Annotated in this window: 85 protein-coding genes and 2 tRNA genes; 50 read left to right on the top strand and 37 right to left on the bottom strand. The window is 68.5% G+C overall.

All coding sequences use genetic code 11. The features are described 5' to 3' along the window. Positions 1 to 5,536: apolipoprotein A-IV repeat region-like domain-containing protein (locus NVS83_RS18695; RefSeq protein WP_258740662.1), on the bottom strand; the 5,536-nt coding region annotated here is incomplete at its 3' end. A 356-nt stretch (positions 5,537 to 5,892) separates the two neighbouring features. Here NVS83_RS18695 and NVS83_RS18700 point away from each other — a divergent pair. Beyond that, the gene (locus tag NVS83_RS18700; RefSeq protein ID WP_258733297.1) at positions 5,893 to 6,213 is read left to right on the top strand and encodes a 2Fe-2S iron-sulfur cluster-binding protein; all 321 of its coding nucleotides are present in this window, start codon (positions 5,893 to 5,895) and stop codon (positions 6,211 to 6,213) included. A 15-nt stretch (positions 6,214 to 6,228) separates the two neighbouring features. On the opposite strand, the gene NVS83_RS18705 is transcribed toward NVS83_RS18700, so the two are convergent. From NVS83_RS18705 to NVS83_RS18715, 3 genes are read right to left on the bottom strand one after another with little or no spacing between them, the layout of a single operon-like run. Next, positions 6,229 to 7,323, bottom strand: a complete 1,095-nt coding sequence (locus NVS83_RS18705) for a YcjF family protein (RefSeq protein ID WP_258740665.1) — start codon at positions 7,321 to 7,323, stop codon at positions 6,229 to 6,231. 4 nt (positions 7,324 to 7,327) lie between these two features. After that, a complete protein-coding gene (locus NVS83_RS18710) occupies positions 7,328 to 8,791 on the bottom strand; it encodes a YcjX family GTP-binding protein (protein WP_258740666.1) in 1,464 nt (487 codons plus the stop codon). Positions 8,792 to 8,793: 2 nt separating this feature from the next. After that, positions 8,794 to 9,315 (bottom strand): SixA phosphatase family protein, encoded by a 522-nt coding sequence (locus tag NVS83_RS18715; protein WP_258733294.1) that lies wholly within the window; start codon positions 9,313 to 9,315, stop codon positions 8,794 to 8,796. 86 nt (positions 9,316 to 9,401) lie between these two features. On the opposite strand from NVS83_RS18715, the gene NVS83_RS18720 reads away from it, so the two are divergent. The 3 genes from NVS83_RS18720 (at position 9,402) to dksA (ending at position 12,403) form a co-directional block, all read left to right on the top strand. Then, positions 9,402 to 10,679 (top strand): NAD(P)/FAD-dependent oxidoreductase, encoded by a 1,278-nt coding sequence (locus NVS83_RS18720; RefSeq protein ID WP_258740668.1) that lies wholly within the window; start codon positions 9,402 to 9,404, stop codon positions 10,677 to 10,679. A 77-nt stretch (positions 10,680 to 10,756) separates the two neighbouring features. After that, positions 10,757 to 11,626, top strand: coding sequence for a MipA/OmpV family protein (locus tag NVS83_RS18725; protein ID WP_258740669.1), 870 nt, complete (start codon positions 10,757 to 10,759; stop codon positions 11,624 to 11,626). A gap of 360 nt (positions 11,627 to 11,986) precedes the next feature. Then, on the top strand, positions 11,987 to 12,403 hold the full coding sequence (gene dksA / locus NVS83_RS18730) for an RNA polymerase-binding protein DksA (RefSeq protein WP_258733292.1): 417 nt from the start codon (positions 11,987 to 11,989) through the stop codon (positions 12,401 to 12,403). A 137-nt stretch (positions 12,404 to 12,540) separates the two neighbouring features. Here dksA and NVS83_RS18735 read toward each other — a convergent pair whose 3' ends face one another. After that, the gene (locus NVS83_RS18735) at positions 12,541 to 13,596 is read right to left on the bottom strand and encodes a flagellar biosynthetic protein FliO (RefSeq protein ID WP_258740670.1); all 1,056 of its coding nucleotides are present in this window, start codon (positions 13,594 to 13,596) and stop codon (positions 12,541 to 12,543) included. Between the two features lie 372 nt (positions 13,597 to 13,968). Between NVS83_RS18735 and cckA the strand changes: the two genes are divergently transcribed. From cckA to NVS83_RS18750, 3 genes are all read left to right on the top strand, one after another. Further along, positions 13,969 to 16,494 (top strand): cell cycle histidine kinase CckA, encoded by a 2,526-nt coding sequence (gene cckA / locus NVS83_RS18740; RefSeq protein WP_258740671.1) that lies wholly within the window; start codon positions 13,969 to 13,971, stop codon positions 16,492 to 16,494. Positions 16,495 to 16,528: 34 nt separating this feature from the next. Then, complete coding sequence (pgi, locus tag NVS83_RS18745) at positions 16,529 to 18,172, top strand: glucose-6-phosphate isomerase (protein WP_309486218.1); 1,644 nt, start codon at positions 16,529 to 16,531, stop codon at positions 18,170 to 18,172. A gap of 125 nt (positions 18,173 to 18,297) precedes the next feature. Continuing rightward, positions 18,298 to 19,926: an alpha-D-glucose phosphate-specific phosphoglucomutase gene (locus NVS83_RS18750; protein ID WP_258740672.1), complete on the top strand. Its 1,629-nt coding sequence runs from the start codon at positions 18,298 to 18,300 to the stop codon at positions 19,924 to 19,926. Positions 19,927 to 19,952: 26 nt separating this feature from the next. On the opposite strand, the gene NVS83_RS18755 is transcribed toward NVS83_RS18750, so the two are convergent. The 6 genes from NVS83_RS18755 to NVS83_RS18780 form a co-directional block, all read right to left on the bottom strand. Then, positions 19,953 to 20,408 carry a MarR family winged helix-turn-helix transcriptional regulator gene (locus NVS83_RS18755; RefSeq protein ID WP_258740673.1) on the bottom strand — a complete coding sequence of 152 codons (456 nt, stop codon included), beginning with the start codon at positions 20,406 to 20,408 and terminating at the stop codon, positions 19,953 to 19,955. A gap of 389 nt (positions 20,409 to 20,797) precedes the next feature. After that, entirely contained in the window at positions 20,798 to 21,754 is a 957-nt protein-coding gene (speB, locus tag NVS83_RS18760; protein WP_258740674.1) for an agmatinase, read from the bottom strand. Beyond that, the gene (gene speB, locus NVS83_RS18765; protein ID WP_258740675.1) at positions 21,754 to 22,710 is read right to left on the bottom strand and encodes an agmatinase; all 957 of its coding nucleotides are present in this window, start codon (positions 22,708 to 22,710) and stop codon (positions 21,754 to 21,756) included. Before speB (NVS83_RS18765) ends, speB (NVS83_RS18760) begins: the two co-directional genes overlap by 1 nt. Before the next feature lie 103 nt (positions 22,711 to 22,813). Next, positions 22,814 to 23,596: a creatininase gene (locus NVS83_RS18770; RefSeq protein WP_258740676.1), complete on the bottom strand. Its 783-nt coding sequence runs from the start codon at positions 23,594 to 23,596 to the stop codon at positions 22,814 to 22,816. Positions 23,597 to 23,619: 23 nt separating this feature from the next. Beyond that, positions 23,620 to 24,333: an SDR family NAD(P)-dependent oxidoreductase gene (locus NVS83_RS18775; RefSeq protein WP_258740677.1), complete on the bottom strand. Its 714-nt coding sequence runs from the start codon at positions 24,331 to 24,333 to the stop codon at positions 23,620 to 23,622. Continuing rightward, positions 24,327 to 25,082 carry an SDR family NAD(P)-dependent oxidoreductase gene (locus NVS83_RS18780; protein ID WP_258740678.1) on the bottom strand — a complete coding sequence of 252 codons (756 nt, stop codon included), beginning with the start codon at positions 25,080 to 25,082 and terminating at the stop codon, positions 24,327 to 24,329. Before NVS83_RS18780 ends, NVS83_RS18775 begins: the two co-directional genes overlap by 7 nt. A gap of 196 nt (positions 25,083 to 25,278) precedes the next feature. Here NVS83_RS18780 and NVS83_RS18785 point away from each other — a divergent pair, with 196 nt between their 5' ends. Next, positions 25,279 to 26,208, top strand: a complete 930-nt coding sequence (locus NVS83_RS18785; RefSeq protein WP_258740679.1) for a LysR family transcriptional regulator — start codon at positions 25,279 to 25,281, stop codon at positions 26,206 to 26,208. Here the strand turns inward: NVS83_RS18785 and NVS83_RS18790 are convergent. Both NVS83_RS18790 and NVS83_RS18795 read right to left on the bottom strand, forming a co-directional pair. Continuing rightward, on the bottom strand, positions 26,193 to 28,316 hold the full coding sequence (locus NVS83_RS18790; protein ID WP_258740680.1) for an exopolysaccharide transport family protein: 2,124 nt from the start codon (positions 28,314 to 28,316) through the stop codon (positions 26,193 to 26,195). The two genes, NVS83_RS18785 and NVS83_RS18790, sit on opposite strands and share 16 nt — an antisense overlap. Before the next feature lie 124 nt (positions 28,317 to 28,440). After that, positions 28,441 to 29,733: a lipopolysaccharide biosynthesis protein gene (locus tag NVS83_RS18795; protein WP_258740681.1), complete on the bottom strand. Its 1,293-nt coding sequence runs from the start codon at positions 29,731 to 29,733 to the stop codon at positions 28,441 to 28,443. A gap of 117 nt (positions 29,734 to 29,850) precedes the next feature. Between NVS83_RS18795 and NVS83_RS18800 the strand changes: the two genes are divergently transcribed. The 4 genes from NVS83_RS18800 (at position 29,851) to NVS83_RS18815 (ending at position 33,618) form a co-directional block, all read left to right on the top strand. Beyond that, entirely contained in the window at positions 29,851 to 30,264 is a 414-nt protein-coding gene (locus tag NVS83_RS18800; RefSeq protein WP_258740682.1) for a hypothetical protein, read from the top strand. A gap of 304 nt (positions 30,265 to 30,568) precedes the next feature. Next, positions 30,569 to 31,357 carry a polysaccharide biosynthesis/export family protein gene (locus tag NVS83_RS18805; RefSeq protein ID WP_258740684.1) on the top strand — a complete coding sequence of 263 codons (789 nt, stop codon included), beginning with the start codon at positions 30,569 to 30,571 and terminating at the stop codon, positions 31,355 to 31,357. Positions 31,358 to 31,381: 24 nt separating this feature from the next. Then, a complete protein-coding gene (locus tag NVS83_RS18810; RefSeq protein ID WP_258740685.1) occupies positions 31,382 to 32,233 on the top strand; it encodes a WecB/TagA/CpsF family glycosyltransferase in 852 nt (283 codons plus the stop codon). Between the two features lie 2 nt (positions 32,234 to 32,235). Beyond that, positions 32,236 to 33,618 (top strand): O-antigen ligase family protein, encoded by a 1,383-nt coding sequence (locus tag NVS83_RS18815; protein WP_258740736.1) that lies wholly within the window; start codon positions 32,236 to 32,238, stop codon positions 33,616 to 33,618. Here the strand turns inward: NVS83_RS18815 and NVS83_RS18820 are convergent. The 10 genes from NVS83_RS18820 to NVS83_RS18865 all read right to left on the bottom strand — a co-directional run bounded on the left by NVS83_RS18820 (position 33,545) and on the right by NVS83_RS18865 (position 45,048). Continuing rightward, positions 33,545 to 35,308, bottom strand: coding sequence for a carbamoyltransferase C-terminal domain-containing protein (locus NVS83_RS18820; RefSeq protein ID WP_258740686.1), 1,764 nt, complete (start codon positions 35,306 to 35,308; stop codon positions 33,545 to 33,547). The two genes, NVS83_RS18815 and NVS83_RS18820, sit on opposite strands and share 74 nt — an antisense overlap. Positions 35,309 to 35,436: 128 nt before the next feature. Next, positions 35,437 to 36,465 carry a glycosyl hydrolase family 18 protein gene (locus NVS83_RS18825; protein WP_258740688.1) on the bottom strand — a complete coding sequence of 343 codons (1,029 nt, stop codon included), beginning with the start codon at positions 36,463 to 36,465 and terminating at the stop codon, positions 35,437 to 35,439. Then, positions 36,399 to 37,808, bottom strand: a complete 1,410-nt coding sequence (locus NVS83_RS18830; protein WP_258740689.1) for an exopolysaccharide biosynthesis polyprenyl glycosylphosphotransferase — start codon at positions 37,806 to 37,808, stop codon at positions 36,399 to 36,401. Before NVS83_RS18830 ends, NVS83_RS18825 begins: the two co-directional genes overlap by 67 nt. A gap of 217 nt (positions 37,809 to 38,025) precedes the next feature. Next, positions 38,026 to 39,039, bottom strand: coding sequence for an NAD-dependent epimerase/dehydratase family protein (locus NVS83_RS18835; RefSeq protein WP_258740690.1), 1,014 nt, complete (start codon positions 39,037 to 39,039; stop codon positions 38,026 to 38,028). A 67-nt stretch (positions 39,040 to 39,106) separates the two neighbouring features. Further along, positions 39,107 to 40,171 carry a serine/threonine protein kinase gene (locus NVS83_RS18840; RefSeq protein WP_258740691.1) on the bottom strand — a complete coding sequence of 355 codons (1,065 nt, stop codon included), beginning with the start codon at positions 40,169 to 40,171 and terminating at the stop codon, positions 39,107 to 39,109. A 5-nt stretch (positions 40,172 to 40,176) separates the two neighbouring features. Beyond that, positions 40,177 to 41,610: a methylenetetrahydrofolate--tRNA-(uracil(54)-C(5))-methyltransferase (FADH(2)-oxidizing) TrmFO gene (gene trmFO / locus NVS83_RS18845; RefSeq protein WP_258740692.1), complete on the bottom strand. Its 1,434-nt coding sequence runs from the start codon at positions 41,608 to 41,610 to the stop codon at positions 40,177 to 40,179. Between the two features lie 127 nt (positions 41,611 to 41,737). Continuing rightward, complete coding sequence (locus tag NVS83_RS18850) at positions 41,738 to 41,899, bottom strand: DUF1127 domain-containing protein (protein ID WP_258733268.1); 162 nt, start codon at positions 41,897 to 41,899, stop codon at positions 41,738 to 41,740. A 216-nt stretch (positions 41,900 to 42,115) separates the two neighbouring features. Then, entirely contained in the window at positions 42,116 to 43,402 is a 1,287-nt protein-coding gene (locus tag NVS83_RS18855; RefSeq protein WP_258740693.1) for an O-acetylhomoserine aminocarboxypropyltransferase, read from the bottom strand. A gap of 127 nt (positions 43,403 to 43,529) precedes the next feature. Next, the gene (locus tag NVS83_RS18860) at positions 43,530 to 44,369 is read right to left on the bottom strand and encodes a GGDEF domain-containing protein (protein ID WP_258740694.1); all 840 of its coding nucleotides are present in this window, start codon (positions 44,367 to 44,369) and stop codon (positions 43,530 to 43,532) included. A gap of 238 nt (positions 44,370 to 44,607) precedes the next feature. After that, entirely contained in the window at positions 44,608 to 45,048 is a 441-nt protein-coding gene (locus NVS83_RS18865) for a CoA-binding protein (RefSeq protein WP_258740695.1), read from the bottom strand. 150 nt (positions 45,049 to 45,198) lie between these two features. Between NVS83_RS18865 and NVS83_RS18870 the strand changes: the two genes are divergently transcribed. The 4 genes from NVS83_RS18870 to NVS83_RS18885 all read left to right on the top strand — a co-directional run bounded on the left by NVS83_RS18870 (position 45,199) and on the right by NVS83_RS18885 (position 48,170). Continuing rightward, the gene (locus NVS83_RS18870) at positions 45,199 to 45,639 is read left to right on the top strand and encodes a PaaI family thioesterase (protein ID WP_309486219.1); all 441 of its coding nucleotides are present in this window, start codon (positions 45,199 to 45,201) and stop codon (positions 45,637 to 45,639) included. Between the two features lie 172 nt (positions 45,640 to 45,811). Beyond that, positions 45,812 to 46,273, top strand: coding sequence for a 50S ribosomal protein L13 (gene rplM / locus NVS83_RS18875; protein WP_258733263.1), 462 nt, complete (start codon positions 45,812 to 45,814; stop codon positions 46,271 to 46,273). 2 nt (positions 46,274 to 46,275) lie between these two features. After that, positions 46,276 to 46,755 (top strand): 30S ribosomal protein S9, encoded by a 480-nt coding sequence (gene rpsI / locus NVS83_RS18880; RefSeq protein WP_258733262.1) that lies wholly within the window; start codon positions 46,276 to 46,278, stop codon positions 46,753 to 46,755. A gap of 236 nt (positions 46,756 to 46,991) precedes the next feature. Further along, positions 46,992 to 48,170, top strand: coding sequence for a GGDEF domain-containing protein (locus tag NVS83_RS18885; protein ID WP_258740697.1), 1,179 nt, complete (start codon positions 46,992 to 46,994; stop codon positions 48,168 to 48,170). Positions 48,171 to 48,226: 56 nt separating this feature from the next. Here the strand turns inward: NVS83_RS18885 and glnA are convergent, their stop codons facing one another. After that, entirely contained in the window at positions 48,227 to 49,636 is a 1,410-nt protein-coding gene (gene glnA / locus NVS83_RS18890) for a type I glutamate--ammonia ligase (protein WP_258740698.1), read from the bottom strand. Positions 49,637 to 49,768: 132 nt separating this feature from the next. Beyond that, the gene (locus NVS83_RS18895) at positions 49,769 to 50,107 is read right to left on the bottom strand and encodes a P-II family nitrogen regulator (RefSeq protein WP_163076591.1); all 339 of its coding nucleotides are present in this window, start codon (positions 50,105 to 50,107) and stop codon (positions 49,769 to 49,771) included. A gap of 343 nt (positions 50,108 to 50,450) precedes the next feature. On the opposite strand from NVS83_RS18895, the gene NVS83_RS18900 reads away from it, so the two are divergent. The 14 genes from NVS83_RS18900 to NVS83_RS18965 all read left to right on the top strand — a co-directional run bounded on the left by NVS83_RS18900 (position 50,451) and on the right by NVS83_RS18965 (position 66,209). Then, entirely contained in the window at positions 50,451 to 51,929 is a 1,479-nt protein-coding gene (locus tag NVS83_RS18900; protein WP_258740699.1) for an NAD(P)H-hydrate dehydratase, read from the top strand. 192 nt (positions 51,930 to 52,121) lie between these two features. Next, positions 52,122 to 52,206, top strand: a tRNA-Leu gene (locus tag NVS83_RS18905). Positions 52,207 to 52,335: 129 nt separating this feature from the next. Then, positions 52,336 to 53,715 carry a trigger factor gene (gene tig, locus NVS83_RS18910; RefSeq protein WP_258740700.1) on the top strand — a complete coding sequence of 460 codons (1,380 nt, stop codon included), beginning with the start codon at positions 52,336 to 52,338 and terminating at the stop codon, positions 53,713 to 53,715. Positions 53,716 to 53,995: 280 nt separating this feature from the next. Continuing rightward, positions 53,996 to 54,628, top strand: a complete 633-nt coding sequence (gene clpP / locus NVS83_RS18915; RefSeq protein WP_258733257.1) for an ATP-dependent Clp endopeptidase proteolytic subunit ClpP — start codon at positions 53,996 to 53,998, stop codon at positions 54,626 to 54,628. Between the two features lie 374 nt (positions 54,629 to 55,002). Beyond that, positions 55,003 to 56,277 carry an ATP-dependent Clp protease ATP-binding subunit ClpX gene (gene clpX, locus NVS83_RS18920; protein WP_258733256.1) on the top strand — a complete coding sequence of 425 codons (1,275 nt, stop codon included), beginning with the start codon at positions 55,003 to 55,005 and terminating at the stop codon, positions 56,275 to 56,277. A gap of 267 nt (positions 56,278 to 56,544) precedes the next feature. Next, the gene (gene lon / locus NVS83_RS18925) at positions 56,545 to 58,974 is read left to right on the top strand and encodes an endopeptidase La (RefSeq protein WP_258740702.1); all 2,430 of its coding nucleotides are present in this window, start codon (positions 56,545 to 56,547) and stop codon (positions 58,972 to 58,974) included. A gap of 298 nt (positions 58,975 to 59,272) precedes the next feature. Then, positions 59,273 to 59,551, top strand: a complete 279-nt coding sequence (locus tag NVS83_RS18930) for an HU family DNA-binding protein (protein ID WP_258733312.1) — start codon at positions 59,273 to 59,275, stop codon at positions 59,549 to 59,551. 403 nt (positions 59,552 to 59,954) lie between these two features. Next, a tRNA-Val gene (locus NVS83_RS18935) sits at positions 59,955 to 60,030 on the top strand. A 55-nt stretch (positions 60,031 to 60,085) separates the two neighbouring features. Then, on the top strand, positions 60,086 to 60,826 hold the full coding sequence (locus NVS83_RS18940) for an HAD-IA family hydrolase (protein ID WP_258740703.1): 741 nt from the start codon (positions 60,086 to 60,088) through the stop codon (positions 60,824 to 60,826). Next, entirely contained in the window at positions 60,816 to 61,562 is a 747-nt protein-coding gene (locus NVS83_RS18945; protein WP_258740704.1) for an ATP12 family chaperone protein, read from the top strand. Before NVS83_RS18940 ends, NVS83_RS18945 begins: the two co-directional genes overlap by 11 nt. 341 nt (positions 61,563 to 61,903) lie before the next feature. Next, complete coding sequence (locus NVS83_RS18950) at positions 61,904 to 62,527, top strand: hypothetical protein (protein ID WP_258740706.1); 624 nt, start codon at positions 61,904 to 61,906, stop codon at positions 62,525 to 62,527. Between the two features lie 44 nt (positions 62,528 to 62,571). Further along, positions 62,572 to 63,828 carry an outer membrane beta-barrel protein gene (locus NVS83_RS18955; protein ID WP_258740707.1) on the top strand — a complete coding sequence of 419 codons (1,257 nt, stop codon included), beginning with the start codon at positions 62,572 to 62,574 and terminating at the stop codon, positions 63,826 to 63,828. 141 nt (positions 63,829 to 63,969) lie between these two features. Beyond that, positions 63,970 to 64,728, top strand: coding sequence for a metallophosphoesterase family protein (locus tag NVS83_RS18960; protein ID WP_258740708.1), 759 nt, complete (start codon positions 63,970 to 63,972; stop codon positions 64,726 to 64,728). Between the two features lie 41 nt (positions 64,729 to 64,769). Further along, the gene (locus tag NVS83_RS18965; RefSeq protein WP_258740709.1) at positions 64,770 to 66,209 is read left to right on the top strand and encodes an O-antigen ligase family protein; all 1,440 of its coding nucleotides are present in this window, start codon (positions 64,770 to 64,772) and stop codon (positions 66,207 to 66,209) included. A 98-nt stretch (positions 66,210 to 66,307) separates the two neighbouring features. Here the strand turns inward: NVS83_RS18965 and NVS83_RS18970 are convergent, their stop codons facing one another. Further along, a complete protein-coding gene (locus NVS83_RS18970) occupies positions 66,308 to 66,922 on the bottom strand; it encodes a polysaccharide biosynthesis/export family protein (protein ID WP_258740710.1) in 615 nt (204 codons plus the stop codon). Positions 66,923 to 67,205: 283 nt separating this feature from the next. Between NVS83_RS18970 and NVS83_RS18975 the strand changes: the two genes are divergently transcribed. Together NVS83_RS18975 and NVS83_RS18980 are read left to right on the top strand one after the other, a co-directional pair. After that, positions 67,206 to 69,425: a polysaccharide biosynthesis tyrosine autokinase gene (locus tag NVS83_RS18975; RefSeq protein WP_258740711.1), complete on the top strand. Its 2,220-nt coding sequence runs from the start codon at positions 67,206 to 67,208 to the stop codon at positions 69,423 to 69,425. Beyond that, positions 69,422 to 70,105, top strand: a complete 684-nt coding sequence (locus NVS83_RS18980) for a hypothetical protein (RefSeq protein WP_258740712.1) — start codon at positions 69,422 to 69,424, stop codon at positions 70,103 to 70,105. Before NVS83_RS18975 ends, NVS83_RS18980 begins: the two co-directional genes overlap by 4 nt. A 40-nt stretch (positions 70,106 to 70,145) precedes the next feature. Here NVS83_RS18980 and NVS83_RS18985 read toward each other — a convergent pair whose 3' ends face one another. From NVS83_RS18985 to NVS83_RS18995, 3 genes are all read right to left on the bottom strand, one after another. Further along, positions 70,146 to 71,330, bottom strand: coding sequence for an acetate/propionate family kinase (locus NVS83_RS18985; RefSeq protein WP_258740713.1), 1,185 nt, complete (start codon positions 71,328 to 71,330; stop codon positions 70,146 to 70,148). A gap of 2 nt (positions 71,331 to 71,332) precedes the next feature. After that, a complete protein-coding gene (locus tag NVS83_RS18990; protein WP_258740714.1) occupies positions 71,333 to 72,292 on the bottom strand; it encodes a phosphate acetyltransferase in 960 nt (319 codons plus the stop codon). Positions 72,293 to 72,469: 177 nt separating this feature from the next. Next, on the bottom strand, positions 72,470 to 73,177 hold the full coding sequence (locus NVS83_RS18995; protein ID WP_258733243.1) for a FadR/GntR family transcriptional regulator: 708 nt from the start codon (positions 73,175 to 73,177) through the stop codon (positions 72,470 to 72,472). A gap of 251 nt (positions 73,178 to 73,428) precedes the next feature. Here NVS83_RS18995 and NVS83_RS19000 point away from each other — a divergent pair, with 251 nt between their 5' ends. From NVS83_RS19000 to mdoH, 7 genes are all read left to right on the top strand, one after another. Then, the gene (locus NVS83_RS19000) at positions 73,429 to 74,364 is read left to right on the top strand and encodes an ABC transporter substrate-binding protein (protein ID WP_374114572.1); all 936 of its coding nucleotides are present in this window, start codon (positions 73,429 to 73,431) and stop codon (positions 74,362 to 74,364) included. A gap of 10 nt (positions 74,365 to 74,374) precedes the next feature. Continuing rightward, complete coding sequence (locus NVS83_RS19005) at positions 74,375 to 75,205, top strand: ABC transporter permease (RefSeq protein ID WP_258740715.1); 831 nt, start codon at positions 74,375 to 74,377, stop codon at positions 75,203 to 75,205. A 2-nt stretch (positions 75,206 to 75,207) separates the two neighbouring features. Continuing rightward, positions 75,208 to 76,014, top strand: a complete 807-nt coding sequence (locus NVS83_RS19010) for an ABC transporter ATP-binding protein (protein WP_258733240.1) — start codon at positions 75,208 to 75,210, stop codon at positions 76,012 to 76,014. Between the two features lie 10 nt (positions 76,015 to 76,024). Next, positions 76,025 to 76,777: an ABC transporter permease gene (locus NVS83_RS19015; RefSeq protein WP_258740717.1), complete on the top strand. Its 753-nt coding sequence runs from the start codon at positions 76,025 to 76,027 to the stop codon at positions 76,775 to 76,777. Beyond that, positions 76,777 to 77,481 carry a fumarylacetoacetate hydrolase family protein gene (locus NVS83_RS19020; protein WP_258733238.1) on the top strand — a complete coding sequence of 235 codons (705 nt, stop codon included), beginning with the start codon at positions 76,777 to 76,779 and terminating at the stop codon, positions 77,479 to 77,481. Before NVS83_RS19015 ends, NVS83_RS19020 begins: the two co-directional genes overlap by 1 nt. Positions 77,482 to 77,665: 184 nt before the next feature. Continuing rightward, positions 77,666 to 79,210, top strand: coding sequence for an OpgD/OpgG family glucan biosynthesis protein (locus NVS83_RS19025; RefSeq protein WP_258740718.1), 1,545 nt, complete (start codon positions 77,666 to 77,668; stop codon positions 79,208 to 79,210). Positions 79,211 to 79,215: 5 nt separating this feature from the next. Next, positions 79,216 to 81,357 carry a glucans biosynthesis glucosyltransferase MdoH gene (gene mdoH / locus NVS83_RS19030; RefSeq protein ID WP_258740719.1) on the top strand — a complete coding sequence of 714 codons (2,142 nt, stop codon included), beginning with the start codon at positions 79,216 to 79,218 and terminating at the stop codon, positions 81,355 to 81,357. Between the two features lie 3 nt (positions 81,358 to 81,360). Here the strand turns inward: mdoH and NVS83_RS19035 are convergent, their stop codons facing one another. Further along, complete coding sequence (locus NVS83_RS19035) at positions 81,361 to 81,753, bottom strand: RidA family protein (protein ID WP_258733235.1); 393 nt, start codon at positions 81,751 to 81,753, stop codon at positions 81,361 to 81,363. Positions 81,754 to 81,764: 11 nt separating this feature from the next. Beyond that, positions 81,765 to 83,150 carry a formimidoylglutamate deiminase gene (locus tag NVS83_RS19040; protein ID WP_258740721.1) on the bottom strand — a complete coding sequence of 462 codons (1,386 nt, stop codon included), beginning with the start codon at positions 83,148 to 83,150 and terminating at the stop codon, positions 81,765 to 81,767. A 110-nt stretch (positions 83,151 to 83,260) separates the two neighbouring features. On the opposite strand from NVS83_RS19040, the gene hutI reads away from it, so the two are divergent. The 10 genes from hutI (at position 83,261) to NVS83_RS19090 (ending at position 93,804) form a co-directional block, all read left to right on the top strand. Further along, positions 83,261 to 84,463 carry an imidazolonepropionase gene (hutI, locus tag NVS83_RS19045; RefSeq protein ID WP_258740722.1) on the top strand — a complete coding sequence of 401 codons (1,203 nt, stop codon included), beginning with the start codon at positions 83,261 to 83,263 and terminating at the stop codon, positions 84,461 to 84,463. Next, on the top strand, positions 84,460 to 85,995 hold the full coding sequence (gene hutH, locus NVS83_RS19050) for a histidine ammonia-lyase (protein ID WP_258740723.1): 1,536 nt from the start codon (positions 84,460 to 84,462) through the stop codon (positions 85,993 to 85,995). Before hutI ends, hutH begins: the two co-directional genes overlap by 4 nt. A 1-nt stretch (position 85,996) precedes the next feature. Continuing rightward, on the top strand, positions 85,997 to 86,815 hold the full coding sequence (gene hutG / locus NVS83_RS19055; protein WP_258740724.1) for an N-formylglutamate deformylase: 819 nt from the start codon (positions 85,997 to 85,999) through the stop codon (positions 86,813 to 86,815). A gap of 11 nt (positions 86,816 to 86,826) precedes the next feature. Beyond that, the gene (gene hutU / locus NVS83_RS19060) at positions 86,827 to 88,494 is read left to right on the top strand and encodes a urocanate hydratase (protein WP_258740725.1); all 1,668 of its coding nucleotides are present in this window, start codon (positions 86,827 to 86,829) and stop codon (positions 88,492 to 88,494) included. Further along, positions 88,494 to 89,069 (top strand): HutD/Ves family protein, encoded by a 576-nt coding sequence (locus NVS83_RS19065; RefSeq protein WP_258740726.1) that lies wholly within the window; start codon positions 88,494 to 88,496, stop codon positions 89,067 to 89,069. The genes hutU and NVS83_RS19065 overlap by 1 nt, the downstream gene beginning before the upstream one ends. A 47-nt stretch (positions 89,070 to 89,116) precedes the next feature. Next, on the top strand, positions 89,117 to 90,490 hold the full coding sequence (locus NVS83_RS19070) for an LLM class flavin-dependent oxidoreductase (protein ID WP_258740727.1): 1,374 nt from the start codon (positions 89,117 to 89,119) through the stop codon (positions 90,488 to 90,490). A gap of 182 nt (positions 90,491 to 90,672) precedes the next feature. Further along, on the top strand, positions 90,673 to 91,317 hold the full coding sequence (locus tag NVS83_RS19075) for an amino acid ABC transporter permease (RefSeq protein WP_374115088.1): 645 nt from the start codon (positions 90,673 to 90,675) through the stop codon (positions 91,315 to 91,317). Next, entirely contained in the window at positions 91,314 to 91,985 is a 672-nt protein-coding gene (locus NVS83_RS19080; RefSeq protein WP_258740729.1) for an amino acid ABC transporter permease, read from the top strand. Before NVS83_RS19075 ends, NVS83_RS19080 begins: the two co-directional genes overlap by 4 nt. 15 nt (positions 91,986 to 92,000) lie before the next feature. Beyond that, the gene (locus tag NVS83_RS19085; protein ID WP_309486221.1) at positions 92,001 to 92,810 is read left to right on the top strand and encodes an amino acid ABC transporter ATP-binding protein; all 810 of its coding nucleotides are present in this window, start codon (positions 92,001 to 92,003) and stop codon (positions 92,808 to 92,810) included. Between the two features lie 214 nt (positions 92,811 to 93,024). Next, entirely contained in the window at positions 93,025 to 93,804 is a 780-nt protein-coding gene (locus NVS83_RS19090; RefSeq protein ID WP_258733310.1) for a transporter substrate-binding domain-containing protein, read from the top strand. Positions 93,805 to 93,886: 82 nt separating this feature from the next. On the opposite strand, the gene hutC is transcribed toward NVS83_RS19090, so the two are convergent. The 6 genes from hutC to NVS83_RS19120 form a co-directional block, all read right to left on the bottom strand. Beyond that, positions 93,887 to 94,630, bottom strand: a complete 744-nt coding sequence (gene hutC, locus NVS83_RS19095; protein ID WP_258740730.1) for a histidine utilization transcriptional repressor HutC — start codon at positions 94,628 to 94,630, stop codon at positions 93,887 to 93,889. A 103-nt stretch (positions 94,631 to 94,733) separates the two neighbouring features. Then, positions 94,734 to 96,059 carry a TRAP transporter large permease gene (locus NVS83_RS19100; protein ID WP_258740731.1) on the bottom strand — a complete coding sequence of 442 codons (1,326 nt, stop codon included), beginning with the start codon at positions 96,057 to 96,059 and terminating at the stop codon, positions 94,734 to 94,736. After that, complete coding sequence (locus NVS83_RS19105) at positions 96,056 to 96,562, bottom strand: TRAP transporter small permease subunit (protein ID WP_258733223.1); 507 nt, start codon at positions 96,560 to 96,562, stop codon at positions 96,056 to 96,058. Before NVS83_RS19105 ends, NVS83_RS19100 begins: the two co-directional genes overlap by 4 nt. 141 nt (positions 96,563 to 96,703) lie before the next feature. Next, the gene (locus NVS83_RS19110) at positions 96,704 to 97,708 is read right to left on the bottom strand and encodes a TRAP transporter substrate-binding protein (RefSeq protein WP_258733222.1); all 1,005 of its coding nucleotides are present in this window, start codon (positions 97,706 to 97,708) and stop codon (positions 96,704 to 96,706) included. Positions 97,709 to 97,825: 117 nt separating this feature from the next. Continuing rightward, a complete protein-coding gene (locus tag NVS83_RS19115; RefSeq protein ID WP_258740732.1) occupies positions 97,826 to 99,361 on the bottom strand; it encodes a malonate--CoA ligase in 1,536 nt (511 codons plus the stop codon). A gap of 8 nt (positions 99,362 to 99,369) precedes the next feature. Further along, the gene (locus NVS83_RS19120) at positions 99,370 to 100,740 is read right to left on the bottom strand and encodes a malonyl-CoA decarboxylase (protein ID WP_258740733.1); all 1,371 of its coding nucleotides are present in this window, start codon (positions 100,738 to 100,740) and stop codon (positions 99,370 to 99,372) included. 192 nt (positions 100,741 to 100,932) lie between these two features. On the opposite strand from NVS83_RS19120, the gene NVS83_RS19125 reads away from it, so the two are divergent. Continuing rightward, positions 100,933 to 101,598 carry a GntR family transcriptional regulator gene (locus tag NVS83_RS19125; RefSeq protein ID WP_258740734.1) on the top strand — a complete coding sequence of 222 codons (666 nt, stop codon included), beginning with the start codon at positions 100,933 to 100,935 and terminating at the stop codon, positions 101,596 to 101,598. The last annotated feature ends 118 nt before the right edge of the window (positions 101,599 to 101,716 follow it).

A 101,716-nucleotide genomic window follows, 5' to 3' on the forward strand; every position in this document is an offset into this window, starting at 1 on the left:
CGGCGGGACGCTGCGGCTCGTAGCGCGGCGGGGCCGGCGGCGGCGCCGGCTCGGCGCGCGCCGGACGGGCCGGGGCGGCCACCGGGGCGGCAGCCGCCGCTACCGGAACCGGCTGGGCGGCCGGCCGGCTTTGCGAGCCGGTGTCGGCGTCGAGCGTACGGCCGTGGCGCGCCACGATCTCGTTGAGCTCGGCCAGGGCCTTGATCTGCTCGGCGACCGTGCGGCGCATCGCGGCGGCGCTGGCCTCGGTCTCCTCCGGCAGTTCGAGGATGTTGCGCTTGAGCTCCTCGCGGGTGGTCTCCAGCGCACGCTGCACCTCGCTCGCCGAATTGCGCAGCTCGCCGGCCGCCGAGGTGAAGCCCTCATTGGCGCGGGAGAGCAGCGTGTTGACCTCGCCGACCGCCTGCTCGTAGGTCGCGCGCAGCGCGGCCAGGGTGCGCTCCTGCTCGGATTCAGCGAGGCTGCGGATCTTCTCGTGCTCGCTGATGACCGCCTCGCTGGAGACGCCGGCCTTGTCGAGGATCGACTTGGAGATCTCCGCCGCGCGGGAGAAGGTCTCCTCCATCGTCTGGGTGTAGCTCGACAGGCGCTCGTCGAGCTCCGAGGTGCGGTTGCCGACCTGCTCGGCGAGCGAGAGCAGCGCCTCGTGGCGGGTGCCGAGCGTCTCGTCGAGGTTCTCGTGCGCCGAGCCCAGCGCGTTGGCGACGCTGGTGATGATGCCGGCCTGCTCGGTGAAGTTCCGGCTGAGCGAGGCGACGTCCTGCAGCACGTCGGTGGAGACCGCCCGCAGGTCGCGGATCTGCTCGTCCATGCGGGTCGAGGCGAGGCGGCTCGCCTCGTCGACATTGCTGACGGTGCTGTGGAAGGTGTTGAGGCGCTCGGTGATGGCGCTCTCGATCGCCGCGAGATTGGTGACCGAGCTCGCGAGCACGTCCTGAAGCTGGACGTTGACCGAGCCGAGCCGGTCCAGCAGCGCGGTGACGTCGCCCTGCAGTGCCTGGTTGGTGCTGGCGATCTCCTCCACCGCGTTGCGGCCACTCTCGCTGATCGCCTGCACCAGCCCGGTGCCGCGGCCTTCCAGCGCGTTGACCAGTTCCTCGGCCAGCCGCCCCAGCTCGTGGGTGGCGTATTCCGTGGTCTGGGTGGCAGCGTCGAGCATGGCGCTGCCGCGCTCGTCCAGCGAGCGCACGAACTGCTCGGTGAGCCGGGTGAACTCGGCCGAGGTGACGTCGCCGGAGCGGCGCGCGTGGTCGACGAGCTGGGCGCCGCGGCTGTCGAACTCGGTCAGCATCTCGCTGCTGGCGCGGGAGATTTCGCCCGTGACCTGCGAGGAGAGCTGCTGGAGGCCGCTGACCACGTCGCCGCCCTGGCTGTTCAGGGTGGTGAGAAGGTCGTCGCCGACCCGGGCGAGCTCGGTCGCCGCGGTGCTGCCCGAGCGGTGGAACGCGTCGAGAAGGCCGGCGGTGCGGCTCTCGACCGTGCCGATCATGTGCTCGCTCATCTGCGCGAACTGGTCGGCGCGCCCACCGGTCGCCTGCTCGAAGGCGGTGACGATCGCCTCGGCGCGGTTTTCCAGCGTGCTCAGCAGCTCCTCGCTGGCGCGCACGATCTGGTCGGTGCGCCCGTCCGTCGCCTGCTCGAAGGCCGAGGTGATGGCACCGGCCCGCGTTTCCAGCGTGCCGAGGATCTCCTCGCTCATCTGGATGATCTGGTCGGCGCGGCCGGAGGTCGCCTGCTCGAAGGCGGTGGCGATGGCCCCGGCGCGGGTGTCCATCGTGTTGAGGATCTCCTCGCTCGCCTGCACGAGCTGCTCGGTGCGCCCGGAGGTCGCCTGCTCGAACGCGTCGGCGATGGCGCCGGCGCGGTTGTCGAGCGTGCTGAGCAGTTCGTCGCTGGCGCGCATGATCTGTTCGGTACGGCCGGAGGTTGCTTGCTCGAAGGCTTCGGCGATGGCCCCGGCGCGGGTGTCGAGCGCGTTGAGCAGGTCTTCGCTGGCGCGCATGATCTGCTCGGTGCGCCCGGAAGTGGCCTGCTCGAAGGCTTCGGCGATGACGCCGGCACGCGCGTCCAGCGTGCCGAGCAGGTCCTCGCCGGCGCGCATGATCTGCTCGGTGCGGCCCGAGGTCGCCTGCTCGAAGGCGGCGGCGATGGCACCCGCGCGGGTGTCCATCGTGTTGAGCAGGTCCTCGCTCATCCGCACGATCTGGTCGCTGCGGCCGGAGGTGGCCTGCTCGAAGGCGGAGACGATGGCGTCGGAGCGCGTCTCCAGCGTGTTCAGCAGGTCCTCGCTCGCGCGGGCGATGTCGTCGACGGCACCAGCGCGGGTGCTCTCGAGGGCCCGCACAAGGCCGTCGCGATGGTCGTCGATCGCCGCCAGCAGGTCGCCGCTGGCGCGGGCGATCTCGCTGGTGATGCCGAGGCTGCGGTCCTCGAGCGCCGAGAGCAGGCCGTTGCCGCGCTCGTCGACCATGCGGGCGATCGCCTCGGTGCGGCTGTCGAACATCTCGGTGACCTCGCCGGCGCGCTCCACCATGGTGCGGCTGACATTGTCGACCAGAGAGTTGAGGCTGGCCTCGACCTCCGAGGCCTCGCTGCGCAGCTGGCCGGCGACGGCGCCGATGCGCTGGCCGAGCAGGTCGGCCATGGCCGCGCCGCGCACCTCGACCGAGGTCGCGACATTGTCCATGCGGCCGAAGACGGTCTCCTCGAAGCGGCCGACACGGGAATCGAGCGTGTCGGCGATTTCCAGCGCGCGCGCCGACAGGGTGCGGTCGGCCTGCTCGATGCGATCGGTGAGCTGATCGGAGATGGAGGCGGCGCGGTCGTCGAAGAAGTTGCTGAGCACGTCCAGCGAGCGGTTCATCGCGTCGTTGGCCCGGTGCGCGCCGTCGGTGAGGGTGCGCGCGGCCTGGTCGATGCGGTCGCTGATATTGGCGGTGACGTCCTGCGCGTGCTGGGTGAAGAAGCCGTCCAGCATGTTGAGGGACTTGTCCATCGCCTCGGTGGCGAGGCGCGCGCCCTCCGTCATGGTCTGGGCGAACTCCTGGGTCCGGCCGGCCAGCGTCTCGTTGACGCCCTCGACGCCGCGGTCGAGCACACCCTCGATATTGGCGATGCGCAGGTCCAGCGAGGAGGCGATCTGCTCGGTCTTGGCGGTCACCTGGTCGTCGAAGCCGGTGAGGTTCTCGTCCATGGCCCGGGTGACGGCCTCGACGCGCTCGGTGACGAGGCGGACCATCTCGGAGCCGCGGGTCTGCATGACGGTGTCAAAGTCGTGCAGGCCGTCGGTGATCTGGCGGCCGAGCAGGGTGGCGTCGCTGGCGATGCGGTCGGCCAGCTCGTTGCCGCGCACCGAGATCGTCTGCTCGAGCGTCTTGAGGCGCGCGTCGAGCATCTCGCGCACCGCGTCGCCCTTGTTGCTGATCGAGACGGTGAGCTCCTCGGCGGTGTCGCGGAACTGGTCGGTGACCCGGCCGCCGCGCGCGGAGATGGACTGCACCATCTCGGCGCCGGTCTGGGCGAGCTGCTCGTTCAGCTCGCGGCTGCGGTGGGTGACCTCCTGGGCGAACAGGTCGGCGGATTCGGCGAGCGAATCGTGCACGCCGGCGCCGGCCTCGGAGATCTGGTGCACCACGCGCTGGCCGGTCTCGCCGAGCAGGCGCTCGAGCTCGCCGCCACGCACGGCGATGGTGTCGTAGATGCGGTTGCCGGTGTCGGCGATGCGGTCGGCGAGGTCGTCGCCGCGCACGGTGATGGTGTCGGCGACCCGGTTGCCGGTCTCCTCGAGCTTGCGCACGACCTCGCCGCCACGCTGCGACAGGTCGAGCACCAGCGCGTCGCCGCTGGTCTTCAGCGTCTGGTTGACCTCGTTGGCGCGGACCGCGATCTCGTCGGCGAGGCGGGTGCCGGTCGCGACCAGAGCGTCGGTGATCTCGTTGGAGCGCGCGGAGAAGGTCTCGGTCAGGTCGTGGGTGGTGGTGGTCAGCCTCTCGCCCATCTCGTCGGTGCGCGTCGTCACCACGGTGGACAGCTCGGTGGCGGTGCGCAGGAGTTGCGCGCCGATCTCGTCGGTGCGCGCGGCGAGCTGCTCGGTGAGGTTGGAGGTGACGCCGGACAGGCGCTGCGAGATTTCCTCGGTCTGGCCGGTCAGGGTCGAGATCAGGTGCTCGCTGGCGTCGGACAGGTTGGTGTTGACGTCCGAGCCGGTCGACTGCAGGCGGTCGATCAGGTCGCCGCCCTTGTCGGTCAGCGCGTCGATGATGGTGTCGCCGACGCGGCCGAGCGCGAGGGTGATGTGCTCGCCCTTCTCGGAGAGCGTGCCGGTCACGCGGTCCGCGGCCTCCATCACGCTCATGCTGATGCGCTCGCTGACGCCGTCGACCTCGTGGGTGAAGGAGAAGTGCGCGCTCGCGATGGCTTCGCGGATGTGCTCGGAATGGGTGAGAATGACCTCACGCTCGGCCTGCAGCCGCTCGATGAGGTTGTGCATGCGCGCCTCGTTCTCCTCGAAGGCGTGCTCGAGCGAGGAAATCTCGGTGCGCACCAGCGCCTCGAGCTCGCCGGCGCGGGCGAGCGTGCGCTCGACGCCGTCGCCGATCGCGGCGACCTCGCGGCGCACGGTCTGGCCGACATTCACCACGGCGTCGGTGGAGACCGGGTCCGGCTCGGCGAGGCGGATCGCCACCTGCGCCATGGAATGGGCGACGATGCGCATCTCCTGCATGCGGCTGACCATGGCCGCGAGCACGAAGAAGAACACCGGCGGCACGAGCAGGCCAGCGGCGGTGGCGAGAAGCGTGGGCGAGGACAGCACGGAGCCGTCCGCTCCCGCCTGGAAATGCGAGACGGCGAGGAAGCCCCCGCCCGCAAGCCACGCCAGCGAGGCGATGGTCGCTATGTAATAGGGTGTCGCGGTCGGCCGGCGCTGGAGCGCGGCGAGAAGCTGGCCGATGGTCTGGCGGTCGTCATTGGCGGCGCGGCGCCCCGGCAGCGAGGCGGGACGGGCCGCGGCGGCACGCTCGGCCAGGGTGTCGGCACCGGTGTTCGCGCCAGAACCCGCGCCAACGCCAACGCCGGCGCCCAGCCCGGCGGCAGCGCCCGCACCAAGCCCGGCGGCGAGGCCGAGATCGGGGCCGGCGTCGTGCGCCTCGCGGTCCTCGGCGGTGATTTCCGGCGCGTCGAAGCTGTGCTCCGGGCCGAAGTCGAAATGCGGTTCCTCGTTCCCCGAGGAGGGTTCGTCGAGCGCCGGGTCGGACTCCTCGGAGCCGAACTCCGGGGTGGCGTTGGCGAAGTCGGCGTCGAGGTCGCTGGCCGAGAGGAAGGAAGGTTCCTCGTCGTCCTCGAAGGGCGAGCTGGTCCGGGCCTCGATGCGCGGCCCGCCGGGCTCGCGCGCGGGCGGCAGGTCGTGTTCGTCGTCCGAAGAGGGCGGCGGTGAGGACTCGTCTCCGGTGTCCAGGTCGAGGTTAAGGGCTTCCTCGATCGCGGATAGCGCGGCCTCGGCCGGATCCTGCTGAACCTTCTTAGTGCTCGTCGACATAGGCGCCTGCCTCCGGTCCGTACGCTACTCCGACCGGCTTGCGCCGTCGGCCCGGGGTTTCGCGGTGATCCGAAAAATCCTCTCTTCCCGACAAGTACCGGCAAGAGCGAGGAAACGTCAGTTCACCGCACCTTTATCCTACGCTCTTGGCGAGTAAAAATGGAACTGGGGTTAACAGGCCGATTGAGGTTATCGTTAACGGCCTGTTCACCACGTTCGCTAACCGTTGATTCTGTTCCTTCCGTGGCCATCGGAGGGGAGTGCGGAACTTTGCTTGCGCGCGCTGGCATTCGCCCGCATCGGGGGTTATCTAGGGCACCCTACCTTGTAGTCCTTCAAGATCGTCAAAGCTGCCCATGCCCAAGATCACCTATATCGACGCCGCCGGGACCGAGCGGACGGTGGAGGCCCAGAACGGCTCTACCGTCATGGAAACGGCGATCCGCAACGGCGTTCCGGGCATTGATGCGGAATGCGGCGGGGCCTGCGCCTGCGCGACCTGCCACGTCTATGTCGACGAGGCATGGGCGGAGAAGGTCGGCGAGCCCGGCCCGATGGAAGAGGACATGCTCGACTTCGCCTCCGACGTGAAGCCGACCTCGCGCCTCTCCTGCCAGATCAAGGTGACCGACGCGCTCGACGGGCTCGTCGTGCGCACGCCCGAGCACCAGGGCTGATTTTCCCCGTCATGGTTAACCGGCGGACGGCCTTTTGCCCGGCCGCGCCTTGCCCGCGGCGTCCTCGCCGGGCGCCTCCCGGACGATCATTTCGCCGGTCGCCGTCTCGCGGGTGATCAGCCCCGAGGCGACGTCGGACAGCGCCGGGGCGGGGAGGGCCGCGAAGGGCAGCGGCCGCGTGACCTCGATCGCGGCGAGGCCGAGGCGGGCGGTCAGCAGCCCGTTGACCACGCCCTCGCCGAGCCGCGCGGACAGCTTGGCCGCGATGCCGTGGCCGACCACCTGCTGGATCAGTGAATCCCCCGCTGCCATGCCGCCGGTGACGGCGAGATGGGAGACGACCTGCCGGAACAGCCGCACCATGCCGAGCGCGCCCGGACGCCCGCCATAGAGCAGCGCCAGCCGGCGGATCAGGCCGACCGCGGTCAGCGCCACAAAGACGAGGTCCACCGCCGCGCGCGGCGAGACCGCCGTCACCACCGAGACCCGCTTGGCGGCATTGGAGACCAGCCGGGTCGCCTCTGCGTCGAGCGGGGCCATCAAATGGCGCTCGGTCAGGCGGATGAGGTCGGCGCCGTCGATGATGGCGTCGAGATGGCTCGCGAGTTCGGTGCGCGCCCGCAGCAGGCCCGGCGAGCCGCGCGAGAGCGTGATCAACTCCTTGGTGACGCCCTCGGCGACGCGCCGGTCGTCCTTCTCCAGCGCCAGCGCCGCGCGCTCGCGCAGCTTGTTGAGCGTCTTCAGCCGCATCAGCCCGAAGGTCTCGCGCGCCAGCAGGCCGAGGCAGGCCACCACGAAGGCGGCCGCGAAGCCGGCCCCGACATAGCCGAGCCAATCGGCACGGGCGAACAGGTCCTCGACCAGCTTCGACACGGCGAGGCCGAGCCCGAGGCTGACGAGGCCGCCGAGGCCGGTCCAGAACAATACGCCCCAGCGCGAGCTGCGCGGCGGCGGCGGGGGCAGCGCGATCTCCTCCGCCATGTCCGGGATCGGCGGCGTCGGGGTGACGACCACCGCCCCGCGCGGCGCGGGCTGGCCCTCGTCGGCGAACACCACGCCCGGGTCGTCGAGCCGGAACGCCTGCGGGCGGCGATTGTGTCGGTCGGTCATGTCGTCACCTCAGCCGGTCGCCGATGAGGAATTCGAGCGCGCGGTCGAGCCGGATATGGGGCAGCGGCAGAGCCTGCCCCTCGCCATTGCGCTCGACCACCGGCGGGCGGAAGCGCAGGAAGCGGAAATCGCCGCCCTGCGCGTCCGACAGTCCCTTGAAGCCGAGCGAGGGGTCGAACAGCGCCGACGGGTTCTCCGGCAGGTCGCCCGGAAACACGGCCGCCTCGGCGAGGCCGTCGAACTCGTCCGCCCCGTACTGTCCCGCCTCGGGCACGCCGACGATGGCGGGCAGGTGCACCCGCCCGCGCCTGACCTGCGCCTCGCGGGTGGCGCGCACGGCGGCGAGCGCCACCACGTCGATCTGCGCGCCCGCGCCCTCCGCCCGCGACAGCGCGCGCTCGACCAGCCGGCGCAGGATCGCCTCCAGCGGGTCATGGCTGGTGTGGTGGAGATGGTCGGCCTTGGTGGCGGCGAACAGCACCCGGCCGATGCGGTGGCGGAACAGCGCGCCGAGCCAGGAATTCCGCCCCACCCGGAAGGCGGCGAGGATGCCGTCGAGCGCGGCTTCGAGGTCGGAGAGCGCGGCCGGGCCGGCATTCAGCGCCGCGAGCACGTCGATCAGCACGATCTGCCGGTCGAGCCGGGCGAAGTGATCGCGGAAGAACGGGCGCACGATGCGGTCCTTATAGGACTCGTAGCGCCGCTGCATCATCGCCGCGAGCGAGCCGGCCGGCGGCTCTGCGTCGCCCGACAGGTCGATCGGCGCGAAGGTGAGAGCCGGCGAGCCTTCGAGGTCGCCCGGCATCAGGAAGCGGCCGGGCGGCAGCAGGCTCATCGCCACCGCCTCGGCGCGGCAGGCGGCGAGATAGTCGGTGAAGAGCTCGGCCAGCCTGCGCGCCAGCGCCTCGTCCGCCGGCGCCTCTGGGTCGGTGTCGGCGAGCGCGGCGAGGAACGGGGCGGCGAGGTCGCGCCGCGCCGGATCTCGGGCGAGACGCAGGCTGTCGGCGGCGAAGTCGGCATAGGAACGGTCGAGCAGCGGCAGGTCGAGCAGCCACTCACCGGGATAGTCGACGATGTCGAGGGTGAGGGCGCGGCGCCCCCCGCGCGCGGGCGCGTAATCTATGGCGAGGCGCAGCTCGCTGATGCGGCGGGTGGATTCCGGCCAGCGCCGCTCGTCGACGAGGGCCGAGAGATGGCCCTCATAGTCGAAGCGGGGCACGTTGTCGTCGGGCTGCGGCTCAAGCGTGGCGCTGGCGATGCGCCCTTCATGCATGGCCCGGAACACCGGCAGCCGCCCGCCGCGCGTCAGCGCATGGATCAGCGCGGTGGTGAAGACGGTCTTGCCCGAGCGCGACAGGCCGGTGATGCCGAGCCGCAGCGTCGGGCTGGTCAGGTCCTCCGCCCGGTCGAGCAGGGTCAGCGCGGTGAGCCGCGCCTCGTCGATCAGCTCTTCATACCAGCTCGGCACGTTCAGTCCTTCCCGTCCTTCACCACGCCGATCGCCCGCGGGGTGACGAAGCGCTCCAGCATGCCGCTGCCGGTGCGCGCCTGCGACCAGTCGTCGACCGGCAGGTCGATGACGGCGAGCGCCCCGGTGGGGAACTTGGTCAGCGCGCGGGCGCGCTGCTCGCGCGACAGCAGGCGGGCGGCGAACTCCTCCATGCCCGGATTGTGGCCCACCAGCATCAGCGGCGACACCGTGCCCTGCGCTTGGACCAGGGCGAGCAGCGCATCGGCCGAACTCTCATAGATCGCCTCCTCGTAGATCGCGGGCGGCGCCCCTGCCCAGCCGGCCGAGACCTGCTCCCAGGTCTCAATCGTGCGCCGCGCCGGCGACACCAGCACGCGGGTCGGCACCAGCTTTTCCTTCTCCATATAGGCACCCATGGCGGGCGCGGCGCGCAGCCCGCGCGGGCCGAGCGGGCGGTCTCGGTCGGGCACGTTGTCGGGCCAGGCGGATTTGGCGTGGCGGAGCAGGAAGAGACGCAGCATGGATGACTCGAACTCGCACTGAATCGACGGCCGGTGTGCCGCCAACATATAGTGAGCGTCGCAATGTTTGCGCGAAGCGGAGCGCGATGCAGCAGGCAACGGCGCAGGAAGCGCACTTCGATACCTTTTACGGCGCGCTGGCCTTCGGCAGCGAGCCGCCGCCGCCGCGCCGCCAGCTCACCCAGGACGTCGATTGCGACGTGTGCGTGATCGGCGGCGGGCTCGCCGGGCTGTGGACCGCGCGGGCGCTGGCCGCGCGCGGGCACGAGGTGGTGGTGATCGAGCGCGAGCGGGTCGGCGCCGGCGCCTCGGGACGCAATGCCGGCTTCGTCGGCCCCGGCTACGCGCTGGCGCCGGAGAAGCTGGCGCGCCGCGTCGGGCCGCAGGCGACCCGGGAGCTGTGGGATCTTTCGCGCGAGGGCGTCGAGATCGTGCGCGCCGTCGCCCACGCCGCCGGGCTCGCCCCGGTGGCCGGCCGGCTCGAGGTCAGCCTCGCCGATGACGAGGCGGCCACAAGGAGGCGCGCGGACTGGCTGGCGCGCTGCCTCCATGTGCCGTGCGAGGCCTGGTCGACGCGCGAGCTGCGCGACGTGCTGCGCACCGAGCTCTACTGTCAGGCGCTGCACTTCCCCGAATCCTTCCAGCTCGATCCGCTCGTCCTCGCGCGCCATCTCGCAGCGGCGCTGGAGGAGGAGGGCGTGCGCATCTTCGAGGCGAGCGAGGCGCGCACCGCCGATCTCGCCGGGGTGCGCAAGCATGTGGCGACCGCCGGCGGGCGGGTGCGCGCGCATCACGTCGTGCTCTGCGCGGGCGTGCCGAGCGGGCGGGTATGGCCCGAGGTCGCGCGGGCGGCGATGCCGGTCTCGACCTATGTCGGCGTGAGCGAGGACCTCGGCGACCGGCTCGGCGCGGCGGTGCAGTTCGCCGGCGGCGTGTCCGACATGCGCCGCACCGGCAATTATTTCCGCCGCGTCGGCGACCGGCTGCTGTGGGGCACCGACGCCACGACGCGCACCGGCACGCCGCGCGGGCTGGCGGACAGGCTCGCCCGCGAGATCGGGCGCACCTTCCCGGCGCTGAAGGGGGTGAGGATCGAGCACGCCTGGGCGGGGACGATGGCCTATGCGGTCCACGCCATGCCGCTGATCGGCCGGCTGGAGCCGGGCGTGTGGATCGCCTCCTGCTTCGGCGGGCACGGGCTCAACACCACGGCGATGGCGGGCGAGCTGGTGGCCTCGGGCATCGTCGAGGGGGACGAGCGCTGGAAGCAGTTCGCCCCGTTCGGTATCGTCGGCGCGGGCGGACTGGTCGGGCGCTTCGCCGCCGAGCTAGCCCTGCGGGCGGCTTCCTTGCGAAGACAATAGGTTAACGTGACTTTTCGGCAACCACTGCCGCGCCATCGTGCTGTAATAGAGCTGACACAGGCAATGGGAAGCGAGTGATGCGGGCGATCGGCGTTGCAGGTTTTTGTGTGGTCGCGGGCGTGATGGGTCAGGCCCTGCCGGCGAATGCCGCCGATCTCGGTATCGAGACGCCGCCGATGGCGGTGGAGAAGGCTCCCGGCTACGTCGACCGCGAATGGACGCTGACGCTCGGCGGCTACGCCATGGTGCAGCCCGAATATGCCGGCTCGGACGACTACGAGTTCGGCTTCAAGCCGATCATCTACATCAGCCGCGCCGACAAGCTGAGCCGCTGGCGCAGCTTCAACGACAGCGCCAGCATCGCGCTGTGGGATACGGGGTTTTTCGAGGCCGGTGTGGTCGGCCAGATCAACTGGAAGCGCGATTCGAGCGATTCCGACGATCTGCGCGGGCTGAACGACGTCGACTACGCCTACCAGGTCGGCGGCTACGCGCAGTGGTACCCGGCCGACTGGCTGCGCCTGCGCGGCGAGCTTCGCTACGGATTCGGCGGCTTCGACGGCGTGGTGGCCGACCTCGCGGTCGACGCCATCCACTTCACCGAGTTCTGGGGCGGCATGGCGCTTTCGGCCGGTCCTCGCATGACGCTGGCGAGCTCGGGCTACACCGATGCCTATTTCGGCATCACCCCCGAGGAGTCCGCGGCGGCGATGGCGCAGGGCAACAACCTGACCCCTTATGAGGCCGGCGGCGGCATCTATTCGGTCGGCTTCGGTGGCCAGATCCTGAAGCGCTTCACGCCGAACATCCTCGGCTCGGTGTTCGCCGAGTACAAATATCTGATGGACGACGCCGCCGACAGCCCGCTGGTTGTGCAGAACGGCGACCGCAATCAGTTCCAGGCGGGCGTCTCGCTCTCCTACACCTTCTTCCTCGGCTTCGAATGACGGCATCCCGCTCCGGCCCGACGGCCGGACGGGGACGCCCGCGACGAGCGCGTGCGCGGCCGGTGCAGGTATTCGCGCGCGCTACCTGCACGTGTAGAGCCTGCGGCCGCTACGTCACCTTGGCGCGTGGTCGCTCCGGTACCGCCCGGCGAGGAGCGGGCGCCGCGCGCGATTCGGCTGCCGGTTCTCACGTAGTGTTCCGGCCGGCTTACGCCTTTGCCCGCTTTTGGCGCGCAAGCTGCTGAAAAATCCAGCATTTCATGTCGTTGTGATGACGACGAGAAATGTTGTACGGGCCGGTTCGGGAGGCTATAAGCACCGCCCAAGAGGGGTGGCCCCCGAAAACGAGGACGAAGGCCGATGTCGGTTGAGATCGACCAGGAATATCGCCCCCGCGAGGACGAGCCTTTCATGAACGAGCGGCAGCGCGAATATTTTCGCCACAAGCTGTTGCAGTGGAAGGATGACATCCTGCGGGAAGCGCGCGAGACGTTGCAGCATCTTCAGGACGAAAATCAGAACCACCCGGATATCGCCGATCGCGCATCGTCGGAGACCGACCGCGCCATCGAGCTTCGAGCCCGCGACCGGCAGCGCAAGCTGATCGCCAAGATCGACGCGGCGCTCGAGCGGATCGACGACGGCAGCTACGGCTATTGCGAGGAAACGGGCGAGCCGATCTCCCTCAAGCGTCTCGAAGCCCGGCCGATCGCCACGCTGTCGATCGAGGCGCAGGAGCGCCACGAGCGGCGCGAGCGGGTCTATCGCGACGACTGACACCGGACCGGCCCTGCGGGGCCCGGTTCCCGGCGGGCGGGCGACCTGCGGGGAGAAACCTGCGGCCGAGATTGAAATGTGAAACGGCGGCCCGGTGCGCGGGCCGCCGTTTGCATTTGCGGGGACTGCGGCCGCACTCACGGGCGGCGGGTGCGGCCGAGCAGATTCGCCATCTCGATGTCGAAGGCTTCGCCGGACTCGCGATCCGGCACGCGCTCCGAGGCGGAAGGGGGGATCACCTCCGGCGACCGGCCGGAACCAGGCGAGGCCGGCTCGGGCGAGATGACCTCCGGTGCGGATGCCTCGCTTGTCGGCGCGGGGCCCGTCGATCCATGCCCCGCGGAGGAGGGCCCGAGCGGGGCCGGCCTCGCGGGCGCCGGGTTCACCGGCGCGGGTGTCACGGGCACCGAGCTCGACGGTGGGGCATCGCTCGCCGCGGTGCTGCCGGTCGACGTCAACGGAGAAAGGATCTCCGGAGCCCTGGCGGCCGGCCGGCTCGGCTCCCGGCCGATATCGGCGGGAATCGGCGAAATGACCGGTTCGGTGCGATGCTCGGCGGGGATGCGCTGCGGCGCCGGCGCAGGCCGCGGCACGCGCTGCGCAGCTTCGGCACGCGGGGCAGCTTCGGCGCGCGGGGCGACCGGTTCGGCGCTCACGGCGGGACGGCGCAGCGTCTCCTCGAGCTGCTCCACCATGCCGGCGAAGGCCGGGTCGACCTTCACCGTGACGCGCGGGCCGCTCTCCGCGCGCTCGGTGGGCCGGGTCTGGGGAAAGGCCGGCGATGCGGCCGGGCGTGTCGAGGCGAGCGGGCGCTCCGGCGGCGGGGCCGGGGGCCGGGCGGCCGGCGGGACCGAGGGCGGCGTCGCCGGCTCGCGCGCGGGGGGATGCGGTTCCGCCTGCGTCACGACCGGCGTCGCGCCGATGCCGCTCTCCACCAGGAAGTCGCTTCCCCCGCCTAGCACCACGAGGTGCTGGACGTCGTCGCGCTGGATCAGCACCAGCCGCCGCGTCTCGTCGATCTGCAACTGGTCGACCACCGCCAGCCGATGGCCGCCCACCATGGCGTGCCGGTTGCGGCGGCGGGCCCGGCGGCCGAACAGGATGACGATGAGAGCGAGCACGACCGCGCCGGCAAGCGCCAGCAGCAGGCCGGCATTGCCTGCGCCGGTCAGGGCGGACAGCATTTCCGTCATGGGGGTGCCTCTCCTCAGCCGAACCTCGCGCCGCGTTTTCGCGCGGCCCAAGGCTCCTTCGCCGCACTTTGTGTCGCGGAAGGGGCGGGGCGGCAAGTGGTAGAGCGGGCTTAGGCCGGTAATCGGGCCGGCGGACGGCACACGGAGGCGGCAGTCGCGGCCCATGGGGCCGGCTCCCGCCGCCGCTCCGGAAGCCTGAAAACGCGGGCCGCGACGGGTCATCCCGTGCCTCGGGCGGGAAAAAGAGGGGTCCGGATAAGCGGGTATCCGGCCGAATCGGCCCTTGCCCGACGCGGCAGGGTCGGGCACCAAGGACGAAAGGTTGAATCGCCCGCTTCGAGCCTGGCGGCGAGGGGGGCCCTAAGCAGCGACATGGCGGACAGCGCACCCGACGATCCCACCAACGATCGACCGGAAATCGGCGGCAGCATCCGGCTCGTGCTGGTGGTGGCGCTTGCGCTCGTCGGTGCTGTGGCCTCGCTGCTGCTGCTGGGCCGCGACAAGGCCGACCCCTGGATCATCGGGCTGCTCACCGTGCTCGCGGTGGTCGGCGTGTTCGCGCTGTTCGCCTATGCCGCCGGCCTGCTGCGCTTCGGCGTGCCCGACCCGCGCGACGAGCTCGCCCGGCGCATCGTCGACAGCGCGGCCGAGGGGATGAGCATCGTCGACCCGCTCGGGCGCGTACTCTACGCCAATCCGCGCTATGGCGAGATCACCGGCGCCACGCGCCCGGAGGAGCTGCGTCCGATCGAGCGGCTCTTCACCAGCGACCCCGACGCCTCGGAGGCGGTCTACCGCCTCGCCCAGGGCGTGCGCGAGGGCAAGGCGCTGACGGAGGAGGTCCGCGTCGCCGTGCCCGGCCTGCCGGTGCGCTGGCTCCGGCTCGGCGCGCGCCCGGGCGGCTCCGTCCCGCGGGGCGGGCAGGCGGTGGTGTGGACGGTGAGCGACCTCACGCGCGAGCGCGAGCGCCAGGAGAACGCCTTCCTCGAGCTTCAGCACGCCATCGACTATCTCGACCATGCGCCGGCCGGCTTCTTCTCGGCGGCGGCGGGCGGCGCCATCCACTACATCAACGCCACGCTGGTCGACTGGCTCGGCTACGACCTCGCCGAGTTCGGGCCCGGCGGGCTCTCGGTCGCCGACATCGTGCCCGGGCCGGCGGCGGCGCTGCTCACCGGCATGGCGCGGGTGCCGGGCGGGGTGCGTACCGAGGTGCTCGACCTCGACCTGCGGCGCAAGGATGGGCGGGCGCTGCCGGTGCGGATCTGGCACCGCGTCGCCTTCTCCTCGGACGGCACACCGGGTGCCTCGCGCACGCTGGTGGTCAACCGCTCGCGCGAGGATGCGGCGGGAGATCCGGCCCGCGCGGCGGAGGTGCGCTTCGCGCGCTTCTTCCACAATTCGCCGGTCGCCATCGCCACCGTGGACGGCGAGGGCCGCATCGCCCGCGCCAACGCCATGTTCGCGCGCCTGTTCGGCGGCGCCGACGCAGCCGAGGGGCGGCGCGTGGCCAATCTGGTGGGGGAGACCGTCCGCACCCCGCTGGAGGCGGCGGTGGCCGAGGCGGTGCAGGGGCAGGCGCCGCCGAGCCCGATCGACCTCGTGCTCGACCGCGAGGGCGGGCGCTCGGCCCGCTTCTATCTCGCGCCGGTGAAGGACGGCGAGGCGAGCGAGGCGGCGATCCTCTATGTGGTGGAGACCACCGAGCAGCGCGCGCTGGAGGCGCAGTTCGCCCAGTCGCAGAAGATGCAGGCGGTCGGCCAGCTCGCGGGCGGCGTCGCCCACGACTTCAACAACGTGCTGACCGCCATCATCGGCTATTCGGACCTGTTGCTCGCCAACAGCCGGCCGACCGACCCGTCCTTCCAGGACGTGATGCAGATCAAGCAGAACGCCAACCGCGCCGCCGGGCTGGTGCGCCAGCTCCTCGCCTTCTCCCGCCGCCAGACTCTGCGCCCGCAGGTGCTGAACCTCGGCGACGTGATGAGCGATTTGTCCATGCTGCTGCGCCGGCTGCTGGGCGAGACCATCAAGCTGGAGGTGAAGGAGGGGCGCGACCTCTGGCCGGTGAAGGCGGACCTGAACCAGTTCGAGCAGGTGGTGGTGAACCTCGCGGTCAATGCGCGCGACGCCATGCCGGACGGCGGCTCGCTGACCATCCGCACCCGCAACGTCAGCGCCGACGAGGTGGAGCAGTATGGCGAGGCGGGGGAGGCCGGCGTGCCGCGCGCGGACCATGTGCTGGTCGAGGTGGTCGACACCGGCACCGGCATTCCGCCGGCCATTCTGGACAAGATCTTCGAGCCGTTCTTCTCCACCAAGGAGGTGGGCAAGGGGACGGGCCTCGGGCTTTCCACCGTCTACGGCATCGTCAAGCAGACCGGCGGCACGCTGCAGGTGGAAAGCGAGCTCGGCCACGGCACCACCTTCCGCGTGTTCCTGCCGCGCCACGTGCCCGACGTGGTGGAGATCGCCCCCAAGGCGGTGGAGGCCGAGCCCGCGACCAAGGCGGCGGACCTCACCGGCCGCGGGACCGTTCTGCTGGTGGAGGACGAGGAGGCGGTGCGCGCCTTCGCCGCCCGGGCGCTGGTCTCGCGCGGCTACCAGGTGCTGGAGGCCGGCTCCGGCCTCGAGGCGCTGGAGGTGATGGAGGATCACGGCGGCGAGGTGGACCTCGTCCTGTCCGACGTGGTGATGCCGGAAATGGACGGGCCCTCGCTCTTGAAGGAGTTGCGCGCGGCCAATCCCGACATAAAGGTGATATTCATGTCGGGCTATGCCGAGGAAGCCTTCGCCAAGAACCTGCCGGAGGGCGCAGATTTCGGCTTCCTGCCGAAGCCGTTCACGCTCAAGCAGCTCATCGAGGCGGTGAAGAAAAGCATGGGGCGGAGCGACTGACGCGCCGTCCCGACCAACGGGTCTGGAGGAACGCATGAGTGCGAAGATCGACGACGTTTTCATGGCCCTCGCGGCGGACCATGCGGCGCGCAAGGACCAGCGCGTCGCCGACCTGTTCGCGAAGGACCCGGACCGCTTCACCGCGTTCTCGGCCCGGCTCGACGATCTGCTGCTCGACTTCTCCAAATGCTCGCTGACCTCCGACACGCTGGCGCTGCTGCTCGACCTGGCGCGTGCCGCCGGGGTGGAAGAGCGGCGCGAGGCCATGTTCGCGGGCGTCCACATCAACGTCACCGAGGACCGCGCGGTGCTGCACACGGCGCTGCGCGATCCCGGCACCTCGCCGCTGAATGTCGACGGGCAGGACGTGCGCGCCGACGTCGCCCAGGTGCTGGCCGAGATGGCGCGCTTTGCCGAGGGCATCCGCTCGGGCACACTCAAGGGCTGGACCGGCAAGCCGATCGCCGACGTGGTGAATATCGGCATCGGCGGCTCGGACCTCGGCCCGGCCATGGCGACGCTGGCGCTGGCGCCCTATCACGACGGCCCGCGCGCGCATTACGTCTCCAATGTCGACGGCGCCCATCTCTACGACACAATCCGGGATCTCGACCCCGCCTCGACACTGTTCATCGTCGCCTCCAAGACCTTCACCACGCAGGAGACCATGTCCAACGCCGCCTCGGCGCGGGCTTGGCTGGTCGAGGCGCTGGGCGAGCAGGCGGTGGGCAACCACTTCGCCGCGGTGTCGACCGCGCTCGACAAGGTGGCGGCGTTCGGCATCGCGCCGGACCGGGTGTTCGGCTTCTGGGACTGGGTCGGCGGGCGCTATTCGGTGTGGTCGGCGATCGGCCTGCCGGTGATGCTGGCGGTCGGGCCGGCCAATTTCCGCCGCTTCCTCGATGGCGGCCACGCGGTGGACGTGCATTTCCGCCATGCGCCGCTGGAGCAGAACCTGCCGGTGCTGCTCGGCCTGGTCGGCATCTGGCACCGCGACGTGTGCGGCTACGCCACCCGCGCGGTCATCCCCTACGACCAGCATCTCTCGCGCCTGCCGGCCTATTTCCAGCAGCTCGACATGGAGAGCAACGGCAAGCGGGTGACGCTGGAGGGCAAGCCGGTCGCCTACGACACCGGGCCGGTGATGTGGGGCGAGCCGGGCACCAACGGCCAGCACGCCTTCTTCCAGCTCATCCACCAGGGTACCAGCCCGATCCCGGTGGAGTTCCTCATCGCCGCCCACGGCCATGCGGAGGAGAAGGACCCGCTGCTGAAGCGCCAGCACGCCATGCTGATCGCCAACTGCCTCGCCCAGTCCGAGGCGCTGATGCGCGGGCGCACCGAGGAGGAGGCGAAGGCGCAGCTTCTCGCCGCCGGCCGCGACGAGGAGGCGGCGGACCGCATCGCCCCGCACCGCGTGTTTCCCGGCAGCCGCCCGTCGGTGACGATCGCCTATGACAAGCTGGACCCCTATGCGCTCGGGCGCATCATCGCGCTTTACGAGCACCGCGTGTTCGTCGAGGGAACCATCTGGGGCATCAACAGCTTCGACCAGTGGGGCGTCGAGCTCGGCAAGGAACTCGCCAACACGCTGCTGCCGGCGGTGGAAAGCGGGAAGCCCTCCGACGGCCTGTCGGCCTCGTCCGCCGGCCTTCTTCAGCACCTGACGGCCGGCTAGCCGGCGCCCGCGCGGGCGGGCAGGCGGTGGGCCGGACAAGGGCGCGCCGCGTGCGCGCCGCGACAATCACGTCCCGAACGGCGCCGGCCGGGCGGGGCCAGACCGAATGAAATCCGGGGAGAGCCATGATCCGCGTCGTCGCCACCACGCCCTTTGACGGCCAGAAGCCCGGCACGTCGGGGCTGCGCAAGAAGGTCTCCGTCTTCCAGCAGCCGCACTATGTCGAGAACTTCGTGCAGTCGATCTTCGATAGCCTTGAGGGCTTCGAGGGCGAGACGCTGGTGATCGGCGGCGACGGGCGCTTCTACAATCGCGAGGCGATCCAGATCGTCGTCAGGATGGCGGCGGCTGCCGGCTTCGGCCGGGTGATGGTGGGGCAGGGCGGCATCCTCTCCACCCCCGCCGCGTCCTGCGTCATCCGCAAGCATGAGGCGTTCGGCGGCATTATCCTCTCGGCGAGCCACAATCCCGGCGGCGAGCACGGCGATTTCGGCATCAAGTACAATGTCGGCAATGGCGGCCCGGCGCCCGAGCACGTCACCGACGCGATTTTCGAGCGCAGCAAGGCGATCCGCGAGTACCGCATCTTCGACGCGCCGGACGTCGACCTCGACACGCTCGGCATCACCCGCGTCGGCGACATGGTGGTCGACATCGTCGACCCCGTGGAGGACTATGCCGAGCTGATGGGGACGCTGTTCGACTTCGACGCGATCCGCGACCTGTTCGCCTCCGGCTTCGCCATGCGGTTCGACGCGATGAGCGCGGTCACCGGGCCCTATGCGACGGCGATCCTCGAGGAGACGCTGGGCGCCGAGGCCGGAACGGTGGTGCACGGCGTGCCGCTGCCCGATTTCGGCGGGCATCATCCCGACCCGAACCTCGTCCACGCCAAGAGCCTCTATGACCTGCTGATGTCGGACCATGCGCCCGATCTCGGCGCGGCCTCGGACGGCGACGGCGACCGCAACATGATCATCGGCCGCGGACGCTTCGTCACGCCCTCGGATTCGCTCGCCATCATCGCCGCCAACGCGCATCTGACGCCGGGCTACAAGGCGGGCATCGCCGGCATCGCCCGCTCCATGCCGACCAGCGGCTCGGCCGACCGGGTGGCGGAAAAGCTCGGCGTGACCTGCTACGAGACCCCGACCGGCTGGAAGTTCTTCGGCAATCTGCTCGATGCCGGCCTCGCCACGGTGTGCGGGGAGGAGAGCTTCGGCACCGGCTCCAACCACGTGCGCGAAAAGGACGGCCTGTGGGCGGTGCTGATGTGGCTCAACATCCTCGCCATCCGCCGGCAGGGCGTCGACGAGATCGTGGGCGAGCACTGGGCGGCGTATGGGCGCAACTACTACACGCGCCACGACTATGAGGAGGTGGATTCCGCCGCCGCCGACGGGCTGATGGCGGAGCTGCGCAACCGGCTCGACACGCTGCCGGGAACCGTGATCCAGGGGCTGACGGTCGAGCGCGCGGACGATTTCGCCTATCACGACCCGGTCGACGGCTCGGTCACGACCCGCCAGGGCGTGCGGGTGTTCTTCACCGACCAGTCGCGGATCGTCTATCGCCTGTCGGGCACGGGGACCGCGGGTGCGACGCTGCGCGTCTATATCGAGCGCTTCGAGCCCGATCCGGCGCGGCACGACCTCGAGACGCAGTCGGCACTGGCCGATCTGATCTCAGTCGCGCGGGTGCTGCCGGACATCGAAGGGCGCATCGGCCGCAAGGAGCCGAGCGTCATCACCTGACAGGGATGGAGGAAAGGAGGCCGGCCTCAGCCGGTCTCCCCGTAGCGCAGCGCGCTGGTCCAGAGCATTTCCAGCCGCCGCAGCACGTTGAACGCGATGTTGAGTTCGCGCGCCTCGGCCTCGTCGGTGCTCTGGCGATGGCTGTTCTCGTGCATGGTGCGAATGGAATCGCACAGCTCCATCGCCTTGCTCGTCAGCTTCAGGCGCGCGGAGCGCCGATCTCGCTGCGAGGCGGCGCGGTGGACGTAGCCGGCGTCGACAAGCTGCTTGAGATTGTAGGAGGCATTGGAGCCGAGATAGTGCCCGCGCTCCAGCAGGTCGCGCACCGAGAGCTCGTCATTGCCGATGGTGAACAGCAGCATGACTTGCGCGGGGCTGATGTCGTCCACGCCCAGCCGCGTCAGTTCCACCCGGAGAAGGTCGAGGAAACGGCGATGCGAACGTTCGATCAGGCGGGCGATCTCGAGATGCGTGATCGCCATCGCCTCCACTGTTCCATCGCTGGGTAGCGCCCCCTGATTGGTGAACAAAACGCGTTCCGCGTCGGGCGCACCGACAGAATTGCTACGTTCATTGGCTGGCTTTCCGGCCATGCGCCCACTCCCGACCACAGCTACTCAGGCTTCCGCCTACGCAAGTGCCCGCCTACGAAGGAATCGCGGCGGCCCGACGTCGGCACAATATGACACAAACAATGCCGAAACGCCCTCGTCTCGCAAAGCGGTAACCCTCAGCCGCTCAAAGAAAAATGGATTGGCTTGCTGAAAGGTGACGCTTCGTATCGCGCGTCAGCGCTTTTCTCGGTACTTATTTACCCTAAAATTTCGCTAAGGGCCCAAGGCGTTTCCGCGCGGACCGAGGCGCGAATGCATCACCCGCGCCTGTTGTGCAGGATGCGGCCGATGAAGTTCAGCAATACCTGCGCGGCGAGAATCGAGGTCACACCGCCCGGATCGTATTCGCGGGCCACCTCGACCAGATCGACCCCGATCACGGTGCCACGCTTCGTCAGCCCGTCGAGCAGCTCCAGCACCTCGTAATAGGCGAAGCCGCCATGGCTCGGCGTGCCGGTGCCCGGCGCGATGGAGGGGTCGAAGCCGTCTATGTCGATGGTGACGTAGTAGCGCCGGCCCTCCGGGATGCGCGCCAGCACCGCCTCGGTGCCGAGCCTGCGGATCTGGCGCACGCTCAGGATGTCGCTGCCCATGGCGCGCGCCGCCTCGTAGCCCTCGCGGGCGGTGGAGGAGACGTTGCGGATGCCGAGCTGGGTGAGGCCGGTCACATAGGGCTTCTCGGCCGCGCGGCGCAGCGGATTGCCGTGGCCGCGCCGCACGCCGTGGCGCTCGTCGACGAAGTCGAGATGGGCGTCGAACTGGACGAGGTGGAACGGCTCCTCGTCCGAGAACGCCTCGATGCAGGGGATGTTGATCGAGTGGTCGCCGCCCAGCACGACCGGGATCGCGCCGGCCTTGAGGATCTTGCGCACGCCATGCTCGATGTTGGCGTGGCTCGTCTCAGTGTCGGTGTGCACCATGTCGGCATCGCCGATGTCGACGATGCGCGTCGCGCCCGCCGCGAGATAGGTGACGTCGTCCTCGTGGTCATAGGCGCCGGAATGGCCGAAGGAGAACAGGGTCGAGGCCTCGCGGATGGCGCGCGGGCCCGAGCGCGCGCCCGAGCGCCACTGCGTGCCGAGGTCGAAAGGCGCGCCGAGAATGGCGACGTCGGCGTCGATCGCGTCCCAGTCGAGCTGCAGCGGGTACTTGCCGAAGGTGCAGATGCCGACGAAGGGCAGGTCGAGCCGGCCGCTCTCGTAACCGTGGGCCATCAGCGCTTTCCTTTCGCTTCCACGACGCCGGCGAGGACGCACAGCAGCTCGAACATGATGGTGGCGCCGGTCAGCGCGGTGAGCCCCGCAGGGTCGAAGGGCGGGGCGACCTCGACGAGGTCGGCGCCGATGATGTCGAGCCCGTCGAGCAGGCGCACCATCGCCTGCGCCTCGCGGGTGGAGAAGCCGCCGATCTCCGGCGTGCCGGTGCCGGGCGCCTGCGAGGGATCGATGCCGTCGATGTCGAAGGTGACATAGGTCCGCTCCGCGCCGACGATGTCGCGGATTTCGGCCATCACGTCGGCGACGCCGCGTTCGGCGAACTCCTCGATGAAGATGATGCGCACGCCCATCTCGCGGGCATAGTCGTAATTGCCGGCGTCCGAGATCGCCCCGCGCAGGCCCACCTGCACGAAGCGCTTCGGATCGACCAGCCCCTCCTCGATGGCACGGCGGAACGGGGTTCCGTGCGTGTAGCGGCTGCCGTTGAAGAAGGTGTCGTAGGTGTCGGAGTGGGCGTCGAACTGGATCAGGCCCACGGGGCCGTCCGCCGCCAGCCCGCGCAGGATCGGCAGGCTGATGAGATGGTCGCCGCCGGCGGTCAGCGGCAGGGCGCCGGCCGCGCGCACGCCGGCATAGTGCGCCGAGATCAGGTCCAGCGAGCGCATCAGGTCGAACGGGTCGGTGATGACGTCGCCGCAATCGGCCACCCGGGCGCGGTCATAGGGCGAGAGGCCGGTGACGTGGTGGACGCGGCGCATCAGGCTTGACTGGTTGCGCAACTCGCGCGGGCCGTGGCGCGTGCCGGCGCGGTTGGTGGTGCCCATGTCGAACGGCACGCCGATGATGGCGATGTCGACCTCGGCCGGCTCGGCGACCGGCAGGCGCATGAAGGTGGGCAGCCCGGCAAAGCGCGGGATGGTGCCGGAATCGAGCGGCTCGAACGGGCCTGTCATGGAAACCTCGAAAGGCTGGGAAGAAAGAGGGCCGGCAAGGAGGGGCGCCGTCGAGGCGCCCGTGCGGACGGGCGCCTCGGAACGTAGGCGGGGCCGGGGTGGGCTACTGGTCCAGCCGGAATTCCTTGCGGATCGCCTCGGCGATGAGGGGCACGTAGTCGTCCATCAGGAGCTGGCCCTTCTCGGCGGTCGAGCCGGTCGCGACCGCGAGCACGCCCGAATGCGGCAGCCCGAAATCCTCCGGCAGCGGGAACTTGTCGTAGGGCGGGAAGGTCGCCGGGCCATCATCCGGCACCTTGTCCATCTCCACCAGCTCCGGGCGCAGCAGCAGCATGAGTGAGGTCTCGAGCAGGCTGGCGTGCTCGAGGTCGATGCCGGGAAAGCCGTCCGGGAACAGCTTGTCGAGGGTCGGGCGCTGGGCGAAGTCCCAATATTCGAGCCGCATCGCCTGCATGTCGTGAATGCCGTCGCGCCACAGCTCGCGCAGGGCGAGGTCGAGCCCTTCGACCGAGGGCCAGCAATTCTCGTAATGGCCGTTGACCACCACGATCCGGCGCACGCCCTGGCGGCCGAGATTGCGGATGACGTCGCGCACCACCAGCGAGAAGGTGTGGGCGTCGAGGCTCAGCGTGCCGGGGAAGTGCTCGCCGCCGCCCGAGCGGGGCATCGACTTGCAGCCATAGGGAATGGTCGGCGCGACGAGGCCGCCGACCGCGCCCGCCACGCGCTCGCATACGCCCGTGGGCAGGGTGACGTCCACGCACAGCGGCAGGTGCGGGCCGTGCTGCTCGGTGGAGCCGAGGGGCAGGAACACCGGGGCGCCAGCGGCGACCTTCGATTTGAATTCCAGCCAGTTGAGTTCGTCGAGACGGACGCTGTCGACCATGGGCCTTCCCCCGGATTTTGCGCTCAGTGCATGGCGGCGCCGCCGTCGACGCTGATGCACTGGCCGGTGATGAATGTCGTGTGGCGGCTGGCGAGGAACAGCACCGCCTGGGCGACCTCGGGCGGGCGGCCGATGCGCCCGTAGGGGTTGCCGGTCTCCAGCCGCTTCAGCTCCTCGCCCATATTGGGGAAGTCGAGCAGCGGGGTGTCGATCGGGCCGGGGGCGATGGCGTTCACCTGGATGCGCGGGGCGAGTTCGCGCGCCCAGGAGCGGGTGAGGCTGAGGATCGCGCCCTTGGTGCCGGCATAGCCGGAAAAGCCGGCGCGCCCGAGATAGGCGAGCTCGGAGGCGATGTTGATGATGCGCCCGCTCTCGCCGAAATGGCGCAGTGCCTCGCGCGCCATCAGGATCGGGCCGCGGATGTTGACCGCCGCCATGCGGTCGTAGGTGGCGATGTCGAAGTTGGCCAGCGGCGTGTCCACGCAGATGCCGGCGCAGTTGATGACGATGTCGAGCCCGCCGAGCTGGTCGACCGCGACCTCCATGCTGCCCGCGACGGACGCCTCGTCCGCGACGTTGGTGATGATGGTGGGCCAGGTGGTGGCCTGCTCGGGCGGATGCAGGTCGAATCCGATCACCTGCGCGCCCGCGGCCGCAAGGGCGTCCGCGCTGGCGAGGCCGATGCCGCTCGCCCCGCCGGTGACGATGACCCGCAAACCCTCGTAAGCCGCTACCATGGGAATTCTCCGCGATCGACCCCGAGGCTCTGGCCGGTGATGTTCGCGGCGAGGTCGGAGGCCAGGAAAAGATAGGTCCCGGCAACATCGTCCGGATCCATGAAGCCGGGAAGGATCTGTGCGGCCACGATTTCGTCAAGCAGCGCGTCCGGCGCCACCTTCATCCGGTCCGCCATGGCGTGGAGCGAGCGCAGCGACGCCTCGGTGCGCACCCAGCCCGGGCAGACCGCGTTCACGGTGATGCCGCGCGGGCCGAGCTCCTTGGCCCAGCTCTTGGTGAGGCCGATCACCGCGTGCTTGGAGGCGACATAGGCGCCGAAAAGCGCCTCGGCGCCGCGCGACCAGACCGAGGCGGTGTTGACGATCCGCCCGCCATGGCCGAGCCGCGGCAGCAGCGCGCGGGTGACGAGGAAGGTGCCGACGACATTGATCTCGACCACCCGGCGGAAGGTGGCCTCGTTGTCGGCGCTCGCGTCGTCGAGCGGGGTGACGAGCTCGAGCCCGGCATTGTTCACCAGCACGTCGAGATGGGGCAGGGCATCGGCCACCGTGGCGACGGCTTCGGCGCTGGTGATGTCGGCGCGGTGGGCGCGGGCGCCGAGACGCTCGGCCGCTTCGAAGATCCCGTCGTCATCGGCCAGCATGTGCAGATCGACCCCGGCGGCGGCGAAGGCGCGGGCGATGCCGAAGCCGATGCCGCGGCTGGAGCCGGTGACGAGCACGGTCCGCCCGCAAAGGCCGTCGAGCATCACGAGACGCGCCCCGCCGGGGCAGGGCGACACGGCGCGGGGCGACACGAGGCGGGCGCGGGCATGATCGGGCGCGAATCCAAGACGGTTCCCTTGGTCGAAAGCACGCCCATGGTGTCGCAGTTTCACTTCCGAAAAAATAGGAATTCGTGAAAACTCATATCGACGAACATCGATGCGAACCGGGAAAGCGGGTATGCGCCGTCTCGACAATATCGACCTGCGCCTGTTGCGCGTCTTCCTCGTGCTCGCCGAGGAGGGCAGCTTCCGCGACGCGCAGATCGCCCTCAACCTCTCGCAGTCGACCCTGTCGACCCACCTCGCGGCGCTGGAGCGCCGGCTGGGCGGGCAGTTGTGCGAGCGCGGTCGCTCGGGCTTCCGACTGACGCCCTATGGCCAGTCGGTGCTCGCCGCGGCGCGCCAGCTGTTCGACGACGTCGACGCATTCCAGGGGCGGATCGGGCGCGACCACGGCCCCCTCGTCGGCCGGCTCCGCGTGGGCATCGTCGACGGGGTGGTCACCAATCCCCGGCTCGGGCTGCAGACCGCGCTGTCGCGCTACATGGCCTATGCCTCGGAGGTGTTCGTCGACCTCGAGCTCGGCACGCCGCTGGCGCTCGAGCGGGCGCTGATGGACGGGGCACGCGACGTCGTCATCGGCCCGCTGTCGCAGAAGCTGCCCGGCATCACCTATGTGCCGCTGCATCGCGAGGCGCAGGCGCTCTATTGCGGGCGCGGGCACGCCCTGTTCGAGCTGGCCGAGCGCGAGATTACCCATGAGAAGATCGAGCAGGCGCTGTTTTCGGTGCGCGGCTATCGCCATCTCGACGACCTCTACCGGGTGAACCACCCGCGCGCGAGCGCCGCCATCGTGCAGATGGAGGCGCAGGTGATGATGATCCTGTCGGGTCACTTCATCGGCTACCTGCCGCGCCATATCGGCGACGACTGGGCGCAGCGCGGGCAGATGCGGGTGCTGGGGCCGGAGAGCTACGGTTTCGAATCCGCCCATTTTGCCGCGACCCGGCGGCTGAAGGGCGAGCAGCCGCTGGTCGACGCCTTCATGCGCGAATTGAGGGCGCAGGCGCAGCCCCCGGGGCCGGGCAGCGTTCAGGTGAGCCGGTAGATCCAGTCCGGCAGCAGGTAGCGCCGGCCGAGGAAGACGAAGCCCAGCGGCACGCCGCCATTCTCCATGATGGCGGAGCCGAGCGCGACGGCCTGCGCCTTGCGGGTTTTCTCGGCCCGCAGCACGACGACGTTGCCGTCGACCAGAGCGGCGATGCGCGAGCCGAGCCCGGCCGGGTCCTGCGCCGTGGAGCAGAACACCATCGCCTCGAACTCGCGGCCGAGTTCGTCCATCAGCCGGCGGGCCTCGTTCGCCGGCAGGCGCACGTCGAGCAGCGCGCTGCCCTCGCGGCCGGCCAACGACCACAGCAGCGGCGTGGGCGTGGGCATCACCATCAGGCCGCCCTTCTCGCGCGCGGCGGGATCGGCGACGGGCGCCTCCTCGGCGCTGAGATCGACGAGCAGGGTGCGCAGCCCGCGCTGGACGGTGATCTCGGTGGCGATGCCGGCGGCAAGCGGGGAGAGCGCCTCGTCCGGCCCGGGCGCCACGAACTGGATTGCGCGGACCGCGTGCTCGTCGACCTGGGTGTCGAGCAGCAGGCTGGCCAGCACCGCGATGTCGCGCTGGGTCGCCTCGGGATCGTCGGCGCGCGACTGGTTTCCCACCTCACCCAGCAGGGGCAGCGCCAGGGCACGTTCGGCCTCGGCCGGCATGATGAAGGAAGAGCGCAGCGCCGAGGCGACGGCGCCGGCGGCCGCGCCGAACAGCAGGCCGCCGAGCAGGCCGGCGGCAAGGAAGGGCAGGCGCATGCTGCGATTGGTGACGGCGGCGCCGGCGTCCTGGATCAGCCGGACATTCGACTCGCGCTCGGCGGCCGCCGCTTCCTCGATCTGGGCGGCCGTGGCGCGGCGCAGATATTCGCGATAGCCGTCGTTGAGCGTGTCGCGGCGGCGGTTGAGCTCGACGAGGTCGGTCTCCGCCGTGCGCAGCGTCGCGAGGCGCTTTTCCGCGTCCGCCTGCTGCTGCGCCAGCTCCTTTTCCTGCTGGGTCAGCGCGTCCTGCTCGATGCGGAGCGACAGGACCATGTTGTTCACATAGCCGATCGCGGGGTTGCGGACGTCGCGGCTGGTCTCGTAGCTGCGGTCCTTGCGGGTGGCGATCTGCTCGCGGATGGTGTCGATCTGGCGGTTGATCTCGCGCATCATCGAGCCGTTCGGCGCGTATTGCGTGGCGAGCTTGTCGCGCTCGATCAGCAGGCGGGAGAGGGCGTTGTTGTCGTCGTCATTGCCCAGTGCGTCGCTCTTCTGGTTGAAGTCGAGCACGGTGGAGGGCAGGGCCTTGAGCTGGCGCTCGGCCTCGGCGATCTGGCCGGCCACCGCCACCTTGCGCTCGGCCACCTGACGGCGCCGCTGCACCACGGCGTCGACCTGGTTGGCGGCGAGCACGGCGTCCTGGTCGAAATCGATGATGCCGACCCGCGCCTTCAGGGCCTCGATCGACTTGTCGGTGTCGGCGAGCTGGCGCTTGAAGCGGTCCACCTCGTTCATCAGGATCCGCGCGGTGGGGTTCTGCATGATGGCGCGCCGGCGCGCCATGTAGACCTCGACCAGCTTGTTCGCCGCCTCGATGGCGAGATCGCGGTCCGGGCTGGTGTAGGAGACCTGCACCACGTTGGAATCGTCGAGCACCTCGACCCGCAGGTTGCGGCGGAAGCGCTCGATCGAGCGGTCCATCACGCTGCCATTGCTCGACAGCATGTCGCGCAGCCCGGAGAACAGGCCCGGCTTGAACAGCCTGTCCGGCCCGATGCCCTCGATCACCGAGCGGATCACGTCAGCGCTCTCGATGATCTGGACCTCGGACTCGACCTGCTTCAGGCCCTCGATCGACAGCACCGAGGGGCCGTTGCCGGTGACGTTCTGGTCGTTGGAGACCTCGCGGCTGACGATCACCATCACCAGGCTGGAGGCGGTGTACTCGGTCTTCGACAGCGTCGCGGCGGCGACGCCGAGGCCGATCGGCACCAGCGCGGCCAGCAGGACGATGCGGACATGGAAGAAGGCGGCGATGAGGAAATCGCGCAGGGTGAACGTCGAATGGCGTCCTTCGGCCCCGGGACGGGAGCGGAACTCTTCCGTCTGGCCGGCAAGGGTGGACGTCATCGACATATTCGGTTCCCGGTGCCTCGATACAGCGTTGGCAGTACGTTCCTCACTAGCGAGAGTACGTGGCACAAATCTGAAGAGGCGTAGCTAACGGGACGTAAACATGCCGTCCAAAACGGCAATATTTCTAGATTACCTGCGGCATGCGCCGCGCCACCATCAGCGTGGTGCCGAGCGCGCCCTGCGCGATCACCAGCGCGCTGAGCACGGCGGCGCCCATCATGCCGAAGGCGGGCACCAGAAGCACGCCGGCCACCGCGCAGGTGGCGAGCTGGCCGAGATTGAGCCAGCGCAGCACGCCGCCATGGCCGGTCATCGCCAGCATGACGTCCTGGCAGGGCAGGAGGCAGTTCACGAGCTGGCCGGCGCACATGACCACCAGCGCGGCCGCCGCGATCTCGTAGCCCGGGCCGACGAGGTGGAGGATTGTGCCGGCGAACAGCATCATCAGCGCGATCGGCGGCAGGCCGGTCAACGCCACAAGCAGCCGCGCGCGGCGGTTCTGCGCGCGCAGTGCCGGCCAGTCCTGCCGGCGATGCAGGGCGGCGAAGCGCGGGGCGGCGATGGAACCGATGGCGATGATCACCACCCAGATGAGCTGCGACAGCCGGTTCGCCACGCTGAAGGCGCCGACCTCGGTGGGGCTGGCGCAGGCGGCGAGCAGCAGGACGGGGATGGCGGTGATCGACACCTGCACGATCTCCACCATGCCGAGCGGCAGCGCCGTGCGCCACAGGCCGGGCAGGTTCTCGGCCTGGGCCTGCGGCACGGTGGGAGAGGCGGCGAGGGGCGTGCGCAGGATGAGCGCGAGGCCGATCAGCGCCGAGGCGAGATTGGCCAGCGCCAGTGCGCAGAGGATGCCGGCCAGCGAATGCACGCCCACCAGCATGGCCAGCAGGATGAAGACCGGCCAGGAGGCGTTCTGCACGAACTGGCCCGCCACGCCCCGGTCGAGGCCGAACAGGACATGGGCGGCGAAGAAGCACAGCGCCTGCGGCAGGATCGCGGCCGCGGCGATGAGCAGCGGGTGGTAGAGGCCGGGCTCGCCGAAGATCATCGTCGAGGCGGGGCCGGCCACGGCGAGCGTGACGAGCGTCGCGGCGAGGCCGCCGGCGACGACGAAGACGCCGCCGGTCAGCATGGCCGCCCGCGCCGCTCGCGCATGGCCGAAGGCGAGTTCGCCGGCTATATGCCGCACCGCCGCCTTTTCGAAGCCGGCGCGGCCCGCCGTCGCGGCGAGGCCGACCCATGTGAGGCACAGGAAGAACAGGCCCGCCTCATGGGCACCGAGCAGGCGCGCGGCGAGCATGTAGAGGCAGAGCTTGCCGATCAGCTCGGTCCCGCGCACCATCAGGGCGCCCGCATATGCGCCATAGGTCGCGACGTGGCGGCGCAGTTCGGAAGGGTGCGGAAGCTTCATGCTCGGGATCGACGGTTCGACGGGAGGCTGCGTGAAGGCGCAGGCGGCGGCGACGCGCGCACTCCACGGGGCCCGCGCGGCATGAACCATGGCAGAAGCCGTGTCGCAAGGCCGTTCTTGGCGCTTGCGAAGACCTTGCCGCTGCTGGTCGCGCTGCTGGCGGGCGGGGCGGTGCCAGCATTGCTCGCCGGCGCGTTCCCGGCGCATGCGCAGGAGGGAATCACCGACCTGCCGGGCGCGGTGGACATCGATCCGCGCATCGATCCCTTTCCCTATGACGCGCACCGATCCCTGCGCGACTATCTCAAGGCCGTGCTGCCGAGCCGCTGGTGGGCGAACGAGCCGCAGACCTCGCTCGGCGTGCTGACCGCGCTGGTCCATGTGCCGGATGGCTGGAAGGGCAATCCGACCTCGGCGCTGATGAATCTGTGCCCGCCCTACGAGAACGCGATCTGGCGGCATGTGGGGCGAATCGACCTGGTTCCATTCTACCGCGACGCCCGGCGCGCGACGGCGAGCTGCCAGCGCTGAGAGGGGCGCGGAAGCGCCCGTAAATTACAAGTAAGTTCAATAATTTAACTATTAAACCTTCATTAACTGCGTTTGTTTAGGTTTTGGCTCGCAGCGATGAGCCGTCCAGCCATGTCTCCCATTCGCGATTCCGCCGGCAGTCCCGGCGGCGAGGGGAGGCGTTGCGTTCCGGGTGGCTGGGGGCGGCCGATCGGGAGTCGACATGATGCCTTTTCGCCCACGCGGCGCGATTTTCGCCGCTGACGGGTCCATGCCGGTGCTTGGTCGGGAAGCGCAGCGCCGCGCCGCCGTCCGATGGCCGGCAATGGCGGGCGTCGCGCTGTGTGCGCTGGCGCTGGGCGGCTGCCAGACCACCGGATCGGGAACCGCGGGCGCGGAGACGACCGGCTCGATCAGCCAGCCGCAGGGCCCGGGCGACACCTTCACCACCGGGCAGGAGCTGCGCTTCACCGAGGTCAATCCGCAGGGCTTCCGCCCGTGGAGCAGCCAGCTTCCGCCTTACCGGATCGGCACGGGCGACAAGCTGAAGGTCAAGTATTTCCTCACTCGCGACATGGACGAGGAGCTCATCGTCGCGCCGGACGGCACCATCGCCCCGCGTGCCATCGGCCAGCTCAAGGTCGAGGGGATGACCCTCGCCGGCGCCCAGCAGGCGGTGCGCCGCGCCTCCCGCGTCGAACTCGCCGACCAGAAGGTGGTGATCTCGCTGGAGGATGCCGTCTCCGCCAAGGTCTATATCGGCGGCATGGTGAAGAGCCCCGGCCCCTACAAGCTCTCCGAGATGCGGGCGGGCACGCTGCAGGGCATCCTGACCGCGGGCGGCTTCACCGACGAGGCGCGCACCGGGCAGGTGGCCATCATCCGCCGCGGTCCCGACAACATGCCGATGCTGCGGCTGGTCAACGTGAAGGACATCATCCAGACCGGCTTCACGCTGGACGACGTTCAGCTCGTCGCAGGCGACATCGTCTATGTGCCGCGCAGTTCCATCGCCGAGCTGAACGTCTGGATCGACCAGTTCATCAACAAAGTTGTGCCGTTCCAGCGCAGCTTCAACTATACGCTCGGCAGCCAGAGTACCGTGGTCCCCTGAGCGGGAAGTCTGAAGGAAGCGCCGGTGACGAACCTGCTCGCCGACCCAGCCGATGGTGCCGCCGGCCGGCCGGCGGACGCGGTCGACGAGGCGGTCTATCTCGGCGTGCCGATCGCCCGGCTCGACACCGCCGGGGCGGCGGCGCGCATCGCCGCGCGCGCGCCGGGGCTCCCCTTCGCCTATGTGGTCACGCCTAACGCCGCGCATTTCACGCGGCTGATCCGCCTTCGCGACACGCGCTTTCGCGAGGCGGTTTCCCATGCCTGGCTGCGGCTGCTCGACGGCCACGCGCCGCATGTGCTGGCCAAGCGCCTGTTCGGCCTCAACCTGCCGCTCGCGCCGGGTAGCGACGTCACCGCGCTGCTGCTGCAGCGCCATCTGCGCCGGGACGATTCGGTCACCGTCATCGGCGGCGGGCCGGGGCTGCGCGAGGCGATGATCGAGCGTTTCGGCCTCATTGACGTCGCCCAGCACGAGCCGCCCATGGGCTTCATCGACCAGCCGGCGGCGGTCGAGGCGTGCGTGGACTTCGTGCTGGAGCATCCCGCCCGCTACGTCTTCCTCGTCACTGGCGCGCCGCAGTCGGAATATCTCGCGCTGCGGATCGCAGAGCGCGGCGGGGCGGTGGGGTGCGGGCTGTGCGTGGGCAGCGCGCTCAACTTCGCCACCGGGCGGGTGCCGCGCGCGCCGCGCTTCCTGCGCCGCGCCGGGCTCGAATGGGCGTACCGGCTGATGCGCAATCCGCTCGGCCACGCCCGCAGGGTGTTCGTCGATTCGCTGCCGATCCTCGCCATCGCGCTGCAGGCGCGGCTCGATCCCGCCGCCTTCGGCATGGCGGACGACGGGCTGCCGGAGCGGGGAAAGGCGGGCTCGTGAGCATGGTCCGCGGGCAGGCGCGCCGGGCCGTCGTCACGCTCCCGCGGGGCTTCACCCCGACCCCGGTCGAACTGTCGAACGAGCGGTTCCCGGGCCGGCTGACGGGCCTGATCCTCGTCGTCACGCTGCCGCTGTTCGCGCAGACCTTCTATTATCTCAACGAGCTGCCGGTCCCCTACCTGCTGTCGAAGGCGTGGCCGATCCTCGTCCTGCCGTTCAGCGTCTACGCGCTGGTCTATCTGCGCCTGCCTGGCAAGACGGCCTATCTCGTCTTCTTCGCCTATACGCTCGGCGTGACGCCCTTCGTGTCGATGATCCATCTCGGCAACGGCTTCTTCGACGGCGTGTTCACCACCGTGAAGATCTGGCCGCTGACCTATTATTTCGGGCTCTCCGGGATGCTTGCCTGGATGGCCCCGACCTACCGGCGTACGCGCGCGGTACTGATCGGCCTCGGCGTCGCGACCTTCGTGATCATGCTGTTCCTGTGGCTGGTCGTGCCCAGCAGCTCCTATGTGGACAATCCCGAGCTCGGGAAGCTGTTCATGGTGGAGGAGGAGCGCGGCTACCGGATCTACATGCCGATGTTCTTCGGTGCGCTGCTGCTGTTCTTCCTGACCCGCAGCTTCATGCGCCGTCCGCACTGGCTGCCGGCGGTGGGCGTGGCGATCGGCTTCGTGCTGCTGCTGACCATCTTCAAGCAGCGCACCGCCATCGGCGCCATGTTCCTCGTCTGCGCCTATGGGGTGATCGTCTCGCTGGCGCCGCGGCGGCGGCTAATGGCGGTCGGGGCGCTGCTCGCCATCGTGCCGCTGGCCATCGCCTATTTCGCGGTCGAGAACGCGCAGAACTTCCAGCAGTCGCTCGGCGGCTCGCTGACCGTGCGCCAGACCTCGCTGGCGCTGGCGGCGAATTTCCTCGGCGACGATCCCTGGCGCTGGCTGTTCGGCGTCGGGGCGACGACGCGCTTCGGCAGCGTCACGCTGGCCGACATCTTCGGCAACAGCCAGTTCTACGTGGCCGATATCGGCTGGTTCGGCGAGATCTTCGAATATGGCCTTGTCGGCGCAGCGCTGATCGCCGGCCTCTATGGCTGGGGGCTCTACCTGATCCTGAAGGCGACGCGCGGCGTCGAGGACCCCATCGTCCTCGCGCTCGCCGACTACATCGTCTTCATGCTGCTGACATCGACCGTCTATTCGCTCGTCTTCACGCCGGGCGAACTCGCCGTGACGATGGCGCTCGCGCTCTATCTCGCGCGGGAGCGGCTCCGCCCGCCGCCCGGGCAGGTGGCCGCCCACCGCATCCGCTTCACGGTGCCGTGGCGAGCGCCTCCGGTGCCCGGTCCGGATGTTCCTGCTGAGCCCGGTCGACCCGCTTCGTGACCAGCAGCGGGCCGATCGCCAGCCAGTCGAGGCCGGAATTCATCAGCACGTGCAGCGCGTCGGCCGGCCGGTGCACCAGCGGCAGGCCATGCAGGTTGAGCGAGGTGTTGAGCAGCCCGCCGACGCCGGTGCGTGCGTGGAAGCGGTTGATCAGGTCCCAGTAGTTCGGGTTGGCGGCCGCGGTCACGATCTGCGGCCGGCAACTGCGGTCATAGGGGTGGATGCCTGCGCGCAGGGTCTTTGACCCCGCCTCCGTCGTGTCGAACGACAGGATCATGTAGGGCGCGGCGACCTGCTTGGGATTGACCAGGTAGGTGTCGGCGTGCTCGGCGGCGATGGAGGAGGCGAAGGGCATCCAGAAATCGCGGCTCTTCACCATCTCGTTGATGATGCGGATGACCTCGCTGTCGCGCGGGTCCGCGAGGATGGCCCGGTTGCCGAGCGAACGGGCGCCGAACTCCTCGCGGCCGGCGAACCGGCCGACCACCTCGCCCTTCGCCAGCAGCTCGGCCACCGCCTCGTTGATCGAGTCGGGGCGGGAGACGACGATGGCGCCGCTGTCGCGCAGCGGGGCGAGGTCCTTTGCGATCTCATCCTCGCTCCACTCCGGGCCGAGATAGAAGGCGTCGATAGGCGGGACCGCCGCGCCGCCGGAGCGTTCCGCCCGGGCGAGGAAGGCGGCACCGATGGCGTTGGTCTCGTCGCCGCAGGAGGGGAAGACGAAGAGCTGCTCGACCTCGTCGAGCTCCATGATCCGCTTGTTCGCCTTCACGTTCATGAACACGCCGCCGGAGAGCGCGACGCGGCGGATGCCGGTGGAGCGGATCGCGCGGCTCAGCAGCTCGCACAGCATCTCTTCGGTGAAGAGCTGGACGCCGCCCATGATGGCGTCGAAGCGCTGCTCGTAGAACATCTTCTCCAGCGTCGGGCGGATATGCAGCGTGTGCGGCAGGCCCGGCGCGCGGCGCCAGACCGGCGTGCCGTCCTCCGCCCAGCGGAACAGGCCGTGAAGTTGGTCCGCGAGCTTGCGCGAGGCGCTGGCGGAGGCATAGGGCGCCATGCCCATGAGCTTGTATTCGTGCTCAAGCGGCACCATCCCCTGCATGTAGGTCACGACCGCGTAGAGCGTGCCGAAGGAATGGCTCCAGTCGACGGAATGCAGGCGCTCGAGGCGGTTGTCGCGCCCGACGCTGACCGTCGAGCAGAGCCCGTCGCCGCCGCCGTCGACGGTGATCACCAGCACCGGCTGCTCGCGCTCGGGCTGGCCGTAATAGGCGGTGGCGGCGTGGCAGCTATGATGGTCGAAGCGCCGGATGGCCTCGGGACGGAAGCCGAGCTTCACATACTCGTCGCGCCGGCGCTGCTGGCGCTCGCGCTCGACCCATTGCCGCAGCGGGGTCTCCCCGGCGAGGGTGCGCAGGCGCGCCGGCAGGGTGCCGCTCCGGCGGAAGAAGTCGAGCCAGCCCATGCGGTCGAGCGGGATGGAGGGCAGGCCGGCGAAGGCGACCACCTCGATATCCGCCGGCTTCAGGCCGCGACTGTCGAGCAGCCAGCCGATCGCCTCGGTCGGAACGCCATGGAAGTTCTTCACCCGGCGCGGCCGTTCCTCCTGCAGGGCGGAAAGCGAACCGTCCGGCAGCAGCAGGGCGGCGGCAGCGTTGTGGGAGTCGGAAACGCCAAGGATCGTCATGCGGGCGGCAAACTCTGTGGTGGGCAGGCAGGTGGGAAACTACGCGGGATTGTTGAAAAATCACTGTATTTTTGAATTTTATTGTCGTCCGCCTTCATTATGGCGATGTGACGCCGGCCATTCCTTCCCTAGGGGACCGGGGCGGAGCAGTCGGCGAGGTCGAGCGTGACGCAGATGGCCGCCGCCAGCGAACGGTAATCGGGATTGTCGGGGCCGGGCGGTTCGAGTTCGAGCGCATAGAGCATGGCGCCCGCCAGCGGATCGTCGGCGACCGCGGCGAGAATGCTCCAGGTATAGGCCAGCGTGAAGCGCGGCCCGCCATTGGTGCCCGGCTCGACCTGGACGCCCAGCGCGAGCGGGCCCTTCCACAGCGCGCGATAGGCGCGGAAGGCATCCTCCGGCCGGTAGCTCGGGCCGGCGTCGTAGCTCATGATCGAGACAAGATCGAGCGTGCCGGCGGCGGGCGAACGCAGCAGCGCCAGCATGGAGCCGCGCCATTGGCTGCGCGGCGGGGCATCGGCGAACGCGCCCTCGCCGTAGGCGCCGACGCTCCAGCCGGCGATGCTGATGACGAGGGGACGCGGCAGGGCGGCGCGGAGCTGCTCGACAAGGCGGATCGAGAAGAGGTCGTCGGCGCAGTGGACGCGTCCCGAGAGGGCGACGCAGGACGGCTGCTTCGGCTCGTAGTCGATGTCGACGCCGTCGGCGCCGAGATCGGCCACCAGCCGTGCGAGCGCGTCGGTGTCGAGCCGGTCCCACCCGCCATAGGTGGCGCCGCCGACCGCGAGCAACACCTTCGTTCCGGGATTGCGCCGCTTCAGCGCCGCGATGGCGTCACGCAGCACGGCGCCCGAATAGGAGTATTGCAGCCCGGTCGCCGACAGGTCGAGCCCGCCCGGATAGACGAGGTCCGGCTTCACGAAGGCGAGCGCGGCATGGGTGATGTAGGCCGGCAGGCCGGCGAGGCTGGTCTGCGCGCCGGAGGAGGCGGGCGGCGCCTCCCAGCTCGCCTGATAGGCGAGGAACGGGCGTCGCGGCTCGGCCCCGGCGGACGACGCGAGGGCCGGGAGGGCGCAGAGCAGCGCCAGCGTCAGAAGGCCGAGTTGTCGGAGAGGCCCCGGGTGACGGTCAGCAGCAGGATGCGGATGTCGAACCATATCGACCAGTGCTCGATATAAAACAGGTCGAGCTCGACGCCGCGCTCGGCCTTCTCCACCGTGTAGATGCCCCCGCGCATGCCGTTGATCTGGGCCCATCCGGTGACGCCGGGCTTCATGCGGTAGCGGGCGACGTAGTCGCTCACCGCTTCATAGCGCAAATCCTCGGTGATGCGCATGTTCGGCACGTGAGGGCGCGGGCCGACTACCGACATGTCGCCCTTCAGCACGTTGAGAAGCTGCGGGATCTCGTCGATGGAGAGGCTGCGCAGCACGGCGCCGACGCGGGTGATGCGCGGGTCCTGCTTCACGGCGCCGACCGAGCCGTCGTCGCCCGGGTCGTAGCGCATGGTGCGCAGCTTGTAGACCATGAAGGGGCGGTTGTTCAGGCCGACGCGTGCCTGCCGGAACAGTACCGGACCGGGCGAGTCGAGCTTCACCGCCAGCGCCGAGAGGATCAGCACCGGCGACAGGAGGACGAGGCCGGCGGTCGCCACCACATAGTCCTCGATCGCCTTCAATATGCCGAGCGATCCCTTGAGCGGGCGCTGCTGGATCTGGAGCGCGCCGCGATCGGCGATGTTGGTCAGGCGGGCGTAGGACGGGCCGAAGATGCCGGGTTCGAGCTCGACCACGACGTCGGTGGCGACGCGGCGCAGCTCGGTCGCCAGCCTTTCGATCGCGGCCGGGTCGGTCCACGGCTTGGTGATGACGACGACGTCGACGGGAGAGCGCTTGGCGTATTCCAGCAGTTCGCGCAGCCCGCCCAGCATGGGGGGAAGGGATGGCACGGTCCGCTCGTGCGGTTCGCCTTGCTCGTCCTCGAACACGGCGACGAAGTCGAGCAGGTTGCCGTCCTCCTGCGCGAGCGAATAGCGGCGCACCAGCTCATAGGCCCGGTCGAGGTCGCCGATGACCACGGCGTCGCGCCGCAGCAGGTTGCGGTGCATGACCCACGCCATGCCCACCCGCACCAGCACGAAGCGGCCGAACATCAGCGCGACCAGCGTGAAGCCGGCCCAGGAGGCGAGGAGGCTGATGTCGTCCTCGCGCGTCGGCACGAGGGCGTAGCACACGATCGTCACCGCCAGCACGGCGGGTACGCCGCCGATGACCAGATGGCGGACGGCGCGGGTCCAGCGCACATAGTGCTCGACCCGGTAGGCATGGCCAAGGCTCAGCGTGCCCACGAAGCTCGCCCCGCCGAGGACGGCCAAGACGAGGATCTGGCTCCAGCTGAAGCGCGGGCACAGGAGGTAGAACACGACCGCCGCGACGGCGATCATGACGACGTCGCAAAGGATGACGAGCCGATTGATCAGCCCGTGGGTCCAGCGTGTCATCGGGTCCGTTCCGGCAGAGAAGCCAAAGGCAGGCTTCCCGCATGTTCTGCCGGTTCACAATCGCGCAATGGGAAACGGATGCAATTCATGACGGGAGAACGATGCCGGAAGAATAACGCGGGGTCGGGACAGCTTCGACTGACTAGCAGCCAATCATTACCAATCGGTCTATTGTTCGCGACAACATCGGATCGCCGGCTAATCGATGCCTCCGCTTCTAGAGATAGCTGCGCGCGTCGCGGTACCATTCGACGAAGGCCCGCACCCCGTCGATCAGCGGCGTCGCCGGCTTGGAGCCGGTGAGCGCCTCCAGAAGCGCCGGGCTCGCATAGGTGCGCGGCACGTCACCCTTCTGCATCGGCAGCATCCGGCGGCGCGCGGGATGGCCGAGGATCTGCTCGATCGTCTCCACGAAGTCGAGCAGCCCGACCGGGTTGCCGCCGCCGATATTGACGACGCGGAACGGCCCCTGATGGGACAGCGTGTCCTCGGCCCTGGACGGGTCGACGCGGTTCGCCTCGTCCGGCGGGACGGCGGCGAGGGCGACGACGGCGTCGATCAGGTCGTCGATATAGGTGAAGTCGCGGCTCATCTTGCCTTCGCCGTAGATCTCGATCTCGCGGTCGTCCAGCATCGCCTCGACGAACTTGAACAGCGCCATGTCCGGCCGGCCCCAGGGCCCGTAGACCGTGAAGAAGCGGAAGGCGGTGGTCGGGATCTTGTGCAGGTGGGCGTAGGAATGGCCCATCGCCTCCATGCCCTTCTTGCTGGCGGCATAGAAGGTGAGCGGCTCGTCGGCGCGGTCGCTCTCATGGAAGGGCACGGTGGGGCTGGCGCCGTAGATCGAGGAGGTGGAGGCAAGCATCAGGTGCCCGACCCCGATCTGCCGCGCCGCCTCCAGCACGTTCCAGGAGCCGACGAGGTTGGAGTCGAGATAGGCCTTGGGGTTTTCGAGGCTGTAGCGCACCCCCGCCTGCGCGGCGAGGTGGAACATCACGTCCGGCCGGGCGGCGCCGGCGACGCGCGCCACCATCTCGCCGTCCTCAAGCCGCCCGATATGGGCCTCGAAGCCCGGGAACCGGGCGAGGGCGGCGTGGCGGGCTTCCTTGAGGCGGATGTTGTAGTAGGGCGTCATGCCGTCGAAGCCGACCACATGGTGCCCGCCTTCCAGAAGCCGGCGGGCCAGATGGTAGCCGATGAAGCCGGCGGTGCCGGTGATGAAATATCGCATGGCGCTCGCTTCGTGCTCCGGTTCGTCAGGTTCCATCCGCATACATGCCGGACGTCTTGTCGGTGAGCTAGATGCCGCGTCGCACCCGGTCGCTGAGATTTCGCCGGTCGCGAATGATGGCGTCGAGCCGCTCCTGCTGCTCGGGCGTGCGCGGCAGCAGAGAGAGCTGGTCGATCTGGTTGAGCGCCACGAGGCGCAGCAGGTCGTCGCGCACCTCGCCGACCTCGTCGCGGGGCATGGCGTCCACGACCTGGATGTGCTCGGGCGGCAGGATGTCGGGCAGCGCTGTCGCCAGATGGGCGCGCAGCGCCGGCTCGTCCACCGCGCCGCCGGCCTCGACGAAGGCGTAGAGGCCGAAGCTGTGCCCGGCGGTGGGGAAATCGGCGATGTGGACCGCCTTGACGCCCGGCGCCTCGGCCAGCGCCAGCGCGATGCGCGGGCCCTGCTCCATGGCGCGGGGGCCGCGTCCCTCGGTGTCGTGATAGTTCAGCAGCCGCCGGGTGACGAAGTTGTAGGCGCGCTTGCCGGTGCTCATCCAGATGCGGTTGAGCAGGCTCTTGCGGGCGAGGATCCGGCGCTCGCTCGCGGTCAGCGCATAGGGGCAGTAGCTGCGCTTCTGCTTGAGGAGGTGGCGGATGTCCTCATAGGCGGCGATGCGGAACAGCTTGCTGCGCTTTCGGAAGCACATGGCGAGCTGGAAATCCATCAGCACCGCGCGCCCGTCGGCGGCGTAGAGCCAGTTCTGCGGCTTGGCGAGGTCGTTATGGGCGATGTGACGGCGGTGAACCTCGCGCAGGCCCTGCCGGGCGGAGGCGAAGAAGGCGACGTCGCCATAGGGACGGGCGATCTGGAGCGGCACGCCGTCGACGAAGCCGCGGACCAGATGGCCTTCTTCCAGCGCATAGACCGGGACGGTGTGGCCGCTGCCCTCGGCCCGGCGCAGCGCGCGGGCCTCGCGGCGGGCGAAATGGCGGGCGAGCGGCTTCACCCACCAGGCGACGCCGGCATAGTTGCGGCGCACGGCCGGGTGCGTCGCGCCCTCGGCATCATGCCAGATGCCGCGCTCGATGGTGCTGAACACGTCCCGCTTCAGCACGCTTTCCAGTTCGAACCGCCCGCTCGCGGAAGCCACCTCGCTCACTCCGCAGCCTCGCCTATGGCGTCCGCATGGGCCTTCGCCCACGCGTCCATGTCGCCGAGCGCGCGGGCGGCCATCATCTGCTTCTTGGCCACCGTCTTGGCCGAGCCGCGCAGGCGGTTGCCCTCGGCATCGCGGGTGGGGGCGCTGGCGAGCGGCGGGAACAGGCCGAAATTCACGTTCATCGGCTGGAAGGAACGGGGACCCGCGTCCAGCGTCTCGATATGGCCGCCGGTGATGTGGTTGAGCAGCGCGCCATGCGCGGTCGTCGGCGGGGGCACGGCGGGGGCGCCCCCGTGCCATTCGGCAGTGGCGAACAGGCCGGCGGCGAGACCCACGGCGGCGCTCTCGACATAGCCCTCGCAGCCGGTGATCTGCCCGGCGAAGCGCAGGCGCGGCTGGGCGTTGAGGCGCAGCGTGGGATCGAGCAGGCGCGGCGAGTTGAGATAGGTGTTGCGGTGCAGGCCGCCGAGGCGCGCGAACTCGGCGTTCTCCAGCCCCGGGATCATGCGGAACAGCTTCACCTGGTCGGCATAGCGGGTCTTGGTCTGGAAACCGACCATGTTGTAGAGCGTGCCCAGCGCGTTGTCCTGGCGGAGCTGGACGACGGCGTAGGGCTTCACCGTCGGATTGCGCGGGTTGGTGAGGCCCATCGGCTTCATCGGCCCGTGGCGCAGCGTCTCCGGCCCGCGAGCAGCCATGATCTCGACCGGCAGGCAGCCGTCGAAATAGGGCGTGTTCGCCTCGAATTCGCGGAACGGCACGGTGTTGCTGGCGGCGAGCGCGGCGACGAAGGCCTCGTACTGCTCCTTGTCCATCGGGCAGTTGATGTAGTCCGCCCCGGTGCCGCCGGGCCCCGCCTTGTCGTAGCGCGACTGGAACCAGCACACCTCCATGTCGATGGAATCGAAATGGACGATCGGCGCGATGGCGTCGAAGAAGGCGAGCGCGCTCTCGTCCGTGAGAGTGCGGATGGCCTCGGCGAGGGGCGGGGAAGTGAGCGGCCCGGTGGCGATGATCACCCGCTCCCAGTCCTGCGGCGGCAGGCCGGCGACCTCACCGCGCTCGACGGTGATCTGCGGGCTCTGGGCGATGGCGGCGGTGACGGCGGCGGAGAAGCCCTCGCGGTCCACGGCCAATGCGCCGCCGGCCGGGATCTGGCAGCGGTCCGCGCAGGCCATGATGAGCGAGCCGAGCCGGCGCATCTCGGCATGCAGTACGCCGACCGCGTTGGAGGTGGAATCGTCCGAGCGGAAGGAATTGGAGCAGACGAGTTCGGCCAACCCTTCGCCCTGATGGGCCTCGGTGCCGCGCGTGGGGCGCATCTCGTGCAGGGTGACGGGCACGCCGCGCCGCGCGAGCTGCCACGCGGCCTCGGAGCCGGCGAGACCTCCGCCGATGACGTGGACGGGGCGTTTGTCGATGCTGCTCATTCCCACTCGGCGGATTCGTCTGCCTCAGCCGAGCGGCCCCTTAGCACGGAACGCAGGCAAAAAAGAAACGGCCCCGGAGGATATCCGAGGCCGGTTCGTCAGTTCGGTCGTTCGGTGATCGCCAGGATCAGGCGACGGCCGCCGCCCGACGCGCCACGCTGACGATCTCGCCACGCGAGACGTTGATGTCGGCGAGGGTACGGTCGTCGAGCTGCGAGAGCTCGGCGAGGGTGCGGCGGTAAGCGTGCCAACGGCGGATCTGCTTGGCAAAGAAGCCCCAGAGCAGCATTTCAGTCTCCATCAGGTTCGGACACGGAGCACAGCCACCGGTCGCTTCCGGCAGCTGCGTGTCCGTTAATCATTCCGTTGCCTAGATATTCGACAGAATGCCTAATTGGTAGGAAATATACCGCATTCCAGCCCTGCGAGGCGTGCATGACACGCTCACAGTTCGTTCACAATCTGCACGACGTACCGTCAGGAGCCACGCAGGCGCGGATTCCGTTCAGCTCGCGGCTAGCGCCTGGTCGAGATCGGCGATGATGTCGGCCGCGTCCTCGATGCCGACCGACAGCCGCACCACGTCCGGCCCCGCGCCCGCCGCCGTCTTCTGGGCGTCGGAAAGCTGGCGATGGGTGGTGGAGGCGGGGTGGATGATCAGCGAGCGCGTATCGCCGACATTGGCGAGGTGCGAGAACAGCTTGACGTTCGACACCAGCGCCGTGCCGGCGTCATAGCCGCCCTTCAGCCCGAAAGTGAAGACCGCGCCGGCGCCCTTCGGCAGGTAGCGCGAGGCGAGGTTGTGGTAGCGGTCGCCCGGCAGGCCGGGATAGCTGACCCATTCCACCTTGGGGTGCTCGGCGAGGAATTTCGCCACCGCCAGCGCGTTGTCGCAATGGCGCTGCATGCGCAGCGGCAGGGTCTCGATGCCGGTCAGCAGGAGGAACGCGTTGAAGGGCGAGAGCGCGGGCCCGAGATCGCGCAGGCCGAGCACGCGGGCGGCAATGGCGAAGGCGAAATTGCCGAAGGTCTCGCCGATGACCATGCCCTGATACTCCGGCCGCGGCTGGGAGAGCATGGGAAAGCGGTCGTCGCGCAGCCAGTTGAAGCTGCCGGCATCGACGATGACGCCGCCGATCGAGTTGCCATGGCCGCCGAGGAACTTGGTCGCCGAATGCACCACGATGTCGGCGCCGTGCTCGATCGGCTTGACGAGGTAGGGCGTCGCCAGCGTGTTGTCGACGATCAGCGGCACGCCCGCGCGCTTGGCGACCTTGGAGATGGCGGCGATGTCGACCACCACGCCGCCCGGATTGGCGATCGACTCGATGAAGATCGCCTTGGTGCGCGGCGAGACCGCCTTCTCGAACGATTCCGGGTCGTCGGCATTGGCCCAGACGACGTTCCAGCCGAAGCTCTTGAAGGCGTGGTTGAACTGGTTGATCGAGCCGCCATAGAGCTTGTTGGCGGCGATGAACTCGTCGCCCGGCGCCAGCAGGGTCTGGAAGATCAGGAGCTGCGCGGCGTGGCCGGAGGCGGCGGCGAGCCCGGCGGTGCCGCCTTCGAGCGCGGCCACGCGCTCTTCGAGCACGGCGGTCGTCGGGTTGGTGATGCGCGTATAGATGTTGCCGAAGGCCTGGAGCCCGAACAGCGCGGCGGCATGGTCGGCGTCGTCGAAGACGAAGGAAGTCGTCTGGTAGATCGGCGTCGCGCGCGCCTTGGTCGCCGGGTCCGGCTGGGCGCCGGCATGGACGGCGAGGGTGGCGAATCCGGGTGTTGTGGCGTCGGTCATGGCGAATTCCTCCTGTCCTGCCGGCATTGATGCACCGGCAGTGTCGCGACATCTGTCAGAAGCGCAATCGGGAAGGCAAGCGGGGACCGCCCGCCGCCGCCACCGGATGCCGCGAGACCGGGCGTCGCTAGGTGGTGCCGTCGACGCTGGTGCGGTTGCGGCCGGATTCCTTCGACAGGTAGACCTGCGTGTCGGCGCGTTTGAGAAGCTGCGTCACCGTCTCCGGCCGGTCCCGCTCGGCCTCGGCAAGGCCGATGCTGAGGCTCACCGCGCGGGCGGAGACACCCTCGAAATCGGCCGCCTCTACCGCGACGCGGACGGCTTCGAGCTGTGCCGCCGCCGCCGACAGGGGCCGGTCCGGCAGCAGGATGCAGAACTCGTCGCCGCCCAGCCGGCCGACGATCCCCTCCTTGCCGACGACGCGCTGCATGATCGCGGCGACGCCGTTTAGCACGTTGTCGCCGGCGGTGTGGCCGAAGCGGTCGTTGATGCCCTTGAACTTGTCCACGTCGATGATGGCGACGGCGAACGAGCGGCCGCCGTGCCGGGCGGCGTAGCTCATGCGCTGCGCCTGCTCCATCAGGAAGCGCCGGTTGCCGATGCCGGTGAGCGGGTCGATCCGCGCCTCGCGCGCCAGCTCGGCGAGGGCGTTGTCGAGCCGGGAGACGGTGATGTCCACCTCCCGCATGAGCTGCCCGGCGGCGTCCTGATAGTGGAGCGGCAGGTGCGGGAGCTGGCCGTGATTGCGGTAGTTCGCCAGCGCCACGCGGGAGATGTCCAAGGGCGACAGCATTGCGTGCAGGGCGAACAGCGCCAACCCGGTGCCGCACAGCGTGGCGATGAGCAGCACAACGATGGCGATCTGGGTGTTGTGGTCGGCCCAGCGCGATTCGGAAAGCGTAAAGCCGACGAAGGCGAGAAGTGGTATATGGGTGCTAACAAAACATATTGAAAGAATCTTGCTCACGAATTCCCGAGGAAAACGTAGCGAATTCATACGCGAATAAAACCAGAGCTGAGGGTAAGCACTCCTCGTGTCCACTATCCATCTCCCTATCGCGGAATAAGGCGATAGGGAGAGGAAGGTTGCTGTGCAGCAAAGAGGATTCTCTTATGAAGCCCTTGGGTCACACCTTTGTGAGTGCACAGCCACTTCAAGCACGGTGCCGGATACCGTTACCGGTAGTTTGATCCGGCGCCGGCCCTCAGCGCGGGCCCTTGAGGCCGAGCCGGGGAATCTCGATCGCCGGGCAGCGATTCATGATCACCGCCACGCCCGCCGCCTCCGCTGTCGCCGCGGCCTCGTCGTCGCGCACGCCGAGCTGGCCCCAGATCAGCTTCGGACGGGGAGAGAGGGCGAGCGCCTCGTCGACCACCCCGGGCAGGTATTGCGGCGCGCGGAACACGTCGACCATGTCGATCGCCTCCGGCACGTCGGCGAGGCGGGCATAGGTCGGCAGGCCGGCAATGTCGCGGCCGGCCTGGCCGGGATTGATGGCGAACACCTTGTAGCCGTGCATGGCGAGGAAGCGGGCGACGCCGTGGCTGGGCCGCGCCGGGTTCGGGCTGGCGCCGACGACGGCGATGGTGTGCACCTTTCCGAGCCAGTCGGCGATATAGGCGTCGTCATAGTGGTCGTGGGTCATGTCCGCGCTTCCCTTTCACGTTTGCCGGCTCGGCGGCGCCGGCAGGAGTGGCCTCCATATGGTGATGGCGGCTATCAAAACTATTGGCGTGCGCACGTCGCCGGCACCCGCCCTAATGGTCGCCGGTGACGCGGGAGGACGGGAATGGGAATGAACGCCGAGGAATTGCAGGACTATCTCGTCGCCGAGTTTCCGCAGGCCTTCGGGGCAGGGCGACCCCATCGCGTGGTGCGGGTCGACGCCGCGGGCGTTGGCGTCACGCTGGCCGCCAGCGAGGAGCATCTGCGCCCGGGCGACACGGTTTCCGGGCCTTCGATGATGGGGCTCGCCGACATTGCCGCCTATGCGGTGATCCTCGCCGCGATCGGCCCGGTGCCGCTGGCGGTGACGACGAATTTCTCCATCAACTTCCTGCGCAAGCCGCAGCCGGGCCTGCTGGTCGCCGATGCGCGGCTGATGAAGCTCGGCAGGCGGCTCGCGGTCTGCGAGGTGGGCCTGCGCGCCCCGCATGAGGGTGACGCGCCGTTCGAGGTGACGGGCGGTGAGGAGCTGTGCGCCCACGCGGTGACGACCTATTCGATCCCGGCGTGACGATTTCAAGGGTTTAGCGCGAGGTATAAAAATACCTATTTTTTAAGCCATTGTTATGTAAGGGATATTCGCGTCTGCGTTACATTGACGTTGCGCGCGCTCTCGGCTAGAAGCCCGGCCACGAGAGAAGTGCGGCCGCGAAGGTCCGCATGCCTTGCACACGGACATTCCCATGAAGACCTATTCGGCGAAACCGGCCGACGTAGAAAAGAAGTGGATCGTGATCGACGCCACCGACCTCGTGGTCGGCCGTCTCGCGACCATCATCGCGACCCGCCTCAAGGGTAAGCACAAGCCGACCTACACCCCCCACGTCGACTGCGGCGACAATGTCGTCGTGATCAACGCCGAGAAGGTGGCGCTGACCGGCAACAAGCGCAACGACAAGGTCTACTACCACCACACAGGCTTCCCGGGCGGCATCAAGGAGCGGACTGCGAAGTTCCTGCTCGACGGCCGCTTCCCGGAGCGCGTGGTCGAGAAGGCGGTCGAGCGCATGCTGGCGCGCGGCCCGCTCGGCCGCAAGCTGATGGGCAATCTGCGCGTCTACAAGGGCGCCAGCCACCCGCACGAGGCCCAGAAGCCGGAGGCGCTCGATGTCGCCGCGCTCAATCGCAAGAATGTGGGGATCTGATCATGGCTGAGCTCATCCAGTCGCTCGACGGGCTCGAGGCCCTGAAGTCGTCGCAGGCCGACGAGGCTCCCAAGCACGTCCAGAAGCTCGACAAGTACGGCCGCGCCTATGCCACCGGCAAGCGCAAGAACGCCGTCGCCCGCGTGTGGGTCCGCCCCGGCACCGGCAAGATCGTGGTGAACGAGCGCGAGATCGAGACCTATTTCGCTCGCCCCGTGCTGCGCCTGATCATCCAGCAGCCCTTCACCACCGCGGCCCGCACCGGCCAGTACGACGTGGTGGCCACCGTCTCCGGCGGCGGCCTCTCCGGCCAGGCCGGCGCGCTGCGCCACGGCATCTCGCGCGCGCTCACCTATTACGAGCCCGAGCTGCGCGGCCCGCTGAAGAAGGGCGGCTTCCTGACCCGCGACTCGCGCGTGGTCGAGCGCAAGAAGTACGGCAAGGCGAAGGCCCGCCGCAGCTTCCAGTTCTCGAAGCGCTGATCGGTTCATCCGGTTGCCGAGATTATCGAAAGGGCAGGCCTCGCGGCCTGCCCTTTTTGCATGTGCCGGCGATCCCCGGCCGCGTCGGGCGGGACCTTCGGCCGCGCGCGGATATGTATGCTTCCGGTTGAATCCGCTCGGTTTCCGGCCCATGAAGAACCGGCTAGAGTGCCGACGCTGGAATATGGACGTGTAGCCCCAACATGCTCGATCCATGGACGCTCTGGGCGGTCCTGATGGCGATCTCCCTCCTGCTCGCCAGCGCCATGCTCTATGTGCGCTGGCTGACGCCGGGCGAGCCGGCGCTGGCGCAGTGGGCGGTGGCGTTCGTGCTGGTGGCCTACGGGCTGTTCGGCGGAGCGATGCGCGGGCAGATCCCGGCCTTCATGTCGGTCGAGCTCGCCAATGCGGCGCTGCTGGGCGCCTACGGCCTGCTGTGGACCGGCACGCGCAGTTTCGACCGAAGGGCGCCCCGCACGGTCTATGCGCTGATCGCGCCGCTCGCCTGGGTGGTGCTGGTCCAGTTCCCGCCGCTCAGCGACTCCATGGTCGACCGCGTCATCGTGATCTCGACCATGATAAGCGTGCTGCTGGTCCTCAGCATCGTGCAGCTCGCGCGCCGGCGTGCGCTCGCCTCGAAGCCGCGGCAGACGCTGGTCGGGCTGCTCTCGGTGGCGCTGCTGGTCAATCTCGGGCGCATCATCTTCGCCCCGAGCCAGGTCTCGGGCGGGCAGGTGCTGCTGTTCACCGACCCCTCCATGGCGTGGCTCGGCATGGTGGGCGTGGCGATGGCGATGTTCATCTGCTTCATCCTGGTGCTGATGGTGCGCGAGCGTTCCGAGCTCATCTACAAGAGCGCGGCGCTGCTCGACCCGCTCACCGGCGCGCTCAACCGGCGCGGCTTTCTCGAGCGCTCGCTCTCGGCGGCGATGGCGGGCGGGCCGTGCGCGGCGATGGTGTGCGACCTCGACCGCTTCAAGCAGGTCAATGACCGCTTCGGCCATGCCGCGGGCGACCGGCTGCTGGCGCTGTTCGCCGATGTGCTGCACGAGCGTCTGCGCCAGAGCGACGTGGTGGCACGGATCGGCGGCGAGGAGTTCGCCGCGGTGCTGCCGGGCGCGGATCTCGTGCGGGCGCGCGAGGTTGCCGCCCGGGTGCAGGGCGCCTTCGCCGAGGCGAGCTCGAAGCTGGGGCTGACCGACGGGGCGGGCCTGCTGGTCGGCACGGTCAGCATCGGCCTCGCCGTCGCCGTGCTGCCTGCCGATGCCAGTGCCGACCAGATCGAGACCGGACTTCAGGACCTGATCGCGCAGGCCGACCGCGCGCTCTACGGCGCCAAGGCGGCCGGGCGGAACCGGATCGAGACCGGCGAGGCGTTCCGCTCCTCGCCCGGCACGGCGGCAGGGGCGGCGTGAAACGAAAAGGGGCGCCCTGAGGCGCCCCTTCCGATGGTCACGGCGATCGCGGACGATCAGACCGAGTAGTACATCTCGAACTCGACCGGGTGCGGCGTCATTTCGAAGCGCGCCACTTCGGTCATCTTCAGCTCGATATAGGAGTTGATGAAGTCGTCGTCGAAGACGCCGCCCTTCTTCAGGTACTCGCGGTCCTTGTCGAGCGAGGCGAGGGCCTCGCGCAGCGAGGCGCACACGGTCGGGATCTTCTTCAGCTCGCGCGGCGGCAGATCGTACAGGTCCTTGTCCATGGCCGGGCCGGGATCGATCTTGTTGGTGATGCCGTCGAGGCCGGCCATCAGCAGCGCCGAGAAGGCGAGATAGGGGTTCGCGCCGGGGTCCGGGAAGCGGGTCTCGACGCGCTTCGCCTTGGGCGAGGTGGTGTAGGGGATGCGGCACGAGGCCGAACGGTTGCGCGAGGAATAGGCCAGCAGCACCGGCGCCTCATAGCCCGGCACCAGACGCTTGTAGGAGTTGGTGAGCGGGTTGGTGAAGGCGTTGAGCGACTTGGCGTGCTTGATGATGCCGCCGATGTACCACAGGCATTCCTGGCTGAGGTCGGCATATTTGTTGCCGGCGAAGGTCGGCTTGCCGCCCTTCCAGATCGACTGGTGGACGTGCATGCCCGAGCCGTTGTCGCCGAAGACGGGCTTGGGCATGAAGGTCGCGGTCTTGCCGTAGACGTTCGCCACCTGGTGGATGCAGTACTTGTAGATCTGCAGGTGGTCGGCCATCGTCACCAGGGTGGTGAACTTGAGGCCGAGCTCGTGCTGGGCGGAGGCCACCTCGTGGTGGTGCTTCTCGACCTTGGCGCCCATGCGGGCCATGGCCGCCAGCATCTCGCCGCGCATGTCCTGGCCGCTGTCGACCGGCGGGACGGGGAAGTAGCCGCCCTTGGTCTTCACGTGGTGGCCGAGATTGCCGCCCTCATAGTCGGTGTCGGTGTTGCTCGGCAGCTCGACCGAATCCAGCTTGAAGCCGGTGTTGTACGGGTCGGTCTTGAAGCGGACGTCATCGAAGATGAAGAACTCGGCCTCGGGCCCGAAATAGACGGTGTCGCCGATGCCGGTGGACTTGAGGTAGGCCTCGGCCTTCTTTGCGATGCCGCGCGGGTCGCGCCCATAGGGCTCGCCGGTGGTCGGCTCGAGCACGTCGCAGACGACGACGAGCGTGGTCTCGGAGAAGAAAGGATCGATGCAGGCGGACTCGAGATCCGGCTGGAGGTGCATGTCGGACTCGTTGATCGCCTTCCAGCCGGCGATGGACGAGCCGTCGAACGCCTGACCTTCGGCAAAGAAGTCGTCATCGACCATCGTAATGTCGAAGGTCACATGCTGCCACTTGCCGCGCGGATCGGTGAAGCGCAGGTCGACGTATTTCACGTCGTTGTCCTTAATAAGCTTCATTACATCCTTGGCCGTCGTCATTATATCCGTACCTCTTTTGAATACCGTAACGCGCTGCGGACAGCGAGGCGCGTGCGATGGTCGAACAACGATGCGCGCCGCATCGTTCGCGATGCGGCGCGTCCTGTCGGCCCAATCATATTACGCGTGCCGTCAGATGGCGTCGACGCCCGACTCGCCGGTACGAATGCGAATGGCTTCTTCGATGTTCGAGACAAAAATCTTGCCGTCGCCGATCCGGCCGGTCTGGGCGGCACGGCGGATGGCGTCGATGGCGGTCTCCACCATATCGTCGCCGACCACGACCTCGATCTTCACCTTGGGCAGAAAATCGACCACGTACTCCGCGCCGCGGTACAGCTCGGTGTGACCCTTCTGACGGCCAAAACCCTTGGCCTCGGTGACCGTGATCCCCTGCAGGCCAACTTCCTGCAGCGCCTCCTTCACCTCGTCCAGCTTGAAGGGTTTGATGATGGCCTCAATCTTCTTCATGTCATCTCGTCTCCCTGGCCCGACGTTCCGCGACACCCGGTCGAGCCGGACCGCCAGCAAGCAGAACCCATGCCAAACGTCGGGTAGACGGGAAAATAGCGGCATATCCGGCCGTTGCGAGTAACAGTCCCGGGGAGCCCACCGGATAATTTCATCGTTTGATTAATATATAGGCGAAATGCATAATTTATATGCAGAAAATGATGCGCGCCGGCGGCCGGAGCAGCGCGCATATTAGGCAAAGGTTGCCAAATGCCGCGCACAGGGCGGCGCAAGCTCGCCCGAGGCTGGGCTTTCGCCTAACGTGACACCGCCGCCAGCTGCTCTCCGAAGGGATCGCGCCATGGAACTTCTCACCCCCGACGAGATGGGGCGTGCCGATGCGCTGACGATCGCGGGCGGGGTGCCGGGCGAGCGGCTGATGGAGCGTGCTGGCGCCGCCGTGGCGCGGGTGGCGGGCCGCCATGCGGCCGTCGGCAGCCGGGTGCTGGTGCTGTGCGGGCCGGGCAACAATGGCGGCGACGGCTTCGTCGCGGCGCGTCTCATGGCGGGGATGGGATACCGCGTGCGGGTGGCGCTGCTCGGCGCGCGCGGGGCGCTGAAGGGCGACGCCGCGCTGATGGCGGGGCGCTGGAGTGGGCCGGTGGAGGCGGCGGCCGAGGCCTCGCTGGAGCCGGTGGACCTCGTCATCGACGCGCTGTTCGGGGCGGGCCTCGCCCGTGACCTCGACGGCGCGGCGCGCGAGCTGGTCGAAAGGCTGAACGCCGCGTCGCTGCCGGTCGTCGCGGTGGACCTTCCCTCCGGCATCGACGGCGCGAGCGGCGCGGTGCGCGGCGCGGCGGTGCGGGCGCACTGGAGCGTCACCTTCTTCCGCGCCAAGCCGGGGCACCTGCTGATGCCCGGGCGGCTGCACTGCGGCGAGCTGACCGTCGCCGATATCGGCATCGGGCCGGCGACGCTCGATGTCATCCGCCCGCAGGCGTTCGAGAACGTGCCGGAGCTGTGGGGCGCCGGCTTCCCGGTGCCGCGGGCCGAGGGGCACAAATATTCACGCGGCCATCTGGTCGCCGTCTCCGGGCCGGCGCAGGCCACGGGCGCGACGCGGCTTGCCGCCCGGGCTGCGCTGCGGGCGGGGGCGGGGCTGGTCACCGTCGCCTGCCCGGCGGCGGCGCTGGCGATCCATGCGGCCAATCTCTCGGCGATCATGGTGCGGCCGGTCGAGGATGCGGACGGGCTGGCGCATCTGCTCGCCGACCGGCGGCTCGCGACGGTCGTCATCGGGCCGGGCGTCGGGGTGGGGCAGGGCGCGCGCGACAGGCTGCGGGCCTGCGCCGACCGGCGCCTCGTCATCGATGCCGATCTCATCAGCAGCTTCGCCGGCGCGCCGGACGAGCTGGCACGCGCCATGAGCCGCTCGCCGGCGGCGGTCGCCACGCCCCATGACGGGGAGTTCGCCAAGCTGTTCGCCGGGCATGACGAGGTGCTCTCGCCGCCCTCGAAGATCGAGCGCGTGCGCGCGGCGGCGCGCCGGCTCGGCATCGTCGTGGTGCTGAAGGGGCCGGATACGGTGGTGGCGGCGCCGGACGGGCGGGCGGCGGTCGCGGCCAACGCGCCGCCCTGGCTGGCGACCGCGGGGGCGGGGGACGTGCTGTCGGGAATCGTCGGCGGCCTGCTCTCACAGGGCATGCCCGCCTTCGAGGCCGCGTGCGCGGGCGTGTGGGTGCATGGCGAGGCGGCGCAGGAGGCCGGGCCGGGCCTCGTCGCCGACGATCTGATCGACGCGCTGAGACTGGTCTACCGCCGGCTTTTCCAGCGCCTGTAAGGCTTCGCTCAAAGCTGCGCGAGCGGGCGCCGGCTCGCGGCCGGATCGGCCGCTTTTAGGGCTGGCGCTGCGGCATCGCCGTGCTATAAGCCCGCACCCGGCAGGCGGCACCCTCGCAGGTGCGCGTGTCCGTGCGTCTTTGCGATCCTTCCGGCGGTGCTTCCGGGCGGTGGCGGAGACGAAGGCACGTCCGCGGGCGTGGCGGAACTGGTAGACGCGCGGGATTTAGGTTCCCGTGACGAAAGTCGTGGGGGTTCGAAACCCTCCGCCCGCACCAGGCTTCCGAGCGTCCGCAGCCTCCCGACCGAATTCGCACCGACGAGGGTTCGCGGCGCAGCAGCCACGTGCCTCGCACACCCATTTCGAGACCCCCGACTCCGGGGACCAAGACGAAGGCCGATAGAACATGCAGGTCACCGAACTCCTCGCCGAAGGTCTGAAGCGCGAATACCGCGTGGTGCTGCCGGCCGCCGAACTCGACGCCAAGGCGAACGAGCGCCTGAACGAGATGAAGGACAAGGTCCGCCTCAACGGGTTCCGGCCCGGCAAGGTGCCGGTCGCCCATCTCAAGCGCATGTACGGCAAGTCGGTGCTGGCCGAGGTGATCGACCAGGCCGTGAACGAGGCCAACGGCCAGATCGTCGAGGAGCACGGCTTCAAGCTGGCGCTCCAGCCCAAGATCGAGCTGCCGCAGGATGAGGGCGCGGTGAACGAGGTGCTCGAGGGCAAGGCGGACCTGTCCTACACGGTCGGCCTCGAGGTGCTGCCGAGCATCGAACTGGGCGACTTCAAGTCGATCGAGCTCGACAAGCCGGTGCTCGCCGTCACCGACGCCGAGGTCGACGAGATGGTCAACCGCATCGCCGAGGGCAACCGTCCCTATTCGGCGAAGGAAGGCGCGGCCGAGAACGGCGACCGCGTCACCGTCGCCTTCGTCGGCACCATCGACGGCGAGAAGTTCGAGGGCGGCTCGGGCGAGGACATCCCGGTCGTGATCGGCTCGAACACCTTCATTCCGGGCTTCGAGGAGCAGCTCGTCGGGATCAAGGCCGACGAGACCCGCACCGTCAACGTGACCTTCCCCGAGAACTACCAGGCGGCCAATCTCGCCGGCAAGGCGGCCTCGTTCGAGGTGACCGCCAAGACCGTCGAGGCCCCGGGCGAGGTGAAACTCGACGACGAGTTCGCCAAGACGCTCGGCATGGACAGCCTCGACGCGCTCAAGGAGCAGGTGAAGAGCCGCATCGCCCAGGAGCACAACGCGCAGAGCCGCGCCAAGGTGAAGCGCAAGCTGCTCGACGTGCTGGACACGATGCACCAGTTCGACGTGCCCCCGACCCTCGCCGAGCAGGAATTCGAGGGCATCTGGGGCTCCGTGACCTCCGAGATGGAGCAGCAGAAGCGCACCTTCGAGGACGAGGGCACGACCCAGGAGGCCGCCCGCGCCGACTACGAGAACATCGCCAAGCGCCGCGTGCGGCTCGGCCTCGTGCTGGCGGAGATCGGCGAGAAGAACGACATCCAGGTCAGCGACGACGAGGTGACCCGCGCCGTCGTCGAGCGCGCCCGCCAGTTCCCCGGCCAGGAGCAGCAGGTGTGGGAGTTCTACCGCAAGAACGCCCAGGCGCTCGCCAGCCTGCGTGCGCCGATCTTCGAGGAGAAGGTCGTCGACTTCCTGCTCGAGCTCGCCAAGGTGAAGGAAGTTCCCGTGACCCGCGAGGAGCTCTACGCCGAGGACGAGGCCGACAAGGCCGAAGCTGGCAAGGACGAGGCCGACAAGGCCTGAGCGGGCGCGACCTGTTCGGCGCGCTCTGCTCGAGGCCCGCACGCGAGGCGGGCCGGCACATCGAAAGCGGGAGGGGTCGGCGCGCGCTGGCCCCTTTTGCGTTACGTGCGGGCGCGATTTGCGCGGGGCGCGGCGACCCGCCCGGTCGCACGCCGGCCATGATTGGGCTATCCAGATCGCTGGATGGCAGGCGAACTCTAGCGGGAACGGACTTTCCGCTTATGTTGGAAGAGATGGATTCGCGGACGGCGCCTCTCGCCGGCCCGCTCAGGAGCGGAATATGCGTGACCCTATCGATACCTACATGAACTATCTCGTCCCGATGGTGGTCGAGCAGACCAACCGCGGCGAGCGCTCCTACGACATTTATTCGCGCCTCCTGAAGGAGCGCATCATCTTCCTGACCGGGGCGGTCGAGGACGGCATGGCGACGCTGATGGTCGCACAGCTTCTGTTCCTCGAGGCCGAGAACCCCAAGAAGGAGATCTCGATGTACATCAACTCGCCGGGCGGGGTGGTGACGTCGGGCCTGGCGATCTACGACACCATGCAGTTCATCAAGCCGGCCGTGTCGACGCTGTGCATCGGCCAGGCGGCCTCGATGGGCTCGCTGCTGCTGACCGCCGGCGAAAAGGACATGCGCTTCGCGCTGCCGAACGCGCGAATCATGGTGCACCAGCCCTCGGGCGGCTTCCAGGGCCAGGTGACGGACATCATGCTGCACGCGCAGGAGATCCTGAGCCTCAAGAAGCGGCTCAATGAGATTTACGTGAAGCACACCGGCCAGTCGCTGCAGGCGGTGGAAGATGCGCTCGAGCGCGATAACTTCATGACGTCCGAGGCTGCCAAGTCCTTCGGACTTATCGACAATGTGATCGACAAGCGTCCCGACGAGGCCCCTGCGAAGCCCTGATGGGGATTAGGCTTAGTGTTTCGGAAGCCACGTCGGCTTCCTATATCACGGCGGGACCCGCCATCGGATGCGTGGCGGACTTGCATGCATCGCGGTATCGCGCTTGCATGACGAACGGATGAAGTGTCGCCGGGAGGTGTGACGAGGTGCCGGCCGGGGCGGTAAGGACCGCCGAAGTCGGGGATGGCGTGAATGCCGTCTTGATCGGGCTGCTTCTAGCGTGCTTGGCTAGCGCTGAACGGTCGAAGCCTTAAGTCGCTTCCTTTTGACGGCCAAGGCGCCGTCGCGTTTCTCCCCCTTCGGAGGCCCGCGGCGGCCTTCGAGACTGGGGCGGTACGGGCAGTGCCCGGCCCGCTGAGCGGACGGAGAGACGCATGAGCAAGGTTGGCGGCGGCGACAGCAAGAATACTCTGTATTGCTCGTTCTGCGGCAAGAGCCAGCACGAGGTCCGCAAACTTATCGCGGGACCTACCGTGTTCATCTGCGATGAATGCGTCGAGCTGTGCATGGACATCATTCGCGAGGAGAACAAGTCCTCGCTGGTGAAGTCGCGTGACGGGATACCCACCCCCAAGGAAATCTGCAAGGTGCTGGACGATTACGTGATCGGCCAGTTCCATGCCAAGCGTGTGCTCTCGGTGGCGGTGCACAACCACTACAAGAGGCTCAACCACGCGACCAAGCATGCCGGCGACGTCGAGCTGGCGAAGTCGAACATCCTGCTGATCGGGCCGACCGGTTCAGGCAAGACGCTGCTCGCGCAGACTCTCGCCCGCATCCTCGACGTGCCCTTCACCATGGCGGACGCGACGACGCTGACCGAGGCGGGCTATGTCGGCGAGGATGTCGAGAACATCATCCTCAAGCTGCTGCAGTCGGCGGACTACAATGTCGAGCGCGCCCAGCGCGGCATCGTCTATATCGACGAGATCGACAAGATCAGCCGCAAGTCCGACAACCCGTCCATCACGCGGGACGTGTCGGGCGAGGGCGTGCAGCAGGCGCTGCTGAAGATCATGGAAGGCACCGTCGCCTCCGTGCCGCCGCAGGGCGGGCGCAAGCATCCCCAGCAGGAGTTCCTGCAGGTGGACACGACCAACATCCTGTTCATCTGCGGCGGCGCCTTCGCCGGGCTCGACAAGATCATCTCCTCGCGCGGCAAGGGCACCTCGATCGGCTTCGGCGCGGTCGTCCACGCCCCGGAGGACCGCCGTCCCGGCGAGGTGTTCCGCGAGGTGGAGCCCGAGGACCTGCTGAAGTACGGGCTGATCCCCGAATTCATCGGCCGCCTGCCGGTGATCGCCACGCTCGAGGACCTCGACGAGGCGGCGCTTAAGAAGATTCTCGCCGAGCCCAAGAACGCGCTGGTCAAGCAGTACCAGCGCCTGTTCGAGATGGAGAACGTCGAGCTGACCATCCATGAGGAGGCGCTCGGCGCCATCGCCCGCAAGGCCATCGAGCGCAAGACCGGCGCGCGCGGCCTGCGCTCGATCATGGAGGGTATCCTGCTCGACACGATGTACGACCTGCCGGGCCTGGAAGGGGTCGAGGAGGTGGTCATCTCCAAGGAGGTCGTCGAGCAGAACGCGCGTCCGCTCTATATCTATGCGGACCGCGCGGCTACCGGCGATGCGGGCGCGAGTGCCTGAGGGCGCGCTACAGCATAACCCGGCCGGACATCCGGCCGGGGCCTCGACCGGCTCCCTTGACGGGGCCGGGTGCCGTCGCCATCTGAGCCGAGACCTCCGGTCCACGACCGCATCGACGTGCTCCGCCAAGACGAGCCCAACCCGGTTCGCACCGCTCCTGCACAGCGATCTTCGTTCGCGTTCCGGCCGCTTTGCGGCACGGTCCGTACCCCTGCGCGCCCTTCGGGACGGCGGGAACGGCCGCCCGCCCATAGAAAGGAAAGAGCCATGACGAGCTCCAAGCCTCGCACCGCGCTTGCGCCCGGCGTCGCGCAGACCTTTCCCGTCCTTCCGCTGCGCGACATCGTGGTCTTCCCGCACATGATCGTCCCGCTGTTCGTTGGCCGGGAGAAGTCGATCCGCGCCCTCGAAGAGGTGATGCGCAACGACACCTTCATCCTGCTGGCGACGCAGGAGAACGCCTCCGACGACGATCCGGCGACCGACTCGATCTACAAGATCGGCACGCTCGCCTCGGTCCTCCAGCTGCTCAAGCTGCCCGACGGCACCGTGAAGGTGCTGGTCGAGGGCATCTCGCGCGCCAAGGTCGACCACTACACCGACCGCACCGACCTCTATGAGGCCGAGGCGGTGGCGCTCGAGGAGGATATCGGCTCCAAGGTCGAGGCCGAGGCGCTGGGCCGCTCGGTGCTCGCCGAGTTCGATTCCTATGTGAAGCTGAACAAGAAGGTGTCGCCCGAGGTGGTCGGCGTCGTCACCCAGATCGAGGACCACTCGAAGCTGGCCGACACCGTCGCCTCGCATCTCGCGGTGAAGATCCCCGAGAAGCAGGCGGTGCTGGAGATCCTGAAGGTCACCGCGCGCCTCGAGAAGGTGCTCTCGCTGATGGAGTCCGAGATCTCGGTGCTCCAGGTGGAGAAGCGCATCCGTACCCGCGTCAAGCGGCAGATGGAGAAGACGCAGCGCGAGTACTACCTCAACGAGCAGATGAAGGCGATCCAGAAGGAGCTGGGCGACGGCGAGGACGGCCGCGACGAGCTCGCCGAGCTGGAGGAGCGCATCAAGACCGTCAAGCTCTCCAAGGAGGCGCGCGAGAAGGCGACGCACGAGCTCAAGAAGCTCCGGCAGATGTCGCCCATGTCGGCCGAGGCGACGGTGGTTCGCAACTATCTCGACTGGCTGCTCTCAATCCCGTGGAGCAACAAGAGCAAGGTGAAGAAGGATCTTCCCTATGCTCAGGGTATCCTCGATTCCGAGCATTTCGGCCTCGACAAGGTGAAGGACCGCATCGTCGAGTATCTCGCGGTGCAGAGCCGGCAGAACAAGCTGACGGGCCCGATCCTGTGCCTCGTCGGCCCTCCGGGCGTGGGCAAGACCTCGCTCGCCAAGTCCATCGCCAAGGCGACCGGGCGCGAGTTCGTGCGCGTCTCGCTCGGCGGCGTGCGCGACGAGGCGGAGATCCGCGGCCACCGGCGCACCTATATCGGCTCGATGCCCGGCAAGGTCATCCAGTCGATGCGCAAGGCCAAGAAGTCCAACCCGCTGTTCCTGCTCGACGAGATCGACAAGATGGGCATGGACTTCCGCGGCGACCCGTCCTCGGCCCTGCTGGAGGTGCTTGACCCCGAGCAGAACTCGACCTTTGCGGACCACTATCTGGAGGTCGACTACGACCTCTCGAACGTGATGTTCGTGACCACGGCGAATACGCTGAACATTCCGCCGGCCCTTCTGGACCGCATGGAAGTGATCCGCATCGCCGGCTACACGGAGGACGAGAAGGTCGAGATCGCCCGCCGCCACCTGATCCCGTCCGCGCTCACCAAGCACGGGCTGCAGGTCAAGGAGTGGTCGATCGACGACGAGGCGCTGCTCACCCTGATCCGCCGCTACACGCGGGAAGCGGGCGTGCGCAATCTCGAGCGCGAGATCTCCAACCTTGCGCGCAAGGCGGTGAAGGACCTCATCCTCACCAAGCGCAAGTCGGTGAAGGTGACGGTCAAGCAGCTCGAGGACTATCTCGGCGCCCCGAGATTCCGCTACGGCGAAGCCGAGGCGGAGGACCAGGTCGGCGTGGTCACCGGTCTTGCCTGGACGGAAGTCGGCGGCGAGATCCTGACCATCGAAGGCGTCATGATGCCCGGCAAGGGCAAGATGACCGTCACCGGCAATCTGCGCGACGTGATGAAGGAATCGATCTCGGCGGCGGCGTCCTATGTCCGCTCGCGCGCGCTCGATTTCGGCATCGAGCCGCCGCTCTTTGACCGTCGGGACATCCATGTCCACGTGCCCGAGGGCGCGACCCCGAAGGACGGCCCGTCCGCCGGCGTCGCGATGGCGACCGTGCTGACCTCGGTGCTGACCGGCATCCCGATCCGGCGCGACGTCGCCATGACCGGCGAGGTCACGCTGCGGGGCCGGGTGCTGCCGATCGGCGGGCTGAAGGAGAAGCTGCTCGCGGCGCTGCGCGCGGGCATCAAGCAGGTGCTGATCCCCGAGGAGAACGCCAAGGACCTGGCGGAAATCCCGGACAACGTGAAGAACGCCCTGGAGATCGTACCGGTCTCCCGCATGGACGAGGTGCTGCACCACGCGCTGACGCGCCAGCCCGAGCCCATCGTGTGGGAGGAGAAGGCGATCTCGGCGCCGGACACGGTGATCGGGCGGGACGAGGGGAGCGGCGTGGCCGCTCACTGAGCCTCTTCCGGGCACGATGAGAATGGCGAGCGGCGGCGTCCGGAAGGGCGCCGCCGCTTCCATTTTGCACCCGGGCCATGACAATCCTGCAACGGAAAGTCGCGGACGCCTAAAATCCGGGCGCTGGCATGCCAGCCCGCGACGGCCCCTTGATACCGGAAACAGCCTGAAAATCGTGTATTCGTGCGGGTTTCTGGCCTATGGCGCTTGCATTCGCCGCAATTTGGAGAAAGGGTCGCGCCCGTCGTCGATGCATGCAACCGACGATTCTTGTGCAATCAAGGGAAGGACCGGTCAGATGACCACGAAGAATGAACTCGTCGCCGCCGTGGCCGAGCAGGCCAAGCTGACCAAGGCTGCCGCCGCGGCTGCGGTCGACGCCACCTTCGACGCCATTGCCGCGTCTCTGAAGGCGGGCGAGGAAGTGAAGCTCATCGGTTTCGGCAGCTTCTCGGTCGTGACGCGCGCCGCGCGCGAGGGTCGCAACCCGCGCACCGGCAAGCCGGTCAAGATCGAGGCTTCGAAGGCCCCGAAGTTCACGCCCGGCAAGGGCCTCAAGGAAGTCGTGAACGGCTGACGCGATTTCCAGTCGCGGGCCGGCACGCAGCACGGGCCGGGGCGCCGTCTCAGCGAGACGGGCGCCTTCGGGGCCGGTGCCCGGTGTGCCGCAGGTGAGAGCAGGTCGCACAGACCCTCTCGCCCCCGCGACGGCGGTACGTTCTCCGGACGGCACGGCCGTCCGGACCGTCCCGAAGCCCGCCGCCCCGTCCGCTTCGCAGGACCGGGACAAGGCGGGAAGGGGACGAGGACCGGATGCCGGGCGAGCCGGCACCGGCAGGCAGGCCGGGGCCGCATTGGCGCCTCGGGTCTTGAAGCCTCCTCACACTGATGCTTTATGGCGGACGCGTCGCTCCCGACGATAGGGGGCGGGCGCGACGTCTCGCCGGAGCCCGCGGCATGTGGCGCGGGCGGTGTGCTTCGGGCGGTTAGCTCAGTTGGTAGAGCATCTCGTTTACACCGAGAGGGTCGGCGGTTCGAGCCCGTCACCGCCCACCACCGGCATTGTCCTTGTTGCAGGCGGCCTCGCGCCGCCGGGCCGGATGGGTAGATCGTGAAACTCGCCTTGTTCGATTGCGACGGAACGCTGGTCGACAGCCAGAATGTGATCGTCGCCGCTATGACCCGCGCCTTCGCGCGTGCGGACCTGACGCTGCCGCCGCGCGAGGCGCTGCTCGGCATCGTCGGCCTGTCGCTGCTGGAGGCCATGCGCCGGCTGGGCGGAGAGGATCCGCAATTTCCCGCCGAGCGGCTGGCCCAGCTCTATCGCGAGGCCTTCCATGAATTGCGCGCCGAGCCGGACTTCGCCGAGCCGCTGTTCCCCGGCGTGCGCCGCGTTCTGGACCATCTTGCCGCGCGCGACGACGTGGTGCTGGGCATCGCCACGGGGAAGTCGCAGCGAGGCGTCGCGGCGGTGCTGAGCCATCACGGGCTTCAGGGCCGCTTCGTGACCATACAGACCGCGGACGACGCGCCCTCGAAGCCGCACCCGGCCATGGTGCAGCAGGCGATGGCGGCGGTCGGCGCGGCGCCGCTGGACACGGTGCTGATCGGCGATACCAGCTTCGACATGGTGATGGCCCGCGCGGCCGGCGCCCGCGCCGTCGGCGTGACCTGGGGCTATCACGCCCCGGAGATGCTGCGCTCCTCCGGCGCCGAGCGGCTGGTGTCCGATTCCGAAACCCTGCTCGCGGCGATGGACGAGCTGTGGGCCGACAGCCTGCGCCTCGTGTCGCCGTTGCCGGCTTCCGCTGAGGATCGGACCGAGCGCGCGGAGACGGCCGATGAGCGGTGAAACGCCGCGCGGCGCTCCGCCGCCGGGCGAGCGGCCGCTGCCGAAGCGCTTCTACAAGGAGGCCGGTGTCGCGGATGCGGGGGAGGGCATGTATCGGGTGGAACTGGACGGCCGGCCGGTGCGCACGCCCGGTCGCAATCTCCTCGCCGTGCCGAGCCGGCCGCTCGCGGAGGCGCTTGCCGGCGAATGGGCGGCGCAGGGGGAACTCATCAACCCGCTGAGCATGCCGCTGACGCGGCTAACCAATTCCGCGCTGGACGGTGTGGAGGCCGCGCGCGAGGCGGTGGCCGCCGAGATCGTGCGGTATGCGGGGAGTGATCTCATCTGCTACCGCGCCGAGGGGCCGGCGCGGCTGGTGGCGCGGCAGGCGGAGCACTGGGACCCTTTGCTAGCCTGGGCACGCGATGAGTTTGCCGCGGTGTTCGTGCTGAGCGAGGGCATCCGTTTCGTCGACCAGCCCGAATCGTCGATCGAAGCGATTGCGCGCGCGCTGCCGACCGATTCCCTGCGACTCGCTGCGCTTAACCTCATGACAACATTGAGTGGATCGGCCCTGATCGCGCTTGCCGTCTGGCGCGGCTACCTAAGTCCCGAAGCGGCGTGGCAGGCTGCGCATATAGATGAGCTGACTCAGGAGGAGGCATGGGGTACCGACAGGGAAGCAATGTTGCGTCGCGAAATGCGCTATCAGGATTTCGCCTCCGCATCATTCTACCTTCGGCTGCTTGCCAACTGATAGTCTTCTAGTATTTCACTGTGGCGGAATTTAATCTAATCTACGTCTCGCTCGCCCGCGTGTGCGTTTAACGAAGTGTTAATCGAGAAACATTTGCGGACAGTCAGCGACAGTCATGTATGATCCGGATCAAATGCACGGGGTCCGAGCCGGATTATCTTGGATTTCGAAGTAGATTTTCATTTCTGCCGACCTTCACGGGCCGCCAAAGCGAGTCCGGGAGGTAAGATGTACCTGACATTTACGTATGGGTCGCCCGTCGTGTGACATTCTTGCACTAGTATCAGAGGGTGGCTGTGGTATCGTTCTCTTGCAGATAATATGTGGCAGGTGGGGCGATCATGAGAAGCAAGGCTCTGCGTAGGGCTGCCTTGGCGGCCGGTGTCGGCGCTTTGGTGGCGATGACGAGCGTTTCGATCGTCACGCCGGTCAAAGCGCAGCCGGCGACCATGCAGTCGATCGCGAACACGACGGCGCCGGCCGGTGCGGGCGCGGACTGGGCGCAGAGCCAGGTTGCGGCCCTGGTTCAGGCGGCCGTGAGCTCGGGCGCCACCGGCGCGCAGCTCGCCGATGCGATCGCCAGCCTGCTGGCTAACAATCCTTCTCTTGCCCAGGAAATCACCGGGGCGATCATCGACGCCAGCAAGGGCGGGGTGCCTGGCGTGGCCGCGAATTCGAGCCTTACGGCGTCGCTGGCCACCGGCGTCGCGATCCAGGTTGCGGTATGGCAGCAGACGTCGGGGACGTCTCCCGTCTCGCAGGCGGCGCTGGAGTCGGTCAACCAGGCGTTCGCCTCGGCCGACGTGTCGCGCGGGTCGGACTTCGCGACGAATTTCAATTCGGCGCTCAGCAATGAGGGCGGCGCCTTGGCGCCGACGGTTCTGACGTCGGAAGATGCCGTGGTCGAGGTGGTAACCACCTTCATCCAGAAGGATGAGACCGGCAATATCAGTCCGAATACGTGAGGTTGGGGGGCATGAAAAAGGGGCGCCTTGCGGCTCTCGGAGCCGTGTCGAGTCTAGTAATTGCACCCTTCGCCAGCGTGGCGTTGGCAGCGGATTATCCCGCGTCTTCACGTGCGGCGGTCGAGGTCGATCCGTCCATGGCGCCGGTGGCCGACCGTAAGCCCGAAGGGTACGACCCGGTGGGGGTTCCCGTCGGTTCCTTCATCTTCCTGCCGTCGCTGTATCTGGCGGGCGGCTACGACAGCAACATCACCGCGTCGGGCACGAACGTGAAGGATGACGCTGTGCTCACCGTGCGGCCGGCCTTCGAACTGAAGTCGGACTGGCTGCGCCATTTCCTGTCGTTCGACGGCTACTTCCAGAGCGGAAGCTACGCCAGCTATAGCGATGCCGACTATCAGAACTGGTCGCTGGGCTCGCGCGGGCGTCTCGACGTCACGCAGGACTTCGAGCTGATGGGCTATGCCCGTTACGCGCATCTGAACGAGCTGCCCGGCGACGACGAGACCAATACGGGCCTCACCTCGCCGCTGCCCTATGACCGCACGACCGCCGGCGTCGGCTTCCGCAAGGAGTTCAACCGGCTCTGGACCACGGGTACGTTCGACTTCCGGGATCGCGACTACGACAATTTCCTGGACGGCGCACCCACCGACCAGAGCTACCGCGACGGTCAGACCTACCAGGTGTCCGGGCGTGTCGGCTACGACATCAGCCCGCTCACGAGCTGGTTCGTCGGCGGCAGCTACTACTGGTACGACATGCAGGACGTGAACTACGACGCCGAGGAATACGACGTCGTGACCGGCCTGAAGTTCGAGCCCTCCCGCCTGCTGCGCGGCGAAGCCTATGTCGGCTATCGCGACTGGTCGACGGACAACGGCTACCTGAACGGCGCCTCGGGCGTGACCTACGGCGCGGACCTCAACTGGTTCGTCTCGCCGCTGGCGACGGTGACCTTCACCGCGCTGCAGGAGGTCCTGACCTCGAACTACATCTATGACGGGATCATGGGTTCGGCCGTCACCAGCAACGAAGTCGGCGTGCGCCTCGACTACGAGCTCCGCCGCAACATCGTGCTGTCCGGCTGGTTCAACTACCAGAACCAGGACTATGAAGAGTATCCTCGTAACGACGATACCTACTTCATGGGTGCCGAGCTTCGTTATCTGATCAACCGTTACGCCACGGCGACGCTGAACTACAGCTACACGGACTTCGATACGAACTTCGACAACATCAACGGTGCTGAGGACTACAACCGCAGCGTCGTGACGGCCGGCATCACGCTGACTTACTGACGATCCGCCGTCGTCGATTTTTACCGAGATGTGAACTCCCCGCTGCGGCGGGGAGTTCTATTTTAAGCCGTGTTGCCCCATGCTTGATGCATATGCTTCCGATACGGGAAGCCTCGCGAGCCGGTAGTGGCCAGGTTAGGCATGTTCTTTTCCCGCTCTCGCAAATCGGCGGCGCGGAGCACAGCGTTCCGCATCCCCGAGGGCCAGCGCGTCTACGCCATCGGCGATGTCCATGGCCGGTTCGATCTCCTTCGGCTGCTGCTGGAGCGGATCGAGCAGCACCGTTCCGCCACGGACCCTCAGCGCACTCAGAGCCGGCTCGTCTTCCTCGGCGACTATATCGATCGCGGCACGGAGAGCCGCGAGGTGATCGAGGCCGTGCGCGCCGGGCAGGAAGAGCAGGGCTGGACCTGCCTGACCGGCAACCACGAAGCCATGCTCCTCGCGGCGCTGGACGGCCAGCTCGACTGGGAGGTCTGGCTCGCCAATGGCGGGGTGGAGACGCTGTTTTCCTACGGTCTGAGCGCGCGCGACTTCACGGCGAGCGGGCGGCTGGACGAACTCGGCCCGGCGATCACCGAGGCGATGCCGGCCTCGCATCTCGCCTTCCTGCGCGGCCTTCCCACTCATGTGGAGGTCGGTGACTATTTCTTCTGCCATGCGGGGGTACGCCCCGGCGTGGCACTCGAGCAGCAATCGCCCGAGGACCTGATGTGGATCCGCGACGTGTTCCTCGATTCGCGCTCCGACCACGGCAAGCGCATCGTCCACGGCCACACGCCGCAGATGGAACCGGAAATCCTGCCCAATCGCATCAATGTCGATACCGGCGCCTATCTGACCAACCGCCTGTCATGTGTGATACTTGAAGCCGATCAGGTGCAGGTGATTCACACATGAGCCCCGTGCGGTCCACGCGCGACAGCTCCGGACGTGCCAGGATGCGCGCCGCGGAGCGCGGGCCGCGCCTGTTCCGGCGATCCGACCCGGCGGCAAGCGTCGACGATTTCGTGTTTGCCGGTCTCGTGCTGGTCCTCGCCTGGCTGCCGCTGCCGCTCGGCTCCAACCACCTGATAAGCTGGAGCCTCAACGCCGTCCTGCTGAGTGCGCTGCTCGCGGCGTTCGAGATAGGCAAGCTCGTCACCGGCGGGCGCCGGCCAGTGGCGATCCGGCGCATCGGCTGGGCCGCGGTGCTGCTGGCGGTGCTGATCGGCTGGATCGTGTTCCAGCTCACGCCCTACGCGCCGGCGAGCTGGCAGAACGATTTCTGGGCGCTGGCGCGCAGCCATCTGGATCAGATAGCCGGCATCGGCGTGGTCGAGGGGCGCATTTCGGTGGCGCCGGATGCCGGCATGATCGGGCTGATGCGGCTCGCGACCTGCGCGTCCGCCTTCTATCTCGCGCTCCAGCTCTGCCGCGACCGGCTGCGCGCCGACCTGCTGATGATGAGCTTCATCGTCATTTCCGTCGCCTACGCGCTCTTCGGCATCGTCCTGCTTCTGCTGTTCCCCGACAGCCTGCTGTGGGAGCCGAAGGTCGCCTATGTGGACAGCCTCACCTCGTTCTTCGTCAACCGCAACAACTACGCGACCTATGCCGGGATGGGCGTGATAGCCACGCTCGGCGTGCTGTTCGAGAGCTACCGCCGCGCGGGCTCGGGGCGCGGGGCGCCCTGGGCCCAGCGCATCGCGGCGCTGATCGAGATGACGCCGCGCGTGGGCCTGCCGCTCATGGTCGCGCTGGTGGTGATCGGCATCGCCCTGCTGTGGACCACCTCGCGGGCCGGGGTGACGACGACGCTGATCGGCGCGGTCATGCTGCTGCTGATGATCGGGCTGCTGGCGCGGCGCAAGGCGATCATGCTGGGCCTGATCGGCGCCATCGTCGCCGGCGGCGCGCTGCTGATGTTCGTCTATGGCGGCGCGCTCGCCGAGAGGCTGGCGGATGCCGGCGGTGGCGAGATGCGCCTCAACGTCACCCGCCGGACCTTCGAGGCGGCGCTGGACGTGCCCTGGACCGGCTTCGGCTATGGCAGCTTCGACCGCATGTTCGCCGTCTACCGCGCCGACCTTGCGCTGGAGGCGCATTGGGACAAGGCCCACGACACCTATGTCGAGCTGCTGTTCGACCTGGGCTTCCCCGGAGCGATCCTCTTCTTCGCACTGGCCGGGGGGCTGGTCGGCATGGTCGCGGTCGGCCTCATGCGGCGCGAAAGCCGGCCAATCATCTGCCTCGTGACGCTCGCGATTGCCACGCAGGTGTTCCTGCACGCGATCGTCGACTTCAGCATTCAGATCCAGGCGGTGACGATCACCTTCTGGACCCTGGTGGGGGCCGGGCTCGCGCAGAGCTGGAGCCGGCAGATCGATACGTCGGCTTAGACCGGCAAGGAACGCCGCCCGGCAAGGGTTAGGCGGGGAAAGCCCCGTCGGAGCGGCCGGCGGCAGCGCGCCTCATGACCCGCTGGCCGCCGCTATCCTCAGAACAGCCGCTCGCCCACGCGCACGATGTCGCCGGGATAGACCATCGTGGTCGTGGTCGCCGGATAGGAATATTCCTGGCTCTGGCCGGCGCGGCGGATGAACACGGTCTGGTCGTTGGCACGGTAGGTGAAGCCGCCGGCCACGGCGACCGCGCTCATCAGGTTCATGCCGTTGCGATAGGGGTACTCGCCCGGCTTGCCGACCTCGCCGATGATGTAGAAGGGGCGATACTTCAGCACTTCGACATTGACCCGCGGGTCGCGCATGTAGCCGGAGGCGAGCTTGGTGGTGATCGCCTGCTCGAGCTCGCGCGGCGTCTTGCCGGAAGCCTGCACATTGCCGATCAGCGGGATCGAGATCGTACCGGAGGCATCGATTTCGAACTCGCCGGAAAGTGTCGGTTCGTTGAAGACGGTCAGTCGAATCTGGTCGCCCGTGCCGAGGGTGTATTCAGCCACGGGGTTGGCGGCATTCGCGGCCGGCGGCGGCGCGCTCGGCACGGCGGAACAAGCTGACAGAAAGACAAGAGCGGGGAGCAGCAGCGTGATCTGCCGGAGGATTGAACGGAGTTCGCGAAAATTCAGTTGCACGACAATGTTCCCGATACGCATCTTTCTACCACGACACCTGCAGAATGACGCTCCTGCAGCCCGACCTAACTTATGCTTCATCAAAATCTGCTTGAGAGGCAACAGGAGGAGGGTTCGAACTAATCTTCAGCATGCCATTTTTCATAGCATTGCCGGCGCTGTTCGTCTCTATGAATCCGGGGGCGACTAGCTATAATGTGTTCTATCCGTGCCGTCGCTCGAGTCGGCTGGCAATTCCGCAAGTGACGGCGGCCCCGCCGCTTTCACGTGCCGGCTCGGGGTAGGTTCTTGAAACGAGTTTGAGATGCACGGGCAGATTGCGACCGGACAGAAGGCCGAGGAAGAAGGCCAGGTAGATCTTCATGTTGTCGTCGATTTCCTGGCGCGCCGCTGGCGGCTGATCCTCGCGGTCGCGCTGTCGATCGTGGCGCTGACGATCGTGATCATGATGACGCTGACGCCGCGCTACACCAGCACGGCGCAGATCCTGCTCGATCCCAATTCGCGCCAGAACCTGGGCGGCGAGCTCTCGGGCCTCGACGGCGTGCTGGACCCGACCGGTTTCGACAACCAGACCTCGATCATCAGCTCGGTCAACTTTCTGCGCCGCGTGGTCGAGAAGGAGGATCTGGTCCACGATCCCGAATTCGGCGACTCCGCGCAGTCACCCTCCTTCATCGGGGCGGTGTTCGCCTCCATCAAGTCGATCTTCTCCAGCCGTGACGGCGCGTCCGACCAGACGCAGAACGCCGACGGCGTGAACATCCCGCCCGACGTGCGGGCCAGCATCCGCAAGCTCGGCGCCGCTCTTTCCGTGTCGCGGATCACGCGGACCGCGATCCTGCAGGTGTCGGTCACCTCGGTCGATCCGAACCGCGCCGCGCGGCTCGCCAATGCCGTGGCCGACGCGTTCATCGTCGACCAGCTCGAGAACCGGTACGACGCCGCCCGCCGTGCCTCGACCTGGCTGACGGACCGCCTGCAGTCGCTGCGCGACTCGCTGCGGAAATCCGAAGAGGCCGTCACCCAGTTCCGTAACGACAACAAGCTGTTCGATGTCGGCGGCGAGACGACGCTGAATCAGCAGCAGCTCTCCGAGGTGAACGCCGAGCTGGTGAAGATCCAGACCGAGGCCGCCGCCAAGCGCGCGAAATACGAGCAGGCGGAGCAGATCATCAAGTCGGGCGGCAATGTCGAGGCGCTGCCCGACGTGATCCATTCGGCGGTGATCGGCGATCTGCGAAGCCGGCTCGCCGAAGTCTCGTCGCGCGAGGCCGACCTGGTGACGCGCTATGGCGCCCGCCACCCGCTGGTGGTGAACGTGCGCGCCGAGCGCCGCGAGATCGAGCGTCAGATCGATGCCGAGGTGCAGCGTATCGTTGCCAACCTCAAGAACGACTATGAGGTGGCGCAGAGCCGCGCCGACGCGATGAAGGCGAACGTCGCCGCGGCGTCGGGCCAGTCCGGCCAGGAATCGACCCTCACCGTGCACCTGCGCGAGCTCGAGCGCGACGCGGCGGCCAACCGCACGCTCTACGAGACGTTCCTGAACCAGGCCAAGCTCACCTCCGAGCAGTCGCAGGTGAATATCCAGGACGCGCGCATCATCACCCCGGCGCTGCCGAGCGGCACGCCGTCCTTCCCGCGGACCTCGATCTTCCTCGCTATGGGCGCGGCGCTGGGTCTCGTCTTCGGGGTCGGCGTCGCCGCCCTGCTGGACATGCTCAATGCCGGCTTCAACAGCCCGCGCCAGGTCGAGGAGCAGACCGGGCTGGCGGTGCTCTCGACCATCGAATGGGTAGACACGAGCGAGGGCAACACCGAAGGCGTGCCGGCGGTCAACTACCTCGTCAACAAACCGCTGTCGCGGTTCAGCGAGTCGATACGGAGCCTGCGCGCGGGCATCCAGATGTCCAATGTCGACGAGCCGCCGCGCATCGTCGAGGTCACTTCGGCGGCGCCGGGTGAGGGCAAGTCCATGCTCGCCATCTCGCTCGCCGTCTCGGCCGCGACCTCGGGCAAGCGCGTGCTGCTGATCGACTGCGACCTGCGCCGCCCCTCGGTGACGCAGCAGTTCGGCCTGACCGACCGGCCGGGGCTGGTCGAGCTGCTGGCGCAGAGCGCGTCGACCGACGGCATTCTGTATCGCGACAAGGCGTCGGGCGTGTATGTGCTCGGCTCGGGCGCCAAGACTCAGAACCCGCCGGACCTTCTCGGCTCGGCACGCATGCAGCACCTCATCGAGCAGCTTCGCGAGACCTTCGACTTCGTGGTGCTCGACGTGCCGCCGATCGGCCCGGTGATCGACGCCTCGGTGCTGGCGCCGCTGGTCGACAAGGTGCTGTTCGTGGTGCGCTGGAACGCGACGGCGCGCGAGTTCGTGCGCCACGCGATCGAGCGCCTGCCGGGTGACCGCAAGGTCTGCGGCATCGCGCTCAACATGGTGGACCTGCGCCGCACCCCGCGTTACGGGCGCTATTCCTACTATTCCTCCGCCTACTACAAGAAGTACTACGTCGGATGAGCGCGCCGGCGCCGTGGGCGGCCCCGCGGCTCGCGAGCACCGCGTGGTCGGTGCTGCTCATCGCCGTCGCCGGCTTCACGATCTTTCACGCGGTCCAGTTCCTGCGCTTCGACCGGCTCGACCGAGCACTCGACCGCGAGACCTCCGGCGCCTACTGGAAGCGCGACTACGTCACTCCGGTAACCTCGCTGCGCGACCGGATCGCACCCTGGCGCGAAACCCCGGGCGTGCGCGAGGTGGCGCGCAAGGACTATCAGGTCGCCAGCCAGCTTCTCGGTGCGCCCGCCGCCACGCTGCTGCTGGACGTGGCGGACAGGTTGCGGATCGACCCGGTGAACGGCTGGGCGTGGCTCGACCTCGCCCGCCAGTCCTATCTGGCGGGTGCGCCGGCCGAGGTCACCGTCGGGGCGCTCGACATGTCGTCCATCGCCGCGCCGCGCGAGTTCGTGCCGCTCGTCGGGCGCGTCAACCTCGACATGGACATGTGGGACGTCGCGACCGAGGAGCAGAAACGGCGCTTCTTCTCCGAGGTCTCGCTGCTGTTCGAGATGTACGAGGCGAATGACCGCTACCCGCTGTGGTGGCGCCATGCGCTGCGGCGCCAGCCGGTGGCGCGCCGGGAGGCGATCCAGCGCGCCTATGGCGCGTTCGATTCGACCTACGAGCCCGAGACCTTCTGACGAAATCCGCCGCGCCCGCGGGACCCGCCCGCCGGGGCCGTCAGTGCGGCGCGCCGAGCAGGTGCAGCGTGTGGCGGGCGATCATCAGCTCTTCATCGGTCGGCACCGCCAGCACCTGCACCGCGCCGCCACTATCGAGCCGGACCTCGTTCGCGGCATTGCGCGCCTCGTCGAGCGCGATGCCGAGGAAGGCGAGGCGGGCACAGATCCGGGCGCGAATCTCCGGCGCGTGCTCGCCGATGCCGGCGGTGAACACCAGCGCGTCGATGCCGCCGAGGGTGACCGCGTGCCGGGCGACGGCCTGGGCGACGTGCAGCGCGAAATAGTCGACCGCGAGCGCCGCTTCGGGCTTCGGGCTCGCCAGCAGCTCGCGCATGTCGCCGCTGATGCCGGACAGGCCCTTCAGGCCGCTGTCGTGATAGAGCATATGGCCGACCTCGGCCGAGCTCATGCCCTTCTGCTCGATGAGGTGGAGCACGACGCCGGCGTCGAGCGCACCGCAGCGCGTGCCCATGGGCAGGCCGTCGAGCGCGGTGAAGCTCATGGTGCAGTCCATGCTGCGCCCCTCGAGCAACGCGCAGGCGGAGGCACCCGAGCCGAGGTGGCCGATGACCACGCGGCCCTTCGCGATGTCCGGCGCCAGCTCCTCCAGCCGCGAGGAGACATATTCGTAGGAAAGCCCGTGAAAGCCGTAGCGCCGCACGCCGTCCTCATAGAGCGCGCGGGGCAGGGCGAAGTGGTCGGCGATCTCGGGGTGGTCGCGGTGGAAGGCAGTGTCGAAGCAGGCGACCTGCGGCAGGTCCGGCCGGCGCTGGCGGATCACGCGGATCGGGTCGAGATTGGTGAGCTGGTGGAGCGGGGCCAGCGGGATGAAGCTCTCCAGCGTGCGGATGACGTCGTCGTCGACCAGGACGGGATGGTTGTAGTGCGGCCCGCCATGCACCACCCGATGGCCGACGCCGATCAGCCGGTGCTCCGCGAGCAGCGGGGCGAGCCAGTCGGCGATGGCGTGCTGCGCGTCGGAGGCGTGGGCGATCTCGCCCGGCTCGAAGCTGCGCTCGACCAATACCCCGCCATCCCCGCCCGTGGCCTTGAGGCGCGGGCGCGTGCCGATGCCGTCGAGCGCGCCGCCGATCATGAGCGTGAGATCGTCGCCCGCGACGCCGAAGAGCTTGAACTTGATGCTCGACGAGCCCGCATTGACGACGAAAAGCGTATCGGTCACCGCTAACCTCCAAGCTTGGGTTCGCGCAGCCGGGCCTGCGCGTAGAGCACCGCGACCGCGCAGGAGGCGAGGCGGGTCTTGAGCGTGTCGGCGCGGCTGGTGAGGATCACCGGCACCCGCGCACCGAGCACGATGCCGGCCGCGTCCGCGCCGGCCATGAAGCTGAGATTCTTGGCCAGCATGTTGCCGGCCTCGAGGTCCGGCACCACCAGTATCTGCGCCCGCCCGGCCACGGGCGAGACGATGCCCTTGATGCGGGCGGCCTCGGGGCTGATGGCGTTGTCGAGCGCGAGCGGGCCGTCGATGTCGCAGCCGGTGATCTGGCCGCGCTCGGCCATCTTGCACAGCGCCGCCGCCTCTATGGTGGAGGGGATGCGCGTGGTGACCGTCTCCACCGCCGAGAGCACGGCGACGCGCGGCCGGCCGAGTCCCAGGCCGACATGCAGGTCGACCGCGTTCTGGACGATGTCGTGCTTGTCGTCGAGGTCGGGAAAGATGTTCACCGCCGCGTCGGTGACGAAGAGCGGCTCGGAATAGGACGGCACGTCCATGATGAAGACGTGGCTGATGCGCCGGCCGGTGCGCAGCCCCGTGTCGTGGGCGGTGATGGCCTCCAGCAGTTCGTCGCTGTGGAGGCTGCCCTTCATCATCAGGACGGTATGGCCCTGCCGAACCAGCTCGACCGCCTTTGCGGCGGAGGCGACGCTGTGCGGCGTGTCCACGATCTCGATGCCGGCGAGGTCCACCCCGGCGGTCTTCGCCGCCGCGGCGATGCGGGCCGAGGGGCCGACCAATACCGGGACGATCAGCCCGGCCTTGGCGGCGTCGACGGCGCCGAGAAGCGAGGATTCATCGCAAGGGTGGGCGACCGCCGTGGTCATCGGCCCGACCTGCGCGGCGCGGGCGATGAGCTCCTTGTAGTGGCCGTGGCGGTGCGTCACGTGCCCGGTGGTGCTGTCCATGCGGCTGGTCTCCGTCTCGCACGCAGCCTAGGCCGGCCGCATCGTCGTTGCGATGACACAGACCCGCTCCGGCACGCCGGCTCCTTGACCTGCCGCAATCATGGACGATTCCGGCCGGCCGGGCAGCCCCGAAGGACGCGAAAACCGGGCGAGGAGGCAGCAGGTCGGGGAGGGGGATCAGCCCTCGTTGGCCGCGCGCATCTGCTTTTCGAGCAGCTTGCGCTCCACCGTCTGGAGATGGGTGCGCATGGCGGTCGCCGCGCCGGCCATGTCGCGGTGCTCGATGGCGTCGACGATCATCTCATGCTCGGTGAAGCTGTGATGGCTCGGCAGCGGGCGCAACGGGGCGGTCCGCAGCCGGCCCCAGGTGACGGCGCGGCGCACCGCGTTCAGCGTGTCGAACAGGCCGACCAGCAGGCTGTTCTGCGTCGCCTCGGCGATGGTGCGGTGCAGGCGCGTGTCCCAGCCCTCATATTGCCGCCAGGTGTCGGCCTGGCGCGAGCGGGCGAGGCACAGCCGCATCTCGGAAATGGCCGCGGGCGTGGCGGTGAAGGCGGCGGCGCGGGCGATCTCCGGCTCGATGACGAGGCGGGCGCGCATGACCTCGGCCGGATTGGAGCGGCGCGCGAGCGCGGCGATGTCGGCGAAGGTGTCGAGCGGACGGCTTCCGACGAAGGTTCCCTTGCCGACATGGCGCCAGAGCTGACCTTCCGACTCCAGCACGTCCAGCGCCTTGCGCAGCTCCGTGCGCGACACGCCGAGCGCCGCCGAAAGCTCGCGCTCGGGCGGCAGCCGGCCATCCTCGGGGAGGTCGGTCTGGGCCAGATAGGCGCGCAATTGGGTCACAATGGTCTTTTCGGGGTGTGCGTCGTTCGGCGTCAGCATCGGTTGAATCGGTTTGACCAAACTCAGTATTGGTCCACTCTATGGAACGCAATCCGGGCAAGGTCAAGCGATCCGTCTTGACCTGCCGCTGCGGCCAATATAAACCAAAAAGAAATTGGTTTCTAACCTCGCGGGGTTAGGGGCGACCGTGGATCAACCGCGGAAAATAACGGGAGAACGGAATGTTCAGGAAGGTCCCCATGAAAATCTCACGCCTTACAGGATCAGCCGCTGCACTCGCATGCGGCGCCATGCTCGCCTTCGCCGCGCCGGCGCAGGCCACCGTGCGGGTCGCCTATGGCGACATCGCGAGTGTCGAGAACCTCCACCTGCTCGCCGCCTTCGAGCTCGCCAAGGAGAAGGGCGTCGACATCCAGATGACCTATCTCAAGTCCGAGGACATCGCGGCCCAGGCCGTGGTCAGCGGGCAGGCGGATATCGGCGTCGGCGGCCCCTACGCCCTCATCCAGAAGGTGAAGGTGCCGGTGCGCATGTTCCTGCAGCTCTCGACGCTGCAGTTCTACCCGATCGTCAATTCCGAGTTCTACAAGACCTGGAAGGATCTCGACGGGCAGGAAGTCGCGGTGCATTCGCGCGGCTCGGGCACCGAGGCCATCATGAAGCTGATGGCCAAGCGCAACGACATCGAATATTCGAAGATCAGCTACATCCCGGGTTCCGAGGTGCGCACCGGCGCGCTGCTCCAGGGCAACGTCAAGGCCAGCATCGTCGACTCCAACGGCCGCAACCTCCTGCAGGAGAAGGCGCCGGGCAAGTTCATCGTGCTGCCGATGGAAGGCGTGCACGCCTCCGACGAGGTGCTGTTCGCTCGCGAGGACTTCCTCAAGAGCCACCAGAAGGAAGTCGACGTCATCGTCGAGTCGATCCTCACCACCTGGCGTGAGGTGAACAAGAACCCGGCGGTCGTCGCCGAGTGGCGCAAGAAGTACAATCTCGTCCCCGATCTGCCGGCCGACCAGGTCGCCGAGATCACGCCCTTCTTCACCGAGCTGGCGAAGAACGGCGCCTTCCCCGCGAACGGCGGCGGCGAGGCGGCGGCGAAGGACGACTTCGACTTCTACACCATCGCCGGCCAGATCCAGGGCAACCCCTCGGAGCTGAAGGTCGAGGACTTCTGGGACCTCGGTCCGCTGAACCGTGCCCTCGCCAAGGTCGGCACGAACTGAGGCGGAGCGGATGGTGGCTCCCGCACATCTGGACGGCTCCTCGCGAGCCGTCCACCCGCCCGAGGCCTCGCCGCTGCGGCAGAGGCTGGCACGGCATCGCGCATCGATCTTCCGCATCGTGTCGATCGGTATTTTCTGCCTGGCCTGGGAGATCGCCGGCCGCATCCCTATCAGCTTCGCCTTCCCGACCTTCCTCGAGACGCTGCGCGCCTTCATCGAGATGCTGCTCGACGGCTCGCTCATCGCCGCCTACGGGCAGACGCTGCAGCCGCTCGTCATCGGCGTGGCCATCTCCGCCATCCTTGGCGTGACGCTCGGCATCGTCATGGGGCTGTCGCGCTTCTCCGAGTGGCTGATCGCCCCGGTATTCGTGGTGCTGCAGGCGGCGCCGATGGCGGCGCTGATCCCGCTCATCACCTTCGTGTACGGCATCGGCCTGCTGTCGAAGACGCTGGCGGTGATCATGCTCGCCCTGCCGGTGATCGCGCTCAACGGCTACAAGGCGGTGCGCAACGCCAATCCCTCGCTGGTGGCCATGTGCTACTCGTTCCAGGGCACCTGGTGGCAGCGCATCACCAAGATCATCATCCCCGATGCCAGCCCGGTCATCTTCGCCGGCCTGCGCCTCGGCCTCGCCGCCGGCTTCATCGGCGTGATCCTCGCCGAGCTGCTGATCACCCCGACCGGCATCGGCGACCTCATCACCTATCACCGCTCGGTGGCGGACTATCCCGAGATGTACGCCGCCGTCGTCTCCATCATCCTGGTGTCGACCCTGACGCTGGCCGCGCTTGAGGCTTTCGAGCTTCGCGTGCTGCGCCCCGAGAAGAGAAGGTCCTGACCATGCGGAATATCACGGCCCAGGCCACCGCGGCCGCCTCCCAGCCTTCCGGCGCCGACGTCGCCGTCGAGGTGCGCGGCGTCTGCAAGATGTATAACGACGTCGAGGCGCTGCGCTCGATCGACCTCGACTTCCCGGTCGGCAAGCTGACGACGCTGCTGGGCCCCTCCGGCTGCGGCAAGACCACGCTGCTCAAGATCATCGCCGGCCTGATCCCCGCCACCTCCGGCGAGATCCGGGTCAACGGCAAGGTCGTCACCGGCCCGGGCCCGGAGCGCGCCTTCGTGTTCCAGGACTTCGCGCTGATGCCGTGGGCGACGGTGATGCGCAACGTCGCCTTCGGCCTCGAGCTGAAGGGCATGGGCAAGGACGAGCGCCAGTCGATCGCCCGCAAGTACATCGCCGAGGTCGGCCTGACCGGCTTCGAGAACAAGTATCCGCACGAGCTCTCCGGCGGCATGCGCCAGCGCGTCGGCCTCGCCCGCGCCTTCGCGGTGAACGCGGACGTGCTGCTGCTCGACGAGCCGTTCTCGGCCGTGGACGAGCAGAACCGCCGCAAGTTCCAGGAAGACCTGCTGCGCCTCGTCGAGCTGGAGAAGAAGACCTTCATCTTCGTCACCCACTCGATCGAGGAGGCGGTCTACTGCTCGGACCGCATCGTCATCCTGTCCCGCCGGCCGGGGCGCATCGCGCAGGTGATCGAGCCGGACATCGACCACAACGAAAGTCCCGATGCCATCCGCCGTGACCAGGGCTATCTCGATACGGTCGAGGAGATCTGGCAGGGCCTCAAGCGCTACGTCGACTGAGGAGGGAGCCATGACACTCTTTGGCTACCGCGTGCCGATGATGGCCTCGCTCATCTTCTGGTGCGTGATCTGGGAAGTGGTGGGACGCTCCGGGGTGATGTTCCTCATCCCGCCGCTGTCCGAGGTGCTGGTGGCGGCGTTCCACCTGGTGCAGACCGGGAGCTGGCAGTCGGCGGCGGTGACGACGCTGAACAGCTTCCTGATCGGCATGTTCTTCGCCATCATCGCCGGCGTCGTGCTCGGCGTGCTGATGGGCCGGTTCAAGGCGGCGGACGAACTGTTCGGCATCTGGGTCAACATCTTCGTCTCGGCGCCGCTCTCGGCGCTGGTGCCGGTGCTGATGATCCTGTTCGGCATGGGCGACACCACGGTGGTGGTCACCGTGTTCCTGTTCGCCGTGTGGATCATCGTGCTGGACACGCGCGCCGGCATTCAGAGCGTGCCCCCCTCGCTCGTCGAGATGGGGAAGAGCTACGGGGCCTCGCCCTTCGAGCTCTACACCAAGATCATCCTGCTCGCGGCGCTGCCGGAGATCCTGGCCGGCATCCGGCTGGGCGTCGTCCGCGGCGTCAAGGGCGTGGTGATCGGCCAGTTGCTGGTCTCGATCATCGGCTACGGCGCGCTGTTCGAGATGTATTCCCGCAACTTCGACATGGACAACTTCTGGGCGCTGACGATCATCCTGTTCATCGTCGCCATGGCGTTGTCCGCCCTTATCGAATCCATTGAAAAACGCGTCGACTATTACGCTGGAGCACGCTGATGAACGCGCCTATCGACACTTCCGCCTATGTGATCACGCCGCCCGGCATTCCGACGCTGCCTGTCGCGGATTCGGACAAGCTGTTCCCGATCCACCGCATCTACTGCGTCGGTCGCAACTATGCCGAGCATGCGATCGAGATGGGCCACGATCCCAACAAGGAGCCGCCCTTCTTCTTCCAGAAGAACCCGGACAACGTCATCACCAACGGCACCTTCCCCTATCCGGACAAGTCCAGCGACGTGCATTTCGAGATGGAGATGCTGGTCGCGCTCGGTAAGGGCGGCGTCAACATCCCGGTCGAAAAGGCCATGGAGCATGTGTGGGGCTACGGTGTCGGTCTCGACATGACCCGCCGCGACCTGCAGGGCGAGGCCAAGAAGCTTGGCCGCCCGTGGGAAGTCGGCAAGTCGTTCGAGGCATCCGCCCCGTGCTCGGCGCTGATCCCGGCCTCGAAGATCGGCCACCCCGACCAGGGCAAGCTGTGGCTGAACGTCAATGGCACGCAGCGCCAGATCGGCGACCTCAACCAGATGATCTGGAAGGTGCCGGAGATGATCTCCTACCTTTCCGGCCTGTTCGAGCTGCAGCCCGGCGACGTCATCATGTCCGGCACGCCTGCCGGCGTCGGCGCGATCCAGCGCGGCGACGTGATGGAAGGCGGCGTAGACGGCGTCGCCACGCTCACCGTCAAGGTCGTCTGAGCCGACCGATTCCCGCCTGCCCACCCGTCGGCCCTCGTGGCCGGCGGGTTTTTTTGTTCCGGCGCGGGCCCCTCTACGCACGCCCTCGCGCGATACCACCGCGCGGGAACCGAATTCCCGTTCAGCGCTTGTTCCGGTGCCGCGACGCAGCATCCGCGGCACGATGGGGAAAGCGAGGTCGGGCATGCGTCGTCGGGAGGTGTTGATCGGGGCCGCGCTGGTGCCGGCGTTGGCGGCGTTGCCGGGCATGCTGATGTCCGGGGGAATCGCGCCCGCCGAGGCGGAGGCCGGCAAGACCGGCAAGGAAAGCCCGTTCGACGCCCAGACCGTGCGCCAGCTTGCCCGCGAGCTCGCCACCCAGCCCTACGCCGCGAGCGACCGCAGCCTGCCGTCCGAGCTCGACAAGCTCAGCTATGACGACTACCGCAACATCCGCTTCAACGCCGACCAGGCGCTGTGGCGGGGCGACGATTCGAAGTTCCAGGTGCAGCTCCTGCATCGCGGCTTCCTGTTCCGCGACAAGGTCGACATCCATCTCGTCGACGGCGGCAAGGCGCAGCTGCTCCCCTACAACCCCAACATGTTCCGCTTCGAGCACGGGCTGAAGGCGCCCGACCCGAAGCTCGACCTCGGCTTTTCGGGCTTCCGGCTGCACAGCCCGATCAACCGGCCGGACTATTTCGACGAGGTCGCGGTGTTCCAGGGCGCGAGCTATTTCCGCGCCATCGGCAAGGGGCAGGGCTACGGCACCTCAGCGCGCGGCCTCTCCATCAAGACCGGCGACTCCGGCGGCGAGGAGTTCCCGATCTTCAAGGCGTTCTGGATCGAGAAGCCGCAGCCGGGCGTCGATTCGGTGGTCGTGCACGCGCTGCTCGACAGCCCGAGCGCGGCGGCGGCGCACCGCTTCACCATCCGCCCCGGCGACTCGACGCTGATCACGGTGGAGATGACGCTCTACCCGCGGGTCGATGTCGACCAGGTCGGGATCGGCTCGCTGACCAGCATGTTCATGTTCGGCCCGAACGACCGCGAGGGCGTCGACGATTTCCGCCCCATGGTGTGCGACGCCAACGGGCTCTCCATCCTCACCGGCACCGGGGAGCGGCTGTGGCGGCCGCTGTCGAACCCCTCGCGGCTGCAGATTTCCTCCTTCGCCAGCACCAATATGCGTGGCTTCGGGCTGATGCAGCGCCAGCGCTCCTTCTTCGACTATCAGGACCTCGAGGCACGCTACGAGAAGCGCCCCAGCGTCTGGGTCGAACCAATCGGCGATTGGGGGGACGGCGCGGTGATCCTGGTCGAGATCCCCACGCCCGAGGAGGTGCACGACAACATCGTCGCCTTCTGGCGTCCGAAGGAACCGCTGCGCAAGGGCCGCGAGTATTACAGCACCTACCGCCTGCACTGGGGCTGGGACGGGCCCGACAAGGCGGATATCGGCCGCTTCGGCGCCACGCGCGTGGGCGGCACGGACGAGCGCCGGCTGTTCGTGCTCGACGTGGTCGGCGACAAGGTGAAGGGCCTCTCACCCGATGGCCTCTCCGCCGCGGTGACGGCCAGCAAGGGCAAGGTGTCGGACATCGTGCTCCGGCCCAATCCCGACATTCAGGGATGGCGGATCTCGTTCAACTTCGAGCCGCAGGGCGCCGACCTTTCCGAGATGCGCGCCGAGTTCCTGCGCGGCGAGGAGAAGCTGGCCGAGACCTGGGTCTATCGATGGACGGCGTAGCGACCATGCGCGCCGAACCCAGCGGCGGGATCGCGGCCCTGCCGCCCTCCATCGCGCCCGCGCTTCCCCCGCCGGCGCCGATCGATATGCCCGAGCAGTCGCTCGCCGAGCGGGTGGAGGCGCTTCATCCGCCGGCGCTGCGCGGTTCTCTGATCGTCCGGCGGCTCTTCGTCATCGGTGGGGCCGCGCTGATGACGGGCTTCGCGGCCTATGAGATGTACGAGGTGCTGGAGGTCGGCGGGCTGACGCTGCTGGAAATGGCGGTGCTCGGCCTGTTCGTGGTGCTGTTCGCCTGGATCGGCTTTTCCTTCACCAATGCGCTCGGCGGGGCGATCGCCATGCTGAGCCATCGCCCGGGTGAACTCGGCATCGACCCGTCCGCGCCGCTGCCCGCGCTGACGCAGCGGACCGCGATCCTGATGCCGACCTATAACGAGGCGCCGGCGCGGGTGTTCGGCGGGCTGCAGGCGACCTATGAATCGATCGCGGCGACCGGTGCGATCGAGGCATTCGACTTCTTCATCCTCAGCGACACCACCGATGCCGATGTGTGGGTCGAGGAGGAGGCCGCGTTCCTCGCGCTGCGCGAGCGCACCGGCGGCGGCGAGCGCCTGTTCTACCGCCGCCGCGCCCGCAACATCGACCGCAAGGCCGGCAATATCGCCGAATGGGTGACCCGTTTCGGCGGCGCCTATGAGTGCATGCTGGTGCTCGACGCCGACAGCGTGATGAGCGGCGACTGCGTGGTGCGCATCGCCGCCGCCATGGAGAGCAACCCCAAGGTCGGGCTGATCCAGACCCTGCCGGTGATCGTGGGCGGGCGCACGCTGTTCGCCCGCATGCAGCAGTTCGCCGGCCGGCTCTACGGGCCGCTGATCGCGCGCGGCCTCGCCTGGTGGCACGGGCCGGAGAGCAATTACTGGGGCCACAACGCCATCATCCGCACCCGCGCCTTCGCCGGATGCGCCGGGCTGCCGCACCTCACCGGGCGCAAGCCGTTCGGCGGGCACATCCTCAGCCACGACTTCGTCGAGGCGGCGCTGATCCGGCGCGGCGGCTGGGCCGTGCACATGGTGCCGTGGCTGGAGGGCTCCTACGAGGAGGGCCCGCCCTCGCTCACCGACCTCGCCGTGCGCGACCGGCGCTGGTGCCAGGGAAACCTCCAGCACGCGGCGGTGCTGCCGGCGCGGGGGCTGCACCTGGTCAGCCGGATGCACATGCTGGTCGGCATCGGCTCTTATGTGACGGCGCCGCTATGGCTCGCCATGCTGCTCGCCGGCCTGCTCACCGCCCTGCAGGCGCGCTTCGTGCCGCCGGACTATTTCCCGTCCGAATTCTCGCTGTTCCCGAGCTGGCCGGCGCAGGACCCGATCCGCGCCGCCTGGGTGTTCATCGGCACCATGGCGGTGCTGCTGGCGCCCAAGCTCATCGGCTACCTGCTGATGCTGCGCCATGGCGAGGTGCGGCGCGGCTTCGGCGGCGGCCTGCGGGCGCTGGCGGGGCTGCTGAGCGAGACGCTGATCGCCGGCCTCGCTGCGCCGGTGATGATGCTGGCGCAGTCGGCGGCGGTGATGGGCATCCTCGCCGGGCAGGACGGCGGCTGGCAGCCGCAGCGCCGTGACGATGGCAGCGTGAGCGTGCCCGAGACGCTGAAGCATTTCACGCCGCACACGCTGTTCGGCGTGCTGCTGGGCGGGGCGGCGCTGGCGATCTCGCTGCCGCTGTTCCTGTGGATGACGCCGGTGGTGCTCGGGCTGGTGCTGGCCGTGCCGCTGGTGGTGTGGACCGGCGGCGTGCGCCGGCTCTTCGCCGGGCTCATGACCATACCGGAGGAGGCGCACCCGCCCGAGGTGCTCACGCGCGCCTGGCAGTTCGCGCAGGAGATCGACAGCCAGCAGGAGAGCGGCGAAGCGGTGGAGCGGCTGGTGCAGGACCCCGAGCTGCTCGCCGCCCACCGCGCGATGCTCGCCGATGGCGGCGAGCGCCAGGCGGGCGACTATGCGCCCGAGCGGCTGGTGGCGCGGGCGAAGGTGGAGGATGCGCGCGATCTGGAGACGGCGCTCGGCCTCCTCGCCCCGCGCGAGAAGGTCGCCGCGCTCGGCGATGCCGCGACTCTGGACGGTCTCCTCGCGCTGGCGCGGCGGTAAGCCTCAGGGCCGGCGGGCGACGAAGTCGATCTCGACCAGCGCGTCGCGCGCGAGGCCGGTGACGCCGATGCAGGTGCGCGCCGGGCGCCGGTCGGCCGGGAAATAGGACGCATAGGCCGCGTTCATCGCCGGGTAGTCGCGCTTGAACTCGGTGAGGTAGATGCGCGCCTGAACGACATGGCTGAGGTCGAGGCCGATGCCGGCGAGCACCAGCACCAGATTGTCCATCACCCGCCGGGTCTGCGCCTCGACGCCCTCGGGCAGGGGGCGGGAATCGTCGTCCGGCCAGGTCGGCATCTGGCCGGTGACGAAGACCCAGCCATCGGCCTCGACGGCGTGGCTGAACGGGGCGACCGGCGTCGGGGCGCCGGGGACCATGAAGAACTGCGGCGCCATCGATCTCTCCATCAGGACGCGATTCGGCCCAGCGCGGCGCGGAAGCGCGCCTCGACCGGCAGGCGGGCGCGGTGGCGGCCGCCCACCACCAGCTTGTCGCCGCGCCGCCAGACGCAGTCAACGGCCGGACGCGCCGCTGCGAAGATCCAGGCGTCGAGCGCCGCCGCGCCCTTGCGGCCGGCGAGGGCGGGGTGGTTGATGTCGAGGGTGACGATGTCCGCCGGCGCGCCAATGGCCAGCCCGGCGCGGGTGCCGAGCGCCTGAGCTTCCGGGGTCGGCGCCCCGAGCGCCTGCGCGCCGCCCTCCAGCGCCGCCGCGAACAGCGCGCCGCCGGTCGACTTGCCCTCGCTGATGGCGAGGACGTTGCGGACGCGATGGGCGAGGCGCTGGGAATATTCCAGCAGGCGCAGCTCGCCGGCGACGTCGATCAGCACGTTGGAATCGGAGCCGACGCCGTAGCGCCCGCCGGCGGCCACGAAGTCCGGCGCCGGGAAGATGCCGTCGCCGAGATTGGCCTCGGTGATCGGGCACAGCCCCGCCACCGCGCCGCTCGCCGCCATGCGACGGGTTTCCTCGCCGGTCATGTGGGTGGCGTGGATCAGGCACCAGCGCCCGTCGACCGGGGCATTGTCGAGCAGGTGCTCGACCGGCCGGCGGCCGGACCAGGCGATGCAGTCCTCCACCTCCTTGGTCTGCTCGGCGACGTGGATGTGGACCGGACCGCCTTCGGCCAGCGGCAGGATCGCGGCGATCTCCTCGGCGGTCGCGGCGCGCAGGCTGTGTGGCGCGATGCCGACGACGGCGTCCGGCAGGGCCGCCGCCGCCTTCCGGGCCGATTCAATAAGTCGCCCGAAGCTGTTGACATCGTTTATGAAGCGGCGCTGGCCGTAATTGGGCGCCTGAGCACCGAAGCCGCCATGGGCGTAGAACACCGGCAGCAGGGTGAGGGCGATGCCGGTCTGCTGCGCCGCCGCCGCGATGCGCTGGGCGAGCTCGCCGATATCGGCATAGGCCGAGCCGTCGCGGTCGTGGTGGAGATAATGGAATTCGCCGACGCGGGTGTAGCCGGCCTCCAGCATCTCCACATAGACCTGCGCGGCGATGGCCTCGACATCCTCCGGGTCCATGCGGTCGACCGCGCGATACATGGCTTCGCGCCAGGTCCAGAAGCTGTCGCCGGTGGGGCCGCGCACCTCGGTGCCGCCGGCGAAGGCGCGCTGGAAGGCATGGCTGTGGAGATTGGGCAGGCCGGGCAGGGCGAGGGCATGGCGCTCGTCACCCGCCGAAGGCGCGGTGCCGGGGGTGACGGCCGCTATCTGTCCCCTCACCATGTCGATCGCGACGTCCGACGCCCAGCCGGTGGGAAGGAGGGCGGTCTCGAACCAGAGGCGGGTCATCGCGGCATCTCTCCCTCGACGCTATGGACAAGCCAAATTGGATGCGATTATGTATAGACATTATCCGCGCGACTGCCAAACGCAATCGCCGTAATCGAGAAGGGGAACCGATGCGCTGCGACCGGATATGGCGTGGGGCGAGGCTGGCGACGCTCGATCCGGCGCGTCCCGGCCTCGGTGTCGTGGAGGACGGGCTGGTCGCCGCCCTGGACGGGCGAATCGCCTATGCCGGCCCCGCCTCCGACGCACCGGCCTTCGACGCGGCCGAGAGCGTCGACTGCGAGGGCCGCTGGATCACGCCGGGGCTGATCGACTGCCATACCCATCTGGTGTTCGGCGGCAACCGCGCGCACGAGTTCGAGCTGCGGCTCGCCGGCGCCTCCTATGAGGAGATCGCCCGCGCGGGCGGGGGCATCGTCTCCACCATGAAGGCGACCCGCGAGGCGAGCGAGGGCGAGCTCGTCGCCTCCGCGCTGCGCCGGCTCGACGCGCTGCTGGCCGAAGGCGTCACCACGGTCGAGGTCAAGTCGGGCTACGGGCTGTCGCAGGACGCGGAGCTGAAGAGCCTGAGGGCCGCCCGGGCGCTCGGCGGCGAACGTCCGGTCTCGGTGACGACCACCTTCCTGGGCGCCCACGCCTTGCCGCCCGAGTTCAAGGAAGACCGCGACGGCTATGTCGACGCCGTCATCGCCATGCTGCCCGGGATCGCGCAGGAGAGGCTGGCGGACGCGGTCGACGCCTTCTGCGAGGGCATCGCCTTCCAGCCCGACGAGGTCGCCCGCGTGTTCGAGGCGGCGCGCGCTCTGGGGCTGCCGGTGAAGCTGCATGCGGACCAGCTCTCCAATCTCCATGGTGCCCGGCTCGCCGCCAGTTTCGGCGCGCTCTCGGCCGACCATCTCGAACATACGGACGCGGACGGCGCCGCCGCCATGGCGAAGGCCGGCACGGTCGCGGTGCTGCTCCCGGGCGCATGCTACTTCATCCGCGAGACCAGGATGCCGCCGGTCGACCTGTTCCGGCAGCACGGCACACATATGGCGCTCGCCACCGACTGCAATCCCGGCACCTCGCCGCTGACCTCGCTGCTGCTGACCATGAACATGGGCGCGACCCTGTTCCGCATGACTGTGGACGAGTGCGTCGCCGGGGTGACGCGCGAGGCGGCGCGGGCGCTGGGGCGGCTCGACGAGATCGGAACGCTGGAGGCCGGCAAGAGCTGCGACCTCGCGATATGGGACATCGAGCGGCCGGCCGAGCTTGTCTACCGCATGGGTTTCAACCCGCTGCACATGCGGGTGTGGAGGGGTCAATGAGCGATATTGTTCTCAAGCCGGGCGACGTGAGCCTCGCCGAGTGGCGGGCGGTCTATCGCGGCGCAGGCGTCCGGCTCGACCCCGCCTGCCTGCCGGCGGTCGAGCGCTCGGCCAAGGCGGTTGCGGACATCCTCGCCCGGGGCGAGCCGGTCTATGGCATCAATACCGGCTTCGGGAAGCTCGCCACGGTGAAGATCGGCGATGCGGATCTGGCGAAACTCCAGCGCAACATCGTGCTCTCCCACGCCGCCGGCGTCGGCGAGCCGATGCCGGTGCCGATCGCGCGGCTGATGATGGCGCTGAAGCTCGCCAGCCTCGCCCAGGGCGCATCCGGCATCCAGCCGGGCACGCTGAAGCTGCTGGAAGCGATGCTGGCCAGGGGGCTGACCCCGGTGGTGCCCTGCCAGGGCTCGGTCGGCGCCTCGGGCGATCTCGCCCCGCTCTCGCACATGACGGCGACCATGATCGGGGTCGGCGAGATCTTCGTCGGCGGCGTCCGGCTGCCGGCCGATGTTGCGCTTGCCGATGCGGGGCTGGCCCCAGTCGAGCTCGGCCCGAAGGAGGGCCTCGCGCTGCTCAACGGCACGCAGTTCTCCACCGCCAACGCGCTGGCCGGCTTGTTCGAGGCCGAGAACCTGTTCCGCTCCGCGCTGGTGACGGGCGCGCTCTCGACCGACGCCGCGCGCGGCTCGGACGCGCCGTTCGACCCGCGCATCCACCACCTTCGCAAGCATCGCGGCCAGATCGAGACGGCGGAGGCGCTGCGCCGCCTGATGGAGGGATCGGCCATCCGCGCCTCGCATCTGGTGGGCGACGAGCGGGTGCAGGATCCCTATTGCCTGCGCTGCCAGCCGCAGGTGATGGGCGCCGCGCTCGACGTGCTGCGCCAGGCCGCCGCCACGCTGGGGACCGAGGCGAACGGCGTCTCGGACAATCCGCTGATCTTCGCCGAGGACGGCGTGGCGCTCTCGGGCGGCAATTTCCACGCTGAGCCGGTCGCCTTCGCCGCCGACATGATCGCGCTCGCGGTGTGCGAGATCGGTTCGCTCAGCGAGCGGCGCGTCGCCATGCTGGTCGACCCCGCGCTCTCGACCATGCCGGCCTTCCTCACCCCGAAGCCCGGCCTCAACTCCGGCTTCATGATCCCGCAGGTCACCGCCGCCGCGCTCGTTTCCGAAAACAAGCAGCGCGCCTATCCGGCCAGCGTCGATTCCATCCCGACCTCCGCCAACCAGGAGGACCACGTCTCCATGGCGGCTCACGGTGCCCGGCGCCTCGCCGGCATGGTGGAGAACGCGGTCTGCGTGATCGGGATCGAACTGCTGGCCGCCGCGCAGGGCTGCGACTTCCACCAACCGCTCGCCTCCAGCCCGGTGCTGGAGAAGGTGCGCGCCGCGGTGCGGGCGCAGGTGCCCCATCTCGACGACGACCGCCATTTCGCGCCGGACATGGAGGCGGCGAACGCGCTCGTGCGCTCCGGCGCCGTCGCCGCGCTCGCCGCGGACATGCTGCCGGCCATCAGCGGGGAGTGACATGAGCCATCCCGACTTCATCACCGTCCATCGCGGCACCGCGCCGCTCGTCGTCTCGCTGCCCCACACCGGCACCGACATTCCCGAGGAGATCGCCGGCGATCTCGTCTCGCCCTGGAGGGCGCGCAAGGATGCGGACTGGTGGATCGAGAAGCTCTACGACTTCGCCGCCGATCTCGGGGCGAGCGTGGTGCGCACCTCGGTCTCGCGCACGGCGATCGACGTGAACCGCGACCCCTCGGGCGTCTCGCTCTATCCCGGGCAGGCGACGACCGAGCTGTGCCCGACCACCACCTTCGACGGCGAGCCGCTCTACAAGGAGGGCAGGGCGCCGGACGTGGCGATGCGCCGGGCGCGCTGGTTCGATCCCTACCACGCCGCGCTCAAGGCGGAGATCGAGCACGCGCGCAGCGTCCACGGCACCGTTTCGCTCTATGACTGCCATTCGATCCGGTCGGTCATTCCGCGCCTGTTCGAGGGCACGCTGCCGAACTTCAACATCGGCACCAATTCCGGGGCGAGCTGCGCGCCGGAGCTGCAGGCCGAGGTCGAGCGCATCTGCGACGCGACCTCGTTCAGCCGGGTGAGCAATGGCCGCTTCAAGGGCGGCTACATCACCCGCCACTACGGCGCGCCGGAGCGCGGCGTCCATGCCGTGCAGATGGAGCTCGCCTGCCGCACCTACATGCCCGAGACCCTCGGCCCCGTCGGGCCGCAGGACTGGCCGAGCGACTATGATCCCGCCTATGCCGCCCCGTGCCGGGCGGCCGTCACCGACATTCTCAAAGCGTGCCTTGCCTTCGCACGCTCGCACGCCTGAGGAGAGCCTTCATGTCCCGTCTCGACAATTCGCGCGTCATCCACGCCCCGCACGGCACCGAGCTCGCCGCCAAGAGCTGGCTGACCGAGGCGCCGATGCGCATGCTGATGAACAATCTCGATCCCGACGTCGCCGAGAAGCCCGGCGAGCTGGTGGTCTATGGCGGCATCGGGCGGGCGGCGCGCGACTGGGAGTGCTTCGACAAGATCGTCGCCACGCTGAAGACGCTGGAGGCGGACCAGACGCTGCTGGTGCAGTCCGGCAAGCCGGTGGGCGTGTTCCGCACCCACAAGGACGCGCCGCGCGTGCTGATCGCCAACTCCAACCTGGTGCCGCGCTGGGCGACCTGGGAGCACTTCAACGAGCTCGATAAGAAGGGGCTCATGATGTACGGCCAGATGACGGCCGGCTCCTGGATCTATATCGGCGCCCAGGGCATCGTGCAGGGCACCTACGAGACCTTCGTCGAGATGGGCCGCCAGCATTTCGGCGGCAGCCTCAAGGGCAAGTGGATCCTCACCGGCGGCCTCGGCGGCATGGGCGGGGCGCAGCCGCTCGCCGCCACCATGGCCGGGGCGAGCTGCCTCGCCATCGAGTGCCGGCCCTCCTCGATCGAATTCCGCCTGCGCACCGGCTATCTCGACACCCACACCACCAGCGTCGACGAGGCGCTGGCGATGATCGAGAAGTCCTGCGCCGAGGGCAAGCCGCTCTCCGTCGGCCTGCTCGGCAACACCGCCGAGATCCTGCCGGAGCTGGTGAAGCGCGGCGTGAAGCCGGACATGGTGACCGACCAGACCTCCGCCCATGATCCGGTGAACGGCTATCTGCCGATCGGCTGGACGCTCTCCGACTGGGAGGACCGCAAGCAGTCCGACCCGGCCGGCGTCGCCAAGGCCGCCAAGGCCTCGATGGCGGTGCATGTGAAGGCGATGCTGGACTTCTTCCACGCCGGCATCCCGACCGTCGACTACGGCAACAACATCCGCCAGATGGCGCTGGAGGAGGGCGTGACCAACGCCTTCGACTTCCCCGGCTTCGTGCCGGCCTATATCCGCCCGCTGTTCTGCCGCGGCGTCGGCCCGTTCCGCTGGGCGGCGCTCTCGGGCGACCCGGAGGATATCTACAAGACCGACGCCAAGGTGAAGGAGCTGATCCCCGACAACGCGCATCTGCACAACTGGCTCGACATGGCGCGCGAGCGCATCCACTTCCAGGGCCTGCCGGCGCGCATCTGCTGGGTGGGGCTGGGCGACCGGCATAGGCTCGGCCTCGCCTTCAACGAGATGGTGCGCAAGGGCGAGCTGAAGGCGCCGGTCGTGATCGGCCGCGACCACCTCGATTCCGGCTCGGTCGCCTCGCCCAACCGCGAGACGGAGTCGATGCGCGACGGCTCCGACGCCGTGTCCGACTGGCCGCTGCTCAACGCCCTGCTCAACACCGCCTCCGGCGCGACCTGGGTGTCGCTGCACCATGGTGGCGGCGTCGGCATGGGCTTCTCCCAGCATGCCGGCATGGTGATCTGCTGCGACGGCACCGAGGACGCCGATGCGCGTCTCGCCCGGGTGCTGTGGAACGACCCGGCGACCGGCGTGATGCGCCACGCCGATGCGGGCTACGAGATCGCCATCGAATGCGCGAAGGAGCACCAGCTCAACCTGCCGGGGATCCTCGGCTGATGCGTCTGCTGCGCGCCGGCGACCACATCGTCATGCCGTGGAAGAACGGCGCCGGCGCGACCACGCAGATCGCGATCGCCCCGCCTGGCGCCTCGCTCGACGGTTTCGACTGGCGGGTGAGCATGGCCGGTGTGGTCGAGGACGGGCCGTTCTCGACCTTCCCCGGCATCGACCGCACGCTGGCGGTGCTGGAGGGCGAGGGGATCGTGCTGGAGGTGGAAGGCGCTCCGCCGCGCCGCCTGACGGGCGAGGGCGAGCCGGCGGTCTTTCCCGGCGACGTGCCGACGCGGGCGGCCCTGATCGGCGGACCGATCACCGACCTCAACGTGATGAGCCGGCGCAGCCGCTACGCCCACCGGCTCGCCCGGCGCATAGTCGACGCGCCGGTGACTCTGGCGCCCAGCAGCGGCATCATGCTGGTGCTGGCGCTCTCGCCGGGGCTGCGCGTCGGCGGCGAGCGGCTGGAGCGGCTCGACGCCGCGATGCTCGACGCGCCGACCCACGTCGAGGCCGACCATGCGACCATCTGCTACGTCATCGAGTTGTGGGAAGTCGCCGACGGGCACGGAAATTAAGTCTATACAATAACAGCGCTGCTTTTGGTCGAGAGGAGGCCGCCAGGATGCGTCGTTCGGATAAGCTGAAGCTCGGGACCTTCGTCTATACCTTCGGCTACAATCCCGCCGGCTGGCTTCACCCGGGATGCGATGTGAACGGTGCCAATGATTTCCGCCATCTTCTTAAAGTGGCGCAGATCTCCGAGGCGGCGAAGTTCGACTTCATGTTCATGGCGGATTCGCCCGCCGCCGCCGTGGGCGACCCCGAAGCCCTGTGCCGCATGCCGACCAAGATGAACCGCTTCGAGCCGATGACGCTGCTCTCGGCGCTGGCGGTCTCGACCTCCCATCTCGGCCTCGTGGCGACCGCCTCGACTTCCTATTACGAGCCCTTCAACCTCGCCCGCATCTTCGCCTCGATCGACCATCTCAGCGGCGGGCGGGCGTGCTGGAACGTCGTCACCTCGGACCATGACGAGACCGGCTACAACTTCAACCGCGAAGGGCTCGACCCGCACGCGCTGCGCTACGAGCGCGGCAAGGAGTTCGTCGACGTCATGTTCGGGCTGTGGGACAGCTACGAGCCCGACGCGCTGAAGCTCGATCGCGAGAGCGGCATCTATTACGACAAGGAGAAGCTCCACGCGCTGGACCACAAGGGCAAGCACTTCCAGGTGCGCGGCCCGCTCAACATCGCCGCCTCGCCGCAGGGCCGGCCGGTGATCGCGCAGGCGGGCGGCTCGGAAGCGGGCATCGAGCTCGCGGCGGAGACGGCGGAGGTGGTGTTCTCGCTCGCCTCCAATCTCGAGCGCAGCCAGGCTTTCTACGCGACCCTCAAGGACCGCATGGCGAAGTACGGCCGCGGCCCGGACGAGCTGAAGGTGATGCCCGGCGCGGTCATCAATGTCGGGCGCACGGAGAGCGAGGCGCGCGAGAAGGTGCGCTACCTCGCCGACAAGCTGCATCCCGACGCCGGGCGGCAGATGCTGGCCGAGTTCCTGGAGGCTGACCTCTCGGGCGTGCCGCTCGACGAGCCGTTCCCCAAGGACCGTCTGCCGGCGACGCCCAAGGGCTCCAAGGCGCTGTTCGACGAACTGACCAGCTTCGTAATGAAGGGCCACACGGTCGGCGAGCTGATCCGCCTCTACAGCGAGAAGCACACCGGCAACGGCATCACCGGCACGCCGGCGGTTGTCGCCGACTTCATGGAGGAGTGGTTCGAGGGACGAGCGGCCGACGGCTTCATCGTCATGTGCCCGGCCCTTCCTTCGGCGCTCAAGGACTTCACCGAGCTGGTGGTGCCGGAGCTGCGCCGGCGCGGGCTGTTCCGCGACGACTATGAAGGCACCACGCTGCGCGCCAATCTCGGCCTGCCCACGCCCGAGAACCGCTATGCCCGCGCCCGCCGGCAGAAGGGCGAAGCTGTGGGCGCCGCCTAGCATTCGCCGAAAGGCGCTTGGCCGTTCGGCATTTGGCCGCCATCCTGCTTCCAGCCTCACTCTTCGTCATCCCGCCCGGCATTCCCGTGCCGGCCGGGAGTGGCGGTCCGTAACCTCGCCCCGGTCGGGCGAGGGGCGCCGGGCGGGGCGGGCCAACTGGAGCGTTGATGTTCAACACGACGATCATCATCAAGTCGCTGCCGCTGCTGCTGGAGGCCTCGGTGTGGACCGTGGTCTACTCGCTGACCTCGGTGGCGATCGGCTTCTGCATTGGCACGCTGATGTGCGCGGCGCGGCTTTCCACGTCACCCGCCGCGCGCCGGGTCTCGGCATTCTATGTCAGCTTCTTCCGCGGCGTGCCGCTGCTGGTGCAGCTTCTGATTTCCTATTACTGCCTGCCGCTGATCGGCATCAACGTGCCGTCCTCGGTGGCGGCGGTGGGCACGCTCGCCCTGTGCACCGGCGCCTACATGACCGAGATCCTGCGCGGCGGCTTTCTCGGCATTCCGGCGGGGCTGATCGAGGCGGCGCGGATGGTCGGCCTGTCGCGGACGCAGATCCTCACCCGCATCGAGGTGCCGCTGGCGGTGCGCTTCACGCTGCCCTCGCTCGTCAACGAGACGACGATGATGGTGAAGGCCTCCTCGCTGATCTCGGTGGTGGGCGTGCTGGAGCTGACACGGCTCGCTCAGAACATCGCCACCTCCACCTTCCAGCCGCTGGAGATCTATCTCACCGCCGGGGCGATCTATTTCGTCATCAACGGCGTCATCACCCTGCTCGGCGTATTGCTTGAGAGCCGCTTCCAGCTGGAGGCGGCGCGATGACCTTCAATCCGGCTATCCTCCTCGACAACTGGCGCGACCTGCTCGACGGGCTGGTGCTGACGCTCCTGATCTGGGTGGTGGGCACGGTGCTCGGCCTCGCCATCGGCCTCGTCGTCGCCACGCTACAGCTTTTCACCAATCGCTGGGTGGCGGCGCCGCTGACCTTCTACGTCGCGCTGATGAGGGGCACGCCGTTCCTGATCCAGCTCTTCGTGATCTATTATGGCGGGCCTTCCTTCGGGCTCGACCTGTCGCCACTCACCGCCGGCATCTGCGGGCTGGCGCTCTATGGCGGGGCCTATTTCGCCGAGATCTTCCGCGCCGGCTTCCTCTCCGTGCCGCCGGGCCAGATCGAGGCGGCGCGGATGATGGGGATCGGCCGGCTCGACATCGTGCGCCACGTCCAGCTTCCCCAGATGCTGGTCATCATCCTGCCGGCGCTTGCCAACATGACGGTGCTGCTGTCGAAGGAGACGGCGGTGCTCTCGGTCATCACCGTGAACGAGCTGACCTCGGTGGTGCAGTCGATCGGCTCCACCACCTTCGCCTTTGCCGAGACGCTGCTGTTCCTGGCGCTCGTCTACTGGGCGCTGCTTGAAATCGTCACCGCCGCCGCGCGCCGGCTGGAGAAGCGGGTCGGCCGTTTCATGCTGCGCGCGCAGGGCTGACCGGAAAGGGCGGATATGAGCGAAGGGCCGATCATCGACGTGCGCGGCGTGTGGAAGCGCTTCGGCGCGACCGAGGTGCTGAAGGGCATCGACCTGTCGATCAACAAGTCGGACGTCACCTGCATCATCGGGCCGTCCGGCTCGGGCAAATCGACCCTGCTGCGCTGCATCGCCTTCCTCGAGGAATACAGCGAGGGCGAGATCTACATCGAGGGCGAGCTGCTCGGCTTCGCGCAGGAGGGCGGCAAGCGCCGGCGCGTCTCCGAGGCCGAGGTGGCGCGGGTGCGGCGCAACGTCGGCTTCGTGTTCCAGCAGTTCAATTTGTGGCCGCACATGACGGCGCTGGAGAACGTGGCGGCGCCGCTGCGCCTCGCGCGCGGGATCGCGGGCGACGAGGCGGCGCGGCGGGCCGGGGCGATGCTGGAGAAGGTCGGCCTGTCGGCGCGTGCGGGCGCCTATCCCAGCCAGCTCTCCGGCGGCCAGCAGCAGCGCGTCGGCATCGCCCGCGCGCTCGCCATGGAGCCGCATATCATGCTGTTCGACGAGCCGACCTCGGCGCTCGACCCGGAGCTGGTGGGCGAGGTGCTGCAGGTGATGCGCGACCTCGCCGGCGAGGGCATGACCATGGCCGTGGTGACGCACGAGATGGGCTTCGCGGCGCAGGTGGCGGACACGGTGGTGTTCCTCGACCACGGCCGGATCGCCGCGAGCGGCTCGCCGGAAGAGGTCTTCCGCCGCGACCCGAACCCCCGTCTGCGCCAGTTCCTGCAGAACTATTTCGACCGCAACGTCTTCTGGCAGTCGGAGGAAGGGGCGGCGTCCTGAAGGCGGAGGGCGCCCCCGTCTTTCGACTTGTTGCGGTGCTGCGGGGCTTGTGGATACACTTGCATATTCAAGTAGTTTCGGAAGACATCTGCGTCATCCGATGAGAACAGTTAGGGAACAGGAGAGACCTATGCAGCATCCCGCTCGGCGGTACGCCGTGATACGCGCCGTCCGGCTCGCCGCCCTCGGCGTCGCCACCTCCCTGGTCGCCTCCATGGCGTTCGCGGGGCTCGGCCATGCCGAGGATCTGCTCGCCAAGGTGAAGGCCAAGGGCGAGCTGACGGTCGGCACCGAACTGCAGTTCGCGCCGTTCGACTTCATCGAGGACGGCAAGCAGGCGGGCATGAACAAGGAGATCTTCGCGGAGATCGGCAAGGATCTCGGCGTCAAGGTCACCTTCCTCGACCTGCCGTGGCCGAGCGTGCTGCCGGGCCTCGAGGCCGGCAAGTTCGACATGGTGGCAGGCCCGGCGACCATCACCAAGGCGCGCATGGAGCGCTACCGCTTCACCTCCCCGATCGCCGACGCGACGGTGGCGATCCTGAAGAAGAAGGGCGACGGCTCGATCACCAAGCCGCAGGACATCGCCGGCAAGAAGGTCGGCTCGGGCAAGGCGACCGCCCAGCTCGCCCAGCTCCAGGAATTCGCCAAGACGCTGTCGCCGGAGCCCACCATCCAGGAATATATCGACTTCAGCCAGTCCTATGCGGACCTCGGCGCCGGCCGCATCGTGGCGGTGGCGAACTCGCTGCCGAACATCGCCTTCCTCGCCAAGCAGAAGCCCGACGTGTTCGAGGTGGTCGAGCCGCCCTTCGGCAAGCCGGTCTATTTCGGCTTCATCGGCACCAAGGCGGAGGACGCCAAGTCGTTGATGGACGCGGTGGACAAGGTCATCATCGCCATGAAGCATGACGGCCGGCTCGCCGCGCTGCAGAAGAAGTGGTTCGGCACCGCCATGTCGACGCCCGACTACGTGACCGAGGCGAGCTTCTGAGGCACGCGCCTTCCGCATCGATCGACGGGGCCGCGGCGCGAGGGTGCCGCGGCCCTTCGTGTTTCGGGCGCGTGCAGATGGCTCAGCCCTGGGGCGAGAAGCGGGCGACGAGATCGTAGAGGTCGCCGCGAAAGATCTGCCGCACGAAAGTGACCGTGGCGTTGGCGCGCCAGGTGCGGCGCTCCAGCGTCAGGCAGGCCGTGCCCTTGGGAACGGCGAGCGAATGCGCCACGCGGGCGGGGGCGTTGACCGCGCTGATGCGGTGCTCGGCCTCGGTCCACGGCACGTGGCGCAGCAGCCAGGAGCCGGGCGGCTCGGCGCTGAAATCGACCTTCGCCGCCTCCGGCACGGTGTCGAGGCCGATCAGCCGCTCCTCCAGCGCGAAGGGGCGCCCATTGGCGAGATGGCGGCAGGAGAGGTCCAGCACCTCGGCGCCGGCGGCGAGCGCCGTCTCCAGCCGGTCGTCGGCGGAGGCGCGGCGGCGCCGGCTGGAAATCAGCTCGTAATCATAGATTTCGCCGCGCGCGGCGATCTCGACCGGGATGTCCGGGATGCGCAGCACCGCCGAATGGATGCGCGGCTGCGCGACGAAGGAGCCGGCCCGGCGCCGCCGCTCGATCAGCCCCGCGGCGACCAGTCCGGCGATGACCTTGTTGACGGTCATGCGGGCGCAGCCATACTGCGCCATCAGCTCGTGCTCGAACGGGATTCGATGCCCGGGCGGCCATTCGCCGGAGAGGATGCGCGTCTCGAGGTCCGCTCGGATGCGCTGGTGGAGCGTCGTAGCGGGCGCAGCCGCCTTGGCAGGCTCGGTCTGGACTGTCACGGCGCGTCGCTCCCTCTCGCCCGATAAGGGTAGGGGAGTTTAACGCAGCCTCCCAATATGTATAGACATAAATGCGGCAGGCTGCGACGCGAACGCCGCCGCCTCAGTTGATCGGTCCCATGATGAAGTCCGGCAGCCAGGTGGCGATGCCGGGGAAGATGCTCAGGATCAGGATCCCCAGCATCATCAGCAGCACATAGGGCAGGGCGCCGCTCAGTACCTGGCCGGCCGGCACCTGCGGCGCGATCGCCTTCACCACGAACAGGTTGAGCCCCACCGGCGGGGTGATGAGGCCGATCTCCATGTTGATCGTCAGCACCACCGCGAACCAGTAGGGGTCGAAGCCCGAGGAGACGATGATCGGGTAGAGCAGGGGCGCCGACATCACGATGATCGCCACCGGCGGCAGGAACATGCCGGCCAGCAGCAGGAACAGGTTGACCACGCCCATCAGCACCCAGCGGTTCACCTCCAGCGCGGCGATCGAGGAGGCGACGGTCTGGGTGATGAAGAGTGAGGACAGCGCGAAAGCGAACAGCTCGGCCGACGCCATGATCATCATGATCATCACGCTCTCGCGCAGCGTGGTCGAGAAGATGTCGATGATCGGCTTCGGCCGGCACAGCCGGTACATGATGATGACGACGCACAGGGTGAGGAAGGCGCCCGCGCCCGCGGCCTCGGACGGCGTCGCCACGCCGCCATAGAGCACGTAGAGCGTGCCGAGGATGATGATCAGGAACGGGGCGACCTTCGGAAGCGCGACGAGCTTCTGCGAGAAGGTGAAGCGGGTTGCCTGCTGGTCGAAGCGGAAGCCCTTGCGCCGGCAGTCGAAGAGCGCCCAGCCCATGAACATGGCGGTGAGCATGAGGCCCGGCATGACGCCGGCCAGGAACAGCCGGCCGATCGAGGTCTCGGTGGCGATGCCGTAGACGATCATCGTCACCGAGGGCGGGATGAGGATGCCGAGCGTGCCGCCGGCGCAGATCGAGCCGGTCGCCACCGTGGCCGGATAGCCGCGCTTGAGCATCTCCGGCACGCCCATCTTGCCGATGGCGGCGCAGGTGGCCGGGCTCGAGCCGGTCATGCCGGCGAAGATGGCGCAGGCGCCGATGTTGGAGAGCACCAGCCCGCCCGGCACCCGGCTCAGCCAGCGGTCGAGCGCCTCGTAGAGGTCGCGTCCGGCCGGGGTCGCGGCGACGGCCGCGCCCATCAGCACGAACATCGGGATCGACACATAGGCGAGGTTGGCGATGCCCGAGAACATGGTCTCGGCCAGCACGTCGAACACGCCGATGCCGTTCGCCATCACGAGCCCGCCGATGGCGGTGAGGCCGAGGGCGAAGGCGATCGGCATGCCGGTCGCCAGCAGCGCCAGCAGCAGGCCGATGACGAGCATGCCCGAGGAGGTGGGGGAGAGGTTCATCATGCCCGTTCTCCCGCCTCGAGCGGCGCGCAGACGCGGCGGATGATCTCCGCCACATATTGCAGCGACAGCAGGGCGAAGCTGACCGGAAGCGGGAGCAGCGGGATCCACAGCGTGATCGCCGCGACCGACGAGGTGTGCCAGTCGTTCACATAGGCCTCGTGGAAGAACATGGCGCTGGCGACCGTCATCGACAGGGCGAAGAGGAGCCCCAGCAGCGCCCCGGTGATGCCGAGCAGGCGCTGCACGGGCGGGGCGAACATCAGCTCGATCACGTCGACGCCCACATGGCCGCGCGTGTGCAGCACATAGGGCGAGCCGAGGAAGACGGCGGCGGTCGCGGTGAAGACCACGAAGTCGGTCTGCCAGATGGTCGGGGCGCGAAACACGTAGCGCAGGAAGATCATCTCGCAGATCACCAGCATGGCGGCGACCAGCATCAGGCCGGCGAGAATGGCGGCGGCCTTGGAGATGAAATCGACCGTTCGCAGGAACAGGCTTAGCATCGGGGCGCTTTCATGCGGGGAGGTGGGCTCGTTCGCTGCGGGCGGCGGCGCGGGCCGGCTGCCGCTCAGGGCAGGCCGGCCCGCCGGAACAGGCGCCAGCGGGCGGTCCCGCACGCGCCGGGCGCGCGGGACCCGGCTCGGTCACTGGACGGCGAGCGCCTTCTTGATCAACTCGTCGCCACCCTTCACCTTCTCGGAGAAGTTCTTGTAGGCGCTTTCCTGCGCGACCTTCAGCCAGGCGTCGTAGTCGTCGGAGGACATCTCGACCACCTCGACGCCGGCACCCTTGAAGGTGTCGACCAGCTTCTTGTCGGCGTTCCGCACTTCCTTGGCGAACCAGTCCTGCGCCTTCTTGCCGGCGGCGAGGATCGCCTTCTGCTGGTCGGGGTTCAGCCGGTCGAAGACGCGCTTCGACATCAGCACCGGCTCATACATGAACCACAGCGCGTTCTCGCCCGGCGCGGTGAGGCATTTGACCTGCTCGAATAGCCGGTAGGAGACGAAGCTCGCAGAAGAGGTGTTGGTCGCGTCGAGCACGCCGGTCTGCATGCCCGAATAGATCTCGGAGGAGGGCATGGAGGAGATGGAGGCGCCGGCGGCGGCCAGCATCTGCTCGAAGGCCGGGCCGGCGGCGCGCGTCACCTGGCCCTTGATGCTGTCCGGGTTGGTGATGCAGGCCTTCTTCGAGGCGAAGGCGCCCGACAGCCAGGCGTCGGAGATGACGATGGCGCCGTTGTCCTCGATGATCTTCTTGATCTCCTGCATGAAGGGGGAGTCGTTGAGCCGCTCGGCGCGGTCGAAATTGCGCACCAGCCCCGGCATCAGCGTGGCGGAGAACTGGGGCACGCGGCCGGACGCGTAGTCGAGCGGGAAGCTCGTGATGTCTAGCTGGCCCTTGGTCAGGGCGCCCCACTGCTCGGTCGGCTTGAAGAGCGAGGAGCCGGGGAAGACCTGGATCTTGAGGCCGACATTCGCCGCGTCGACGTCGCGGGCGATCATCTGCACCATTTCGTCGCGCGGATCGCCCTTGCCGCCCGGAAACTGGTGCGAGGCGCGGAGCGTGATGTCCTGCGCGAAGGCGGACGAGGCGAAGGCGAGGGCGCAGCTGAGCGCGAGGGCGCGCGTAACGGAACGCGTTCCGGTCATGATTTTCCTCCTTGTCGGCCCGCCGGTCGGCGGACGGATGGCGTTTCCTGCTTCGTTGTCGTGTCGCGGCGGTTGGTCCGCCGTCGACGTTTTCTCCCGCCCGGGGGCGGCAGTATTTCAGGCACTGTGTCGATAGATATCGCGATAGGTGTCCCTGAGTATGTTCTTCTGCACCTTGCCCATCGTGTTGCGCGGCAGCTCGGAAACGAAGAACACCCTCTTGGGTTGCTTGAAGCGGGCGAGGCGGCTCTCCAGCGCCTTCTGGATCGCCTGCTCGGACAGGTCGGCATTGCCGGCCGGCACCACGACAGCCGTGACGCCCTCGCCGAAATCGGGGTGCGGGACGCCGATCACGGCGCTTTCCAGCACGCCGGGAAGGGCGTCGATCTCGCCTTCCACTTCCTTCGGGTAGACGTTGAAGCCGCCGGTGATGACGAGATCTTTGCCGCGCCCGACGATGTGGACGTAGCCCTGCTCGTCGATCTTGCCGAGGTCGCCGGTGATGAAGAAGCCGTCGTGGAACTCGCTCGCCGTCTTCTCCGGCATGCGCCAGTAGCCCTTGGTGACGTTGGCGCCCTTCACCTCGATCATCCCGATCTCGCCGGCGGGCAGCTCCCGGCCGGTCTCGGGGTCGACCACCCGCAGGCTGATGCCGGGCAGCGGGAAGCCGACCGTGCCGGCGATGCGCTCGCCCTCATAGGGGTTCGAGGTGTTCATGCCGGTCTCGGTCATGCCGTAGCGCTCGAGAATGGCCTTGCCGGTGCGCTCGCGGAAGGCGCGGTGGGTCTCGGCCAGCAGCGGCGCCGAGCCGGAGATGAACAGGCGCATATGGCCGGCCGCCTCGGGGGTCAGGCCGGGCTGGTCGAGCAGGCGGGTGTAGAAGGTCGGCACGCCCATGAGGCAGGTCGCCTCGGGCATCAGGTCGATGACCTCGCGCGCGTCGAACTTCGAGCGGAAGAACATCGACGCGCCGGCGAGCAGCACGACATTGGCACCGACGAACAGGCCGTGGGTGTGGAACAGCGGCAGCGCGTGGATCAGCACGTCGTCCGCGGTGAAGCGCCAATAGTCCCTCAGCGTCAGGGCGTTGGACAGCAGGTTGCTGTGCGTGAGCATGGCGCCCTTGGCACGGCCCGTGGTGCCGGAGGTGTAGAGGATGGCGCCGAGATCGTCCGGTCCGCGCGGTACGTCGTCGAACGCGTCCGGGAAGCCCGCCGCCGCCTCCATCAGCGAGCCGCCGCCATCGGCGCCGATGGTCTCGACGCAGGGCACGCCGAGCTCGCCCGCCAGCGCCCGCGCCTCGGCCTCGATTTCCGGCCGGCAGACGAACATGGTCGGCTCCGCGTCGGAGAGGAAGTAGCGCACCTCGTTCAGCGTGTAGGCGGTGTTGAGCGGCAGATAGACGGCGCCCGCCCGCACGGCGGCGAGGTAGAGCGCGAAGGCCGGCCAGGACTTGTCGACCTGCACCGCGATCCGGTCGCCCGGCTTCACGCCGCGCGCGACCAGAAGGCCGGCGAGGCGGGCGGAGAGCGCGAAGGCGTCGCCATAGCTCACCACGCTGCCGTCGGCGAGCCGGGCGAGCGGCTTGTCGGGCGCGGGGGCGGCGGCGCGGATGGCGGCGAAGAGGTGGTTTTCGGACACGGTGTCGTTCATGCTCGTTCTCAGGAGACCGGCACCAGGGCGCGCGAGCTCGTATCGGCCTTGACCAGCTTTCGCACGGCCGGACTCGCCACGACCTCGCCCTTGCCGGCAAAGGCTTCGTGGTTCCGTTCGATGTCGGACAGGATATAGCGGTAATTGACCATCAGTCCCGCCGCCTGGGCGACGCCCTTGGGCGAGAGATCGCCCATCGGGTTGATGCGCTCGAGCCGAGCGCCGTTGCCGAGATGGAAACGGGCCACCGGGTCGACCGGCTTGCCGTTCGGGGTGCGCGCGGCGAGGAAATAATAGGCGGCGAGCGGACCCAGAACGGCGCCGAGCTCGGCGCGGCGCTCGGCATGTTCGGGCCAGTCCGGCGTGTCGAGCGGCTCCAGTGCCTTGCGGTCGGCACTCGTCAGCACGGTGCTGTGCTCGGCCTTGCGCTCGCCCTCCAGCCATTTGCGGAAGCCGGGCACGGGGGAGAGGGTGACGAAGGTGGTGAGCGAGGGCAGCTCGCGGGAGATTTCCTCCACCACCTGCTTGATCAGGAAATTGCCGAAGCTGACCCCGCCCAGGCCGCGCTGGCAGTTGGAGATGGAATAGAAGACGGCGGTGTTCGCCTCCTGCGGTGTCAGGTGCCGGCGCGACTGGTCGAGCACGGGGGCGATGGCGCCCGGCGTCTCCTTGGTCAGCGCGACTTCCACGAAGATCAGCGGCTCGTCGACCAGCGCCGGATGGAAGAAGGCGTAGCAGCGCCGGTCCGGGCTGTCGACGCGGGCGCGCAGGTCGTCCCAGTCGCGGATCGCGTGGACCGCCTCGTAGCGGATGATCTTCTCGAGCACGTTGGCAGGCGTCGACCAGTCGATCCTGCGCAGCACGAGGAACCCCCGGTTGAACCAGGACGAGAACAGGTGCGCGAAGTCGCGGTCGACGACGGCGAGCTCCGGCCGTTGCCTCAGCACGTCCATGAGCTGCTCGCGCATGCGCACCAGCGCCAGCGTCGCACCGGGGGCGAGGTTGAAGCGGCGGAACAGCTCCTGGCGGCGGGGTTCGCTGGCGACGTGGATGTTGGCCGCGTCCGCCGGCGAGCCGGTGCGCTCATAGGTGCGGATGGCGGCGTCGAGGCGCGCGGGATCGGGGCCGAAGGCCAGTGCCAGCGCCTCGAAGAAGGCGGTGCATTCCTCGGGCTTCATGCGGGCGTAGCGGTCGAGGATGTCGGCCGCCAGCGCCACGCCGGAGGCTTCGCCCTGGCCCGACAGCAGGGTGTCGCAGCGGTCGATCAGCGTCTCGACCTTGGGCGCCGCGCTGGTGCGGCTCGAGCGGTCGAGCAGCGTGCGGCCACGCTCCGCGATGGAGGTGAGAAGGCCTGTGACGAACGATGCGTTCGAACCCATTGCAGCTTCCCGGCACGAGGTGCCTGCCAACCCGCGGGGACGCGTGCCCCGCTCGGCCGCCCGGCGTCGTGCCGTCGACGGCTGTATCAAATCAAGATCAATCGGCATTCAATGTCAACAATCATGTATACATGAAGTTGGGTCTTGCATCTTTGATTTGAATCGCGTCCTTCTTCCCAATGGAGGTAGCCCGTGCGTGGTGAGCAGACACCCAGGCTTCGCGAAGCGCTGGAGGACGACATCGTTGTCGGCCGCTTGCGGCCGGGCCAGCGGCTCGACGAGGTGGGCCTCGCCGAGCGTTTCGGCGTGTCGCGCACGCCGATCCGCGAGGCGCTGATCCAGCTCGCCGCCTCCGGCCTCGTGGAGATGCGCCCGCGGCGCGGCGCCTTCGTCACGCTGCTGGGGCCGCGCGAGCTGGTGGAATCCTTCGAGCTGATGGCGGAGGTGGAAGCTTCCTGCGCGCGCCTCGCCGCCCAGCGGCTCGGGCCGACCGATCGGGTGGCGATCTCGCGCGCCCATGACGCGTGCTGCGCCGCCGTCTCGGCGGGGGACGACGCGGCCTATTATCCGGCCAATGCCGATTTCCATGCGGCGATCTACGCCGCCACCAACAACCGCGTGCTGCGCGCCGAGGCGCTGCGGCTGCAGCTCGCCCTGCAGCCCTATCGCCGCCTGCAGCTCAAGGTGCCGCGGCGGATCGAGGCCTCGCTCGCCGAGCACGAGGCCATTCTCGACGCCCTGCTGAAGGGGGACGGCGCCACCGCCGCCGAGCGCATCCGCGCCCATGTGCTGGTGCAGGGCGAGCGCTTCATGTCGCTGCTCGCCGCCTTGCAGGACGAGACCGAGGAAACGGCCTGAATTCGTGCGTCGGAAACAGTCGTGGGGGGGGGGGGGGGGGGGGGGGGGGGGGGGGGGGGGGGGGGGGGGGGGGGGGGGGGGGGGGGGGGGGGGGGGGGCGGGGGGGGGGGGGGGACCG

This window comes from Ancylobacter mangrovi (assembly GCF_024752335.1).
Taxonomy (GTDB): Bacteria; Pseudomonadota; Alphaproteobacteria; order Rhizobiales; family Xanthobacteraceae; genus Ancylobacter; species Ancylobacter mangrovi.

Bases quoted from the DNA above. Each gene is read 5' to 3' on its own strand.
- NVS83_RS18700 (WP_258733297.1), top strand. From the start codon at position 5,893: ATGCCCAAGATCACCTATATCGACGCCGCCGGGACCGAGCGGACGGTG.
- NVS83_RS18705 (WP_258740665.1), bottom strand. From the start codon at position 7,323: ATGACCGACCGACACAATCGCCGCCCGCAGGCGTTCCGGCTCGACGAC.
- NVS83_RS18715 (WP_258733294.1), bottom strand. From the start codon at position 9,315: ATGCTGCGTCTCTTCCTGCTCCGCCACGCCAAATCCGCCTGGCCCGAC.
- NVS83_RS18720 (WP_258740668.1), top strand. From the start codon at position 9,402: ATGCAGCAGGCAACGGCGCAGGAAGCGCACTTCGATACCTTTTACGGC.
- NVS83_RS18725 (WP_258740669.1), top strand. From the start codon at position 10,757: ATGCGGGCGATCGGCGTTGCAGGTTTTTGTGTGGTCGCGGGCGTGATG.
- dksA (WP_258733292.1), top strand. From the start codon at position 11,987: ATGTCGGTTGAGATCGACCAGGAATATCGCCCCCGCGAGGACGAGCCT.
- NVS83_RS18735 (WP_258740670.1), bottom strand. From the start codon at position 13,596: ATGACGGAAATGCTGTCCGCCCTGACCGGCGCAGGCAATGCCGGCCTG.
- cckA (WP_258740671.1), top strand. From the start codon at position 13,969: ATGGCGGACAGCGCACCCGACGATCCCACCAACGATCGACCGGAAATC.
- pgi (WP_309486218.1), top strand. From the start codon at position 16,529: ATGAGTGCGAAGATCGACGACGTTTTCATGGCCCTCGCGGCGGACCAT.
- NVS83_RS18750 (WP_258740672.1), top strand. From the start codon at position 18,298: ATGATCCGCGTCGTCGCCACCACGCCCTTTGACGGCCAGAAGCCCGGC.
- NVS83_RS18755 (WP_258740673.1), bottom strand. From the start codon at position 20,408: ATGGCGATCACGCATCTCGAGATCGCCCGCCTGATCGAACGTTCGCAT.
- speB (WP_258740674.1), bottom strand. From the start codon at position 21,754: ATGGCCCACGGTTACGAGAGCGGCCGGCTCGACCTGCCCTTCGTCGGC.
- speB (WP_258740675.1), bottom strand. From the start codon at position 22,710: ATGACAGGCCCGTTCGAGCCGCTCGATTCCGGCACCATCCCGCGCTTT.
- NVS83_RS18770 (WP_258740676.1), bottom strand. From the start codon at position 23,596: ATGGTCGACAGCGTCCGTCTCGACGAACTCAACTGGCTGGAATTCAAA.
- NVS83_RS18775 (WP_258740677.1), bottom strand. From the start codon at position 24,333: ATGGTAGCGGCTTACGAGGGTTTGCGGGTCATCGTCACCGGCGGGGCG.
- NVS83_RS18780 (WP_258740678.1), bottom strand. From the start codon at position 25,082: ATGCTCGACGGCCTTTGCGGGCGGACCGTGCTCGTCACCGGCTCCAGC.
- NVS83_RS18785 (WP_258740679.1), top strand. From the start codon at position 25,279: ATGCGCCGTCTCGACAATATCGACCTGCGCCTGTTGCGCGTCTTCCTC.
- NVS83_RS18790 (WP_258740680.1), bottom strand. From the start codon at position 28,316: ATGTCGATGACGTCCACCCTTGCCGGCCAGACGGAAGAGTTCCGCTCC.
- NVS83_RS18795 (WP_258740681.1), bottom strand. From the start codon at position 29,733: ATGAAGCTTCCGCACCCTTCCGAACTGCGCCGCCACGTCGCGACCTAT.
- NVS83_RS18805 (WP_258740684.1), top strand. From the start codon at position 30,569: ATGGCGGGCGTCGCGCTGTGTGCGCTGGCGCTGGGCGGCTGCCAGACC.
- NVS83_RS18815 (WP_258740736.1), top strand. From the start codon at position 32,236: ATGGTCCGCGGGCAGGCGCGCCGGGCCGTCGTCACGCTCCCGCGGGGC.
- NVS83_RS18820 (WP_258740686.1), bottom strand. From the start codon at position 35,308: ATGACGATCCTTGGCGTTTCCGACTCCCACAACGCTGCCGCCGCCCTG.
- NVS83_RS18825 (WP_258740688.1), bottom strand. From the start codon at position 36,465: ATGGTTCGACATCCGCATCCTGCTGCTGACCGTCACCCGGGGCCTCTC.
- NVS83_RS18830 (WP_258740689.1), bottom strand. From the start codon at position 37,808: ATGACACGCTGGACCCACGGGCTGATCAATCGGCTCGTCATCCTTTGC.
- NVS83_RS18835 (WP_258740690.1), bottom strand. From the start codon at position 39,039: ATGCGATATTTCATCACCGGCACCGCCGGCTTCATCGGCTACCATCTG.
- trmFO (WP_258740692.1), bottom strand. From the start codon at position 41,610: ATGAGCAGCATCGACAAACGCCCCGTCCACGTCATCGGCGGAGGTCTC.
- NVS83_RS18850 (WP_258733268.1), bottom strand. From the start codon at position 41,899: ATGCTGCTCTGGGGCTTCTTTGCCAAGCAGATCCGCCGTTGGCACGCT.
- NVS83_RS18855 (WP_258740693.1), bottom strand. From the start codon at position 43,402: ATGACCGACGCCACAACACCCGGATTCGCCACCCTCGCCGTCCATGCC.
- NVS83_RS18865 (WP_258740695.1), bottom strand. From the start codon at position 45,048: ATGACCCACGACCACTATGACGACGCCTATATCGCCGACTGGCTCGGA.
- NVS83_RS18870 (WP_309486219.1), top strand. From the start codon at position 45,199: ATGAACGCCGAGGAATTGCAGGACTATCTCGTCGCCGAGTTTCCGCAG.
- rplM (WP_258733263.1), top strand. From the start codon at position 45,812: ATGAAGACCTATTCGGCGAAACCGGCCGACGTAGAAAAGAAGTGGATC.
- rpsI (WP_258733262.1), top strand. From the start codon at position 46,276: ATGGCTGAGCTCATCCAGTCGCTCGACGGGCTCGAGGCCCTGAAGTCG.
- NVS83_RS18885 (WP_258740697.1), top strand. From the start codon at position 46,992: ATGGCGATCTCCCTCCTGCTCGCCAGCGCCATGCTCTATGTGCGCTGG.
- glnA (WP_258740698.1), bottom strand. From the start codon at position 49,636: ATGACGACGGCCAAGGATGTAATGAAGCTTATTAAGGACAACGACGTG.
- NVS83_RS18895 (WP_163076591.1), bottom strand. From the start codon at position 50,107: ATGAAGAAGATTGAGGCCATCATCAAACCCTTCAAGCTGGACGAGGTG.
- NVS83_RS18900 (WP_258740699.1), top strand. From the start codon at position 50,451: ATGGAACTTCTCACCCCCGACGAGATGGGGCGTGCCGATGCGCTGACG.
- tig (WP_258740700.1), top strand. From the start codon at position 52,336: ATGCAGGTCACCGAACTCCTCGCCGAAGGTCTGAAGCGCGAATACCGC.
- clpP (WP_258733257.1), top strand. From the start codon at position 53,996: ATGCGTGACCCTATCGATACCTACATGAACTATCTCGTCCCGATGGTG.
- clpX (WP_258733256.1), top strand. From the start codon at position 55,003: ATGAGCAAGGTTGGCGGCGGCGACAGCAAGAATACTCTGTATTGCTCG.
- lon (WP_258740702.1), top strand. From the start codon at position 56,545: ATGACGAGCTCCAAGCCTCGCACCGCGCTTGCGCCCGGCGTCGCGCAG.
- NVS83_RS18930 (WP_258733312.1), top strand. From the start codon at position 59,273: ATGACCACGAAGAATGAACTCGTCGCCGCCGTGGCCGAGCAGGCCAAG.
- NVS83_RS18945 (WP_258740704.1), top strand. From the start codon at position 60,816: ATGAGCGGTGAAACGCCGCGCGGCGCTCCGCCGCCGGGCGAGCGGCCG.
- NVS83_RS18950 (WP_258740706.1), top strand. From the start codon at position 61,904: ATGAGAAGCAAGGCTCTGCGTAGGGCTGCCTTGGCGGCCGGTGTCGGC.
- NVS83_RS18960 (WP_258740708.1), top strand. From the start codon at position 63,970: ATGTTCTTTTCCCGCTCTCGCAAATCGGCGGCGCGGAGCACAGCGTTC.
- NVS83_RS18965 (WP_258740709.1), top strand. From the start codon at position 64,770: ATGCGCGCCGCGGAGCGCGGGCCGCGCCTGTTCCGGCGATCCGACCCG.
- NVS83_RS18970 (WP_258740710.1), bottom strand. From the start codon at position 66,922: ATGCGTATCGGGAACATTGTCGTGCAACTGAATTTTCGCGAACTCCGT.
- NVS83_RS18975 (WP_258740711.1), top strand. From the start codon at position 67,206: ATGCACGGGCAGATTGCGACCGGACAGAAGGCCGAGGAAGAAGGCCAG.
- NVS83_RS18980 (WP_258740712.1), top strand. From the start codon at position 69,422: ATGAGCGCGCCGGCGCCGTGGGCGGCCCCGCGGCTCGCGAGCACCGCG.
- NVS83_RS18990 (WP_258740714.1), bottom strand. From the start codon at position 72,292: ATGGACAGCACCACCGGGCACGTGACGCACCGCCACGGCCACTACAAG.
- NVS83_RS18995 (WP_258733243.1), bottom strand. From the start codon at position 73,177: ATGCTGACGCCGAACGACGCACACCCCGAAAAGACCATTGTGACCCAA.
- NVS83_RS19000 (WP_374114572.1), top strand. From the start codon at position 73,429: ATGCTCGCCTTCGCCGCGCCGGCGCAGGCCACCGTGCGGGTCGCCTAT.
- NVS83_RS19005 (WP_258740715.1), top strand. From the start codon at position 74,375: ATGGTGGCTCCCGCACATCTGGACGGCTCCTCGCGAGCCGTCCACCCG.
- NVS83_RS19010 (WP_258733240.1), top strand. From the start codon at position 75,208: ATGCGGAATATCACGGCCCAGGCCACCGCGGCCGCCTCCCAGCCTTCC.
- NVS83_RS19015 (WP_258740717.1), top strand. From the start codon at position 76,025: ATGACACTCTTTGGCTACCGCGTGCCGATGATGGCCTCGCTCATCTTC.
- NVS83_RS19020 (WP_258733238.1), top strand. From the start codon at position 76,777: ATGAACGCGCCTATCGACACTTCCGCCTATGTGATCACGCCGCCCGGC.
- NVS83_RS19025 (WP_258740718.1), top strand. From the start codon at position 77,666: ATGCGTCGTCGGGAGGTGTTGATCGGGGCCGCGCTGGTGCCGGCGTTG.
- mdoH (WP_258740719.1), top strand. From the start codon at position 79,216: ATGCGCGCCGAACCCAGCGGCGGGATCGCGGCCCTGCCGCCCTCCATC.
- NVS83_RS19035 (WP_258733235.1), bottom strand. From the start codon at position 81,753: ATGGCGCCGCAGTTCTTCATGGTCCCCGGCGCCCCGACGCCGGTCGCC.
- NVS83_RS19040 (WP_258740721.1), bottom strand. From the start codon at position 83,150: ATGACCCGCCTCTGGTTCGAGACCGCCCTCCTTCCCACCGGCTGGGCG.
- hutI (WP_258740722.1), top strand. From the start codon at position 83,261: ATGCGCTGCGACCGGATATGGCGTGGGGCGAGGCTGGCGACGCTCGAT.
- hutH (WP_258740723.1), top strand. From the start codon at position 84,460: ATGAGCGATATTGTTCTCAAGCCGGGCGACGTGAGCCTCGCCGAGTGG.
- hutG (WP_258740724.1), top strand. From the start codon at position 85,997: ATGAGCCATCCCGACTTCATCACCGTCCATCGCGGCACCGCGCCGCTC.
- hutU (WP_258740725.1), top strand. From the start codon at position 86,827: ATGTCCCGTCTCGACAATTCGCGCGTCATCCACGCCCCGCACGGCACC.
- NVS83_RS19065 (WP_258740726.1), top strand. From the start codon at position 88,494: ATGCGTCTGCTGCGCGCCGGCGACCACATCGTCATGCCGTGGAAGAAC.
- NVS83_RS19070 (WP_258740727.1), top strand. From the start codon at position 89,117: ATGCGTCGTTCGGATAAGCTGAAGCTCGGGACCTTCGTCTATACCTTC.
- NVS83_RS19080 (WP_258740729.1), top strand. From the start codon at position 91,314: ATGACCTTCAATCCGGCTATCCTCCTCGACAACTGGCGCGACCTGCTC.
- NVS83_RS19085 (WP_309486221.1), top strand. From the start codon at position 92,001: ATGAGCGAAGGGCCGATCATCGACGTGCGCGGCGTGTGGAAGCGCTTC.
- NVS83_RS19090 (WP_258733310.1), top strand. From the start codon at position 93,025: ATGGCGTTCGCGGGGCTCGGCCATGCCGAGGATCTGCTCGCCAAGGTG.
- NVS83_RS19100 (WP_258740731.1), bottom strand. From the start codon at position 96,059: ATGATGAACCTCTCCCCCACCTCCTCGGGCATGCTCGTCATCGGCCTG.
- NVS83_RS19105 (WP_258733223.1), bottom strand. From the start codon at position 96,562: ATGCTAAGCCTGTTCCTGCGAACGGTCGATTTCATCTCCAAGGCCGCC.
- NVS83_RS19110 (WP_258733222.1), bottom strand. From the start codon at position 97,708: ATGACCGGAACGCGTTCCGTTACGCGCGCCCTCGCGCTCAGCTGCGCC.
- NVS83_RS19115 (WP_258740732.1), bottom strand. From the start codon at position 99,361: ATGAACGACACCGTGTCCGAAAACCACCTCTTCGCCGCCATCCGCGCC.
- NVS83_RS19120 (WP_258740733.1), bottom strand. From the start codon at position 100,740: ATGGGTTCGAACGCATCGTTCGTCACAGGCCTTCTCACCTCCATCGCG.